The sequence below is a fragment of the Pseudomonas sp. GW821-FHT07G10 genome, assembly GCF_059418545.1.
In genome coordinates, this window is the sequence record NZ_JBWKQB010000001.1 from 167,307 (window position 1) to 282,649 (window position 115,343).

Below are 115,343 nucleotides of genomic sequence, written 5' to 3' on the forward strand. Positions count from 1 at the left end.
TCTGGTGAGTCGCGGCGATGATGCGTACATCGACCTTGACCGGCGTGTGACCTCCGACCCGGTAAAACTCGCCATCGGCCAATACCCGCAACAGACGCGTCTGGGTGTCGGCCGGCATGTCGCCGATCTCATCGAGAAACAACGTGCCGCCATCGGCTTGTTCGAAACGTCCGCGGCGCAGGTTGGCTGCACCGGTAAACGCGCCTTTCTCGTGGCCGAACAGCTCGGATTCCATCAGATCCTTGGGGATCGCGGCCATGTTCAAGGCAATGAACGGTGACGCTGCCCGTGGGCTGTGACGGTGCAAGGCGTGGGCCACCAGTTCTTTACCGGTGCCGGATTCGCCGTTGATCAATACGGTGATGTTGGAGTGGCTGAGACGACCGATAGCGCGAAACACTTCCTGCATCGCCGGTGCTTCGCCAATGATTTCCGGGGTGCGGGTCAGGGTCGGCACCACTTCCAGGCCTTGCTGTTCCTGGGCGTGCTGGTTGGCGCGTTTGACCAGGGAAACGGCTTCGTCGACATCGAACGGCTTGGGCAGGTACTCGAAAGCACCACCCTGATAGGACGCGACAGCGCTGTCCAGGTCGGAGTGAGCCGTCATGATGATCACTGGCAACCGTGGGTGCTGTTCGCGAATCCGCGCCAACAGGTCCAGACCGCTGGTGCCCGGCATACGGATGTCGGAGATGATCACATCCGGTTGCTGGCGAGCCAGGCGGCTCATCACGCCATCGGCACTGTCGAAGCTTTGGGTGGTCATGCCTTCTTGTTGCAGGGCCTTTTCCAGAACCCAACGGATAGAACGGTCGTCATCGACGATCCACACGGTTTCACTACGGCTCATGTCGATGGGGCTCCTTGTTCCAGTGGCAGAAAGATCGAGAACGTGGTGTGGCCAGGATGGCTGTCACATTCGATCAAGCCCTGGTGCTGGCTGATGATGTTCTGAGTAATGGCAAGGCCCAGCCCGGTACCGTCCGGACGACCGCTGACCATCGGGAAGAAGATGGTTTCTTGCAATTCGGCGGGGATGCCCGGGCCGTTGTCGATGATTTCGATCTTGGTCACCAACCGATGGCGCACATGGCCAATGGTGAACTGACGCATCGCGCGGGTGCGCAGGCTGATCCGGCCCAGGCGCAGTTCGTTCTGGCTGCTGATGGCCTGCATGGCGTTGCGCACGATGTTGAGTACTGCCTGGATCATCTGTTCGCGGTCGATCAATACGTCAGGAATGCTCGGGTCATAATCGCGCACCAAGGTGATGCAGCCCTGGCTTTCTGCTTCCACCAGACTGCCCACGCGCTCGAGCACTTCATGGATGTTGGTCATCGCCAGTGACGGCAGTTTGTTCGAGCCGAGCATGCGATCCACCAGGTTGCGCAGGCGATCGGCCTCTTCGATGATGACGTTGGTGTAATCCTTGAGGCTTTCTTCCGGTAGCTCGCGGGCCAGCAACTGTGCGGCGCCGCGAATCCCGCCCAGTGGGTTCTTGATCTCATGGGCCAGGCCGCGCACCAGCATCTTGCTGGTTTCCTGTTTGGACAGCTGAGCCTCTTCCTTGGTGATTCGCAGCAAGCGGTCACGCGGGTGGACTTCCAGCAGCAGCAGGGTGTCGCCATTGCTGAGGATCGGCGTCACGGCGTAATCGACGGTCAGGGTCTGGCCGGTCAGCGCGGTGAGCATCGCTTCGCGCTTGGTGAACGGGTGAGCCTGCTCGACGGCCTGGCGTAAGGAGTTCAGGGCTTCGGCCGATTCGGTGAACAGCTCGCTGATAAATTGCCCATGACTGCGCTGGCCGCTGATGGCCAGCAGCATTTCCGCCGCGGGGTTCATGTACTCAAGGCGCAGGTCCGCGTTGAGCAGAATGGTCGCGGTGGTCAGGTTGTCGAGTAGCAAGCGGTGCAGTGTGTCGCTGATGGTCATGAGTATATGGTGACCTCTTTTGAAGCAATACAACCCGAGGCCGGTCCTGGATTGCGCGCGCGGATATAGCGCTGATATGAGGAAAATGCAAAAACCAAACCAAGGCTCCGAAAAGAAGCGTTAAACCCCTGAAACAGGCGTTTGAAGCTCGATTGCGTGGCGTTCTGCCAGCTTCTCCGGGTATTTTTGAACCAAAATGGGTTGATAAGTGGGTGGGGTGCAATTCATTGCACCAATATAGTGCGCAAACATGGGCGGCGTTTAGAAGAATGAAAAGATGCTGCTCTTTTCTTCTTTGGCTTTCCTTGTCATTGGCTGTGGGGTGGTATCGCTCGGGTTCACTGGCTTGGGATTACCCTGTGTCAATTGGACACGTTTTTGCGTTACCCGACTGGGGGTGATCGATGAGGGCCCGATTTCCCGGCGCTTGGACATCCGTTTGATGAAGGCATCGCGGTGCGATGTCAGTATGAGCTCTCTGGCGTATATCGCGCCCACAAAAAAGGCCTCCCGAAGGAGGCCTCTGTTACGCCGCTTGCGCGAGCGCTACCGGATTAGCAGCTGTAGTACAGCTCGTATTCCAGTGGGTGTACGAAGGTACGTACTTTGATTTCTTCTTCGCTTTTCAGGGCGATGTAAGCGTCGATGAAGTCGTCGCTGAAAACGCCGCCTTTGGTCAGGAACGCACGACCTTTGTCCAGCTCTTCCAGGGCTTCTTTCAGGCTGCCGCAAACTTGTGGGATCTCTTTCGCCTCTTCAGGCGGCAGGTCGTACAGGTTTTTGTCAGCAGCATCGCCTGGGTGGATCTTGTTCTGGATGCCGTCCAGGCCAGCCATCAACAGTGCAGCGAAGCCCAGGTACGGGTTGGCTGCTGGATCCGGGAAGCGAGCTTCGATACGGCGAGCTTTAGGGCTGGACACGTAAGGAATACGGATCGAAGCGGAACGGTTGCGAGCCGAGTAGGCCAGCATTACTGGAGCTTCGAAGCCTGGGACCAGACGCTTGTAGGAGTTGGTCGACGGGTTGGTGAAGCCGTTCAGGGCCTTACCGTGCTTGATGATACCGCCGATGAAGTACAGGGCGGTGTCGGACAGGCCGGCATAACCTTCGCCAGCGAAGGTGTTCTTGCCATCTTTGGAGATGGACATGTGAACGTGCATACCCGAGCCGTTGTCGCCGTACAGCGGCTTAGGCATGAAGGTCGCGGTGCGACCGTAAGCGTCGGCAACGTTGTGTACGCAGTATTTCAGGGTCTGAACTTCGTCAGCCTTGGCTACCAGGGTGTTGAACTTGACGCCGATTTCGTTCTGGCCGGCAGTCGCCACTTCGTGGTGGTGAACTTCGATGACCAAGCCCATTTCTTCCATGGCATTACACATGGAGGTACGGATTTCGTGGTCGTGGTCGAACGGAGGAACCGGGAAGTAGCCGCCTTTGACGCCTGGACGGTGGCCTTTGTTGCCGCCTTCGACGTCCTGGTCAGACATCCACGAACCTTGTTCGGAGAAGATCTTGAACATGGAGCCGGAGATGTCGGACTTGAACTTCACTTCGTCGAAGATGAAGAATTCTGGCTCAGGACCAACGAATACGGTGTCGCCGATACCGGTGGACTTCAGGTATTCCTCGGCACGGTGGGCAATGGCGCGTGGGTCGCGGTCATAACCTTGCATGGTCGAAGGTTCGATGATGTCGCAGACCAGGATCAGGGTCGGCTCTTCGGTGAACGGATCGAGAACGGCGGTAGAGTCGTCCGGCAGCAGGATCATGTCGGAGGCTTCGATGCCTTTCCAGCCGGCGATGGAGGAGCCGTCGAACATTTTGCCGATTTCGAAGAAATCTTCATCCAGCGCATCACGGGCCGGCATGGTCACGTGGTGCTGAGTGCCTTTTGTGTCAGTGAAGCGCAGATCAATCCATTTGACGTCATGATCTTTGATGAGTTGAACCGACTTCGACATAGTGTCCTCCGGGTGGCTTCGGGCTGGTAGTGGAGTGCCCTTAGAATGTGGGTGATGCCGGCGCGAATACTCTGCCAAGGCAACCTGCCTCACAAGGGAGCAAATTGCATGCCAGTGCCCCGACTTGGGTTTTTCGCCCCAAACTCACGCATATATAGGTGAGCGCGGGAAATTCCGCGGGTTTTTCGCACTGCAATGTGGCGTCAAAAAGCCTTGGCGCCCCGTTTTAGTGCATCAAGGGTCATCTGTATATTAACTGGTTAAACCTTGAGCAATTTCCGCTATAATCCGCGCCCCCCTTTTTCGGCTGGCCCCTCGCGCGCTGTTTTCATGAAACTAATCGTAAAAGTTTTCCCCGAAATCACTATCAAGAGCCGCCCGGTACGGATGCGTTTCATCCGCCAGCTGGCCAAGAACATCCGTGCCGTGCTCCGCGATCTGGACCCGGCGGTGGTGGTGAACGGTGTGTGGGACAATCTTGAGCTGGAAACACAGGTCAGCGAGCCGAAAGCCTTGAAGGATATGACTGATCGCCTGAGCTGCATGCCGGGCATCGCGCATTTCCTGCAGGTCGACGAGTACCCGTTGGGCGACTTCGACGACATCGTCGCCAAGTGCAAACAGCACTTCGGTGATGCCTTGCCGGGCAAGATTTTTTCAGTGCGCTGCAAGCGCGCCGGCAAGCACGAATTTACCTCGATGGACGTCGAGAAATACGTCGGTAGCCAGCTGCGTCGCCAGTGCGGCGCCGCCGGGATTTCCTTGAAAACGCCTGCAATCGAAGTGCGGATGGAAATTCGCGACCAACGGTTGTTTGTGATTCACAGCCAGCACAACGGCATCGGCGGTTATCCGTTGGGCGCCCTCGAACAGACCCTGGTGTTGATGTCCGGCGGTTTCGATTCGACGGTGGCGGCTTACCAGATCATGCGTCGCGGGCTGATGGCCCACTTCTGCTTCTTCAATCTCGGCGGGCGTGCCCACGAATTGGGCGTGATGGAAGTCGCGCACTTCATCTGGAAGAAGTACGGCAGCTCCCAGCGCGTGTTATTTGTCAGTGTGCCATTCGAGGAAGTGCTGGGAGAAATTCTCGGCAAAGTCGATAACAGTCATATGGGCGTAGTATTGAAGCGTATGATGTTGCGCGCTGCGTCCCGAATCGCTGATCGGCTGGACATCGATGCGCTGGTGACCGGCGAAGCGATTTCCCAGGTTTCCAGCCAGACGCTGCCGAACCTGTCCGTGATCGACTGCGTGACCGACAAGCTGGTGTTGCGCCCGCTGATCGCCAGTCACAAGCAGGACATCATTGACCTTGCCAACGAAATCGGCACCGCCGACTTCGCCAAGCACATGCCGGAGTATTGCGGGGTCATTTCGGTGAACCCCAAGACCCACGCCAAGCGTCCGCGCGTGGAGCATGAAGAGAAAGAATTCGATATGGCGGTGCTCGAGCGTGCGCTCGAGAACGCCAAACTGGTGCCGATCGATCGGGTGATCGACGAATTGGGCCAGGATGTGCAGGTTGAAGAAGTCAGTGAGGCGCTGGCCGGTCAGATCATCATCGACATCCGTCACCCGGATGCCGCCGAAGACGATCCGCTGGAGCTCGCTGGCATCGAGGTACAAGCGATGCCGTTTTATGCATTGAACGCTCGTTTCAAGGAACTGGACCCTACTCGCCAGTACCTGCTGTATTGCGACAAAGGCGTGATGAGTCGCCTGCATGCCCACCATTTGCTCAGTGAGGGGCATGCCAATGTGCGCGTTTATCGACCGAGCTAAGAGCCCGGGGCTGTATGCCTGTGGCCTGCGTCACCGGCCCCCCGACGCCGCCGTCAAGCTGTAACGGCAAGGCCTGACTCTACTGTAAATCGCTGCCAAGACTTGTCAGCACACCGAATCCTCTGATCGAGATACACAAGTGATCGAAAATCTACGCAACATCGCCATCATTGCTCACGTTGACCATGGTAAAACCACCCTGGTAGACAAACTCCTGCGTCAATCCGGCACCCTGGAGCGCAACGAGCTCAACGACGAGCGCGTGATGGACTCCAACGACCAGGAGAAAGAGCGCGGTATTACCATTCTGGCGAAAAACACCGCCATCAACTGGAACGGCTACCACATCAACATCGTGGACACCCCGGGCCACGCCGACTTCGGCGGCGAAGTGGAACGCGTAATGTCGATGGTTGACTCCGTTCTGCTGCTGGTTGACGCTCAAGACGGCCCTATGCCGCAAACCCGTTTCGTGACCAAGAAGGCTTTCGAAGCCGGCCTGCGTCCAATCGTGGTGATCAACAAGGTTGACCGTCCAGGCGCGCGTCCAGACTGGGTTCTGGACCAGATCTTCGACCTGTTCGACAACCTGGGTGCTACCGAAGAACAGCTGGACTTCAAAGTCGTCTACGCTTCGGCCCTGAACGGTATTGCCGGTCTGGACCACACCGACATGGCTGAAGACATGACGCCGCTGTACCAGTCGATCGTCGACAACGTACCTGCGCCGAAAGTCGACCGTGACGGTCCGTTCCAGATGCAAATTTCCGCTCTGGACTACAACAGCTTCCTGGGTGTTATCGGCGTTGGCCGTATCGCTCGTGGTCGCATCAAGCCGAACACTCCGGTTGTCGCTATCGACGCCGACGGCAAGAAGCGTACCGGTCGTATCCTGAAGCTGATGGGTCACCACGGTCTGCACCGTATCGACGTTGAAGAAGCAGCTGCCGGCGACATCGTCTGCATCAGCGGCTTCGAGCAACTGTTCATCTCCGACACCCTGTGCGACCCGCTGAACGTCGAAGCGATGAAGCCGTTGACCGTCGACGAGCCAACCGTTTCCATGACCTTCCAGGTAAACGACTCGCCTTTCTGCGGTAAAGAAGGCAAGTTCGTGACCAGCCGTAACATCAAGGAGCGTCTGGACAAAGAGTTGCTGTACAACGTGGCACTGCGCGTTGAAGAAGGCGACTCGGCTGATAAGTTCAAAGTATCCGGCCGTGGTGAGCTGCACCTTTCGGTACTGATCGAAACCATGCGTCGCGAAGGCTTCGAAATGGGTGTTGGTCGTCCGGAAGTGATCATCCGTCTGGTTGACGGCGTGAAGCACGAACCGTACGAAAACGTGACCATCGATCTGCCGGAAGAATCCCAGGGTTCGATCATGGAACAAATGGGTATCCGTAAAGGCGACCTGACCAACATGGTTCCGGATGGCAAGGGCCGTGTGCGCCTTGAGTACAACATCCCGGCCCGTGGCCTGATCGGTTTCCGTAACGAGTTCCTGACCCTGACCTCCGGTGCTGGCATCCTGACCTCGATCTTCGACCGTTACGACGCGATGAAGTCCGGCGACATGTCCGGCCGTCAGAACGGCGTGCTGGTATCGGTAGCTACCGGTAAGGCTCTGACCTACTCGCTGGAAACCCTGCAGTCGCGTGGCAAGCTGTTCATCGAACACGGCCAGGACATCTATGAAGGTCAAATCGTTGGTCTGAACAGCCGCGACAACGACCTGGGTGTTAACCCGACTAAAGGCAAGAAGCTCGACAACATGCGTGCTTCGGGTAAAGACGAAACCATCGCTCTGGTTCCGCCTGTACGTTTCACTCTGGAGCAAGCTCTGGAATTCGTACAAGAAGACGAGCTGTGTGAAGTCACTCCTAAGTCCATCCGTCTTCGCAAGAAGATCCTGGGCGAAAGCGAGCGTACCCGCGCTGCCAAGAAAAGCGGCAACTGATTCGTTAGTTAGCTGTTAAAAAAACGCCCCCGACCGCAAGGTCGGGGGCGTTTTTTTGTCTGCAAGATTTGTGGTGTCTGATCTGGCGTTATCGCGAGCAAGCTCGCTCCTACAAGTGCACGCAAACTCCTGTAGGAGCGAGCTTGCTCGCGATAGCGGTCTGTCAGACCACGAGAATTTTGATCAAAACTTGTCCAGTGTCTTGCGGCTTGTATCGCGCTCGACTTCTTTAGGCTTGTACGCGCAATACCCCGGCCGCGGCCCGATCTTCGGGTGATTGCGGCAGGTGTCCGGGCGTTTTTCGTAAATGGTGCACAGACGGCTCTTGCGGTCCAGATAAAGGCAATCGTTGTTGCTCATGCGCTGGAGGGTAAAAATTTCCGACTTCTGGTTGTAACGCTCGACGATGCCTTCTTTCTGCAAGCGTTTGGCGATGTTCTTTGGCGGGTCGCCGCGCTCGAATTCATCGACGATGCCGATGCGGATCAAGTCTTTGATCTTCACTTCGACCGGCAGGGTGCAGCAGCTGGAAACACAGCCACCGCACATATGACTGGAGTATTTCGCCCAGGTATCGAGTCGGTCGATTTCCGCGGCGGCGATCAGTTGGGGCTTCATCAGGTGTGTTTCCAGGGGGTGTATCAGGGCGCGCGATGATACCGGGGTTGGTGGATGTGTGAACAACCATTTGCCGGTTTTTCACCCGCTCAGGGCATTTAGGCCGGATCGGCACGGCTTCTGCATCTTTTCAGGGCGTACCGGCCGTGGCAAAAGGTTGACTCGGGCAATTGAAAAAAACGCCGAACCAGAACCTTTGCCTCCTGTCAGACCGACTAGGCTCAGACAATTCCATGCCGTCTATCTCGTTCGAGGTCGTATCGATGACTCAGGAACTGCTTGTTCGTGACGCAGAGGTGGTGGCCGCATTTCGCGCCGCTGTCTTGAACAAACTCACCTACGCGGTAGGCAAGGACCCGGATCACGCGTTTGACCATGACTGGTTCGAAGCCATTGCTTTGGCAGCGCGGGACCATATGGTCGAACACTGGATGGACCACACGCGACAGATCTACCGCAAGGTTCAGAAGCGTGTGTACTACCTCTCCCTGGAATTTTTGATCGGTCGTCTGCTCTACGACAGCCTGAGTAACCTCGGGCTGCTGGACGTGGCGCGCGAAGCCTTGGCCGAATTGGGTGTCGACCTTGAGCGCATTCGCCTGCTGGAGCCGGATGCGGCGCTGGGCAATGGTGGTCTTGGGCGATTGGCGGCGTGTTTCATGGAAAGCATGTCGACCCTCGGTATCGCCGGCCATGGTTATGGTATTCGTTATGAACACGGCTTGTTCCGCCAGGCAGTTGTCGATGGCTGGCAGCAGGAACAGACCGAGAACTGGCTGGATTTCGGCAATCCGTGGGAGTTCGAGCGCCCTGAGGTGATCTACCCCATCGGCTTTGGTGGCAGCGTCGATACCGTGACCGATGAAACCGGCAAGGCCAAGCAAGTCTGGTGGCCGGTGGAAACCGTCCGGGCGGTGGCTTACGACACGCCGGTGGTCGGTTGGCGCGGTGCCAGCGTCAACACCCTGCGTCTGTGGCGGGCGCGGGCGATGGAGGACCTGCACCTGGAGCGTTTCAATGCTGGCGACCACTTGGGCGCGGTGGCCGAAGTCGCGCGGGCGGAAAGTATTTCCCGTGTGCTCTATCCGGCCGACAGCACCGAGGCCGGGCAGGAGTTGCGGTTGCGTCAGGAGTATTTCTTCGTCTCGGCATCCTTGCAGGATTTGTTGCGTCGGCACAAGAACATGCATGAATCGGTGCTGAGCCTTGGCGAGCACGCCGCGATCCAGCTCAACGACACCCATCCCTCGATTGCCGTGGCCGAGCTGATGCGCCAGTTGGTCGATTTGCACGGTATCGAGTGGGACGCGGCCTGGAAGGTCACCGTCGACACGCTGTCCTACACCAACCATACGTTACTGCCCGAAGCGCTGGAAACCTGGCCGGTGGGGCTGATGGAGCGGATGCTGCCGCGGCATATGCAGATCATCTACCTGATCAACGCCCAGCACATCGATTCGCTGCGGGCAAAGGGCATTCACGATTTTGACGTGTTGCGCGCGGTTTCGCTGATTGAAGAGGACAACGGCCGCCGTGTTCGCATGGGCAACCTGGCGTTCCTGGGCTCTCACAGCGTCAACGGTGTATCCGGTCTGCATACCCAATTGATGCGCAGCACGGTGTTTTCCGAGCTGCACAAACTTTATCCGGAGCGGATCAACAACAAGACCAACGGCATCACCTTCCGCCGTTGGCTGTACCAGACCAACCCGGAACTGACGGCGATGATGGTCAAGGCGCTGGGCCATGATGTGCTGGACAATCCCGAGCAACGCCTGGTTGAACTGGAGCCGTTCGCTGAGAAAACGGCGTTCCGCAAGCAGTTCGCCGAGCAGCGCCTGCACAGCAAAAGAGCCTTGGCCAATATCATTCATGAGCGGCTGGGGATTGCGATAAACCCGGAAGCGATGTTCGATGTGCAGGTCAAACGGATTCACGAATACAAGCGTCAGTTGCTCAACCTGCTGCACACCGTGGCGCTGTACCAGGCGATTCGCGCCGAGCCTGAAATCGATTGGGTGCCGCGGGTGAAGATCTTCGCCGGTAAGGCCGCGGCCAGTTATCACCAGGCCAAGTTGATCATCAAGCTGACCAATGACATCGCTCGCACCGTGAACCACGACCCGACCGTGCGTGGCCTGCTCAAGGTAGTGTTCCTGCCTAACTACAACGTGAGTCTGGCGGAGAGCATCATTCCGGCAGCCGACCTGTCAGAGCAGATTTCCACCGCCGGTTTCGAGGCGTCGGGCACCAGCAACATGAAATTCGGCCTCAACGGTGCGCTGACCATCGGTACGATGGACGGTGCCAACGTGGAGATGTGCGAGCGTATCGGGGCTGAGCACATGTTTATCTTTGGTCTCAGCGCTCAGCAGGTTGAAGCGCGCAAACGTAATGGCGAGTTCAACGCAACTCCGGATATCGCGGCCTCCCATCGGCTCAACGATGTACTGGAAGCGATTCGCGGCGGAGTGTTCTCGCCGGACGATCCTGCCCGTTATACCAGCATGATCGATTCGTTGATCGACTATGACCGCTTCCTGGTCTGCGCCGACTTCGATTCATACTGGAACGCGCAAGCACGGGTGGAGGCCCATTGGCACGATTCCAAAGAGTGGTGGCGTTCGGCGGTGCTAAGCAGCGCCCGGATGGGCTGGTTCTCATCCGACCGGACGATTCGTGAGTACGCCACCGAAATCTGGAAAGCGCTGGAGTAGTCCAGTTCTTGTAATATTTAGCGACAAATGCGAGCAAGGCCCAACTCCTGTTGGGCCGCACCGATATACTAGACGGTAGTTTTGCCAGGTTTGAACGACCTGGATCTGTCCGTCTGCGCGTTTGGTATCTACTCGGCTGCGGGCTGAAACACCTTGCGTTGCAGTTGCTGTCAGCCTGCTGCTACGTGAGTGAGTGTCTTCGGCGCAAAGTAGTGCAGGTATTGGCACCCTTAACGGACCATGAGCCGCTTAGGGATATCGACCATGCAATGGATTTTCATGCTGATAGGGCTGGTGCTGGGCTGGGTACTCGATGAGTCCTTCAGCGATGCACTGCTCGGTGCTCTGATCGGGCTTGGTGTGGGGCAGGCTATCCGTCTCGGGCGTTTGAGTTCGCAAGCGGCGCAGCAGCGCCAGCAACTGGAACTGGCGCAGAAGGCTTTAGCGGCTGTCGAGCAACGGCTGGCGCAGCTTGAAGTGTCTGCTGACAAAGCTGCCGGGCAGCCTGCACCGACGGCGGCCAGCGAATCTGTCCGGCCAGATCAACCCGACTTGAGCGAAGCGCCGGAACCGATAGCGGCGCCTTTGCGTGCGGTTCCTGAATTGGTCTGGGAATGGCCGGTCGAGTTTGAACCCGAGCAATTTTCTGTTGTGCCAGAGCCGGGCACGCCACCGCCTGTCGATGCCTGGAAGCCGGAGTCCGGTGCCAACGCACCAGGAAAACCGGCCATCCCGGCCGGCCCCCGCGAGCCGAATCTGATCGAGCGCGCCTTTGCCGGTGCACGCAATTGGTTGTTTGGCGGCAACACGGTGCTGCGGGTCGGTGTGGTGCTGTTGTTCCTCGGTTTGGCGTTCTTGCTGCGCTACGCCACCGAAGGCATGGTTGTGCCGATCGAGCTGCGTTACGCGGGGGTCGCCGCTTGCGCGCTTGGCCTGCTCGGGGTGGGGTGGTGGCTGCGTCTGCGTAACAGCAACTTCGCGTTGATGCTGCAGGGGACCGGGATCGCGGTGTTGTACCTGACGGTGTTCGCCGCGATGCGCCTGCATCCGCTGCTCGATCCGACTGCCGCCTTGAGTTTGTTGGTGGCCGTCACGGTGTTCTCAGCGATTCTGGCGATCACTCAGGACGCCTTGGGCCTGGCTGCAGCGGCGGCCCTCGGTGGCTTTGCCGCGCCGATCCTGACCTCCACTGGCGCGGGCAACCATGTTGCGCTGTTCAGCTACTTCGCCTTGCTCAACGCTGGCATCCTGGGCATCGCCTGGTTCAAGGCCTGGCGGTTGCTCAATCTGATCGGTTTCGTCGGCACCTTCGGTATTAGCTTCGCCTGGGGCCTGCGCTCCTACACACCGCAGCTGTTGTGGAGCACCGAACCGTTTCTGATTCTGTTCTTCCTGATGTACCTGGCGCTAGGGCTGCTGTTCGCGCGGCGCAAGTTGCTCGAGATGAGCGATGCGCCAGAAGACGACAGCCGCGAGGCGCTGCTGCGTTGGTCGGCCCGCAAGGGCGACTATGTTGATGGCTCGATGCTGTTCGGCCCGCCGCTGGTTGGATTCGGTTTGCAGTTCGCGCTGGTCCAGCATCTGGAGTTCGCGACGGCGTTCAGCGCGTTGGCGCTGGGCATCGTCTACATGAGTCTGGCCCGTTTGCTCGCTGGCGGGCGAGCGCTGTTGCTGGGGGAAACCTGCCTGGCGCTGGGGGTGATATTCGCCAGCCTGGCGATCCCGCTTGGGCTGGATGCCCGGTGGACCGCAGCGGCCTGGGCGGTGGAAGGCGCGGGGATTTTCTGGCTCGGCCTGCGTCAGCAACGACCTTTGGCCCGGGCATTTGCCTTGCTGCTGCAAGTGGGCTCTGCGCTGGCATTCCTCAGTGAACTGCGTATTGGCGAGGCGAGCCTGCTGGACGGCGCGCCGTTAGGGGCTTTGCTGTTGGGTGCGGCCTTGCTGTTCAGTTTTTATCAACTGCGCAACGCCTTGCCCGAGCAAGCGTCGAACCGGGAGCGCAAGGCGTTGCCAGTACTGGCCTGCGGTGGCCTGGGGTTCCTCTATCTGTTGGCACCGTTGTTTTTCTTGACTCACGGCACGGCTATCAGTTGGGCGCTGGCGGGGCTGGTGACCTTGTTTGTCGGTTTGCGCCTGCAATCGCGGACATTCCTGTTTAGCGCTTTCGCTGTGCAACTGCTGGGCGGCGCGTTGTTCCTGCTGCGGCTGCAAGGCGCGCGGGGCGACTCTGCGGTATTGAGCGCTGGCTGGAGTGGTTTGCTCAGTGCGTCCTTGATCGGTCTGGCGTTGATTGGTGGCATGTTACTGGCGGTACGCGATGACATGGTGCGCAGCGACGTACGGCTGTTGCGTGGTCTGTCGGTGGTGTTGCTGGCGGGTCTGGTGCTGATCAATCTGGCTGTGCTGTTTGTCCTGCCGTGGCAAACCGCAAGCGCGGTGTGGGCAGCCAGTGGTCTGTTGATCATCTGGTTGAGTCTGTACTTGCAGCAACGCGTGAGTTTTGTCTTTGGTCTGCTGTTGCAGGTCATCGGCGGCGCGGCGTTCCTGATTGCCGGCCCCGATCTGCTGGGTCCGTTGTCCAGCGAAGGCTTGCGCCCATTGGCCCACGGCGGTTTCTGGACGCCGATGGTATTGGGTCTGGCGGCGATGGTCGGGGCCTGGCGCTTGCAGCTGGGTAATCATGCGACGGCGTTTGATACCTTGAGTTTGCGGCGTTTGTCCGAACTGCTGCTGGTGTGGGGGGCGGCCTGGTGGGCGCTGGCGTTGGCCAGCGAAGTGTTGCGCTTCGCACCGGCGGATCTGCACGCCGCGCTGTTACTGGCCGTTGCGGCGCTGAGTGTCGCAGTGTGGGCCGTGCTGGCTTTGCGCCTGAGGTGGTCGGCGTTGGGCTTGCTCTGCACCTTGCTGGTGCCGGCTGCGGGTCTGGTATTGGTCGCGGCCTGGCATGCTCGCTATCACCCGGCGGCGAACTTCGGCTGGCTGGCGTGGGCGGCGGTGTTCGCTGTGCACTTTGTGTCTGTGCGGCGATTGGCGCCAATGCTCTCGGCCAGGGCCTTGAGCACTGCCCATGTGCTGGGTTGCTGGCTGCTGATCGGCGTGCTGGCGCTGGAACTGCGTTACAGCCTGCTGCTGTTGTCCGAGCAGTACAACGCCTGGCGCTGGTTGGGCTGGGCGATTCTGCCGAGCCTGTATCTGGTGTTGATGGCCGCACCACGCACCTGGCCGTGGCCGGTCTTGAGTTATTCCCGTGAATACCGTCTGTACGCGGCGCTGCCGTTGGCATTGCTGATGCTCGGTTGGGTCTGGCTGGCCAATATCGCCAGTGACGGCAGCGCCGAGCCGTTGCCTTATGTGCCGCTGCTCAACCCGCTGGAGCTGGGCCTGTTGTTCGCGTTGTTCGGGGCTTGTGTCTGGTTCCGCAGTGCAGTCTCGCAATTGGCGATCCGCGCCGACTATGCCGAACGCGCTACGCAACTGGTGGCGGGTGTCTCGCTGTTCGCCTTCTTCACCGCACTGGTGATGCGCAGCGCTCACCATTGGGGCGGCGTGCCGTTTGAGCTGGATGCGCTGCTCGAGTCGATGCTGGTACAGGCTGGTCTGTCGATCGTCTGGACGCTGATTGCCCTGAGTCTGATGATCGGCGGTCATTTGCGTCACCGTCGTGAAATCTGGCTGATCGGCGCCGCGTTGATCGCGGTGGTGGTCGCCAAACTGTTCTTTATCGAGTTGAGCAACCGCGGCGGACTGGCGCGGATCGTGTCGTTTATCGGCGTGGGTGTGTTGCTGCTGGTGGTGGGCTATTTCGCGCCGCTGCCACCCAAGCGTGCCGAAGCTGAGCCAGGTGCTGAAAAACCGGCCAATGAATCTGAAGGAGTGTCGTCTTGAGTCAGAAAGTGAGCCTGGGTTGGTTGGGGGCTGTCGGATTGTGTGTGGCACTGTCGGCCAATGCCCAGGAGAAGCCGGGGGATTTCACCACTCAAGTGCCGTTGACCCTCAGCGGTGAAGGCCCTTGGTATCGCCTCGAGTTACCGCTGGCGGTGCAACTGGGCGCGCGTCAGACCGATCTGAGCGATGTGCGGGTGTTCAACGCAGCTGGTGAAGCCCAGGCCTATGCGCTGGCCCGTGAGCAGGCGCAAACCACCGAAAATCGCACGCTGACCGACGTGAAGTGGTTCCCGTTGTACAGCTCGGCGGACGCCAGCGAAGCCACGCCGAGTATTCGGGTGCAATCGAACGCCAACGGCGCCTTGGTCGAAGTTCAGCCTTCCAGTCAGCTGGAGGCCGGTGAAGAAATCCTGCGCGGCTGGCTACTGGATGTCAGTGCGATCAAGGCGCCATTGCAACAGTTGATCCTCGACTGGACCAGCGAGCGTGACGGCTTCCAGCGCTTCAGCATCGAAGCCAGCGATGACTTGCAGCATTGGCAGTCGTGGGGTGAGGGGCAGGTGGCGCGCCTGTCGTTTGCCGACGAGCGGGTCGAGCAGCATGAAGTCGGTTTGCCTGGGCAGTCGGCGCGGTATCTGCGCTTGCTTTGGAATACCCCGCAATCTGCACCGGTCCTCACCTCGGCCCAATTGGAGAGCGCCAGCATCAACAGCCTGCCGCTACCATTGGTCTGGTCGCAGCCGTTGGCTGGCAGCAGCGTCAAGGCGGGTGAATACACCTGGCAACTGCCGATGGGCCTGAGCATCGAGCGGTTGCGGGTTGAACTCAGCCAAGCCAATAGCCTGGCTCCGGTGACCCTGTATGGCCGTCGTGAAAGTAGTCTGCCGTGGCAATCGCTAAGCGGTGGTTTGCTCTATCGCCTGACCCAGAACGGTCAGGACGTCGTGCAGGACGAATTACAGCTACCCGGTCAGACCGTTCAGCAGTTGAAACTGACGGTGGATGAGCGTGGCGGAGGCCTGGGCGCTGAAGCCCCGGCATTGCGCTTTGCCGTGCGGTCGACGCAGCTGGTGTTCCTGGCTCGCGGTGCAGGACCTTACACGCTGGCGCTGGGCAGCCGGACGGTGAAAGCGGCGAATTTGCCGCTGTCGACGCTGATTCCGGATTACAGCGCCAAGCGCTTGGCTGCACTGGGCCAGGCCAGGGTCGACGGTGGTTCGGCGGTGACTCAGCCGACCACAACGACGCCGGTTGCCTCCGGCACCGACTGGAAGAAAATCGGTCTTTGGGCTGTGCTCTTGCTGGGTGTGGTTCTCCTCGCGGCAATGGCCTTGAGCCTGTTGCGCAAACCAACGGCGAAAACCTGAACCTTCGCACCTCGCGCCAAATCGCGGGCAAGGACGCTCTGTCAGTCACAGAGGATTGCTGAAATCGTGAGGAATCTTCAGGCTCATTCGTCCGGTTTCGGGCTACGCTGAGCCCGGCGCATGAACTCTATCTCCCTTAACTGGGTCTGACAGGAGGAAATGCGCCTCGACTCGCGCTAAACTGCGCGGGTTTTTAGCCCCCCCATCCTCCGGAGCCATCCATGTCCCGCGTTACCCTGAGTCGCTATTTGATTGAGCAGACCCGCAGCAACAACACTCCTGCCGATCTGCGCTTCCTGATTGAAGTGGTGGCGCGTGCTTGCAAGGAAATCAGCCACGCCGTCTCCAAAGGCGCCCTGGGTGGTGTTCTGGGCAGCATGGGCACTGAAAACGTGCAAGGCGAAGTGCAGAAGAAGCTCGACGTGATTTCCAACGAAATCCTGCTCGAAGCCAACGAATGGGGCGGTCACCTGGCCGGCATGGCGTCCGAAGAAATGGACAATGCCTACCAGATTCCGGGCAAATACCCGAAAGGCGCCTACCTGCTGGTTTTCGACCCGCTGGACGGTTCGTCGAACATCGATATCAACGCGCCGGTCGGTACTATCTTCTCGGTGCTGCGTTGCCCGAACGAATACCTGAGCCAGAACGAACCCTTGAACGAAAAGGCGTTCTTGCAGCCAGGTACCCAGCAGGTAGCCGCCGGTTATGCCATCTACGGCCCGCAAACCATGCTGGTGCTGACCTTGGGCGATGGCGTGAAAGGCTTTACCCTGGACCGTGAAATGGGCAGCTTCGTGCTGACCCATGAAGACATCAAGATTCCGGAGTCCACTCAGGAATTCGCGATCAACATGTCCAACCAGCGTCACTGGGAAGCGCCGGTACAACGCTACGTCGGCGAACTGCTGGCTGGCGAAGAAGGCCCGCTGAAGAAGAACTACAACATGCGCTGGGTCGCTGCGATGGTGGCCGACGTGCACCGCATCCTGACCCGTGGTGGCCTGTTCATGTACCCACGTGACAGCCGCGAGCCGTCCAAGCCGGGCAAACTGCGTTTGATGTACGAAGCCAACCCGATGTCGTTCCTGGTTGAACAGGCCGGCGGCGCTTCCACCGACGGTCACCAGCGGATCCTCGACATCAAGCCTGAAGGCCTGCACCAGCGTGTAGCAGTGTTCCTGGGCTCGAAAGAAGAAGTTCAACGCGCCACGGCTTACCACAAGGAATAAATCCATGTCCGCGCCCTGGCAGCCGTTGCTCGAATGGTGGTTCGGTTCAGCCGAAGCACCTAATGATGTAGCGGCTGACAAGGGCACATTGTGGTTCGGTAAGCGTGACAGCCAGGACCTCGAAGCGCGCACGCGTTTCGGGGATCTGGTGGAGCAGGCACTGGCTGGCGGATTGACCGAGTGGACGCAATGTCCCGAAGGTTGGCTGGCCCTGGTGTTGTTACTCGATCAGTTACCGCGAATGATCTTTCGCGAAACCGCCAAATCCTTTGCAGGCGACTTGAGAGCCCAGGCTCTGGTGGCGCAAGGCATTGCCGCGGATTTCGATCGGCAACTGCTGCCTATCCAGCGGGTGTTCATCTACCTGGTGTTCGAGCATTGCGAGCATCTGGCGGTGCAAAACGAAGCCATCTCACGTTTTGCCGACTTGCTGGCTCAGCAACCCGAGGCGGATCGTGCGGTGTTTGCCGATAACCTCGATTACGCCGAACGGCATCAGAAAATCATCGCAAGGTTTGGGCGCTTTCCCCATCGCAATGCGATTCTTGGGCGGGAGAGTACGCCTGAAGAGTTGGCGTTTTTGAGCAGGCCTGGGTCGCGGTTCTAGCCACAGATCGTTCCCACGCTCCGCGTGGGAACGATCATTGGCGTTGTTTAAATCCTGAAACTACCCACTAACTGCTTGAGCCGCGCGGCCTGCTGCTCAAGGTCGGCACACGCGCGCAAGGTCGATTGCAGGTTTTCCACGCCTTCCTGGTTGAGGGTATTGATCTCGGTGATATCGACGTTGATCGACTCGACCACGGCCGTTTGCTCTTCGGTGGCGGTGGCTACCGACTGGTTCATGCCGTCGATCTCGCCGATGCGCTGGGTCACGCTGCTCAGGCGCTCGCCGGCCTGGTTGGCGATACCGACGCTGCTTTCGCTCTGGCGCTGACTGTCGGTCATGGTGACGACGGCTTCCCGCGCGCCGACCTGCAACTCTTCGATCATGGTCTGTACTTGCTGCGCTGAATCCTGAGTACGGTGGGCGAGGTTGCGTACCTCATCGGCGACCACCGCAAAACCACGTCCGGCCTCACCGGCACGGGCGGCTTCGATGGCAGCGTTGAGGGCCAGCAGGTTGGTTTGTTGCGAGATGCTGGTGATCACTTCGAGGATTTGCCCGATGTTCACCGTGTTGCTGTTCAGCGTCTCGATATTGCCGCACGAATCGCTGATGTTGGCCGACAGCTGCTGCATGGCTGCGATGGTTTTATCCACCACTTGCTGACCGTCCTCGGCCAGGCTGCGTGCATCGCTGGAATGTTGCGAGGCGAGGGCGGCGTTCTGGGCGATTTCCTGCGCCGCAGCGCCGAGCTGGTTGATTGCCGCGGCAACGCTGCTGGTACGCGAAGCCTGCTGGTCGGAGTTGAACATCGACGAGTTGGAAGCGCTGACCACCCGCAAGGCCACTTCGTTGACCTGGCCGGTGGCCGAGGCGACTTCACGAATCGAGGTATGAATTCGCTCGACGAAACGGTTGAAGGACATGCCCAGCGCGCCGAATTCGTCGTGGCCATGAATGGTCAGGCGCTTGGTCAGGTCGCCTTCACCTTCGGCAATATCGTGCATGGCGCGGCCCATGGTCAGCAGTGGCTGCATCAACACGCGGATCAGCATGCCGAGCAGGGCGATGATGATCACCACGGCTATCGCCATGGCGATGATTGCCGAGGTGCGGAATTCGCTGAGCATCGAGAACGCGGTGTCCTGGTCAAGCACCAACGCCACATACCAGTCCGCCGATGGCACCCCGTTGACGTGGGTGAAGGAGATGAACTGGGACTTGCCGTCCAGATCAACTTCTTTCATGCCCGGGCTGATCTTCGGTGCGCCGTTTGGATAAGCGTCAGCCAGGTTTTTGAGCACCAGTTTGCTGTTCGGGTGGATCAGGATCTTGCCGTCGGCGCTGACAATAAAGGCATGGCCATGGCCGCCGAAGTTCAGCGAGTTGATGATCGCGCTGACGCTGGACAGGTCGATGTCGGCGCCGGCCACACCGATGAATTGGTTCTGATGCTGCACCGGGGTAGCGATGGTGATCACCAGCTTGCCTGACGATGCAGCGATGTAGGGCTCGGTGACAATGGTCTGTTGGGCGCTGTTGGCCGCTTTGTACCAGCCACGGGAGCGCGGGTCGTAGTCCGCTGCCCGATTACCGACCGGAACCGAAAACATCACGCCGTCCTGGCCGCCGAAGTAGCTCAGCTGGAAATTGCTGGTGTAGGCCGGCAGGCCGACGCTGCGCTTGAGGTTGTCAGGCGTGCTGCCGTCGATGGCGATCTGTTGGGCGAGCGATTGCAGCAATTGCATGCGGCTTTCCAGCCAGGTCTGGATGTTGCTGGTGGTCAGGCTGCCGAGTTCCTGCATTGAGGATTCGGTGCTGTTGCGCAAGGTTTGACGTTGTCGATAGTCGTTGAACAGGATGAAGCAGGCAAACGCGACAGCGACCACAAGAGCGGCTGCAAGCAGAATCTTGTGGCTGAATTTCATATTTCTGGTCATTAAATGAACTACCGCGATGGGCTGGTCAACGAAAGGCGTCAATTTGCCAGGGGTCAGGGGCTTTTGCGCTGCCTCTATGTCGACTTGCCAGCGCCAAAGATTAGGCCGCTTTTGAGATATCCGACGAAATACCTGTTTGCGTAGGAAAATGGCTGATTTCAGGAGGGATTAGAGAGTTTTACATGTAAGAAATAGCCCGTGGCTTGGGGAACCAGATGGCACTTTTCTCTTCTAAGCTTCTGGTTGGCAGCCATGCCTTCCCCCTTCCGTCCAGGAGTTTCACCATGTCGCTGCGTTCTCTCGCTCTGTTGTCGTTCTGCGTGCTGTTGGCTGCGTGCAGCAAGGTCAATCAGGAAAACTACTCGAAAATTTCGACCGGCATGCCCAAGGCCGAAGTCGAAAGACTCTTGGGTACTCCTTCCGATTGTTCCGGCGCCCTGGGCATGTCCAGCTGCACCTGGGGCAACAAGAACAGCTTTATCAGCGTGCAGTACGCGGGTGACAAAGTGCTGATGTTTTCCGGGCAAGGCCTGAAGTAAACCGGGGCCAGGCGCTCACGGGAGAAAAATAATGATGCGGTTCGTAATAGCTCTTTTGGCCAGCCTGGTATTGGCTGGCTGCGCCACTTCTGGCAATGACCCATTGGCACCCAAGACCGCCAACAGCGTCAATCTCAAGCGTTACCAAGGAAAATGGTATGAGTTGGCCCGCCTGCCAATTTACTTCCAGCGTAACTGCGCGCAATCCGAAGCCCATTACATCCTTAAGGCTGATAGCAATGTCCTGATATTGAACCGCTGCCTGACCCCTGACCGGCAATGGGAAGAGGTCAAAGGCACGGCAACGCCGCAGATTCCCGGCAAAACCGACAAGCTGTGGGTCGAATTCGATAATTGGTTGACCACCCTGTTACCAGGCGTTTCCAAGGGCGAATACTGGGTGTTGTACGTCAGCGACGACTACAAGACGGCCATCGTCGGTAGCCCGAGCCGTCGCCACCTTTGGCTGTTGTCCAGAACGCCAGAGCTTGATGCGGCGAAGCGTGAAGAACTGCTGAGCAGGGCGCGTCAGCAGGGTTACGACACGACCCGCCTGATCTGGCGAGTGTCGGATACGAAGATGGCCCAGACGTTGAAGTAGCGACACCGGGTTTGATCGTTCCCACGCGCGTGGGAACGATCGTCAGTCAGACCTTACTTAGCCCAACAACTCGCGCAACACTTGGGTGAATGCCCGGCTGCTGTCTTCTTCTCCGGCATGATGGCCGTTGCGGATCACCCATTGACCGTTGACCAGTACGTCCCGCACCTGGCGATCGCCACCGGCGAATAGCCAGCGGTTGAGTATCGCGTCGCCATTTGCCGTTGCCAGATATGGATCGTTGCCGTCGAGTACCAGCCAGTCGGCGCGCTTGCCGACTTCCAGAGCGCCGATCGACTGCCCCAATGCCTGGGCCCCGCCGTCCAGTGCGGCGTCATACAAGGTGCGGCCGACCATTGGCTGATCGCCGCGATACAAGCGATTACGCCTTTGATCGCGCAGACGCTGACCGTATTCCAGCCAGCGCAGTTCTTCCACCACACTGAGCGACACATGGCTGTCGGAGCCAATGCCCATCCGTCCGCCCTGGGCGAGGAAGTCCACCGCCGGAAAAATCCCGTCACCAAGGTTGGCTTCAGTGGTCAGGCAGAGGCCGGCGATGGCCTTGCTCCTGGCCATCAACGCGACTTCTTCAGGATTGGCGTGGGTCGCATGGACCAGGCACCAGCGCTGATCGACCTCGGTATTTTCGTAGAGCCATTGCAGCGGACGGCTACCGCTCCAGCTCAGGCAGTCGTCGACTTCCTTTTGCTGCTCGGCGATGTGGATATGTACCGGGCACTGTTTATCGCTGGCCGCCAGTACTTCGCTGATCTGCTGTGGCGTCACTGCGCGCAGCGAGTGGAAGCACAAGCCCAATTGTTGCGCCGGTTGTTGTGCCAGCAGCGGCTGCAGACGCGCCTGTAAATTCAGATAGTTTTCGGTGCTGTTGATAAAGCGCCGCTGGCCTTCATTGGGCGCCTGGCCACCGAAACCGGAATGGCTGTAAAGCACTGGCAGCAGGGTCAGGCCGATTCCGGCAGCGCTGGCGGCCTGGCTGATCTGCAATGACAACTCGGCCGGGTCGGCATAGGGCTGGCCATTGGTGTCGTGATGCACATAATGGAATTCGGCGACTGAGGTGTAGCCAGCCTTGAGCATTTCGATGTAAAGCTGACGGGCGATGATCCCGAGTTGTTCCGGACTGATTTTTCCGACGAGGCGATACATCAGGTCGCGCCAGGTCCAGAAGCTGTCGTTCGGATTGCCGGCGACTTCCGCCAGTCCGGCCATCGCCCGCTGGAACGCGTGGGAGTGCAGATTCGGCATCCCCGGCAGCAGCGGACCGCTTGATATTTCGGCGCCATCTGCACTGGCATCGGCCTGGATGTGGGTCAGTACGCCATCGGCGTTGACCTCAAGACGTACATTGTTGGCCCATCCACTAGGCAGCAGTGCGCGTTCGGCAAAGAAAGCGGACATGGTTCAGCACCCCATCGTGTGTTATTTGTATATACATATACAGACGTTTGCCTGCCCGGTAAACTCCGGCAAGCTATCAACCTTTATTAACGAACAAGGATTTCCCGTGCCGACTCCGCCTGCCGTCTCCCCGCTGGCTGCCCATATGGGCGACAGTCCGGCGCCCTTGTACGCCCGCGTCAAACAGATGATCACTCAGCAAATCGAGAGTGGGAACTGGCCGCCGCACTATCGCGTTCCGTCGGAAAGCGAGCTGGTCAGCCAGTTGGGCTTCAGTCGTATGACCATCAATCGCGCCTTGCGCGAGATGACCGCCGACGGTCTGCTGGTGCGTATGCAGGGTGTCGGTACGTTCGTCGCCGAACCGAAGAGCCAGTCGGCTCTGTTCGAAGTGCATAACATTGCCGACGAAATCGCCTCCCGTGGCCATCGCCACACATGCAAAGTGATCACCCTCGAAGAAGAGGCTGCCGGCTCCGAGCGCGCTTTGGCGCTGGATATGCGTGAAGGCCAGAAGGTCTTCCACTCGCTGATCGTGCATTTCGAGAACGATATTCCCGTGCAAATCGAGGACCGTTTCGTCAACGCGCTGGTGGCGCCGGAATACCTCAAGCAAGACTTCACCTTGCAAACGCCTTACGCCTACCTGAATCAGGTTGCCCCATTGACCGAAGGCGAACACGTGGTCGAAGCGATTCTTGCCGAGCCTTCCGAATGCAAATTGCTGCAGATCGAAAAAGGTGAGCCGTGCCTGCTGATTCGCCGTCGGACTTGGTCCGGGCGTCAGCCAGTGACGGCCGCTCGTCTGATCCACCCCGGTTCCCGTCATCGTCTGGAAGGGCGGTTTCATAAATAAAGAGCCATAAACAAGAGGCATAAATGAGTCAGTTGAACGTTTTGCGTGCCGCCGATTATCCGCGCATGCCCTGGAAAAACGGCGGCGGCAGCACCGAGGAAATCACCCGTGATGCGGGCACCGGCCTGGACGGTTTCGGCTGGCGCCTGTCGATTGCCGATATCGGTGAGTCGGGCGGCTTCTCCACCTTTGCCGGTTATGAGCGGGTCATCACCGTGCTGCAGGGTGATGGCATGACCTTGACGGTCGATGGCCAGAAAACGCGGCCACTGTTACCGCTGGACCCGTTTGCGTTCAGCGGCGAAAGCCAGGTTTCCTGCACGCTGCTTGGCGGTGCGATTCGCGACTTCAATCTGATTTATGCGGCGAATCGTTACCAGGCGCGGTTGCAGTGGGTCAGTGGTGAGCAGCGGTTCTTCAGCTCGACCGCAGCGCTACTGGTGTTCAGCGTGGCCGATGCACTCCAGGTGCAGATCGATGGCAGTGCGGTCCATGTATTGGGTCGTCATGATTGCCTGCAACTGAACGGTAACACCGGGCTGCTGGATGTTTCCGTCTGCGGCCAGTGCTGTGTGATCGAACTGACAGCGCTCTGATTCAACCGTCTTAAAAGGATCGCAACGTGCGGCCGCTCTGAGAGCTGTCGTCAGTTGCGATTTTTTGCTTTCTGGCTTCCGGTAACCCGTTTCCCTACGCGCACCAATTTGTTACCGAACGCCCCAGCGTGGCGCAAAACCGCGCTCAGGTAACAGATCTCACGCTTCGAAAAAATCCTCCCCAAAAAAATCTCCAGCCGCCAAACCCTTGCCCCAAGGGCTTTTCAGCCAGATCCAAAACTTTATTGAATGTCCATCCAGCAAGTTGGCCGCTTGATTGCATATGCTTGTATGTACAAGTAAAGACGTATGTGTATGAGTCGCGGAGACTCGACCATCGTCCACTGATTCGCCGGTGTGCACCGTTTGCACATTGGCTTGCTCGCCCACTGCCTGGGTTAGTTTGGATTGATCGCTGAGGAGTTTTTTTCGTGACCGAGAATAAGCCTACTAAATACCGTGACGTCGAAATCCGCGCTGCTCGCGGCAACAAGTTGACCGCCAAGAGCTGGTTGACCGAAGCGCCGCTGCGGATGCTGATGAACAACCTCGACCCGGAAGTGGCCGAGAACCCCAAGGAATTGGTGGTTTACGGTGGTATCGGTCGTGCGGCACGTAACTGGGAGTGCTACGACAAGATCGTCGAAAGCCTGACCAATCTGAATGACGACGAAACCCTGCTGGTGCAATCCGGCAAGCCGGTCGGCGTATTCAAGACCCACAGCAACGCCCCGCGCGTGCTGATCGCCAACTCCAACCTGGTGCCGCACTGGGCGAACTGGGAACACTTCAACGAACTGGACGCCAAAGGCCTGGCCATGTACGGCCAGATGACTGCCGGCAGCTGGATCTACATCGGCAGCCAGGGCATCGTTCAGGGCACCTACGAAACCTTCGTCGAAGCCGGTCGCCAACACTACAACGACAACCTCACCGGTCGTTGGGTCCTGACTGCCGGTCTGGGCGGCATGGGCGGCGCTCAACCGCTGGCCGCGACCCTGGCCGGCGCGTGCTCGCTGAACATCGAATGCCAACAAGTGAGCATCGATTTCCGTTTGAACAGCCGTTACGTCGACGAGCAAGCCACCGACCTCGACGACGCGCTGGCCCGCATCGCCAAATACACCAGGGAAGGCAAGGCGATTTCCATCGCCCTGCTCGGCAACGCGGCTGAAATTCTGCCGGAACTGGTCAAGCGCGGCGTGCGCCCGGACATGGTCACCGACCAGACCAGCGCCCACGATCCGCTCAACGGCTACCTGCCAGCCGGCTGGACCTGGGACGAATACCGCGCTCGCGCCAAGACCGAGCCGGCTGCCGTGGTCAAAGCCGCCAAGCAATCCATGGCCGTGCACGTCAAAGCGATGCTCGACTTCCAGAAAATGGGCATTCCGACCTTCGACTACGGCAACAACATCCGTCAGATGGCGCAAGAAGAAGGCGTCGAGAACGCCTTCGACTTCCCGGGCTTCGTACCGGCCTATATCCGTCCGCTGTTCTGCCGTGGCATCGGCCCGTTCCGTTGGGCGGCACTGTCGGGCAACGCTGAAGACATCTACAAAACCGACGCCAAGGTCAAAGAGCTGATCCCGGACGACGCCCACCTGCACAACTGGCTGGACATGGCGCGCGAGCGCATCAGCTTCCAGGGTCTGCCGGCACGTATCTGCTGGGTGGGTCTGGGTCTGCGCGCCAAGCTCGGTCTGGCGTTCAACGAAATGGTGCGCAGCGGCGAGCTGTCGGCACCGATCGTGATCGGCCGCGACCACCTGGACTCCGGTTCGGTGTCGAGCCCGAACCGCGAAACCGAATCGATGCAGGATGGCTCCGACGCCGTGTCCGACTGGCCACTGCTCAACGCCCTGCTGAACACCGCGAGCGGCGCGACCTGGGTGTCCCTGCACCACGGCGGCGGCGTCGGCATGGGCTTCTCCCAGCACTCGGGCATGGTGATTGTCTGCGACGGTACGGACGAAGCGGCCGAGCGTATCGCTCGCGTGCTGCACAACGACCCGGCCACCGGCGTCATGCGTCACGCCGATGCCGGTTACCAGATCGCTATCGACTGTGCCAACGAGCAGGGCCTGAACCTGCCGATGATCACCGGCTGAGAAACTGACCCAACGCAAACCCTGTAGGAGCTGAGCTTGCTCGCGATGAACGATGACGCGGTTTGTCAGGTACACCGTCATCGCGAGCAAGCTCGGCTCCTACAGGGGTCGAGTGAATTACTGGAACAATCCATAGAGGTTGAACAATGGCTGTTAATGACGATCGTGCAAGCAGTAAACCGTTGATCGAAAAGCGTTCGATCGACTACATCCCGGAAGCGGAAAGACACGGTCGTCTGTTCAGTCAATTCACCTTGTGGCTGGGTGCCAACCTGCAAATCACCGCGATTGTTACCGGTGCATTGGCGGTGGTGCTCGGTGGGGATGTGTTCTGGTCGTTGATTGGTTTGCTGGTCGGGCAGTTGCTCGGCGGTGGCGTCATGGCGTTGCATGCGGCCCAAGGCCCGCAGTTGGGGTTGCCGCAGATGATTTCCAGCCGCGTGCAGTTTGGCGTGTATGGTGCGGTGATTCCGTTGGTGCTGGTGTGCCTGATGTACATCGGGTTTTCCGCCAGCGGTTCGCTGCTCGCGGGGCAGGCGATTGCCCAGTTGCTGAATGTCGATGACTGGATCGGGATCGTGACCTTTGCCGGTCTGATCGTGGTCCTGACCATCTTCGGCTATCGGGTCATTCACGGGATTGGCCGGGTGGCCAGTGTGCTGGGTGTGATCGCGTTCGCTTACCTGTTCTACAAACTGCTTGCCGGCAACGATATCGGCGCGCTGTTGGGTAACAAGCATTTCTCCCTGAGCAGTTTCCTGCTGGCGATTTCGCTGTCGGCGTCCTGGCAGATTGCTTTTGGTCCGTACGTCGCGGACTACTCGCGCTACCTGCCGCGCACGACCTCGGCGTCGAAGACGTTCTGGGCGGTGGGCCTGGGTTCGATGATCGGCGCGCAGACCTCGATGGTCTTCGGGGTGTTCGCGGCGGCATTGGCCGGTTCGCAGTTCGCCCATCACGAAGTGTCGTTCATCGTCAGCCTCGGCGGTACCGGCATCGTCGCGGCCTTGCTGTACTTTGCCGTGGCCTTTGGCAAGGTGACCGTCACCACGTTGAACGCCTATGGCAGCTTCATGTCGATTGCCACCATCATCAGTGGCTTTCGCGGCAGCCGGAAGATTTCCAGCACGGTTCGCCTGCTGTACATCTTCGCCATGGTCGTGATCGCTACCTTGCTGGCAGTGCTCGGCAAGGACTCGTTCCTCAAGGAATTCTCCGCGTTCATCCTGTTTCTGCTGGCATTCTTCACGCCGTGGAGCGCGATCAACCTGGTGGACTTCTACTGTATTACCAAAGAGCGTTATGACATCCCTGCACTGTCCAATCCCGACGGTCGCTACGGGCGCTGGAACATCATGGGGATCACCATTTATGTGTTCGGTGTGCTGATTCAGATGCCGTTCATTTCCACGCATTTCTACACCGGTCCATTGGTCGCGAGCCTCGGTGATACCGATATCTCCTGGATCATTGGTCTGGTGGTACCTGCAGGGATGTATTACCTGGCGGCCAAGAAGTGGCATGGCGCAGTACCTGACCGTTTGATCCTGCCGGTAGAGCAGGGCGCGGTAACAGCACACAAGCTGAGTGGGGCAGGCCGCGCTACTGCGGTTTAGACCTTGATTGGACGTGGACAGGGCTGGATGCCTTTTGACTGCCGTAATCCATTTCATGTTTAGGAGCGTCACACAATGAAAATGAATAAGACTCTGCTGACCACTATGCTTTCATTGGGTGTACTCGCCAGTGCTGGCGCCACTCAGGCAGCCAGTTGGTGCGAATCCGGCAAGCCGGTGAAATTCGCCGGGTTGAACTGGGAAAGCGCCATGCTGCTCACTGACGTGCTGCAGGTCGTGCTGGAAAAAGGTTACGACTGCAAAACCGACAGCCTGCCGGGCAACTCCATCACCATGGAGAATGCCCTGAGCAGCAACGACATCCAGGTTTTCGCCGAGGAGTGGGTTGGCCGCAGCGAAGTCTGGAACAAGGCCGAGAAGGCCGGCAAAGTCGTTGGTGTCGGTGCGCCAGTGGTTGGTGCGATCGAGGGTTGGTACGTGCCGCGCTACGTGGTTGAAGGTGACGCCAAGCGTAAACTGGAAGCCAAGGCCCCGGGCCTGAAAAACATTGCTGATCTGGGCAAGTATTCCGCCGTGTTCAAAGACCCGGAAGAGCCAGGCAAGGGCCGTTTCTACAACTGCCCGGCCGGTTGGACCTGTGAGCTGGACAACAGCGAAATGCTGAAAAGCTACGGCCTGGAAAGCAGCTACACCAACTTCCGCCCAGGCACCGGCCCGGCACTGGATGCTGCGGTGCTGTCGAGCTACAAGCGTGGCGAGCCGATCCTGTTCTACTACTGGTCGCCAACGCCGCTGATGGGCCAGGTTGACCTGGTCAAACTGGACGAAAAACCAGGTGTGGATAAAAGCGTGAGCATCAAGGTCGGCCTGTCCAGGACCTTCCACGACGAAGCCCCGGAACTGGTCGCCGTGCTGGAAAAGGTCAACCTGCCAATCGACCTGCTGAACCAGAACCTCGGGCGCATGACCAAAGAGCGGATCGAATCGCCAAAACTGGCCAAGATCTTCTTGAAGGAACATCCTGAAGTCTGGCACGCATGGGTGAGCGAAGACGCAGCCAGGAAAATCGACGCGGCCTTGTAGGTTGAGCCTATCCGACTGCCCTAAAGGGCAGTCGCAAGCTTGATCGCAACCCCTTGATTGAGAGTCTCTTATGTTTCCCGAAAGCTTTACCTTTTCCATCGCCGACTGGGTCAACGGTTGGGTCGATTCGCTGGTCACCAACTACGGTGATGTGTTCCGGCACATCTCCGACACCCTGCTCTGGGCCATCGTCAACCTCGAAGGCCTGCTGCGTGCGGCGCCGTGGTGGTTGATGCTGGCGATCGTGGCGGGCGTTGCCTGGCACGCGACCCGTAAAGTGGTAACCACCGCGGTCATCGTTGGCTTGCTGTTCCTGGTGGGCGCTGTCGGCCTTTGGGACAAGCTGATGCAAACCCTGGCGCTGATGCTGGTGGCAACGGTTATCTCGGTGTTGATTGGCGTTCCGTTGGGCATTCTGTCGGCGCGCAGCAACCGTCTGCGTTCGGTGTTGATGCCGATGCTGGACATCATGCAGACAATGCCGAGCTTCGTGTACCTGATCCCGGTGCTGATGCTCTTCGGTCTGGGCAAGGTTCCGGCGATTTTCGCCACGGTGATCTACGCCGCACCACCGCTGATTCGTCTGACCGATCTGGGTATCCGTCAGGTCGACGGCGAAGTGATGGAAGCGATCAACGCCTTCGGCGCCAACCGCTGGCAGCAACTGTTTGGTGTGCAACTGCCGTTGGCCCTGCCGAGCATCATGGCCGGGATCAACCAGACCACCATGATGGCCCTGTCGATGGTAGTGATTGCCTCGATGATCGGTGCCCGTGGCCTGGGTGAAGATGTATTGGTGGGTATCCAGACCCTCAACGTCGGACGCGGCCTGGAAGCCGGCCTGGCGATCGTGATTCTCGCAGTGGTCATCGACCGCATTACTCAGGCCTACGGTCGGCCACGGCATGAGGTGAGCAAATGAGTAGCGCAGCCATCAGCAAGATCGAAGTCAAAAACGTCTTCAAGATTTTCGGTAATCGTTCGGCCGACGCGCTGAACATGATTCGCCAGAACAAGACCAAGGACCAGGTGCTGGCAGAAACCGGCTGCGTGGTCGGGGTCAACAACCTGTCGCTGAGCATCGGCACCGGCGAGATCTTCGTGATCATGGGCCTGTCCGGCTCCGGTAAATCGACCTTGGTGCGGCACTTCAATCGCCTGATCGATCCCACCAGCGGCGCGATCCTGGTGGACGGCGTGGACATTCTGCAATACGACATGGAAGCCCTGCGCGAATTCCGTCGGCACAAGATCAGCATGGTGTTCCAGAGCTTCGGTCTGCTGCCGCACAAGAGCGTGCTGGATAACGTCGCCTACGGCCTGAAAGTACGCGGTGAAACCAAGCAAGTGTGTGCCGAGCGCGCGCTGCACTGGATCAACACCGTGGGCCTCAAGGGCTACGAAAACAAATACCCGCATCAGCTGTCCGGCGGTATGCGTCAGCGTGTGGGCCTGGCCCGCGCCCTGGCGGCGGACACCGACATCATCCTGATGGATGAAGCCTTCAGTGCACTCGATCCGCTGATTCGCGCCGAAATGCAGGACCAGTTGCTCGAGCTGCAAAAGACTTTGCACAAGACCATCGTGTTCATCACCCACGACCTCGACGAAGCCGTGCGCATCGGCAACCGCATTGCGATCCTCAAGGATGGCCGGTTGATCCAGGTCGGCACGCCGAAAGAGATCCTGCACTCTCCAGCGGATGAATACGTCGATCGTTTCGTTCAGCGACGGGCAGCGGTGGTTTAAGAGATTTGCAGTGAGTTTGTTGGCCTCATCGCGAGCAAGCTCGCGATAGCGTCGCAAAGGCTGCACAAAAATTCAGGTTTGTACGGTGAGGTTGAAGATGTCCCAGGCTGAAAAAATCGTTATCGCCGACGCCCCTTTGCGTTGGCAGGATGTGGTTGCGGTCGCACGTGGTGGCGCGGTGCTTGAGTTGTCGGCTGGCACCTGGGCGCGGATCGAGAACGCTCAAGCCATCGTCCAGCGCATCGTCGTCAGCGGCGAGCGTGCCTATGGCGTCAATACCGGCCTGGGTGCGCTGTGCAACGTATCCTTGCAAGGCGAACAACTGAGCCAGCTGTCGCGCAATACCCTGCTCAGTCATGCCTGCGGCGTCGGTGCGCCTCTGGCCGACGAACAGACCCGGGCGATCATGTGCGCGGCGATCATCAACTACAGCCATGGCAAATCCGGCGTGCATCGGCAAGTGGTCGAAGCGCTGCTGGCTTTGCTCAACCGCGGTATCACCCCGCAAGTGCCGTCCCAGGGTTCGGTGGGCTACCTGACCCATATGGCCCACATCGGCATCGCCCTGCTGGGTGTCGGCCAGGTCAGCTATCGCGGGCAGATCGTTTCCGCGCAGCAGGCCCTGGCCGAAGAAGCTCTGAAACCTGTGCAACTGGGTGCCAAGGACGGTCTGTGCCTGGTCAACGGTACGCCGTGCATGACCGGCCTGAGCTGCCTGGCGATTGCCGACGCCACCCGCCTGGTGCAGTGGGCCGATGTGATCGGCGCCATGAGCTTTGAGGCCCAGCGCGGGCAGATCGCCGCGTTCGACGCCGAAATCATCGCCCTCAAGCCGCACCCGGGCATGCAGCAGGTCGGTATCAACCTGCGCAGCCTGCTCGATGGCAGTCAAGTGATTGCCGGCAGCAAGGGCATTCGCACCCAGGACGCATTGAGCATCCGCTCGATTCCGCAGGTGCACGGCGCGGCGCGGGATCAGTTGGACCACGCCACCCGTCAGGTCGAAATCGAACTCAATTCCGTCACCGATAACCCGATGCTGCTGGGCACTGCGGACAACTTCCGGGTGATGTCCCAGGCCAACCCGCACGGCCAGTCGGTGGCTTTGGCTGCTGACCTGCTGGCGATTGCCATGGCGGAAATCGGCTCGATTGCCGAGCGTCGCCTCGACCGTTTGATCAACCCGCACGTGAGTGGTTTGCCGGCATTCCTGGTGGCTAACCCCGGCGTGAACTCCGGGATGATGATCGTCCAGTACGTTGCGGCTTCCCTGTGCGCAGAAAATCGCCAGTTGGCGCAACCGGCAGTACTCGACAACTACGTCACCTCGGGCCTGCAGGAAGACCATCTGAGCATGGGCACCAACGCAGCACTGAAGCTGCATCGGGCGCTGGAAAACTGCACGCAGATTCTCGCTATCGAATATCTGCTGGCCGCCCAGGCCTTCGAATTTCTCAAGGAGCAACGCTTCGGTGCCGGCACTGACGTCGCGTGGAGACTGTTGCGTGAGCGCGTTCCGGCCTATGACCAGGACCGCTGGCTGGCGCCGGATATCGCCAGCGCCGCAAGCGTTTTGAAAGACCCGATGTTGCTGCAAACCGCTTTACCGAACCTGCACTGAAACCGATTTCCACAAAAGCCAGCGTGCCAAGGCGCCACCCCCTCAAAAAGTGGGCAGCGACGGACAACGGAATCATCCGGAGCGACTGGCTAGTTAATAAAACTCTCAAAAGGAGCATAAATATGACTGCGCTAAACCTTATTCCAGGTCAACTGACCCTTGCCCAACTGCGTGCTGTCTATCAGCAGCCAGTAACCATCAGCCTTGACGAAAGCGCCTCGGCACAGATCGAAGCCAGCGTCGCCTGCGTGGAACAAATCCTCGCCGAAAACCGCACCGCCTACGGCATCAACACCGGTTTCGGTCTGCTGGCTTCAACCCGCATCGCCAGCGAAGACCTGGAAAACCTCCAGCGCTCGCTGGTGCTGTCTCACGCTGCCGGTGTGGGCGAGCCTATCAGCGACGCGCTGGTGCGACTGATCATGGTCCTCAAGGTCAACAGCCTGAGCCGTGGTTTCTCCGGGATCCGTCGCAAGGTGATCGATGCGCTGATCGCACTGATCAACGCCGAGGTGTACCCGCATATTCCTCTCAAAGGTTCGGTCGGTGCTTCCGGCGACCTGGCGCCACTGGCCCATATGTCGTTGGTGCTGCTGGGCGAAGGCAAGGCGCGCTACAAAGGTGAATGGCTGGACGCTGTGAGCGCCTTGAAGCAAGCCGGTCTGCAACCGCTGACTTTGGCAGCCAAAGAAGGTCTGGCGCTGCTCAACGGTACCCAGGTGTCCACCGCCTACGCACTGCGTGGCCTGTTCGAAGGCGAAGATCTGTTTGCTGCGGCAGTGGCTTGTGGCGGCTTGAGCGTCGAAGCAGTGCTGGGCTCGCGCTCACCGTTCGACGCACGGATTCACGACGCTCGCGGTCAACGCGGTCAAATCGACGCGGCTGCCGCTTATCGCGATCTGCTGGGTGAGCGCAGCGAAGTCTCCGACTCCCACCAGAACTGCGAAAAAGTTCAGGACCCGTACTCCCTGCGCTGTCAGCCACAAGTCATGGGCGCCTGCCTGACCCAGTTCCGTCAGGCTGCCGAAGTGCTGAGCATCGAATCCAACGCAGTGTCGGATAACCCGTTGGTGTTCGCTGCTGAAGGCGACGTGATTTCCGGTGGTAACTTCCACGCTGAGCCAGTGGCCATGGCCGCTGACAACATAGCGCTGGCTATCGCTGAAATCGGCTCGCTGAGCGAACGCCGCATCTCGCTGATGATGGACAAGCACATGTCGCAATTGCCGCCGTTCCTGGTGGCCAACGGCGGGGTCAACTCCGGCTTCATGATCGCTCAGGTGACTGCTGCGGCATTGGCCAGCGAAAACAAAGCACTGGCGCACCCGCACTCGGTCGACAGCCTGCCGACTTCGGCCAACCAGGAAGACCACGTTTCCATGGCGCCTGCCGCCGGTAAACGTCTCTGGGAAATGGCCGAGAACACCCGTGGCGTCCTCGCTGTGGAATGGCTCGCCGCTTGCCAGGGCCTGGACTTGCGCGACGGTCTGAAGACGTCGAGCAAACTCGAAGAAGCCCGTGGCATCCTGCGCAGCAAAGTACCGTTCTACGAGAAAGACCGTTTCTTCGCTCCGGACATCAACGCTGCGAGCGAGTTGTTGGCGAGCCGTTGCCTGAACGAGCTGGTGTTGGCGAAATTGCTGCCTAGCCTCTGATGGTGCTGATCGTTCCCACGCTCTGCGTGGGAATGCAGCCTGTGACGCTCTGCGTCACAAGAGCGGACGCAGAGCGTCCAATGAGGCATTCCCACGCAGGAGCGTGGGAACGATCTTTTCCGACAAAAATAATTAAGGACGAGAAATGCAGCAGCAAGCAAAAAGCTTGAAACGCGGGCTATCGGCTCGCCATATTCGTTTCATGGCGCTGGGGTCGGCAATCGGCACCGGGCTTTTTTACGGTTCTGCCTCGGCCATTCAAATGGCCGGTCCTGCGGTATTGCTGGCGTACCTGATTGGTGGCGCGGCGGTGTTCATGGTCATGCGCGCCCTCGGTGAGATGGCCGTGCATAACCCTGTTTCCGGTTCTTTCGGTCAGTACGCCAGTACTTACCTGGGGCCGATGGCGGGCTTTATTCTCGGTTGGACCTACGCGTTTGAAATGGTCATCGTCGGGCTTGCCGACGTAACGGCCTTCGGCATCTACATGGGCTTCTGGTTTCCGGAAGTCGCGCGCTGGATCTGGGTGCTCGGCATTGTGTTCCTGATCGGCGGGCTGAACCTGTGCAACGTCAAAGTCTTCGGTGAAATGGAGTTCTGGCTGTCGCTGCTCAAAGTCGGCGCCATCATCGCGATGATCCTCGGCGGACTCGGCATTATTGTGTTCGGCATCAGCAGCTCGCCGAGCTCGCAGATCACGGGAATCAGCAATCTCTGGACCCAGGGCGGCTTTATGCCCAACGGTGTCGGCGGCTTGATCGCTTCGTTCGCGGTGGTGATGTTTGCGTTCGGCGGCATCGAAATCATCGGCGTGACCGCCGGTGAAGCGAAAGACCCGCAGCATGTCCTGCCAAAGGCCATCAACGCCGTTCCCTTGCGGATTCTGCTGTTCTACGTGCTGACCATGTTCGTGCTGATGGCGATCTACCCATGGCAGCAGATCGGTAGCCAGGGCAGTCCGTTCGTGCAGATTTTTGACCATCTGGGGATCAGCTCGGCCGCAACTATCCTCAATTTCGTGGTGATCTCGTCGGCGGTCTCGGCCATCAACAGTGACATCTTTGGTGCGGGCCGCATGATGTACGGTCTGGCCCAGCAAGGTCAGGCGCCGAAGGGCTTTGGCCAGTTGTCGCGCCATGGCGTGCCATGGATGACGGTGGTGGTTATGAGCGCAGCCTTGCTCGGTGGTGTGCTGCTGAACTACCTGATTCCGGAAAACGTGTTCATGCTGATCGCCTCGATTGCGACCTTTGCCACGGTCTGGGTCTGGTTGATGATTCTGGTCACTCAGGTGGCAATGCGTCGCTCCATGAGCCCGGCTGAAGTCGCACAACTGAAGTTCCCGGTGCCGTTCTGGCCGTATGCGCCGATGGCGGCGATCGTCTTCATGGCGTTTATATTCGGTGTGCTTGGCTACTTCCCGGATACTCAGGCAGCCTTGATCGTCGGCCTGGTGTGGATTGCCCTGCTGGTACTGGCCTACCTGTTGTGGGTCAAGCCAGCCGCAGGGCAGGCGGTACAGGTTTCCAACGACCTTTCTTTGTCTCATCGATAACCTAACGGAGGCCTGGGATGAAAACTCTCTGGCAACACTGCCACGTCGCAAGCATGGCGCAGGGTAACTACTCGATCGTCGAGGATGCCGCCATCGTGACGTCAGGAGCGCACATAGAGTGGATCGGCCCGCGCAGTGAACTGCCGGCCGGTGAATACCCCGAGGTGCATGACCTCGCGGGTGCCTGGGTCACGCCGGGCCTGATCGACTGCCACACCCACACAGTGTTCGGTGGCAATCGCAGCGGCGAGTTCGAGCAGCGCTTGCAAGGCGTTAGCTATGCCGAAATTGCCGCCGCTGGCGGTGGCATTGCCAGCACCGTGCGTGCGACCCGGGCGGCCAGCGAGGATGAATTGTTCGCCAGCGCGCATAAACGCTTGAAGAGCTTGCTGCGCGACGGCGTCACCAGTGTCGAGATCAAGTCCGGCTATGGCCTGGATCTGGCCAGTGAGCGCAAGATCCTGCGGGTGATCCGCCGTCTCGGTGCCCAATTGCCGGTCAGTGTGCGCAGCACCTGTCTGGCTGCCCACGCCTTGCCACCGGAATATGCGGACCGTGCCGACGATTACATCGAGCACATCTGCAGCGAAATGCTTCCGGCACTCGCCGCCGAAGGGTTGGTGGATGCGGTTGACGCGTTTTGCGAATACCTGGCGTTTTCGCCGGAACAGGTCGAGCGGGTGTTCATCGCCGCGCAGAACCTCGGTTTGCCGGTGAAATTGCATGCCGAGCAGTTGTCCTCCCTGCATGGGTCGAGCCTGGCGGCGCGCTATCACGCGTTGTCGGCTGACCATCTGGAGTTCATGACCGAAGACGACGCCATCGCCATGGCCAAGTCTGGCACTGTCGCGGTGCTGTTGCCGGGAGCGTTCTACTTCCTGCGCGAAACCCGGCTGCCGCCGATGGATGCCTTGCGCAAACACGGCGTGAAAATCGCCATCGCCAGCGACCTCAACCCCGGCACCTCGCCGGCGCTGTCGGTGCGGCTGATGCTGAACATGGCTTGCACGTGCTTTCGCATGACCCCGGAAGAGGCTCTGGCGGGTGCGACCATTCATGCGGCCACTGCGCTGGGCATGGATCAGACCCATGGTTCGCTGGAAGTCGGCAAAGTGGCGGATTTCGTCGCTTGGCAGATCGATCGTCCGGCAGACCTGGCGTATTGGCTGGGCGGTGACCTGGATAAACGCGTCGTGCGTTACGGCGTTGAAGTCACGTTTTAGGAGAATGGCAGTGGATAAGGTTCTGAACTTCAAACAAGGCCGAGTGCCGTTGCTGATCAGCATGCCCCATGCTGGCGTGCGTCTGAGCCCGGCAGTAGAAGCCGGGCTGATTCCCGAGGCGCAAAGCCTGCCGGATACCGACTGGCATATCCCGCAGCTCTACCAGTTCGCGCAAGAGTTGGGCGCCAGCACCCTGGCCGCCGAGTACTCAAGGTTCGTTATAGACCTGAACCGGCCTTCCGACGACAAGCCTTTGTATGTCGGCGCTACCACCGGCTTGTATCCGGCGACGCTGTTCGACGGCGTGCCATTGTTCCGCGAAGGACTTGAGCCGTCCGCCGAGGAACGTGCGCGTTATCTTGAGCAGGTCTGGACGCCGTATCACAGCACCTTGCAACAAGAGCTGGCGCGGTTGAAAGCCGAGTTCGGTTATGCACTGTTGTTTGATGCGCACTCGATCCGCTCAGTGATCCCGCATTTGTTCGAAGGGCAACTGCCGGACTTCAACCTTGGCACCTTCAATGGCGCCAGTTGCGATCCACAGTTGGCTACGCAACTGGAAGCCATCTGCGCCCGGCATCCGGACTACAGCCATGTGCTCAACGGGCGCTTCAAGGGTGGGCATATCACAAGGCATTACGGTAACCCGGCCGAAAACATCCATGCCGTGCAACTGGAGCTGGCGCAGTGCACTTATATGGAAGAGGTCGAGCCGTTCCGCTACCGCCCTGATCTGGCCGTGCCGACTCAGGTGGTGCTCAAGCAATTGCTGCAAGGATTGCTGGATTGGGGACAGAAGCACTACCGCGGATAGATTTGAAAGATCGTTCCCACGCTCTGGGTGGGAACGATCGGTCGAGTCAAACACCCCCCCAATTTCTCCAAGGACATGCTCATTGCACAATTCGGGTTTATGATGCCGGACGGCAGAATAATAGAAGTCCCCCCAGGGATGACCTCGACCCCATACGGAGTGCGCAATGCAGACTTTGTACCCGCAGATCAAACCCTACGCCCGGCACGATCTGGCCGTCGATAAGCCACATGTACTGTATGTCGACGAAAGTGGTTCACCGGAAGGTTTGCCGGTGGTGTTCATCCACGGCGGGCCAGGGGCCGGATGCGATGCGCAAAGCCGTTGTTTTTTCGACCCGAACCTGTATCGCATCGTCACCTTCGATCAGCGCGGTTGCGGTCGTTCGACGCCTCACGCCAGCCTTGAAAACAACACTACCTGGGATCTGGTCGCTGACCTTGAGCGGATTCGCCAGCATTTAGGTATCGAAAAATGGGTGTTGTTCGGAGGTTCCTGGGGCTCGACCCTGGCGCTGGCTTACGCGCAAACTCATCCGGAGCGGGTCCACGGGCTGATTCTGCGCGGGATCTTTCTCTGCCGTCCGCAGGAAATCGAATGGTTCTACCAGGCCGGTGCCAGCCGCATGTTCCCGGATTACTGGCAAGACTACCTGGCGCCGATTCCATTGGATGAGCGCGACGACCTGCTCGGCGCTTTCCATAAACGTCTGACCGGCAATGACCAGATCGCCCAGATGCACGCGGCCAAAGCCTGGTCGACATGGGAAGGTCGTACTGCAACCTTGCGTCCCAACCCGATGGTAGTCGAGCGCTTTTCCGAACCGCAGCGCGCGTTGTCGATTGCCCGGATCGAGTGCCACTATTTCACTAACAATGCTTTCCTTGAGCCCAACCAGTTGATCCGCGACATGCAGAAAATCGCTCACTTGCCGGGTGTGATCGTCCATGGCCGCTACGATGTGATCTGTCCGTTGGATAACGCCTGGGAACTGCATCAAGCGTGGCCGAACAGCGAATTGCTGATCATTCGCGATGCCGGTCACGCGGCATCCGAATCGGGAATTACCGATGCGCTGGTGCGCGCGGCCAACAAAATGGCCCGTCGCCTGCTCGACCTGCCGCCTGAAGAAGCATGAAGGGCCTGCTCCAGCGCGTGCGTGGTGCGCGAGTCGAAGTGGCGGGGGAAATCGTTGGCGCGGTCGACCAGGGTTTGCTGGTGCTGGTGGCGGTGGAACCCGAGGATACCCGGGCCAGCGCCGACAAATTGCTGCATAAACTGCTTAACTATCGGGTGTTCAGTGATGCCGAGGGCAAGATGAACTTGTCTTTGGCCGATGTCGGCGGCGGTTTGTTGCTGGTGTCGCAGTTCACCCTGGCTGCCGATACCAAAAACGGTTTGCGCCCGAGCTTTTCTACCGCGGCCCCTCCGGCATTGGGAGAAGAGCTTTTTGGCTATTTATTAGCCAAGGCGCAACAATTGCATAGCAATGTGGCATCGGGAATATTTGGCGCAGACATGCAGGTGCATTTGGTCAATGATGGCCCGGTAACCTTCCTGTTACAGACCTGAAAGCGCTTGAAACATCTCTTTAAGCTCTTTTTGGCCGAAAACAGGGTTTTTTCGCGATAAATACTTTGTTACCCCTGATGCGTTGTAACGCGGCCTACTAGATAATCGCGCGCTACGGGGATCAGCGTTCGTTGGTCCATTTTGACTTAGGTAGAGACTTGTCCTGGACCGTTTGGGGAATCATTTCGCCCCTGCGGAGTCGGAATAATGCTCGCCAACCTGGCATGAGTGGCTTGTACGGTTAGTTTGTTAGCAATATTTCGGATGTCAGGGAGTCAGAGACAAGGCGTTGCGACCAGTCATAGCCCGCTATGGCGAGGAGCAGCAACGCAGTATCTGGATTCCTGGCGCCGAAATAGGCAAACGAGACTGACCACACAGGCCACCTGGTCTGGCCGTTGGTTTTTTGATCTGTTTTCGGCGAGGGTTGCTCGTGATTGTTAGTCCCTGTAATGCACCAAAATTGTCTGCCAAACGGTTACGTAACGCACTGATGACGGGCTCTGCACTGCTTTGCCTGCTCAGCGCCGGCCAGCTTTGGGCATTCAATCTGGATGATGTATCGGCCAAGGCCAAAGAGCTGGCCGGGCAGAAGTACGAAGCCCCGCGCAGTAACCTGCCGAACGAATTTCGGGAAATGAAATTCGCGGATTACCAGAAAATACGTTTCCGCACCGAAAAAGCCGAATGGGCCGATCAGAAAACCCCGTTCAAGCTGTCGTTCTATCACCAGGGCATGCACTTCGACACGCCGGTGAAAATCAACGAAATCGGCGCCAACTCCGTCGAAGAGATCAAGTACGACTCGAGTCGTTTTGATTTCGGCGACGTCAAAGTCGATCCAAAGGCCACCGAGCAACTGGGTTATGCCGGTTTCCGTGTGCTGTATCCGATCAACAAGGCCGAAAAGCAAGACGAAATCATGACCATGCTCGGCGCGAGTTACTTCCGCGTCGTCGGTAAAGGGCACACCTACGGCTTGTCCGCCCGCGGCATGGCCATCGACACTGCGCTGCCGTCCGGTGAAGAGTTCCCGCGCTTCACCGAGTTCTGGATTCAGCAGCCCAAGCCGACCGACAAGCACCTGGTGATCTACGCCCTGCTGGATTCGCCTCGCGCGACCGGTGCCTACCGGCTGATCCTGCGTCCGGGCAGCGACACTATCGTCGACGTCAAGGCGCAGATGTTCCTGCGTGACAAGGTCACCAAGCTCGGTGTTGCGCCGCTGACCAGCATGTACCTGTTCGGTGCCAACCAGCCGTCGAAAGTACTTAACTATCGTCGCGAACTGCACGACTCCAGCGGTCTGTCGATCCATGCCGGTAATGGTGAATGGATCTGGCGTCCACTGAACAACCCGAAACATCTGGCCGTGAGCAATTTCTCGGTTGAGAACCCGCGTGGTTTTGGCTTGCTGCAACGTGGCCGTGACTTCAGCCACTACGAAGACCTCGATGACCGCTACGACAAGCGCCCAAGTGCCTGGATCGAGCCAAAAGGCGACTGGGGCAAAGGCACTGTTGACCTGGTCGAAATTCCGACCGCGGACGAAACCAACGACAACATCGTTGCTTTCTGGAGCCCGGAAAAGCTGCCTGAGCCAGGCCAGCCGCTGGACTTCGCCTACCGTCTGCACTGGACCATCGACGAAGCTGCATTGCACTCGGCCGACAGTGCCTGGGTCCAGCAGACCCTGCGCTCTACCGGTGACGTGAAGCAGTCCAACCTGATCCGTCAGCCAGACGGCAGCGTCGCTTATCTGGTGGACTTCGTCGGCCCGACCCTCAAGGCTCTGCCTGAAGATGCACCGGTTCGCAGTCAGGTCAGCGTCGGCGATAACGCCGAGCTGGTGGAAAACAGCGTTCGCTACAACCCGGAGACCCAAGGCTGGCGCCTGACCTTGCGCATGAAAATCAAGGACCCGAACAAGTCCACTGAAATGCGCGCCGCTCTGGTCAAGAACATCGTGGCTGCCGAGCCGGTCAAGGCTTCGGCTGCGACGGCTAACTCTTCCGTTGCCAAGGCCGACAAAATCGCCGCCAGACAACAAGAGAAAGTCGAGAAGAAAGAAAAAGACGCCAAGCAGCCAGCGGCTGCCGAAGCGGCCCCTGCCACACCGGAATCGGTAAAAACCGAACAAGTCTTGACCGAGACCTGGAGCTACCAGTTGCCTGCCGATGAGTAATTCTCAAATACAACCAGAGACACTTGCCGAGTACCTGGCGCACCTGCCGATGAACGATGTGCAGCGCGCGGAACTTGCGGGCTGCAAATCATTCACCGAGTTGCATGAACGTCTGTCGTCCTCGACTTTCGACGCGCCTGCCGGGGCTGCACAAGCCTCGGTGGGTCGCCGCTTGACCTTGAATTCCGCGCAAGAACTGGAGGAGGCCGAGATGTTGGCGGTCGACGCCAGCGGTCGGGTGTGCCTCAAGGCGACTCCGCCGATTCGCCGGACCAAGGTCGTACCGGAGCCGTGGCGCACCAATATTCTGGTGCGCGTCTGGCGTCGTCTGACCGGGCGCACCAACCCGCCGGCACCCAAGATCGACGAGCGTGTGTTGCCGGCTGCCCGCTGGCGCACGGTGGGTTCGATCCGTCGCTACATTTTGCTGACACTGATGCTCGGCCAGACCATCGTCGCCGGCTGGTACATGAAAGGCATCATGCCGTACCAAGGCTGGTCATTCGTCGATCTGAACGAAGTCTTGCATCAACCGCTTATCCAAACCGCCACCCAAGTGCTGCCATACGCGCTGCAAACCAGCATCCTGGTTCTGTTCGGGATTCTGTTCTGCTGGGTATCGGCGGGTTTCTGGACCGCACTGATGGGCTTCCTCGAGTTGCTCACCGGGCATGACAAATACCGTATATCCGGCGCCAGTGCTGGTGACGAGCCGATTCCCAAAGAAGCCCGCACCGCGCTGGTCATGCCAATCTGCAATGAAGATGTGCCGCGTGTATTCGCCGGTTTGCGAGCGACTTTCGAGTCGGTTGCAGCGACTGGTGACCTGGATCGCTTCGACTTCTTCGTCCTCAGCGACAGTAACGACAGCGACATCTGCGTTGCCGAACAGCAGGCCTGGCTAGACGTCTGCCGCGAAGCCAAAGGCTTCGGGCGGATCTTCTATCGCCGCCGTCGCCGTCGGGTCAAACGCAAGAGCGGCAACCTCGACGACTTCTGCCGTCGTTGGGGCGGTGATTACAAGTACATGGTGGTGCTCGACGCCGACAGCGTAATGAGTGGCGAATGCCTGACCAGCCTGGTGCGCTTGATGGAAGCCACGCCGGACGCCGGGATTATTCAGACCGCGCCGCGTGCTTCGGGCATGGACACGCTGTATGCACGCATGCAGCAGTTCGCGACCCGCGTTTATGGCCCGCTGTTTACCGCTGGCCTGCACTTCTGGCAGTTGGGTGAATCCCACTACTGGGGGCACAACGCAATCATCCGCATGAAACCGTTCATCGAGCATTGCGCCCTGGCGCCATTGCCCGGTAAAGGCGCGTTCGCGGGTGCGATCCTCTCTCACGACTTCGTCGAAGCTGCGCTGATGCGCCGTGCCGGCTGGGGCGTATGGATTGCCTACGACTTGCCCGGCAGTTATGAAGAACTGCCGCCGAACCTGCTGGACGAACTCAAGCGTGATCGTCGCTGGTGTCACGGCAACCTGATGAACTTCCGGCTGTTCCTGGTCAAGGGCATGCACCCGGTGCACCGTGCGGTGTTCCTGACCGGCGTGATGTCGTACCTGTCGGCGCCATTGTGGTTTTTCTTCCTGGTGCTCTCGACGGCCTTGCTGGCGGTCAACACGCTGATGGAACCGCAGTACTTCATGGAGCCTCGACAGCTCTATCCGCTGTGGCCGCAATGGCACCCGGACAAGGCCGTCGCGCTGTTCTCGACGACGATCGTGCTGCTGTTTCTGCCGAAGTTGCTGAGCATCATCCTGATCTGGGCCAAGGGCGCGAAAGAGTTCGGTGGCAAGTTCAAGGTCACCCTGTCGATGCTGTTGGAGATGCTGTTCTCCATGCTGTTGGCACCGGTGCGGATGATTTTCCACACTCGCTTCGTTCTCGCCGCGTTCCTCGGTTGGGCTGCGACCTGGAACTCCCCGCAACGTGACGACGATTCCACGCCGTGGAGCGAAGCAGTGCGCCGTCACGGTCCGCAAACCTTGCTGGGCTTTTTCTGGGCATTGTTGGTGGTTTGGCTAAACCCAAGCTTCCTCTGGTGGCTGGTGCCGATTGTCGGTTCGCTGATGCTGTCGATTCCGGTCTCGGTGATTTCCAGCCGGGTCAAGTTGGGCCTCAAGTCCCGTGATGAAAGCCTGTTCCTGATCCCTGAGGAATACGCACCGCCACAGGCCTTGCTGGCGACTGATCGGTACACCCACGAAAACCGTTGGCATGCGCTGAACGACGGCTTTGTTCGGGCAGTGGTCGACCCGCAGCAGAATGCCCTGGCTTGCGCCCTGGCCACTGCCCGTCACGGCCAGGCCGAGCCGATCGAGTGGTTGCGTATCGAGCGAGTGCGTCACGCGCTGAAAGCCGGCCCTGCGGCGCTCAATAATAACGAGCGTGTGGCGCTGCTCAGCGATCCGGTTGCGTTGGCTCGCTTGCATGAGCAGGTCTGGAGCGAAGGTCATGCCGAATGGCTTGGCGCCTGGCGCCAGTCGATCGAAGCCGATCCGCATGCTCCGTTGCTACCGTTGAAACCGCTGTCTGCTGAAGTGCAGCCGGCCTGATGAAAAGCCCCGCTCCTGAGAAGAAGCGGGGTTTTTTGTTTGTGGCATTTGATCGTCTGATCGTTCCCACGCTCGCGCGTGGGAACGCCTCACCGGACACTCCGCGTCCGCTCTTGAGGCGACGCGGAGCGTCACAGGCGGCATTCCCACGCAGAGCGTGGGAACGATCATTGCGCTCAGCATCTCTTCCCGCGTCTTTCCTGTTTCTGCCAACCTGCGACAACAAATCCTCCTTAAACCCTTGTGCAAACAAACGAGTGAGTTAGGATCGCTCCCCGAATTGGTGCGCCCGGACAGCTTATTGTTCGTATCTGCCGGTTTTCTAACGAAAATCTGCTTTTTGCACGCCTCAAAAAAAGGGTTCAGGGGACTTGATGATGAAGAAGTATCTATCGATGCTGCTGCTTGGCGTCACGGCAATGGTGTCAGTCAACGCCGCTCATGCCGGTGCCATCGATGACGCGGTCAAGCGCGGCACGCTGAAAGTCGGCATGGACCCGACTTACATGCCGTTCGAAATGACTAACAAGCGCGGCGAGATCATCGGCTTCGAGGTCGACCTGCTCAAAGCCATGGCCAAGGCCATGGGAGTCAAGCTGGAGATGGTTTCCACCGGCTATGACGGCATCATCCCGGCCCTGCTGACCGACAAGTTCGACATGATCGGCAGCGGCATGACCCTGACCCAGGAACGCAACCTGCGCCTGAACTTCAGCGAACCCTTCATCGTGGTTGGGCAGACGCTGCTGATCCGCAAGGAGCTGGAAGGCACCATCAAGTCCTATAAAGACCTGAACACTGCCGACTACCGCATCACCTCCAAGCTGGGCACTACTGGCGAATTGGTCGCCAGGAAGCTGATCTCCCAAGCCAAATACCACGGCTACGACAACGAGCAAGAAGCGGTACTCGACGTGGTCAACGGCAAGGCTGACGCCTTCATTTACGACGCGCCTTACAACGTTGTCGCGGTGAACAAAGTCGGTAACGGCAAACTGGTATTCCTCGATAAGCCGTTCACCTACGAGCCGCTGGCCTTCGGTCTGAAGAAGGGTGATTACGACAGCATCAACTTCATCAACAACTTCCTGCACCAGATCCACGAAGACGGCACTTACGATCGCATCCATGACAAGTGGTTCAAAGAGACCGCCTGGCTAAAGGATATGGAATAACACCCAGTCGATGATCGTTCCCACGCTCCTGCGTGGGAATGCATCCTGTGACGCTCCGCGTCACGCCTGCGAAAGGACGCTGAGCGTCCTGAGCGGTGTTCCCATGCAGCGTGGGAACGATCAATCAGAGTCGAGTCTCAGAATGAAACAGAAAAAAGCCCAATGGCCTTGGCACGTATTGACCGTGCTGGTGTTGATCGGCCTGGCCGGCGCGTTGTACTACGCCACTTCGCTGATGTCCTATGAATGGCGCTGGAACCGCGTACCGCAATACTTCGCCTACCACGCCGAAGAGTCCCGGCGGGCGGCGGACATCTCCACCGTCAGCGAACTGGTGCGTACAGGCGACAAGGCTCAAGTCACCCTGCGCAACGACGCTGGTGAAGAACAGCAGCTGACCGTCGACGACAACAGCCTGCAATTCGCCCGCGGCGATGACGTGGCCGAAGGCGATGTGATTGGTGTCACCCGCCATTGGGCGGCCGGGCCGCTGCTGTGGGGCTTGTGGACCACTTTGTGGCTTTCGCTGGTCTCAGGTCTGCTTGGGCTGTTGATCGGCCTGGCTACCGGCCTCTGCCGGCTGTCGAACAACCCGACCCTGCGCGATCTGTCGACGATTTATGTCGAACTGGTGCGCGGTACGCCGTTGCTGGTGCAGGTATTCATCTTCTACTTCTTCATCGGTACGGTGCTGAACCTCTCCCGCGAGTTTGCCGCAATTGCGGCGTTGTCGCTGTTCACCGGCGCCTATGTGGCTGAAATCGTCCGTTCGGGCGTACAGTCGATTGCCCGTGGCCAGAATGAAGCCGCACGTTCGCTGGGTTTGAGCGCTGGTCAGTCGATGCGCCATGTGGTCTTGCCGCAGGCCTTCAAACGCGTTCTGCCGCCGTTGGCCGGGCAGTTCATCAGTCTGGTCAAGGACACCTCGCTGGTGTCGGTGATCGCCATTACCGAGCTGCTCAAAAGCGGTCGGGAAGTTATCACGACCTCGTTCTCGCCATTTGAGATTCTGTTCTGCGTGGCGGGCCTGTATTTGTTGATCAACCTGCCGCTGTCGAAAGTCGCCAGCCGGCTTGAGCGGAGGCTCGCGCAAAGTGATTGAAGTCCGCGATCTGGTTAAAGTCTTCGACACCCGTGGGCAAGTGGTCCGCGCGGTGGATAGCGTCACCACCCAAGTAGCCAAGGGCGAAGTGCTGGTGGTGATCGGCCCGTCCGGCTCCGGCAAATCGACCTTCCTGCGCTGCCTGAACGGTCTGGAGGCGTTCGACTCGGGCTCCGTCAGCATCGACGGCCTGGAACTGTCCAACCCGAAAACCGACGTCAACGCCTACCGCCGTGAAGTCGGCATGGTCTTCCAGCATTTCAACCTGTTCCCGCATATGACCGTGCTGGAAAACCTTTGCCTTGCGCAGAAAGTCGTGCGCAAGCGCGGCAAGCAAGAGCGCGAGGCCAAGGCTCGGGTGTTGCTGGAAAAGGTCGGCATCGCGCAGAAGGCCAACGAATTTCCGTCACGCCTTTCCGGCGGCCAGCAGCAACGCGTGGCGATAGCCCGGGCGTTGGCCATGGAGCCCAAGGTGATGTTGTTCGATGAGCCAACCTCGGCGCTCGACCCGGAAATGGTCGGCGAAGTCCTCGACGTAATGAAAACCCTGGCCCTGGAAGGCATGACCATGGTCTGCGTGACCCACGAAATGGGCTTCGCGCGGGAAGTGGCAGATCGGGTGCTGTTCTTCGACCACGGCAAACTGCTGGAAGATTCCCCGCCTGAGGAGTTCTTTGCTTTGCCGAAGGATTTGCGGGCTCAGGCGTTTTTGCGACAGGTGTTGTAGATCCATGTCACGCGCTTAACCTTTGGGTGATATGCAGGTTCTGTCATCTTCTTCAGGCTGATAATGAACGTCTCCTAAGGGTTTCTTAGCGGCTGTTTCTTCGGATCGAGGTGGAGTTTTGAACTACTCCCGATCCGGACCTGAACTCACCCTGATCAAACCTCTTCATCAAATTGAATTTATCTAAATTAGTATTCGAGACTGGCATAGGAGATTCACTGCCAAAGTTATGACCAATATTGGGTTGAGACTGGGATCGTGTCAGGCGTGGGGCTGGCAATTGGGCTAGAGAAGATGTCCGCGGCAGAGCTGTCGCCGGTCGGGCAAGTTTGTGCAGGACGACGCCGGCACCACTGATAAAAGCAACTGCCGAAAGCGCTGCCATAGCGATCATGAATCGATCATTTGCCGATGATTCAGGGTTTTTAATTTCAAAGGCGGTCATGACCGGAAAAAGTACCGTCGCAGCAAGCCCGCTTATTGTTGCTATTCCCTTGGAGGCCTGCCCAAAGCGAGTGCGTCCGACTACCGGGATCCGCTGTGCTGCTCGTTGTAATAGCGTCACCTTGGGTAGGTGGGGGAGCAGGTAACTGCCCACGAAATCCGCAACACCTATCCCAAACCATGTCCATCCCTGCCAATATTTTCCCGTGGGATCGATACGATTAACGGGATCTCCCTGGCAATACGCATAGCAATTCAAGCCGCCTTTTCCAAAGGGACTCAAGCTATCCAGACTGTTAAAACGCATAAGTACCGGATTGAACGCCCGGTGTCCGTTCCCCAATAAATAATGGCCGGTAACCGGGTCAGGACGCTCGCCATTGAAACCCAGAAGGCTGGCTAATCCCCCTTCAACCGGACGATGACCGTAAGGCGTATAGACGGACTTGCTATCGGTAGTTTGGAACACCGAGCGTTGTTTATCGGTCATTAGTAACGAAGTGCGCTTGGTTTCCTCCTCCTGCTGCAGTTCCGCCAATAACATGTCTGCGCATTGAAATATCTGACGTTGTACGGGACCTTGAATTTCCGTAATTAATCGGTCTTTTTGATAGAGGCGATCTACACGAGACCGACCGCTGGGGGTGCAACTTACCAACCGATCAAGCGCATCGTATTGGTAGCGGATTAATAAGCTGTCATGTGAGTTGGGCATCGATCATCTTCAGGTGGCCAGGCTATTGATCCAGCTTCTACCGACGAGAAAACGATGTCTACCTGGCAGAACTGCTAGGTAGTGGTGACAGCAGCTCGTTCTTCAGGTCCTGAACCGCCCGACCAACATCTGCAGATGAGTCCCCAAGCGAGCCAGCTCAACGCTGGAAGCAGCGGTCTCTTCACTGGCGGCCGAGGTCTGTTCCGAGACATCGCGCACGTTCAGCACGCTGCGGTTGATTTCTTCGGCCACGGCGCTTTGTTGCTCGGCAGCGGCGGCGATCTGCTGGTTCATCGCCTGAATCGCTGACACGGTGCGGGTGATGTTTGTCAGCGAACTCCCCGCGCGTCGGGTCAGTTCGACGCTGCTGTCGGTCAGGCTGCGGCTGTTGTCCATGATGTTGGCGACTTGCTGGGTGCCGCTTTGCAGGCCGACGATCAGTTCTTCGATTTCTTCGGTGGACTTCTGGGTGCGCTGGGCGAGGCTGCGCACTTCATCGGCCACCACGGCGAAACCACGTCCTGCTTCACCGGCGCGGGCGGCTTCGATGGCAGCGTTGAGGGCCAGCAGATTGGTTTGTTGTGCCACCGACTTGATCACGTCGAGCACACTGCCGATTTTGTCGCTTTCGCGCTTGAGATGGCTCATTGCTTCAGTGGAGTTGCCGACCTCGGTTGCCAGGCGTTCGATCTGAGCGATCGCCTCGCCCACCACTTTATCGCCTTCACGGGCCTGTTGGTCAGCGGCGACGGCAGCTTCTGAGGCCTCTTCGGCGTTGCGCGCGACTTCCTGCACGGTGGCGGTCATTTCGTGCATTGCGTTGGCAACCTGATCGGTTTCGACTTTCTGGCTGTTGACCCCGGCGCTGGTCTGTTCGGTAACGGCTGACAGCTGCTCGGCGGCGCTGGCGATCTGCGTCACGCCATCGCTGATGCCGCCGATCAGATCCCGAAGGCCCATGGTCATGCTTTGCATGGCCCGTTGCAGCTGGCCCAGTTCGTCGCGGCGCTCGGACGTGAGGTTGTGGGTCAGGTCGCCGGCCGCCACGTGCTCGGCGATTTTCAGCGTCTGGCTCAGCGGAATGACAATTTGCCGGGTGATGGCCCAGGCGGCGATCAGGCCGAACAGCAGTGCCAGTACGGTCACCAGGAGCAGGGTGCTTTTGGCCTGGGCGGCCTCGGCGTCACGCACTTGGGTTTGAGCGCTCGTCAGTTGCTTGCTCAGCTCTATCAGGCGCTCGCCTTGCGCGGCCATGCGTTTGAGGGCGTCGGCGCTGGCCACTTGGGAGTCGCGAAACTGGCTGACGGCGGCACGGTAGCCGATGAGCGAGTCGGTGGCCTGTTGCAGGCTGGCGGTGTGCTGTTCCGGCAGTTTCCCCGGCAGGCTTTCGAGGTTTTTAAGGGCGTTGTCGATGGCGTCCAGCGCCGGTTGTTCGGCGTCGGCCTTGCCACTGTAGGTGTAACCGCGCACCTGGAAGCGTGCCTGCTGAATCAGCTTGCTCAGGTCTACCACGCTGTTGAATTGGGCAATGCTGTCACCTTGCAGCAGGGATTTTTCGACTTCTGCCACGCGGGCCGCGGCGTTGTCGGCGGTGGCGCCGAGCCGGGCGCGGGCCGCTTCGCGATTGGCGGTGGCCTGGATCAGGTCGGCAAAGGCGTGCTTGTACTCGCTGACGGCTTCGATCTGCTGGTTGAGCATCGCCACATTTGTCGGCTTTATGATCACCTTGAGGGCGCTTTGCAGGCCTTCGTCGAGCTTGCCCAGCAGATCGTTGACCGCCGCCGGGCTTTGTTCACCGCGGCGCATTTCATAGTCCAGGCGGGCAATACGCAGGTCCTTGGTCAGCTCGTTCAGGCTTGAGATGTAGCCGAGCTTGTCGCCACGACTGATCAGGCCACTCAGGCCAGTCCAGCCAGTCACGGTGATCAGCAGCGTCAACAGAAGTACCAGGCCGAAGCCTGCGCCGAGCTTGCGATTGACGCTCACATTTCCAAGGTTCTGGGCTAACCAACGGTACATGCTGTTCACTCCCTTTAGAGCATGAATGGGTCTATTGGGAGTGTATCGGCAGGCGGGTGAAAACCTGTAGGAACAGCCAGTCGACGCTCGATTGCCCGCGAGGCGATATTTCTGGCACACCGTGGTGCGCCGATCGCCAGCAAGCTCTGCTCCTGTGGGTGTGCGGGGCGATAGATCAGAACAGTCGGGAAAGGAGGGCAGTCACGGCAGTCTCAACCCGCAGGATGCGGTCACCGAGCTGCACCGGTTGCAGGCCGGCCTTGGCCAACAGGTCGATTTCGTAAGGGATCCAGCCGCCTTCCGGGCCGATGGCCAGCGTCACCGGCTCATCCAGCCCGCGCGGGCAGGGCGGGTAATTACCGGGATGACCGACCAGCCCGAGGGTGCCATCGGCCATCGCCGGCAGGCGGTCTTCGACGAAGGGTTTGAAGCGTTTCTCAATGATGATTTCCGGCAGCACGCTGTCGCGTGCCTGTTCCAGGCCGAGGATCAGTTGCTCGCGAACCGCTTCGGGTTCAAGAAACGGTGTTTGCCAGAAGCTCTTTTCGACCCGGTAGCTGTTCACCAGCACCACGCGCGGCACGCCCATCGCGGCGACGGTTTGCAGCACGCGGCGGAGCATCTTCGGTCGTGGCAGGGCCAGCAGCAGCGTCAATGGCAGCTTGGCCGGCGGCGGCTGATCAAGGCTGACCTGCAACTCGGCTTCGTGAGCCTCCAGGCGCAGCAACTCGGCCGAGCCCATCAAACCGCCGATACGCCCGACTCGCAGGCTGTCACCGACGGCGGCGCGATGGACTTCCTGCATATGGGTCAGGCGGCGATCACGCAGGATCACCCGGTCGGCCGCAATGAAGTCGGCCTCTTCGAGGAGGAGCAGATTCACGCTTGGGTCGCTGGCGGCTGGTCGTTATGGTCGTTGTCGGCGGGCTGATCGTCCGGGTGTTCGCCGCGCTTGCTGACCAGGCTGCCAAAGAGAATGCCGATTTCAAACAGCAACCACATCGGTACCGCCAGCAATGTCTGCGAGAAGATGTCCGGTGGGGTAAGGATCATGCCGACCACGAAGCAACCGATGACCACATATGGGCGGATTTTCTTCAGGTATTTGACGTCGACCACGCCGATCCACACCAGCAACACCACGGCTACCGGGATTTCGAACGCGACGCCGAAGGCGAAGAACAGCGTCATGACGAAATCGAGGTAGCTGGTGATATCGGTCATCATTTCCACGCCGGCCGGGGTGGCGGAGGCGAAGAATTTGAAGATCAGCGGGAACACCAGGAAGTAGGCGAAAGCCATCCCGGTATAGAACAGCAGGATGCTCGAGACCAGCAATGGCACGGCGATGCGTTTTTCGTGCTTGTACAGGCCTGGCGCGATAAAGCCCCAGATCTGATGCAGGATTACCGGAATCGCTAAAAACAGCGAGACCATCATTGTCAGCTTGAGCGGTGTGAGGAACGGTGAGGACACATCGGTGGCGATCATCGTCGCGCCCGCCGGCAGGTACTGGCGTAACGGTATGGAAACGAAGGTGTAGATCTGCTGGGTGAAGGCGAAAAGCCCGGCGAAGATCACGAAGATCGCCGCTACACAGCGCAGCAGGCGGGTGCGCAACTCGGTGAGGTGCGAAACCAGCGGCATGTGCTGGTCGTTTTCCGGTTTATCAGCGCTCATGGGGCTCGCGGCGGCAAAGTTGAGTCGTGGGGGGCTGGCGTACTGGGTACCGCCGCAGGAGAAACGGGTTCTGTCAGTGTTGAGGGGGCAACCGGTTCAGCAGGGCTGAGGGCTGTCACCGCAGGCGCTGCCTGGGTCTGGTTCGCAACCGCCGCAGGCGCGGCAATCGTCTGCTCCGCCACCGGTTCGGAAGTTGTCGGCGTCTGCTGCTGCGGCGCGAGGATCTTCCGCGCTTCTTCTTCAAGCGACAGAATGTGTTCGTTATGCAGTTGCCGACGAATTTCGTCGGCACCGATTTCACGTTCAACTTCCTGTTTGATCGCGTTGAAGCTGCGTTTCAAGCGCCCTATCCAAAGGCCTGCCGTGCGCGCAGCACCCGGCAGACGCTCGGGGCCGAGCACCAGCAGGGCAACGAGACCGACGAGCAACAGTTCAGAGAAGCTGATACCAAACATTAGTCAGTGCTCACGAGTCTTTGCGGATCGGCTCTTCGACTTTATGCGCCTGCACGTCGATGGTATGCGGCTCGTTCAGTGGCGAAGCCTGTGGCTGCACCGGCGGTACCGGTTGGCCCGGTGTAGCGGATGGATCTGCAGGTTTTTCATCGTCGTTCATGGCCTTGCGAAAGCCCTTGATCGACTCGCCGACGTCAGTGCCGAGGTTTTTGAGTTTCTTGGTACCGAACACCAGCACCACGACAACCAGGATGACGATCCAGTGTTTCCAGTCAAAAATGCCCATGCTGCAACTCCTCTTATAATCGTTTTCAAGCGGATGGACGCGAAGCCTTCTCGACGTGCCCGGACGTACCGATGCGCCGCTCCAGCTCGTCCAGCACAGCCTGTGGATGCTGCCCCAGTTGGGCGAGCATGACCAGACTGTGGAACCACAAATCGGCGGTTTCGTATATTACATCGCTGCAATCACCGCTGATGGCGGCATCCTTGGCGGCGATGATGGTTTCAACTGATTCCTCGCCGACTTTTTCCAGAATCTTGTTCAAGCCCTTGTGGTACAGGCTGGCGACATAGGACGTGTCGGCCGCTGCGCCTTTGCGCTCTTCGAGCACCAGGGCGAGACGGTTCAGGGTATCGCTCATGATCAGTGTCCTGCCGAATAGATGGCGTGCGGGTCTTTGAGTACCGGGTCGACAGTCTTCCAGTCGCCGTTTTCATAGACGCGGTAGAAGCAGCTTTGGCGGCCGGTGTGGCAGGCGATGTCGCCGATCTGTTCGACCATCAGAATGATCACATCGGCGTCGCAGTCCAGGCGCATCTCATGCAGTTTTTGCACATGGCCGGACTCTTCACCCTTGCGCCACAGCTTGCCACGGGAACGGGACCAGTAGATGGCGCGGTTTTCGGCGGCGGTCAGCTCCAGCGCTTCGCGGTTCATCCAGGCCATCATCAGCACGCGCCCGGTTTTGTGGTCCTGGGCAATCGCCGGCACCAGACCATCACTGTCCCATTTGATCTCATCCAGCCAATCTTTCATCTTCGACTCCGACAACCGTGCTCAGCGCTTGTTGCTGTGCCTTGGCGATGTGAAACAGTGTGCCAGCAGCGCGCGTTGCTGGCTATCGGCGCATGACCAGATACAAACCGACGGCGACCATGATCCCGGCCGGCCAATGCCCCAATTCATTCAACGGTCCGCCGGCAGCGAGTATTGTACCGCCGGCCAGATGTGCGGTACCGAGCAGACGCAGGAACCAGTCGTCCTTGCGCCTGTGCCACGGTGGTGGCGTATCGGAGATATGGGGTTGCGACATGCGTTCGAGCAAGTCTCGGGTCATGTTGGCCAGGTGCGGCAGTTGTTCTACCTGGCTCTGCAGGTTGCCCAGCAGGGCTTTGGGGCTGATCCGCTCGCGCATCCAGCGTTCAAGGAACGGCTGGGCGGTGTTCCACAGATCCAGCTCCGGATACAGCTGACGACCCAGGCCTTCGATGTTCAGCAGGGTTTTCTGCAAAAGAACAAGCTGGGGCTGCACTTCCATGTTGAAGCGCCGTGCGGTCTGGAACAGGCGCATGAGCACCTGACCGAAGGAGATGTCTTTTAATGGTTTTTCGAAAATCGGCTCACAAACCGTACGGATCGCCGCTTCGAATTCATTGAGTTTGGTTTCCGCCGGCACCCAGCCCGAATCGATGTGCAGCTGGGCGACGCGGCGGTAGTCGCGCTTGAAAAAGGCGAACAGGTTGCGCGCCAGATAATCCTGGTCTTCCGGGGTCAGGCTGCCGACGATACCGCAGTCGATGGCAATGTACTGTGGGCTCCACGGCTGCACGGTGCTGACAAAAATATTGCCAGGGTGCATGTCGGCGTGGAAGAAACTGTCGCGGAACACCTGGGTGAAGAAGATCTCCACGCCGCGCTCGGCGAGCAATTTCATGTCGGTGCGCTGGTCGGCCAGGGTTGCCAGATCGGTGACTTGAATACCGTAGATGCGCTCCATCACCAGTACTTTCGGCCGGCACCAGTCCCAGTAGACCTGCGGCACGTAAAGCATCGGCGAGCCGTCGAAATTACGCTTCAACTGGCTGGCGTTAGCCGCTTCGCGCAACAGATCGAGCTCGTCGTAGATGGTTTTTTCGTAGTCCTGGACTACGTCCACCGGGTGCAGCAGGCGGGCATCGGCGGAGAGTTTTTCGGCCGCACGGGCGAGGATGAATAACCAGGCCAGGTCTTGGGCGATCACCGGTTTGAGGCCTGGACGTATCACCTTGACCACCACTTCTTCACCGCTTTTCAGTTGCGCGGCGTGAACCTGCGCCACTGAAGCCGAGGCCAGCGGTTCGAAGTCGAAACGGCTGAAGACTTCGCTGATCTTCTTGCCAAGCTGGCTTTCGATCAGATCCACCGCCACTTGAGAGTCGAACGGCGGCACCCGGTCTTGCAACAGCATCAGCTCGTCGGCGATGTCTTCGGGCAGCAGGTCACGGCGAGTGGAAAGAATCTGGCCGAACTTGATGAAAATCGGCCCCAGATCCTGCAGCGCAAGGCGCAGGCGAGCGCCACGGCTAAGCGCCAGCGTCTTGCGCGGGAACCAGCGCCATGGCAAGGCATAACGCAGCGCCAGGAGAAACCACGGCAATGGCAGGGCGAACAGCATGTCATCGAGGCGGTAGCGGATCACGACGCGCTGGATGCGCAACAAACGGCGGACGGCAAGCAGCTTCATGCGTTATCGCTTGAATCAAGGGATCGGGAAAGACGCTCGAAACGCGCCTCAAGACGTTCCAGATCGAGTTTGATCTGGTCTAGTTCGCTAAAGCGGGCTTCGGCTTCGCGTTGGCCTACCAGTGTGCGCGATTCTTCGCTGAGGTACTCGGCGAGGTTCTGGTTCAGGCTGGCGAAACCTTGCTGATACCAGCGCGCGCGGCTGCGCAAATGGCCACCGAGCAACTGCGTGGCGACCGGGCCGAGCCAGCGCGAGAGTTCGTACTCCCAGTCCAGTTCGAGGTCCTGCAATATCATCGCGAGCTCCAGCAGTACCGCGCTGTCACCTACAAGCTCGACTTCAGGGCTGTGGAGAACCGCGGTCTTGTCTTTGTTCAGCGCCAGGCTCAGCAGGCTCGACGCCGGAGCGCGCAAGGTGCAATCGGCATCGGCCGCCCAATGGGCGGCCAGCATCAGGCCTTCATTGCTGGGGATGATGAACAGCTGCAACGCCGGGCTGCGACAATCGACGGCAATCACCTTGCCGTCCAGATGCTGCAAGCGCGGCAGGGCCGTGCTGTCGAGACGCAGCACGCGATTGAGGCCGTGTTCGACGCCGGCGAGCAGGCCGCTGAGCAACATCAGGGTTTGATGCCGCGATGCAGGGCGACAATGCCTGCGGTCATGTTGTGGTAGGTCACGCGGTCGAAACCGGCCTCGACCATCATCGATTTCAAGGTTTCCTGATTCGGGTGCATGCGGATCGACTCGGCCAGATAGCGGTAGCTTTCCGAGTCATTGGTGATCAGCTTGCCCATCAGTGGCATGAAGGCGAACGAATAGGCGTCGTAGGCTTTGGACATCAGTGCGTTGGTCGGCTTGGAGAACTCCAGCACCAACAGACGACCACCGGGCTTGAGGACGCGCAGCATGGAGCGCAGGGCGTCTTCCTTGTGCGTGACGTTGCGCAGGCCGAAGGCGATGGTCACGCAGTCGAAATGGTTGTCCGGGAACGGCAGTTTTTCGGCGTCGGCCTGGACGAACTCGACGTTGCCGGCCACACCCAGATCCAGCAAACGATCGCGACCAACCTTGAGCATGGATTCGTTGATGTCAGCCAATACCACCTGACCGGTCGGGCCTACCAGGTGCGAGAACTTTCTGGTCAGGTCGCCGGTACCGCCAGCGATGTCCAACACGCGATTGCCGGTGCGGACGCCGGACAGTTCGATCGCGAAACGCTTCCACAACCGGTGCATGCCACCCGACAGCAGGTCGTTCATCAAGTCGTACTTGGCGGCTACCGAGTGGAAAACTTCGGCGACTTTTTCCGCCTTCTGGCTTTCCGGGACGTTTTTGAAGCCGAAGTGAGTGGTGGGTTCGGCATCGCTGCCTTTGCGCTGATCAGTCATATCGCTGTCACCAAAAGAGAATGCGCGACATTCTAATCCCGGTGGCGGTCTTTGTCTTGGCAAGGCTGAATGTAAGATAGGCAACCGCCGAGTGGTTTTGACGCAGCTAGTGGCCCACACCGGCCGCTTGTGTCAGATGCTCCAGGCAAGTCCCGATAAAACAGGAGTCATTCAATGGCCCGTATAAGTGTTGAGCGTGCCCATGGCCTGGGTCTTGAAGCTGCCCGCGAAAAGACCGAAAGCCTTGTGCAAAAACTGGCCGATCAATATGGGCTCGTGCCCCAATGGGTGGGCGACACCGTGAAACTCAAACGCTCCGGCGTGAATGGGGCGGTCGAGATCGGCGAAAAAACGATCAGGGTGAATGTCGAATTGGGCCTGTTGATGTCGGCCATGAGCGGCACGATCAAGTCGGAAATCGAAAAGGCGCTGGATAAAGCCCTGGCCTGAAGCGCTTTTGTTTTTGTGTAGCAGGTTGGTGGTATTTCTTAGGGTGCCGTTTCTAATTTTTCTCACTACTTTGTGCCTAAGCCCTCATTCCTGCGGGCAGTTCCTCAAACCTTTTGCGCATGAGGTGCACCATGGCCAAAGTTAGTCTGAAGAAAAAAACCGACGTTGAGTCAACCACGCTGAGCGAAGTGAAAGTGTATGCCCGCAAGATCTGGCTGGCTGGCCTGGGGGCCTACACCAAGGTCGGTCAGGAAGGCAGCGAGTACTTTCAAGAGTTGATCAAGGCTGGTCAAACTGTTGAAAACAAAAGCAAAAAAGCGGTGACGGAACAACTTGAAGCCGCTAACAGTCAGATTGATAACGACAAGAGCGACGTCACCAGCTTCAAGGGCAAAGTCGAAGTGCAACTGGATAAAGTCGAGAAGGCTTTCGACACGCGTGTCGCAAGTGCCTTGAATCGCTTCGGCATTGCGTCTAAACATGATGTTGAAACACTCTCTGCTAAGCTCGATGGGCTGACGGCATTGCTTGAACGTGTCGCGCGTAAACATTAAGGAGAACGGGATGGCTGGTAAAAAGAATACTGAAAAAGAAGGCAGCTCGTGGATTGGGAAAGTCGAAGACTACTCCCGCAAAATCTGGCTTGCTGGTTTAGGCGTGTACTCGAAGATTGATACTGACGGCAGCAAGCTCTTCGATACCCTGGTCAAAGATGGCGAGAAAGCCGAGAAACTCACCAAAAGTGCTGTCGGCAAAAAAGTCGAGGCCGCCAAGGACTCCGCCCAATCGGCCAAGTCCCGTGTCGGTGATGTCAAAGATCGCGCACTGGGCAAATGGGGCGAGCTGGAAGAGGCTTTCGACAAGCGTCTGAACAGTGCCATTTCGCGTCTGGGCGTGCCTAGCCGCAATGAAGTGAAAGCGCTGCACAGCAAGGTCGATACCCTGACCAAGCAGATCGAGCGCCTGACCGGTGCTTCGGTCACGCCAGTCGCCGCCAAAACTGCAGCGGCTAAACCATTGGCAAAAGCAGCCGCTAAACCTGCAGCCAAGCCAGCGGCTAAACCGGCTGCGAAAACCGCCGCGGCTAAACCTGCAGCGGCCAAGCCAGCTGCAGCTAAACCAGCAGTCAAGGCAGCAGCGAAACCTGCCGCCAAGCCTGCTGCCGCGAAGAAGCCGGTTGCCAGGAAACCAGCTGCGCCAAAGGCTGCCACACCCAAGCCGGCAGTTGCCGAAAAACCCGCGGTTGCCGTCAGCGCAGCGAACTCCGCTGCTGCACCGGCCCCTGTGGTCGCCCCGACTGTTGCGCCGACTTCACCGACGCCAACCAGTCAGTCCTGATTTTTTCAGGACTCACAAAAACGCCCGACCGGTACAGGTCGGGCGTTTTTGTTTCTGCTGGGAAATTTCGCAGTGTCTGACAGAGCGGAAAAGATCGTCCTGCTCACTCATGCTCTTCCAGATACCGCAACGCCATTTGCTCAGTCGCCAGTTTCACTGGTGCCAGCAAGTGCGGTGCAACCAGCATCATGACTTGGTACACCACGACCCGCACTTCACCCTCACGATCAAGGATCCGTTGATAGTCGAGGGAGAACAGGAGCGTCATGGTGATTTGCTCGACCAGTTGCCCCAACGCCTGCGTGTCGCTGACCAACTGCCCCTGTGCCTTCAAACGTGCCAATAGAGAAGCCAGGGTTCGCTTCAAGGCGTTGAGCAGATTGCGAATACCTTTGGCTAGTTTTGGCAAGCGTCCGGCCAGGTTGGACAGGTCCTGGAACAGAAAACGATAGTGCGCCAGGCGTTCAACGATCAGGTGCAGGAACAGCCAATAATCTTCAGCGGCCAGTTGTGCATCCACCGGCGGATCGAGCAGCGGGGTCAGTTCGCTTTGGAAGCGCTCGAACAAGCCAAGGATCAGCGGCTCCTTGCCATGAAAATGGTAATAGAGATTGCCAGGGCTGATGCCCATCTCATTGGCAACTTCCATGGTGGAGACATTCGGTTCGCCCTTTTGGTTGAAAAGTTGCAGGGCACATTCGAGGATCCGGTCGCGGGTTTTCATCCAGTCTTCTTGGTTATTGAGTCATGCCACGGCCAATAGCCCGACCGTGGTGCAGAGAAATTTCAGCGTACGCGTACATAGGTACCTGGCGCCGCCTCCATTGGTGGATAGTTCTGGTTACCGAGGGCCATCAGGGTTTCTCGCTGGGCACCGGAGCGTTCCTGAATCCAGCTCAGCCACTGGGGCCACCAACTGCCTTCGACATGGGTGCCGTCGTAATACCAGGCGCGTGGATCGCTACTGAGCTTGGGGTTCTCTATGTAATTGGCCTTGGGGTTGCCCGGCGGGTTGAGGATGCTCTGGATGTGCCCGCTGTTGGACAGCACGAAGCGCCGTTCGCCACCCAGCAACAATGTCGAGCGGTACACAGCATCCCACGGGGTAATGTGGTCGTTGATACCGGCCACGTTGAAACTGTCCACGTTAACCTTCTGTAGATCGATAGGCGTGCCACATACCTCCAGCCCTCCAGGGTGGCTCAGCGGGTTGTGCTTGAAGAAGTCCAGCAGATCACCATGAAATGCCGCTGGCAGGCGCGTGTTGTCGTTGTTCCAGTACAAAATGTCGAAGGCAGGCGGTTCCTTGCCCAGCAGGTAATTGTTGACCCAGTAGTTCCAGATCAGGTCATTGGGGCGCATCCATGCGAAGACTTTCGCCATGTCCCGGCCGTCGAGCACGCCTTGTTGGTAGGAGCGACGCTTGGCGGCTTCCAGCGTCTGCTCGTCGGCGAACAACATGGCCGGGCTGTCGATCTGGCTATCGAGCAGACTGACCAGGTAGCTGGCGCTGGAGACCCGCCGCAGTTGCCGCTTGGCTTGCAGGTGGCCTTGAAGCGCGGCGATGGTCAGGCCCCCGGCGCAGGCACCCATCAGATTGACTTCGCGTGCGCTGGTGATGGCGCGGCAAACATTCAGTGCTTCCTCCACCGCCTCAACATAACTGGACAGCCCCCATTCGCGGTGGCGAACATCCGGGTTGCGCCAGCTGATCACGAACACTTGCAGGCCATTCTTCAGCGCGTACTGGACGAAGCTGTTACCCGGGCTGAGGTCGAAAATGTAGTACTTGTTGATTTGCGGAGGCACGATCAGCAGTGGCCTGGCGTACTGCTTTTCGCTCATCGGCTTGTATTGCAAAAGCTCAAGCAGTTCGTTGCGAAACACCACCGAGCCTGCAGTGGTTGCCACGGTCTTGCCGACCTCGAAGGCGTGTTTGCCGACTTGGCTGGGCAGCCCGTGGTTGTGCATCAGGTCGTCGAATAAATGGTTGAGACCGCGGACTATGCTGCTACCGCCGGAGTTGAACAGCTCCTTGATCGCCAGCGGGTTGAGCAGGGTATTGGAGGGGGACACGGCGTCATTGAGCAGCGCGAAGATGAAATGCGCGCGGGCGCGGTCATCGTCGCTCATGCCGCTTTCATCAATCCAGCGTTTTACCTGTTTCTGCCAACTCAGGTAGGCCTGCAGGCCGCGACGATAAAACGGATTCAGTCTCCAGGTCGGGTCCGTAAAGCGTTGGTCCTGCGGGCTCGGCGTGTGCAGCGTTTCGCCCAACAACACGCGACCCAGCTGGCCGCCCAGGGCCAGGGCATGGCGGGCGCTGGTCACCGGGTGGCGCAAGCCATGGGCGGCCACGCTGCGCAGAGTCGAGAACAGGTCGCGGCCGCGCAGGCCGGTAATCGCACTCTGAGCGTTGATGAACGTGGCCCGTGTGGGCAACATGCCCGGTGTTGCTTTGTCTCTCATGAGTCAACACTCCTTCGTCAAGCCATCAACAAGCACATCAATCCAAGACAGACAACATAGTCGGTCCGGGCCTTTCTTGCGCAGGCGATCATCCTGTCGACATGCGCAAGACGCTATGTCCTGCCGAACGGAGCCGGGTGCGGGTGCATTACTGCCCGCTGACGCTCTTCCTCGAGAAATTCCATGATGATCGGCGCGACGGCTTCGGCGCGGGTAATCAGGAACAAATGACCGTCGTCGATTATGTGTAGCTGGGCATTGGGAATGCGCCAGGTCAGGATGCGCATGTTGATCAGCGGGATCAGCGGATCGTCGTCACCGGCCAGTATCAGGGTGGGCTGATGGACCTTGTGCAGCCAGTGAATGCTGGTCCAGCCAAGGCCTGCGAACAGCTGCCAGTAGTAACCCAGTTTGCCGGCCGAACGCACTTTACTGGCGTATTCGGCAGCCAGATTGGGATCGCGGCGAAAGGCTCCGCCGTAGATCAGTGGAGCGATGCGAATCACATGGGACGGCTGGATGTAGCGCCGTGGGCTTGCCATCATCCAGAGTACTTTCGGCTTGCCCGGCACCATAAACGCGCCTGCTGCGGTCGCAGCCAGAACAAGCTTTTTGCAGCGCTCCGGGTAGTCGTAGGCAAACTGCTGGGCCAGCGCACCACCCCAGGACACGCCCACGATGTTGACTTGCCCATAGTCCAGGTAGTCGAGCATGCGCGCGGTCAGTTTGGCCAGCCCCGGGAAGCGGTAGGGCATGCTGGGTGTCGACGACCCGCCGACACCGGGAACGTCGAAGGCAATTACCTCCAGGTCCGGGTCAAGCGCATGGACGAACGGAAACACCAGCTCCAGGTTCGCGCCGATGCCATTGAAGATAAGCAGGGGCGTCAAATGAGGCTTGCCTGGGCGTACCGCGGTTCGGATGGTTTGGCCATCCAGGTCGACAGTACGGAATATGAACGGTTGCGGCATCTCAGAAGCCCTGTGGGTTAAAACGCTGAGCAAGCCGTCCTGAGCTTGCTCCAGATTATTCGAGGTCTGGCCTCGGCTGTATTGGTAGGGCTCGCGGCACCTCCGAGTGCCGCGGACTTCGTGACTGCCTACAGCTTAACGTTCATGCACATAGGTGCCCGGTGAGGCTTCCCCGGACGGATAGGCTTTGTTGCCCAGGTTGGTCGGGGACTTCTTCAGTTTGCCCGAGCGCTCGGCCTGCCAGGCCTGCCAGTGCAGCCACCAGGAATCGGTGTGTTTGGTTGAGTTTTCTTGCCAGTCGGTGGCGGTGGCCGGCATATCGGTACTGGTCATGTAACGTGATTTCGGATTGCCCGGCGGGTTCAGAATGCTCTGGATATGTCCGCTGCTGGACAGCACGAATTCGACCTTGCCACCGAACAGCTGCGCCGACTTGTAGCAAGACTTCCAGGGCGTGATGTGATCGTTGGTGCCGGCCAGAGAGTAGATGTCGGCAGTGACCTGCTTGAGGTCGATCGGCGTGCCGCTCACTTCCAGTGCATTGGCGCGGGTCAGTGGATTATTTTTGAACATTTCGATCAGGTCGCCGTGGAACGCAGCCGGCAATCGTGTGGTGTCGTTGTTCCAGAACAGAATGTCGAAGACCGGAGGCTCGTTACCCAGCAGGTAGTTGTTGACCCAGTAATTCCAGATCAGATCGTTGGGGCGCATCCAGGCGAAGACTTTGGCCATGTCGCGACCTTCCAGCACGCCCGCCTGATAGGAGTGGCGCTTGGCGGCTTCCAGGGTCTGTTCGTCGACGAATAGCGCAACCTGGGAGTCGAGGGTGGTGTCCAGCACGCTGACCAAAAGGGTCAGGGCGTTGACCTTCTTCTCGCCGAGGGCGGCGTAGTGGCCCAGCAACGCGGTGCAGGTGATGCCGCCGGAGCAGGCGCCGAGCATGTTGATGTCTTTGCTGCCGGTGATGGCGGAGACCACGTCGACGGCTTCTTTCAGCGCATCGATGTACGTCGACAGGCCCCACTCACGCTGAGCCTTGGTCGGGTTGCGCCAGCTGACGATAAAGGTCTGCTGATTGTTGCGCAGGCAGAAGCGCGCCAGGCTTTTGTCCGGGCTCAGGTCGAACACATAGAACTTGTTGATCTGTGGCGGGACCACCAGCAGCGGGCGCTCATGCACTTGTTCTGTGATCGGCCGGTACTGGATCAATTCAAGTACGTCGTTGCGGAAAACCACCGCACCTTCAGTGGTCCCCAGACTCTTGCCGACTTCGAAGGCACCCATGTTCACCTGGCTCGGCATGCCGCCGTTGTTTACCAGATCTTTGGCCAGATGTGAGAGGCCGTCGAGCAGGCTTTTGCCGCCGGTCTCGAAGAAGCGTTTGACCGCTGCCGGGTTGGCCGCACTGTTGGTCGGGGCCATGGCTTCGGTCATCAGGTTGATCACGAAGTGAGCGCGACTGATGTCCTGTTCGGACAAATTACTGTTGCCGATCCAGTCGTGGAGTTCTTTGCGCCATGCCAGATAGGTTTGCAAATAGCGTCTATAGAGCGGGTTCTGGCTCCAGGCCGGGTCGGTGAAACGACGGTCATCGCTTTCCGGTTGCAGCGCCGATTTACCGAATATCACGTTCTTCAGCTCGACGCCAAAATGCGCGACGTGCTTGACGCTGTGAATGGGTTGTTTGATGGCCTGGGTTAAGACCATTCGAGCAGAAGTAAGCAGATCTTTCCTGCGCAAGCCGATGACGGGATTAAGCCCCAGCGTATTTTCCGAGGCTTGAAACTTCAGGTCATCGTTATTCTTGTTACTCATCTACGACGCTCCATTGTCCTGAGGCGAGTACCGGGACCAGCTGTGTAGTCACACAGCAATTGCCAGGTACTACTGCTCGGGTGACCGTTAATTACGCACCGCTGCTTTCTGGTTCAGAGAGCACTGCAGGGAACTTGCCAGCTCCATTGGTTACCCGAGTTTAATTTTTTTCGCAAGCCGGCCTGTCGTTGGCCGCACAGCGGAGCATTCAAACAGATGAAATTAGAAAATGCCCTCTAAACAGCGAGAGGCTTGAGTTAGAGCATCAGCTTGACGATGGACTCGCTAGGGTCGCGGGATTTCCCGGCGGCTTTGAGCTCTGCAAGATAATCCGCCCAAAGTGCTTCCTGTCGAAGTGCCAGTTGGTACAGATAATCCCAGGTGAAAAGGCCGCTGTCGTGACCATCGTCGAAGGTCAATTTCAGTGCGTATTGACCGGCCGGCTCGACCTTGGACAGGCCTACGCCGATCTTGCCAAATTGCAGGATGGGTTTGCCGTGGCCCTGGACTTCGGCGGAAGGAGAGTGCACGCGAAGGAATTCGGCGGGCAGGTGGTACACCTCATCCGGCGCGTATTTCAGCGTCAGGGTTTTCGAGGCTTTGTGCAGTTCAATGGCGATGGGGAGTTTGCTCATGACCTGTAGTCCGTCTATATGGCGCGTGGTCTGACCCCCCGTAGGAGCACGGCTTGCCGGCGATGGCGGTTTCAAGTGCGCCATCGCCGGCAAGCCGTGCTCCTACAGGAGTTCACATGACCTACAGGATATAACGGGAGAGGTCTTCGTTCTGCGCCAATTCGCCGAGGTGGCTGTTGACGTAGTCGGCGTCGATCTGGATCGCTTGACCGTCATTGGCGCTGGCCAGATCACCGGCACTGAACGACACCTCTTCAAGCAGGCGCTCGAGCAAGGTGTGCAGGCGACGGGCACCGATATTCTCGGTCTTTTCGTTGACCTGCCAGGCGATCTCGGCCAGACGCTTGATGCCGTCGGGCAAGAACTCGATGCACAGGCCTTCGGTCTTCAGCAGCTCGCGGTATTGCTCGGTCAGCGATGCGTGCGGCTCGCAGAGGATGCGTTCGAAGTCGTCCGGGCTCAGTGCCTTGAGTTCGACGCGGATCGGTAGACGGCCTTGCAGCTCCGGCACCAGGTCGCTCGGCTTGCTCAGGTGGAACGCGCCGGAAGCGATGAACAGGATGTGGTCGGTCTTGACCATGCCCAGTTTGGTGTTGACCGTGCAGCCTTCGATCAGCGGCAGCAGGTCGCGCTGTACGCCTTCACGGGACACGTCGACACCACCGGAATTGCCGCGTTTGGCGACCTTGTCGATTTCGTCGATGAACACGATACCGTGCTGCTCGACCGCTTCCAGGGCTTTGGCTTTCAGTTCTTCTTCATTGACCAGGCGACCGGCTTCTTCGTCGCGCACCAGCTTCAGCGCTTCCTTGACCTTGAGCTTGCGGTTCTTGCGTTTGCCCTTGCCCATGTTGGCAAACAGGCTTTGCAACTGGTTGGTCATTTCTTCCATGCCCGGAGGTGCAGAGATGTCGACGCCGGTCGATTCGGCGATTTCGATCTCAATCTCTTTGTCATCCAGCTGACCTTCGCGCAGGCGCTTGCGGAACAGCTGACGGGTATTGGAGTCGTGGCTCGGCGCGGCGTCTTCGTTGAAACCCATGCGTGCCGGAGGCAGCAGTGCGTCGAGGATGCGATCTTCGGCAGCTTCTTCGGCCCGATAACGAACCTTGGTCATTTCCTGTTCGCGCAGCAGCTTGATCGCCGCATCGGCCAGATCGCGAATGATCGACTCGACGTCGCGGCCGACATAGCCGACTTCAGTGAACTTGGTTGCTTCGACCTTGATGAACGGAGCATTAACCAGTTTGGCCAGGCGCCGGGCGATTTCGGTTTTACCGACACCGGTCGGGCCGATCATCAGAATGTTCTTGGGCGTCACTTCGACGCGCAGCTCTTCGGGCAGCTGCATCCGGCGCCAGCGGTTACGCAGCGCGATGGCGACGGCGCGTTTGGCATCGTCCTGGCCGATGATATGGCGATTAAGTTCGTGGACGATTTCGCGGGGAGTCATGGACATAATAATTGGCGGTCCTCAAGCAAGAATAAAAGCCGTGGCGCGATGGCCGAAACAGGCTTACTCGGCGAGGTCCTGCTCCTCAATGGTGAAGGTGTGGTTGGTGAACACGCAGATGTCGCCGGCGATGCCGAGCGCGGTTTCGACGATTTCGCGAGCCGACAGATCGGTTTTTTGCAGCAGGGCGCTGGCTGCGGCCTGAGCGTAACCGCCACCGGAACCCATGGCGATCAGGCCTTCTTCGGGCTCAACCACGTCACCGTTACCGGTGATGATCAGGGACGCGTCTTTGTTGGCGACTGCCAGCATGGCTTCCAGGCGGCTGAGGGAGCGATCGGTGCGCCATTCTTTAGCGAGTTCTACAGCCGCGCGAACCAGGTGACCTTGATGCTTCTCAAGCTGGCCTTCGAAACGTTCGAAGAGGGTGAAGGCGTCAGCCGTGGCCCCGGCAAAACCGGCGATGACTTGACCGTGATACAGGCGGCGAACTTTTTTCGCATTGCCTTTCATCACGGTATTGCCGAGAGAAACCTGGCCGTCGCCGCCCATGACGACTTTGCCATGGCGGCGAACTGAAACGATGGTGGTCAAGGGAGAGTCTCCACGCAGCGGGGCGAAAATGCCCTGATGGAAACTCATATGGGGGTGGTGGGGCGTATTTCAACTGTAGGACACAGTGGGGGACGAGCGGTGATTGTTGGAAATATGTTGATCGTTCCCACGCTCTGCGTGGGAACGCAGCCTTGGACGCTCCGGCGTCTGCCGTTGTGACGCAGAGCGTCACGGGATGTATTCCCACCGCGGAGGGTGGGAACGATCAGTGAGGTCTTCGGTTAGCGGCTCTGGCGTTGTTGTAACAACAGATTGCTAAAGCCGCTGCCTGCCAATTGTTTCTGTGCGGTGGTCAGCTGTTCGCGATTGCTGAACGGCCCTACCAACACCCGATACCAGGTTTCTTCCTTCACGGTGCCGGACTCAACCGAAACCGCCTGCCCAAGCAGGATAATCTGCGCACGAACCTTGTCGGCATCGGCTTCTTTACGGAACGAGCCAGCCTGGAGGAAGAATTTGGTCACTGGCGCCGCTTTCGAAACCGGAGGCGCTGGCGGGGGGGTAATGCCGCTGAGTGCCGCCTGGGCCCGAGCGGTGTCGATCTTCGCCGCTTGGGCCGGGGTCACCGGAGCCACGGGTACGGGCTGCGGTGTCGGCAGGGTTTTCTCCGGCACGGCATCCGGCGGCACGATGACCTCGGATTCCGGCAGCAACGTGTAGAAGTCGTATTTTGGCTTCACCGGTTGTTGTGGGCTCGGAGGGGTCTTGTTCGCTTCGGCGATCTTGGTGGCTTTCTGCTGTTCTTGCTTGACCCGTTTGACGTCGTCGCCCTTGCCGGGTTCGAGCTTCATCAAAAAGACAATAAACGCGCCCACGGTGAGGCCGATGGCCATCCACAGCCATCCCGGGATCGGTTTCTTTGCAGGAGCTTGGTAACGGCTGGCGCCACGCTTTGGTGCTGGTGCTGGTTTTTTCTTGGCAGCCAACTTACATACGCTCCAGAGTTTCCAGGCCCAACAACTCCAGGCCTTGCTTGAGTGTGCGACCGGTCAGCGCGGCGAGACGCAAGCGGCTCTGCATTTGTGCCGGCGTTTCAGCAGTGAGGATCGGGCAGTTCTCGTAGAAGCTGGAGAACAGGCCGGCGACGTCATACAGGTAGGTGCAGAGGATGTGCGGTGTGCCCTTGTCGCTGACGTTGTTCAGCACTTCGCCAAATTGCGCCAGTTTGGCGGCCAGCTCATGTTCGTGAGCCGCCTGCAGCACGATTTGCCCTTCAACTTCGCTGAAGTCCTTGCCCAGTTTGCGGAATACACCGGCCACACGGGTGTAGGCGTACAGCAGGTACGGCGCGGTATTGCCCTCAAAGTTGAGCATCAGGTCGAAGTTGAAGCTGTAGTCGCTGGTGCGGTGTTTGGACAGGTCGGCGTATTTCACGGCGCCAATGCCCACAACCTTGGCGATGTTGCGCAGATCGGCTTCGGCAAGTTCCGGGTTCTTTTCCTTCACCAGCGTGTAGGCGCGTTCTTCGGCTTCGATCAGCAGGTCGATCAGCTTCACAGTACCGCCGTCACGGGTCTTGAACGGACGGCCGTCGGCGCCGTTCATGGTGCCGAAGCCCATGTGCTCCATCTGCATCGGGTGAGTCACGAAACCGGCGCGACGGGCGACTTCGAACACTTGCTGGAAGTGCAGGGCTTGCCGTTGGTCAACGAAGTACAGCGCGCGATCAGCCTTCAGCTTGCCGCTGCGGTAGCGCACGGCTGCCAGGTCGGTGGTGGCGTAGAGATAGCCGCCATCGGCCTTCTGCACGATCACCGGCAGCGGGTCGCCGTCGGCATTCTTGAATTCTTCCAGGAACACACACTGGGCGCCGTTGCTTTCAACCAGCAGGCCTTTGGCCTTGAGGTCGTTGACCACGTTGATCAGATCGTCGTTGTAAGCGCTTTCGCCCATGACGTCGGCCGGGGTCAGTTTGACGTTCAGCAGTTCGTAAATTTTCTGGCAATGGGACAGGGAGATGTCCTTGAAATGCGTCCACAGGGCCAGGCATTCCGGATCACCGGCCTGCAGCTTCACCACCAGGCCGCGGGCGCGATCGGCGAACTCTTCGGATTCGTCGAAGCGCTGCTTGGCGGCGCGGTAGAAGTTTTCCAGATCTGACAGCTCGTCGCTGGTGATCGGGTTTTCCTGCAAATAAGCCATCAGCATGCCGAACTGGGTGCCCCAGTCGCCGACGTGGTTCTGACGGATCACGGTATCGCCGAGAAACTCGAGAACCCGTGCCACGCCGTCGCCGATGATGGTCGAGCGCAGGTGCCCGACGTGCATCTCTTTGGCCAGGTTCGGCGCCGACAGATCGACCACTGTGCGCTGGACCGGGCCCGCCTTGTGCACGCCGATTTGCGGGTCGGCGAGGGCTGCGTCCAGGCGCGAGGCCAGCGCCTGGGTGTTCTGGAAGAAGTTGAGGAAACCCGGGCCTGCGATTTCTGTTTTGCTGACCTGCTCGTCGGCCGGCAGTGCAGCGATGATTTTTTCTGCCAGATCGCGCGGCTTCATGCCCGCAGGCTTGGCCAGCATCATGGCGATGTTGCTGGCGAAGTCGCCGTGGGTCTTGTCGCGGGAGTTCTCCACCTGAATCGCCGGCGTCAGGCCTTCAGGCAACACACCTTCGTTGACGAGTTGGGTGATGGCTTGCTGGATCAGCTGGCGAATGGTGTCTTTCATGGTCTTCTCTTTCGACCGCAGGCGCGGCGGCGCTTCGATGCGCAGGTGGAAAAACTGGGCATTATCCGTTGCGAAGACGGGCTTGCCAACTATAGCGGTCAGGTTATGGATATGTGGTGACTATTCTGCCCGCGATAGCAATTTATCTATCAATACAGATCCACAGGGTCAACATCCAGCGACCATCGCACTTGTCGCCCGCTGGGCATTTGCTCCAGCGCCAACAGCCAACCGCTCAGCAATCGATGCAGTGGCGCCCGGGCGGTGGCTTGCAACAAGAGCTGTGCGCGATAGCGCCCGGCGCGTCTCTCCATGGGGGCCGGCACCGGGCCGAGCAACTCGATGCCGGTCAGATGCTGTTCGCCCAGCAAGCGTTCAGCCTCGCTGCAGGCCTCATCGAGGAAGCCTTCGGCTTGCCCCGGTTTGTGCGCTTCAGCCCGCAACAACGCCAGATGCGCGAAAGGTGGCAGGCCGGCGGCGCGGCGTTCGCTCAGGGCCTGTTCGGCAAAGGCGAAATAACCTTGTTCGGTCAACTGCACCAGCAGTGGATGATCGGCCAGATGAGTCTGGATAATCACTTTGCCCGGCTCTTCGGCGCGGCCGGCACGCCCGGCGACCTGGACGATCAGCTGAGCCATGCGTTCGCTGGCGCGAAAGTCGCCGGAAAACAACCCGCCATCAGCGTCCAGAATCGACACCAGAGTCACACGTGGGAAGTGATGCCCTTTGGCGAGCATTTGCGTACCCACCAGAATGCACGGCTGGCCTTTCTGGATGGTGGTGAACAGCTGATTCATCGCGTCCTTGCGTGAGGTGCTGTCGCGGTCGACTCGTAACACCGGGTAATCCGGGAAGAGAATCCCCAGCCGTTCCTCGGCTCGTTCAGTGCCCGCGCCGACAGGGCGCAAATCGACCTTGCCGCATTGCGGACAGTGGCGCGGTACGCGCTCGACATAGCCACAATGGTGGCAACGTAGCTCGCCGGAGCGCTGATGCACGGTCATTCGCGCATCGCAGCGGTTGCATTCGGACATCCAGCCGCAGTCGTGGCACAGCAGCGTCGGCGCGAAGCCGCGGCGGTTGAGAAACACCAGCACCTGCTGCCCGGCCGCCAGCGTCTGGCCGATGGCTTGTTGCATCGGCCCGGAAATGCCACTGTCCAGCGGGCGACTTTTAACGTCCAGACGCAGAAAGCGCGGTTGCTGCGCGCCGCCAGCCCGTTGCTTCAAGTGCAGCAGGCCATAACGACCGATATGGGCGTTGTGCAGGCTTTCCAGCGAAGGTGTGGCCGAGCCGAGCACGATCGGAATGTTTTCCTGGCGAGCGCGCACCAAAGCCAGATCCCGGGCGTGATAGCGCAGGCCTTCTTGCTGTTTATAGGAGCCGTCGTGTTCTTCATCGATGATGATCAAGCCGGGGTTCTTCATCGGCGTGAACAGTGCCGAGCGAGTGCCGATAATGATGTCGGCGTCTCCATCCCGGGCCGCCAGCCACGATTCCAGCCGTTCGCGGTCGTTGACTGCCGAGTGCACCAGCGCGATGCGGGCGTTGAAGCGTTGTTCGAAGCGCGCCAGGGTTTGCGGGCCGAGGTTGATCTCGGGAATCAACACCAGCGCTTGTTTGCCAGCCTCGAGGGTTTCGCGGATCAATTGCAAATAGACTTCGGTCTTGCCGCTGCCGGTGACTCCGGCCAGCAGGAACGCATGGAAACTGTCGAAACCTGCGCGAATCGCTTCATAGGCCGCGCGCTGTTCTGGATTGAGGGGCAGCTCCGGTTGTGCCAGCCAGTGTTCATGGCGTCCGACGGGCGCATGCTTGCGGATTTCCACCTGCACCAGCTCTTTGGCCAGCAGCAAGTCGAGGCTGTCCTTGCTCAGCATCAGCTTGCTGAGCAGCTGATGGGCCACACCGTGGGGGTGCTGCGTCAGTGTCGCCAAAGCTTCGCGCTGGCGCGGCGCCCGGCTGATACGCGGATCGTCGAGGCTCGCGCCAGGGGAGGCCGACCAGAAGCGCTCCTGACGAGCCTCAGCCAGTTCGCCCTGGCGTAACAACACCGGCAGTGCCCAGCTCAGGGTGTCGCCCAGGCTGTGTTGGTAGTACTGGGAAGTCCACAGGCACAGCTTGAACAGTGCCGACGGCAAGGGTGGTGTGGCGTCGAGCAGTGCCAGTGCTGGCTTGAGCTTTTCTGCCGGGACTTCGCTGTGGTTGGTGACCTCCACCAGAATGCCGATCATCTCGCGTCGACCGAATGGCACGCGCAGGCGCATGCCCGGATGCAGATCAGCGCGCAGTACACCAGCGGGGGCGCGGTAGTCGAACAGGCGGCGTAGCGGCGAGGGCAGGGCGAGGCGCAGAATGGCGTCGGGCACGCGGGGATTTCTCAGTAAGCGGGCGGTGAAGAAGGCCCGGAGCCTAGCAGACGGTCGGTGTAAGGCATAGCTTGCGCGATTGCAAAGGTCTGGTAGAATCCGCGGCCTAATTCCGTGCGGTATTCAACAATAGTGTTGGGTGGCGGCACGCTAGCCTGAGGAATACACCATGAAAGCCGATATCCATCCAGAATACCCGGCAATTGCCGTAACTTGCAGCTGCGGCAACAAGTTCGAAACTCGTTCGACTTACGCTAAGCCTCTGGCGATCGACGTTTGCAACGAATGCCACCCGTTCTACACCGGTAAGCAGAAGACCCTGGATACTGGCGGTCGCGTTCAACGCTTCGCCGATCGTTTCGGTGCTTTTGGCGCAACCAAAAAAGCCTGAGGCTGATCATCCTGGAAAGCCTCAAAGGCTGTTCCTTGCTGATGAAAAAGGCGTCCCTTGCGGGCGCCTTTTTTGTGTCCGCGATTTGGTTCTCCAGCGCCCAGGCCTTCTGCCCGGCGCCAGCTGCATTGACCACGGTTCAGGTCCAGCGCGTGGTCGATGGCGATACCCTTCGGCTGAGCGATGGCCGCAGCGTGCGCATGATCGGCTTGAATACTCCGGAGCTAGGGAAGAGGGGACGAACGGATGAGCCTTTCGCCGTGGCAGCCCGCAAGCGTCTGGAGGTTCTGGTCAGCGAAAGCGATGGGCGGCTTGGCTTGCTGTTGGGGCAAGAGAGCAAGGATCACTATGGGCGTACGCTGGCCCATATGTATGGTGCCAATGGCGTGAACCTTGAAGCCCAGCTTCTGGCTGAGGGTCTTGGCTATCAAGTGGCCATTGCACCGAATGTCGATTTTGTGGGCTGTCAGCAGGCCGCAGAGCGCAGCGCACGCCAGGCGGGTGTCGGGCTTTGGCGGCAATCGTCTGTACTGAAAGCGGATCAGATCAGCACCCCGGGTTTCGCTGTGCTGAGCGGTCGTGTGAGCAATATTCAGCGCAATCGTGGCGGGCTGTGGATCGAATTGCAGGATTCGGTTGTATTGCGCATTGCACCCAATCAGCTGGGTCAATTCGATGTTTCGATGCTGGACCGACTCAAAGGTCGGCAGATCGAAGCGCGCGGTTGGGTGCTCGATCGCTCTCGGCGTGGTGGACTGAAATCCGGTCAGGCGCGCTGGTTGCTGCCGTTGTCCCATCCGGGAATGCTTCAACTGGTGCAATAAGAAAAAATTGTAGACATTTTTATTATTTATTGTGAACAGTTAATCCCTTGTGTTCCGTAGCTCTTGGTCCAAAGTCGTAGGGTAGGGCCCTTGACACTGATGACTGGTCAGTCTTGTAGGGACTTTGCGACGCGCGTATCCTCTGCGGTCCGTCTGTCCCACAGTAAAAAGCGGAATGCCCACATGTCTGATTTGAAAACTGCCGCTCTCGAATATCATGCCCATCCTCGTCCAGGGAAGCTGAGCGTCGAGCTCACCAAAGCCACCGCTACCGCTCGCGACCTGTCGCTGGCCTACAGCCCCGGTGTAGCCGAACCAGTCCGCGAAATCGCCCGCGACCCTGAACTCGCCTACAAGTACACCGGCAAGGGCAATCTGGTTGCAGTCATTTCTGATGGCACCGCGATTCTCGGTCTGGGTAACCTCGGCCCATTGGCTTCCAAGCCAGTCATGGAAGGTAAAGGCGTGCTGTTCAAGCGCTTCGCCGGCATCGACGTGTTCGATATCGAAGTCGACTCCGAAAGCCCGCAAGCCTTCATCGACACTGTCAAGCGCATCTCCATCACCTTCGGCGGGATCAATCTGGAAGACATCAAGGCGCCTGAGTGCTTTGAAATCGAACGTGCTCTGATCGAGCAGTGCGACATTCCGGTATTCCACGATGACCAGCACGGCACCGCAATTGTTACTGCAGCCGGCATGATCAATGCCCTGGAAATCGCTGGAAAAACCCTGCCTGAGGCGAAGATCGTTTGCCTGGGCGCTGGCGCTGCCGCGATCTCCTGCATGAAATTGCTGGTGAGCATGGGCGCCAAAATCGAAAACATCTTCATGGTTGACCGTACCGGCGTGATCCACTCCGAGCGTGACGACCTGAACCAGTACAAAGCTGTTTTCGCTCACGCTACCGACAAGCGCACCTTGTCCGACGCGCTGAAAGGCGCAGACGTGTTCGTCGGTCTGTCCGGCCCGAACCTGCTGAGCGCAGAAAACCTGCTGCTGATGGCTGCCAACCCGATCGTCTTCGCCTGCTCGAACCCGGATCCGGAAATCGCTCCGGAACTGGCTCACGCTACCCGCAACGACGTGATCATGGCTACCGGCCGTTCGGACTACCCGAACCAGGTCAACAACGTACTGGGCTTCCCGTTCATCTTCCGTGGTGCCCTGGACGTACGCGCCAAGCGCATCAACGAAGAAATGAAAGTGGCTGCCGCCAACGCCCTGCGCGAACTGGCCAAACTGCCAGTGCCTCAGGAAGTTTGCGACGCCTACGGCGGTATCAAACTGGAATTCGGTCGTGAGTACATCATCCCGAAACCAATGGATGCTCGTCTGATCACTGTGATCTCCGATGCTGTTGCCAAGGCTGCGATCGAGACTGGTGTGGCGACTCTGCCGTATCCGAAGAACTACCCGCTGAAAAGCGTGGATGACGTGTTCAACGGCTAAGCCGTTGTAGCGTCAAACAAAAAGCCCCGGCTCGGATGAGTCGGGGCTTTTTGCGTTATGGGGGTTGCCGAGTTGATCGTTCCCACGCTCTGCGTGGGAATGCCTCACTGGACGCGCAGCAATCGCTTCGGCTGTGACGCAGAGCGTCACGGGCTGCGTTACCACGCCGAGCGTGGGAACGATCAGGATACGTTCTGGGAGCGCTTCGCGCTCCAGCGGGGGCAAGCCCCCTCGCCACAATTGCTCGCCGTTGCTCCTCTAGAACAAATCGATCGGCGCCGCTTCATCCGCGGGCAGCGGGCTGCCCGGTGCGTTGCCGTTACCCAGCTCGTTGATTGACGGTGGGGTGTCTTCGCTCTTGAACAGCTCGAAGTAGGCATTCGGCGTGCCCGGCGTGGCTGCACGGCCGCTGATCGGGTCGACCCGCAGACTGAGGATGCCTTCCGGTTCGCTCTGGGTGTGTGCCGGCTTGCCCTTGAGGGCTGCACCCATGTAGTCCATCCAGATCGGCAGTGCGACGGTACCGCCGAACTCGCGGCGGCCAAGGCTTTCCGGTTGATCGAAACCGGTCCAGACCGTGGTCACGTAGTCAGAGTTGTATCCGGAGAACCAGGCGTCCTTGGATTCGTTGGTGGTCCCGGTCTTGCCGGCCAGATCGGAGCGGCCCAGTGCCAAGGCGCGACGTCCGGTGCCGAGCTTGATCACGTCTTCCAGCATGCTGTTGAGGATGTAGGTCGTGCGACCGTCGATGATGCGTTCAGCTACCGCTGGAGTTTGCACTTCCGTCTGCGCCACGGGAGCTTCGCCTGGCATCGGGTTGACCGTAAAGGTGTTGGCTGCCGGAGCCACAAATCCGCTGCTGGCAGCGCTGCCGGCCGGGACGCTTGGCGGGTTGGCGGTGAACAGGTTGTCACCGTTGCGGCTATCGATCTTGTCGATGATGTACGGGGTGACCTTGTAACCGCCGTTGGCGAACGTGCTCCACCCTGTGGCGATTTCCATCGGTGTCAGCGTTGCCGTGCCCAAGGCCAGAGACAGGTTGCGCGGCAGATCCTGCTTGTTGAAACCGAACTTGCTGATGTAGTCGATGGTGCGGTCGACGCCCAAGGCTTGCAGTAGACGGATCGACACCAGGTTGCGCGACTTGTACAAAGCTTCGCGCATACGGATCGGGCCGAGGAACGTGTTGGTGTCGTTCTTGGGGCGCCAGACCTTGTCCAGATACTCATCGACGAACACGATCGGTGCGTCGTTCACCAGGGTCGCCGGGGTATAACCGTTGTCCAGTGCGGCGCTATAGATGAACGGTTTGAAGCTCGAGCCTGGTTGGCGCTTGGCCTGCATCGCCCGGTTGTAGTTGCTTTGCTCGAAAGCGAAGCCGCCAACCAGCGAGCGGATTGCACCGTTCTGTGGGTCAAGCGAGACCAGTGCGCCCTGGGCGACCGGGATCTGGCTGAATTTCAGCGAATTGTCCGCCTGACGTTGCACGCGGATCAGGTCGCCGACCTGAGCAACATCCGACGGTTGCTTCGGATTGGCGCCCATGCTGTTGGTGTTCAGGAACGGCCGGGCCCATTTCATGCTGTCCCAGCTGACATGTTCTGCGCCGGAGCGGGTCAGGACTTGCACGCCGTTTTTCTCGACCTGAGTGACGATGGCCGGCTCAAGGCCGCTGATAGGACGCTGTTTGGTCAGTTCCAGGACCCAGGCGTCATGGGTCTTGCCCGGCAGGCGAGACTCAGGGCCGCGGTAGCCGTGGCGTTGATCGTAGGTCATCAGGCCTTCATGAATGGCAGTGTTGGCCATTTCCTGCAGGTTGCTCGGCACCGTGGTCGTGACGCGGAAGCCCTCGGTGTAGGCCTCGCTGCCATAACGGCCAACCATTTCGGCTCGGGCCATTTCAGCGATGTACGGCGCATTAACTTCAGGCGTCGGCACGTGGTAGCTGGCGTTGAGCGGTTCGGCCAGCGCCGTCTGATAGGCCTTCTCGTCGATTTTTCCAAGCTTGTACATGCGCCCCAGAATCCAGTCGCGACGCTCCTTGCTGCGTGCCGGGTTGGCCAGGGGGTTGAAGCGCGAAGGAGCCTTGGGCAGGCCGGCAATCATTGCCATTTGTGCCAGGCTGGCGTCACGAATCGACTTGCCGTAATAGACCTGCGAGGCCGCCTCGATCCCGTAGGCGCGGTTGCCCAGATAGATCTTGTTGACGTAGAGCTCAAGGATCTCGTCTTTGGTCAACTGACGTTCGATCTGCAAAGCCAGGAGGATCTCCGTGGTCTTGCGCGAGAAGCTGCGTTCGCTGGTGAGGAAAAAATTCTTCGCGACCTGCATGGTGATGGTGCTGCCGCCGGACTGAATGTGTCCGCTTTTTACCAACTGAGTGGCGGCACGCATCAGGCTGCTGGGATCGACACCATAGTGATTGGCGAAATTGTCGTCTTCAGCAGAAAGTAACGCATTAATGAAATTGGGGGGAATGTCGGCGAAACGGATCGGTGTGCGGCGCATTTCGCCGAATTCTGCGATCAACTTGCCGTCGCTGCTATAGACCCGCAAAGGAATCTGCAACTGGATGCTTCTCAGTGCCTCCACCGAGGGTAACCCGGGACTAAGATAAAGAAACGCGCCGCTGAGACCCAGAAGCAGTCCGCAGAAAACAGCAACGATAGACCACCCGAAAAACTTCAGCAGACGAATCAAGGCTTTTGGATTTCCAGAGAAGAGAATGAATTAGGCGTCAGGATATTCACGGTAAACAGGATCGACCCGCGCTCGAGATAAAGGCGTAAAAAAAACGTTGAGCATTATAAGCATTTTTCGACAGGGAGCGTCATTTGCACTGCTGTCAAGACGCAGCCATTGAATGCTTCGGGTAATAACGAGTCCGTAACTCACGGAAAGTCAAAGGGAATTGGTAGTGCGAGGACTCTTCAACAAAAAAGCCGACACGCTTTTGGGGATCGATATCGGTTCCACCTCGGTCAAGCTCCTGGAGCTAAGCCGCTCGGGCAATCGCTACCGGGTGGAGGCGTATGCGGTAGAACCACTGCCGGCAAACGCCGTGGTCGAGAAGAACATCGCCGAGCTGGACGGGGTGGGGCAGGCCCTGTCGCGCTTGCTGCTCAAGGCCAGGACCGGCGTCAGAAGCGTGGCCGTGGCGGTGGCCGGGTCTGCGGTGATCACCAAGTCTATCGAGATGGACGCCGGGCTTTCTGATGACGATATGGAAGGCCAGCTGAACGTCGAAGCCGATCAGTACATTCCCTATCCGCTCGAAGACGTCGCCATCGATTTTGAGGTTCAGGGCTACTCGGCGCGCAATTCCGGGCGCGTCGAAGTGTTGCTGGCGGCCTGCCGAAAGGAAAATGTCGAGATCCGCGAGGCGGCTCTGGCCCTGGCCGGGTTGACCGCTCGAGTGGTCGATGTCGAGGCGTATGCCCTGGAGCGTTCGTTTTGCTTGCTTGTGGCGCAATTGGCCTGCCCCCAGGACCGTTTGACGGCGGCGGTGGTCGACATCGGTGCAACCGTGACCACCCTGAGCGTTCTGCATAACGGGCGGACCATCTACACCCGCGAGCAGCTATTCGGCGGGCGCCAACTGACTGAGGAAATCCAGCGCCGCTACGGCTTGTCGATGGAAGAGGCAGGGTTGGCAAAAAAACAGGGAGGTTTACCGGATGATTACGTCAGTGAGGTTCTGCAGCCGTTCAAAGATGCACTGGTGCAGCAGGTCTCGCGCTCTCTGCAATTTTTCTTTGCCTCGGGTCAGTACAGCGCGGTCGACTTCATCCTGTTGGCGGGCGGTACGGCCTCCGTCACAGGGCTGGATCGACTGATCGAGCAGCGCCTCGGCACGCCGACCCGGGTAGCCAATCCTTTCGCCGATATGGCGCTGAGCGGCAAGGTCAACCCTGGCGCGTTGGCCAGTGATGCGCCGGCCCTGATGATTGCCTGCGGTCTGGCCCTCAGGAGTTTCGACGGATGGCCCTGATCAACCTTTTGCCTTGGCGCGAAGAGCTGCGAGAAGTACGTCGCAAACGATTTCTGATGGCCTTGGCGGGTGTGCTGGTGGCGACGGCAGGTGCAGTGCTTATCGCTGACCAATACATTATTGGCAAGATCGATCGGCAAATGGCCCGTAATGACCATGCCAGTCAGCACATTGCGCTGCTCGATGAGCGGATCAAGCAGATTGTTGGCGTGAAAACCCGTCGCCAGCAACTCGTGGAGCGGATGAGGATCATCCAGGATTTACAGGGCAACCGGCCGGTCAGCGGTCGAATTTTCGATCAGTTGGCCCGCACCCTGCCGGACGGCGTGTATTTCACTGAAGTGAAAATGACTGGCAAGACCCTTTCCATTACGGGTGCTGCCGCGTCGAACAACCGTGTCTCGGACTTGATGCGCAATCTCGACGCGTCCGACTGGTTCGATGCGCCGAGTCTGATTGAGGTCAAGGCAAATACCGTGGGTGCTATAGATCAGGTCAGCGTCTTTCAGTTGACCGTTCGTCAGACCCGGCCCGCCGTCGAAGAGCAAGCCTCGACATGACTCCGTCCGAATGGTTCGAGGGGCTGCGCAAGATCGACCTGAGCGATCTGGACATGAACAACATGGGGGCATGGCCGGCGGTGGTCAAAGCCACGGTCGGCGCCTTGCTCATGGTTCTGGTACTGGCGCTGGGCTACAGCCTCTACCTCAAGAATCTTCAGGATCGGTACGACCAGCAGCGTGCGGATGAAGTCACCTTGAAGGAGCAGTACGCGAGCAAGGCCCATCTGGCGGCGAATCTGGAGCCTTACGCCGAGCAGATGAGGGATATGGAAAACTCCTTCGGCGTGCTGCTGCGTCAGCTCCCCAGTGATACCGAGGTACCCGGTTTGCTGGAGGACATCACTCGCACGGGGTTGGGCAGTGGGCTGGAGTTCGAGGAAATCAAGCTGCTGCCGGAGGTGGCTCAGCAGTTCTACATCGAGTTACCGATCCAGATCACCGTCACCGGTGCTTACCATGACCTGGCGACCTTCGTCAGCAGCGTGGCCGGTTTGCCGCGAATTGTCACCCTGCATGATTTCGAGATCAAACCGGTCACGCCGGATATTGGCTCGAAACTGCGCATGAGCATCCTGGCCAGGACCTACCGCTACAACGACAAGGGCCTGCCGAAATGAAAGCGGCCCACTGGATCTCAATGCTTGTAGCGCTGACGGGGTTGTCTGGCTGTAGCGACGATAACGACTTCAGTGATCTGGACGCCTACATGAGCGAGGTGCGTCTGCGGCTTCCCGGCAAGATTGAACCCGCGCCGACATTCAGGTCTTACCAGGCATTCACGTATAACGCCACGTCCTTGCGCAGCCCGTTTTTACCGGCGGGCAGGGTGGATCCGGCGGGGCGACAGAATGGATCGCGCAACGTACAGCCGGACCTGGATCGGATGAGGCAGTTTCTCGAAGGTTTCAATATCGAGCAGTTTGAAATGGTCGGCACCATCTCCAGCGCCTCGGGCTCTTTCGCCTTGCTGCGTGGTGCTGGCGGCGTACATCGATTGACAGTCGGCGACTACCTGGGACGCAACGATGGCCGGATCGTGGCCATCAGCGACTCGCAAGTCGATGTGGTCGAAATCGTTCCCGATGGTGAGGGTTTCTGGCTGGAGCAACCTCGGACCATCCCTTTGAAAGAGCATTCATAGTGGAACCCCAATAATGAACAGGACTATTTCGTCCCTCGGTATTGCGCTATGGATAGCGCTGATGTCACCGATGGTGCAAGCGGCCAACCTCAACGCCCTGGATGTTACCGCGCTGCCGGGGGACCGCGTTGAGTTGAAGCTGACATTCGATGGGCCGCCCCCCGCTCCCCACGGCTTTACCACCGGGCAGCCTGCGCGGATTGCCCTCGACTTACCGGGAGTGTCCACTCGGCTGGCGAGCAAGAATCGCGAATTGGGCACCGGCAATGCGCGCAGCGTGACGGTGGTCGAGACCAGGGATCGCACTCGTCTGATCGTCAATCTGGCGGCACTGGCTCCCTATAGTGCTCGCGTCGAGGGTAACAATTTGTTCGTCGTGGTCGGTCAGGGCGCGGTGGTTTCACACAAGCCCCTGTCGAGAACTCCGCGAGTGGGTAAAGCCATCAGAGGTGTGGACTTTCAGCGTGGAGAGCTTGGTGAGGGCAACGTGGTCATCGAGTTGTCGGATCCGGGCGTCAGCCCGGATATCCAGGAACACGATGGCAAAATCACCCTGAATTTCGCCAAGACCCAATTGCCCGAGCCGCTGCGGGTCCGGCTGGACGTCAAGGATTTCGCCACGCCCGTGCAGTTCGTCAACGCCAGTGTGCGCTCCGGTAAAGCCAGCATCACCATTGAACCCAGCGGTGCCTTCGACTATTCGACTTATCAGACCGACAACAAGCTGACGGTCAGTGTTCGGCCAATGACCACTCACGACTTGCAGCAGCGTAATGCCGATCGCCTCGTCTACAGCGGCGAGAAGCTGTCGCTGAACTTTCAGGACATCGAGGTGCGTTCAGTGCTGCAACTGATCGCCGATTTCACCAATCTCAATCTGGTTGCCAGTGACACGGTGCAAGGCGGCATCACGTTGCGCTTGCTGAATGTGCCATGGGACCAGGCGCTGGATCTGATACTGAAAACCAAGGGGCTCGACAAGCGCAAGATCGGCAACGTCCTGCTGGTCGCCCCGGCGGACGAAATCGCCGCCCGCGAACGTCAGGAGTTGGAGTCACAAAAGCAGATCGCTGAACTGGCACCGCTGCGTCGTGAGCTGTTGCAGGTCAATTACGCCAAGGCTGCTGACATCGCGAAACTGTTCCAGTCGGTGACCGGCACCGAGGCGAAAATCGGCGAACGTGGTTCTATCGCGGTGGATGAACGAACCAATAACATCATTGCTTACCAGACTCAGGACCGTCTCGATGAGTTGCGTCGTATCGTCGCCCAACTGGATATTCCAGTGCGTCAGGTGATGATCGAGGCGCGAATCGTCGAAGCCAATGTCGATTACGACAAAAGCCTCGGCGTGCGCTGGGGTGGTTCGATCCAGAGCAAGGGTAACTGGAACACCTCTGGCGTCAGCAACGGGGCCACTCCCTCGTCCACCATTGGCACACCGGGCAGCACCAGTACTCATTCTCCGTTCGTCGATATGGGCACGGTTGGCAATACTTCGGGTCTGGGCATCGCGTTCATTACCGATAACGTGCTGCTGGATCTGGAACTGACGGCCATGGAGAAAACCGGCAACGGGGAAATTGTCTCTCAGCCCAAAGTGGTCACTTCCGACAAGGAGACCGCGAAGATCCTCAAAGGCACGGAAATCCCGTATCAGGAGTCCAGTTCCAGCGGCGCGACTTCGGTCTCCTTCAAGGAGGCGTCGTTGTCGCTGGAGGTGACGCCGCAGATCACTCCGGACAATCGCATTATCATGGAGGTCAAGGTCACCAAGGATGAGCCGGACTATCTGAACAAACTCAACGATGTCCCGCCGATCAAGAAGAATGAAGTCAACGCCAAGGTGCGGGTCAACGACGGCGAGACCATCGTAATTGGCGGGGTTTTTTCAAATTCTCAAAGCAAGGTTGTAGATAAAGTGCCATTTCTCGGAGATGTGCCGTATCTTGGCCGCCTTTTCCGAAGGGATGTGGTGTCGGAAAAAAAATCCGAGCTGCTGGTATTCCTGACTCCGCGTATCATGAATAACCAGGCGATTGCTGTGAGTCGTTGATTCTGTGCGAAATTTGATTCTTGTTGGGCCAATGGGGGCTGGAAAAAGCACCATTGGTCGCTTGCTGGCCAAAGAGCTGCGCCTGCCGTTCAAAGATTCCGATAAGGAAATTGAATTGCGCACGGGCGCCAATATCCCGTGGATCTTCGATAAAGAAGGAGAGCCGGGCTTTCGTGACCGCGAAGAGGCGATGATTGCCGAGCTCTGCGCCTTTGACGGCGTGGTGCTGGCGACCGGCGGCGGCGCAGTGATGCGCGATGCCAATCGTCGGGCGCTGCATGCCGGCGGCCGCGTGGTTTATCTGCATGCCTCCGTGGAGCAGCAGGTCGGCCGCACCGCCCGGGATCGTAACCGCCCGCTGTTGCGTACTGCCGATCCGGCAAAGACCCTTAGAGATCTGCTGGCGATTCGCGACCCGCTTTATCGGGAAATCGCGGATCTGGTGGTGGAAACTGATGAGCGGCCGCCGCGAATGGTGGTGCTGGACATTCTTGATCGCTTGCAGCAGCTTCCTCCCCGTTAATGCGCAAGGCGAAATGCGCTATCCTCGACGTCCGGTCATGGGCGCTTTAGCTCGTGGCTTCTGGCTATCGGATGACGTCAGAAAACCAGGCGTTACTGGCCGTTGATGCAGGGCAGGGCGCCAGCTTCCATTTTCACTGTGGGGACACATGCAGACACTTAAGGTCGATTTAGGCGAGCGTAGCTACCCGATTCATATTGGCGAAGGTTTGTTGGACCAGCCTGAGCTGCTGGCACCGCATATCGCCGGGCGGCAGGTGGCAATCATCTCAAACGAGACCGTCGCGCCGCTTTATCTCGAGCGTCTGACCCGCAGTCTCGCGCAATACTCGGTTATTTCCGTGGTGCTGCCCGACGGCGAAGCCTTCAAGAACTGGGAAACCCTACAGACTATTTTCGACGGCTTGCTCACTGCGCGGCATGACCGGCGCACCACTGTGATCGCCCTCGGTGGCGGCGTAGTTGGTGACATGGCCGGTTTTGCTGCTGCCTGCTATCAACGGGGTGTCGATTTCATCCAGGTGCCGACCACGTTGCTGTCGCAAGTCGACTCGTCAGTGGGGGGTAAAACCGGGATCAACCATCCGCTGGGCAAGAACATGGTCGGCGCCTTCTATCAGCCCAATGTGGTGCTGATTGACACCTCGACGCTCAATACGCTGCCTCCTCGCGAGCTGTCTGCAGGCCTGGCGGAAGTCATCAAATACGGATTGATCTGCGACGAGCCGTTCCTTGCCTGGCTCGAAGAAAACGTCGATCGACTGCGTGCCCTGGATCAAGCGGCCCTGACCGTTGCCATCGAACGCTCCTGCGCGGCCAAGGCTGCGGTGGTTGGAGCCGACGAACGTGAGTCCGGCGTGCGTGCCACGCTTAACCTGGGGCATACCTTCGGTCACGCCATCGAGACCCATATGGGCTATGGTGTCTGGTTGCATGGTGAGGCGGTTGCCGCCGGAACCGTGATGGCCCTTGAAATGTCCACGCGACTGGGCTGGATCACCGCGCAAGAGCGTGACCGCGGGATTCGCCTGTTCCAGCGCGCCGGGTTACCGGTCATTCCTCCAGCGGATATGACCGAAGCAGATTTTCTCGAACATATGGCAATTGACAAGAAAGTGATCGACGGTCGTTTGCGTCTGGTGCTGTTGCGCCGAATGGGCGAAGCCGTAGTGACCGACGATTATCCGAAAGAGGTTTTACAGGCCACGCTGGGAGCGGATTACCGCGCTCTGGCTCAGCTTAAAGGTTAATAAGATCCCGATGACTAGTTTGCATGCCGACGAGGCTTTCCTCGGCCATTACCAGTTGAGTCATGACCCTTTTGCTCCACGGGTGCCTGGCTTCAAATTCTTTCCTGCCCAGCGCAAACCGGTGTTGGGGCAATTGCACCACCTGGCTCGTTACAGCCAGCTGCTGCTGGTCGTGACCGGTCCGCAAGGCAGCGGTAAGACCTTGCTGCGGCAGGCGCTGGTAGCCAGTACCAACAAGCAGTCGGTGCAAAGCGTTGTGGTTTCTGCCCGTGGCGCCGGCGATGCAGCAGGTGTACTGCGGCAGGTGGCTCAGGCGCTAAGCGTTGCCCAGGCTGAAATCGGCTCGATTCTGGCGCAGGTGGTGCAACTCGCGCTGACCGGCCAGGAAGTCTATTTGCTGGTGGATGATGCCGAGCAACTCGACGAGTCCGCGCTTGAGGCGCTGCTTGCGCTGGCCGCGGGTGCTCCCGAAGGTCGCCCGCATGTGTTCCTGTTCGGCGAGTCTTCGCTGATCGCAGCTCTGGAGCAGTTGAGCACCGAGGAAGAGCGCTTCCACGTCATCGAGTTGCAACCCTACGCCGAAGAAGAAACCCGCGAATATCTGGCTCAGCGTCTGGAAGGGGCCGGTCGGGGAATCGAACTTTTCTCCGCGGATCAGATCTCTGATATTCATGAAAGCTCCGATGGCTGGCCTGGCACCATCAACCAGGTCGCTCGCGATGCAATGATCGAAGCCATGATTGCCAGCCGCTCTGCGGTCAAGCGTCCAAGTATGGGGTTCAATATGCCGAAGAAACACGTATTGGCGATATCTGCCGTCGTCGTGGTGGCGGTAGCAGCAGCCTGGTTGATGCCGGGCCGTAACAAGGCACCGGCTACCGCTGTTCCAGCCACTGAACAGGCTCAACTGCCATTGGGGCAGGCGACGCCAAAACCGAACAGCAGCGGCAGCCCGGCTGTCGAGTTCGCAGGGTCTTCGCAGCCAATGCCTCTGCCGCTGGTTGGGCAGGCGCAACCGGTCATGCGTGGTCCTTTGGCTGAAGCCGCTGGCGGCATCACCGAAGGCAACGATGGCGTACCGGTCAAAGGTTCGAGCGCAACGCCACCTACCGTGACTACAACAGCGCCTCCGGCAGGCGTATCGGCTGGCCCGGCGCCAACCCCGGCTGCACGTCCAACTCCAACTCCAGCTCCAGCACCGACTCAGGTGGCTGTCGCCAAGCCCGCTCCAGTCGCCAAGCCTGCACCGGCTCCAGTGGTCAAGCCCGCGCCGGTCATCAAGCCTGTTGAGAAACCTGTCGAGAAACCGGTTGCCGTGGCTAAAGCGGCTACTGGCGGTAGTTGGTACGCCGGCCAGGCACCAGGCAACTTCGTGGTGCAGATCCTCGGCACCAGCTCCGAAGCCACTGCGCAAAACTTCGTCAAAGAGCAGGGCGGCGAGTACCGCTATTTCAAGAAAACCCTGCAAGGCAAACCGCTTTACGTGATCACCTACGGTAACTTCGCTAACCGCGATGCAGCCGTTGCCGCCATCAAGGTCTTGCCAGCGAAGGTTCAGGCTGGTAAACCTTGGCCTCGCACTGTCGCCAGCGTCCAACAGGAACTGGCAACAACCCGCTGAAGATTCGGCGGCCTTACCCAGGCCGCCTCTCCCGGCACCTCAAAATTTCCGCAGGCGCATGCTGCCCTCCAGGCCGCGTGCCTTGTGGTGTCTGCGTCATAGTAGTCTTTGAGTCGTTGCGGTCAGCATTAAAAATGTTTTGACTAGCACAGCATATCGCTTTAAACCTTTCACATATGCGACATAGATTTGCGACATTTCGTCGTCGAATTTGTGAGCCCCTGTGTCGGTGTGTACAATGACCTCCCTTTTACCCCCGCAAAGCTGGCGTACGTTCAGCGTGGATGGTAAGCGGTTGAATTGAAAAGAAATTTGCCTCGATAAGAGGCAGCCTGGTGAGAAAGTGTCTATGAAAGCAGGTCTGTACCAACCAGATGAATTCAAGGATAACTGTGGTTTCGGCCTGATAGCCCATATGCAGGGCGAACCTAGTCATACCCTGTTGCAAACGGCCATTGAGGCCCTGACCTGCATGACCCACCGCGGTGGGATCAACGCGGACGGCAAGACCGGTGACGGTTGCGGTCTGCTGATGCAAAAACCCGACGTGTTCCTGCGCGCCATCGCCCAGGAAACGTTCGGTATTGAAATGCCCAAGCAATACGCCGTGGGCATGGTGTTCTTCAATCAGGACCCGGTAAAAGCCCAAGCCGCTCGCGAGAACATGAACCGCGAGATCCTGGCCGCCGGCCTGCAACTCGTCGGCTGGCGTAAAGTGCCAATCGACACCAGCGTCCTCGGCCGTCTGGCTCTGGAGCGCTTGCCGCAAATCGAGCAAGTGTTCGTAGGTGGTGAAGGCCTGAGCGATCAAGAGTTCGCTATCAAGCTGTTCAGCTCCCGTCGTCGTTCGTCGGTGAGCAACGCGGCGGATACCGACCACTACGTCTGCAGCTTTTCCCACAAGACGATTATCTACAAAGGCCTGATGATGCCGGCGGATCTGACCGCCTTCTATCCGGACCTCAGTGACCAGCGCCTGCAAACCGCGATCTGCGTGTTCCACCAGCGCTTCTCCACCAACACCCTGCCGAAATGGCCGCTGGCTCAACCGTTCCGCTTCCTGGCGCACAACGGCGAGATCAACACCATCACCGGTAACCGCAACTGGGCACAGGCCCGTCGCACCAAGTTCGCCAACGATCTGATTCCTGATCTGGAAGAGCTCGGCCCGCTGGTCAACCGTGTCGGTTCCGACTCCTCGAGCATGGACAACATGCTCGAGCTGATGGTCACCGGCGGCATCGACCTGTTCCGTGGTGTGCGGATGATCATTCCGCCTGCGTGGCAGAACGTCGAGACCATGGACGCCGATCTGCGCGCGTTCTACGAATACAACTCCATGCACATGGAACCGTGGGACGGCCCGGCCGGCGTGGTCATGACCGATGGCCGCTATGCGGTCTGCCTGCTCGACCGTAACGGCCTGCGCCCGGCGCGCTGGGTTACCACGAAAAACGGCTTCATTACCCTGGCCTCGGAAATCGGTGTCTGGAACTACCAGCCTGAAGACGTGATCGCCAAGGGCCGTGTGGGTCCTGGGCAAATCTTCGCGGTGGATACCGAGACCGGCCAGATCCTCGATACCGACGCCATCGACAACCGCCTGAAGTCGCGTCATCCGTACAAGCAATGGCTGCGCAAGAATGCCCTGCGCATCCAGGCGACCATGGAAGACGACGACCACGGTTCGGCGTTCTACGACGTCGACCAGCTCAAGCAGTACATGAAGATGTACCAGGTCACCTTCGAAGAGCGTGACCAGGTGCTACGTCCGCTGGGTGAGCAAGGCTATGAAGCGGTCGGCTCCATGGGCGATGACACGCCGATGGCGGTGCTGTCCCAGCGTGTGCGCACGCCGTACGACTATTTCCGTCAGCAGTTCGCGCAGGTCACCAACCCGCCGATCGACCCGCTGCGCGAAGCCATCGTCATGTCGCTGGAGATCTGCCTCGGTGCCGAGCGCAACATCTTCCAGGAGTCGCCGGAGCATGCCTCGCGTGTGATCCTCAGCTCGCCGGTCATTTCCCCGGCCAAATGGCGTTCGTTGATGAATCTCGATCGCCCGGGCTTCGAGCGTCAGATCATCGATCTCAACTACGACGAGAGCATCGGCCTTGAAGCTGCGGTGCGCAATATCGCCGACCAGGCTGAAGAAGCTGTGCGTTCCGGTCGCACCCAGGTTGTTCTGAGTGACCGCCACATCGCGCCGGGCAAACTGCCGGTGCACGCTTCGTTGGCCACCGGCGCGGTACACCACCGTCTGACCGAAAAAGGCCTGCGTTGCGACAGTAACATTCTGGTCGAGACCGGCACCGCGCGCGATCCGCACCATTTCGCGGTGCTGATCGGCTTCGGCGCTTCGGCGGTCTATCCGTTCCTGGCCTACGAAGTGCTGGGCGACCTGATCCGTACCGGTGAAGTGCTGGGCGACCTCTATGAGGTGTTCAAGAACTACCGCAAAGGCATCACCAAAGGCCTGCTCAAGATCCTCTCGAAGATGGGCATCTCGACCATCACTTCGTACCGTGGTGCGCAGCTGTTCGAAGCTATCGGTCTGTCCGAAGAGGTCTGCGAGCTGAGTTTCCGTGGCGTACCGAGCCGCATCAAGGGTGCGCGCTTCGTTGACATTGAAGCCGAGCAGAAAGCCCTGGCCGCCGAAGCCTGGAGCCCGCGCAAGCCAATCCAGCAAGGTGGTCTGCTGAAGTTCGTCCACGGTGGCGAATACCACGCCTACAACCCGGATGTGGTCAGTACCTTGCAGGCCGCCGTGCAGCAGGGCGACTACAGCAAGTTCAAGGAATACACCGCGCTGGTGGACAACCGTCCGATCTCGATGATCCGCGACATGTTCCAGGTGAAAACCCTTGAACAGCCGCTGGATATCAGCGAAATCGAACCGCTGGAATCGGTTCTCAAACGTTTCGACTCCGCCGGGATCTCCCTTGGCGCATTGTCGCCGGAAGCTCACGAAGCCCTGGCCGAAGCCATGAACCGCCTGGGTGCGCGTTCCAACTCCGGCGAAGGCGGCGAAGACCCGGCGCGTTACGGCACCATCAAAAGCTCGAAAATCAAGCAAGTGGCCACCGGTCGTTTCGGGGTGACCCCGGAATACCTGGTCAACGCCGAAGTGCTGCAGATCAAGGTCGCTCAGGGCGCCAAGCCCGGTGAAGGCGGTCAACTGCCCGGCGGCAAGGTCAACGGTCTGATTGCCAAGCTGCGTTATGCAGTGCCTGGCGTCACCCTGATCTCGCCACCGCCGCACCACGACATCTATTCCATTGAAGATTTGTCGCAGTTGATTTTCGACTTGAAACAAGTCAACCCGAAGGCGCTGGTTTCGGTGAAGCTGGTAGCAGAAGCGGGCGTTGGCACCATCGCGGCCGGTGTGGCCAAGGCCTACGCGGACTTGATCACCATCTCCGGCTACGACGGTGGCACCGGTGCTTCGCCGCTGACCTCGATCAAATACGCCGGTGCTCCGTGGGAACTCGGCCTGGCCGAGACCCACCAGACCCTGCGCGGCAACGACCTGCGTGGCAAGGTCCGGGTACAGACCGACGGCGGCCTGAAAACCGGCCTCGACGTGATCAAGGCCGCGATTCTCGGTGCTGAAAGCTTCGGTTTCGGCACCGCGCCAATGATCGCGCTGGGTTGCAAATACCTGCGTATCTGCCATTTGAACAACTGCGCCACCGGCGTTGCGACTCAGAACGAAAAACTGCGCAAGGATCACTACATCGGTACTGTCGACATGGTGGTGAACTTCTTCACCTACGTCGCCGAAGAAACCCGTGAGTGGCTGGCCAGGCTGGGCGTGCGCTCCCTCCAGGAGCTGATCGGGCGTACCGATCTGCTGGAAATCCTCGAGGGTCAAACCGCCAAACAGAACCATCTGGATCTGACCCCGTTGCTGGGCAGCGATCACATCCCGGCGGACAAGCCACAGTTCTGCCAGGTAGAGCGCAACCCACCATTCGACAAAGGCCTGCTGGCCGAGCAAATGGTCGAGATGGCCACTTCGTCGATCAACGACCTGAGTGGCGCTGACTTCTCCCTGGATATCTGCAACTGCGACCGTTCCATCGGCGCACGGATCTCGGGTGAAATCGCCCGTGCTCACGGCAACCAGGGCATGGCCAAAGCACCGATCACCTTCCGCTTCAAAGGCACTGCCGGTCAGAGCTTCGGGGTATGGAACGCCGGTGGTCTGAACATGTATCTGGAAGGCGACGCCAACGACTACGTCGGCAAAGGCATGACTGGCGGCAAACTGGTCATCGTTCCGCCGGTCGGCAGCGCCTACAAGACTCAGGACAGCGCCATTATCGGCAACACCTGCCTGTACGGCGCCACTGGCGGCAAGCTGTTCGCCGCCGGTACTGCGGGCGAGCGTTTCGCGGTGCGTAACTCCGGTGCTCACACCGTGGTGGAAGGCACTGGCGATCACTGCTGCGAGTACATGACCGGCGGTTTCGTCTGCGTACTGGGCAAGACCGGCTACAACTTCGGCTCGGGCATGACCGGTGGTTTCGCCTACGTGCTGGACCAGGACAACACCTTCGTTGACCGGGTCAACCACGAACTGGTGGAAATCCAGCGGATCAGCGGCGAAGCGATGGAAGCCTATCGCAGCCACCTGCAACGCGTGCTGAACGAATACGTCGAGGAAACCAACAGCGAGTGGGGTCGTAACCTCGCCGAAAACCTCGATGACTATCTGCGTCGGTTCTGGTTGGTCAAGCCTAAGGCTGCCAGCTTGAAATCGTTGCTTTCCAGCACCCGTGCCAACCCGCAGTGATATGCGCCTGAAGAGTTTGATGAGGTTTTAACATGGCTGAACGTCTGAATAATGACTTCCAGTTCATCGAGGTCGGGCGCAAGGATCCGAAGAAGAAACTGTTGCGTCAACGCAAGAAAGAGTTCGTGGAGATTTACGAACCCTTCAAACCCCAGCAGTCGGCCGATCAGGCCCACCGCTGCCTGGGTTGTGGCAACCCGTATTGCGAATGGAAGTGCCCGGTGCACAACTTCATTCCCAACTGGCTCAAATTGGTGGCCGAGGGCAACATCCTCGCCGCCGCCGAGCTCTCCCACCAGACCAACACCCTGCCGGAAGTCTGTGGCCGGGTGTGCCCGCAGGATCGTCTGTGCGAGGGTGCTTGCACCCTCAATGACGGCTTCGGCGCGGTGACCATCGGTTCGGTGGAGAAGTACATCACCGACACCGCGTTCGCCATGGGCTGGCGTCCGGACATGTCCAAGGTCAAACCGACCGGCAAACGTGTTGCGGTGATTGGCGCCGGGCCTGCGGGTCTGGGGTGCGCCGACGTGCTGGTACGCGGCGGTGTGACTCCGGTGGTGTTCGACAAGAACCCGGAAATCGGTGGCTTGCTGACCTTCGGTATCCCCGAGTTCAAGCTGGAAAAGACCGTGCTGAGCAATCGTCGCGAAGTCTTCACTGGAATGGGCATCGAGTTCCGCCTCAATACCGAAATCGGCAAAGACGTGACCATCGAGCATCTGCTTGAAGAATACGATGCCGTGTTCATGGGCATGGGCACCTACACCTACATGAAGGGTGGCTTCGCCGGGGAAGACCTGCCGGGTGTGCACGACGCGCTGGATTTCCTGATCGCCAACGTCAACCGCAACCTGGGCTTTGAAAAGTCGCCGGAAGACTTCGTCGACATGAAAGGCAAAAAGGTCGTGGTACTCGGTGGCGGCGATACGGCGATGGACTGCAACCGCACCTCTATCCGCCAAGGCTCCAAATCGGTGACCTGCGCTTATCGTCGTGACGAAGCGAACATGCCGGGCTCGCGCAAAGAGGTGAAGAACGCCAAGGAAGAAGGCGTGAAATTCCTCTACAACCGTCAGCCAATCGCGATTGTCGGTGAAGACCGGGTCGAAGGCGTGAAGGTGGTCGAGACCCGTCTCGGCGCACCGGATGCCCGTGGCCGCCGCAGCCCGGAGCCGATTCCGGGTTCCGAAGAGATCATCCCGGCTGATGCCGTGGTCATCGCGTTCGGTTTCCGTCCAAGCCCTGCGTCGTGGTTCGAACAGTTCAGCATCCAGACCGACAGCCAGGGCCGCGTCGTGGCCCCGGAACAAGGCCAATACAAGCACCAGACCAGCAACCCGAAAATCTTCGCCGGTGGCGATATGGTTCGCGGTTCTGACCTGGTGGTGACGGCGATCTTCGAAGGCCGTAATGCCGCCGAAGGGATCCTGGACTACCTGGGCGTCTGATCCACTCTCATTCCCACGCTCCGCGTGGGAATGCTGCCCGGGGCGCTCCGCGTCCCTGACGGCGTGACGCAGAGCGTCACAAGAGGCGTTACCACGCAGAGCGTGGGAACGATCATCAGCTGTTGAAACCTGCGATAAATTGACCCGATAGACAAAAGGCGCGGCTCTTGCCGTGCCTTTTGCGTCGAGCTCTGAGAAAATGTCCGCACTTTTTTTCCGGATGCCGACATGACTGCCCTGAAGAACGACCGTTTCCTTCGTGCCCTGCTCAAGCAACCCGTAGACGTCACCCCTGTGTGGATGATGCGTCAGGCCGGTCGCTATCTGCCTGAATACCGTGCCAGCCGTGCCAAGGCCGGTGACTTCATGAGCCTGTGCATGAGTCCGGAGTTCGCCTGCGAAGTCACCCTGCAGCCGCTCGACCGTTATCCACAGCTGGATGCGGCGATCCTCTTCTCCGACATTCTGACCATCCCCGATTCCATGGGCCAAGGCCTGTACTTCGAAGCCGGCGAAGGCCCGCGCTTCAAGAAGGTCGTCAGCACCCTGGCCGACGTTGAAGCCCTGCCGATCCCTGATCCGCACAAAGACCTCGGCTACGTCATGGACGCGGTCAGCACCATCCGCCGCGAACTGAACGGCCGCGTGCCGCTGATCGGCTTCTCCGGCAGTCCATGGACACTGGCCACCTACATGGTCGAAGGCGGCTCCTCGAAAGACTTCCGCAAGACCAAGGCCATGCTCTACGACAACCCGCAAGCCATGCACTTGCTGCTGGACAAGCTGGCGCAATCGGTGACCTCCTACCTCAACGGTCAGATCATGGCCGGCGCCCAGGCTGTACAAATCTTCGACACCTGGGGCGGCAACCTCTCGGCGGCGGCGTACCAGGAATTTTCCCTGGCCTACATGCGCAAAATCGTCAGCGGTCTGATCCGCGAACACGAGGGCCGCAAAGTGCCGGTAATCCTCTTCACCAAAAACGGCGGCCTGTGGCTGGAAAGCATCGCCGACGCCGGTGCCGACGCTCTCGGCCTGGACTGGACCTGCGACATCGGCGAAGCCCGCCAGCGCGTCGGCAGCAAAGTCGCTCTGCAAGGCAATATGGACCCGACCGTGCTCTACGCCAAACCTGAAGCCATCCGCGCCGAAGTCGGTCGCATCCTTGCCAGCTACGGCAAAGGTACCGGCCACGTGTTCAACCTCGGCCACGGCATCACCCCGGAAGTCGACCCGGAACACGCTGGCGCGTTCCTGCGCGCCGTGCATGAGCTGTCGGCGCAGTACCACGAATAACCGCACCTCGATAACCAATACACCCAGGCTTATGTGTGGGAGCGGGCTTGCTCGCGATGACGGTGGAACATTCAACATCTGCGTTGACTGTCGGACCGCTATCGCGAGCAGGCCCGCTCCCACATAAAGCGAATCTCACAAGTCCTTCAGGCTTTCACATTCCCGGTCAACACCGGCAACTTCGCCAGCTTCAGCGCCACCAGCAGCGCAATGACCAGTAAACCGGTGATAAACAAACCGATGCCGTTCCACCCAGCGTAGTGCCAGAACATTCCGCCTGCGGTTCCCGCGATGCTTGAGCCGGCGTAGTAGCTGAACAGGTACAGCGACGATGCCTGGCCCTTGGCTTTGGTGGCGCGGCGGCCGATCCAGCTGCTGGCCACCGAGTGCGCGCCGAAGAAGCCGAAGGTGAACAGCAGCATGCCGATCAGCACTGCTGCCAGTGGGCTCAGCATCGTCAGAGCAACCCCCACCAGCATCAGCACAATGGTGCCCCAAAGCATTTTGCGACGACCGAATTTGTCGGCCAGTGCGCCGACTTTGGCTGAGCTGTAGATTCCCGACAGGTACACCACCGAGAGCAGACCGACGAATGCCTGGTTCATGTGATACGGCTCGGCCAGCAAGCGATAGCCGATGTAGTTGAACAGCGTCACGAAGGCGCCCATCACCAGGAACCCTTCGAGGAACAGCCACGGCAAGCCGGCATCACGAAAGTGCATGGTGAAGCCGTCGAGCAGGCTGCGTGGGTGCATCGAGCGGGCGTGGAAGTTGCGCGACTCTGGCAGTATCTTCAAGAACACTGCCGCGGCAATGAGCGCCAGACCGCCGATTACCAGCATCGCGGTGTGCCAACTGACGAAATCGATCAACACGCCGGTGATCAAGCGTCCGCACATCCCGCCAATCGCGTTGCCACCAATGTACAACCCCATCGCCAGACCAATATGTTGCGGGTGGATTTCTTCACTCAGGTACGTCATGGCTACTGCGGCCAGCCCGCTCAGCGACAACCCGGTCAGCGCGCGCATTACCAGCACGCCTTGCCAGCTTGGCATCATTGCGCTGGCGATTGTGCACAGTGCGGCGGCGAACAGGGCCGCGACCATCACCGGTTTACGGCCGATGCGGTCAGAAATCGGGCCCGTGATCAACAGACCGATGGCAAGCATCCCGGTGGCGACCGAGAGGATCAAACTGCTCTGCGCCGCGTTGATGGAAAACTCGCGGGACAGCAGCGGCATCATCGGCTGTACGCAGTAGAGCAGGGCGAAGGTGGCGAAGCCGCCGGAAAACAGCGCCAGCACCGTGCGGATGAACATCGGCGTGCCTTTTTCGATGTAGATGTCGCTCCGTTCAGCGACCACATTGTGTGGCGCAGAAGCTGGCATTTCGTGGGCTAGGGGGGCGACAGCAGTTTTCACGGGGTACCTCGGAGGGGCGCAGCCGGTCAGGCAATGAAAAAAGCATATAGCTGGCTAATGATTCTTTCCAATATATTGTTCGACCTGTTTGATAGGTTGTACGACCTAATGGAGTTTTCATGGAACTGCGTCATCTGCGCTACTTCATCGCCGTTGCCGAAGAACTGCATTTCGGCCGCGCCGCACAGGTGTTGGGCATCTCCCAGCCGCCGTTGAGTCAGCAGATTCAGGCGCTGGAGCAAGAGGTCGGCGCGCGCTTGTTCGAGAGGACCAATCGTCGGGTCGAGCTCAGTGAAGCCGGGCGGCTGTTTCTGGAAGAAGCGCGGTTGGTATTGGCACAAGTCGACAAAGCCGCCGACGTGGCCAGACGTGCGCAGTTGGGAGAGCTTGGGGAACTGAAGATCGGATTCACTTCGTCGGCGCCCTTCAATTCGAACATCCCGCAGGCGATTTTCACCTTTCGCCAGCGCTTCCCGGCGGTGCATCTGAACTTGCGGGAAATGAGCAGCACCCAAGTGGCCGATGCGTTGGTGGATGAGTCGATTCAGGTCGGCATAATGCGACCGTTGCCACTGCCGGATTCACTGAGTGTGGTCGAATTGATGCGCGAGCCTTTGGTGGCAGTACTCAGTTCCAAGCACCCACTGGTGGTCGGCAGTGAGGAGGGTTTGTACCTGTCGGCGCTGGCCCCTGAGCCTTTTGTGTTTTTCCCGCGTAGCTATGGCAGCGGGCTGTATACGCAACTGCTCAGCCTGGCGCGTGATGCCGGGTTCAGCCCGCACTTCGCTCAAGAGGCCGGCGAGGCAATGACTATCATCGGTCTGGTGGCTGCGGGGCTCGGTGTGTCGGTGTTGCCAGCGTCTTATCGGCGAATGCGCATCGATGGCGTGGTCTATCGACCACTGCTCGACCCGCAAGCGATCTCGGCGGTGTGGCTGGTGCAGAGAAAGGATCAAAGCTCACCGATGGCCAAAGCGTTTGTCGAGTTGCTGACCCGCAAGGCCGAGCCTGTTGAGTGAGGCGCCAGCACGCTTAAAGCAGTGCTGGCGTTTTTCGGTTATGGCTGGGCTCGCGGTTTCAGGTGCTCGATGGACTGGTCGACCATGGCCTTGGCAATCTCCAGCAGATGCCACACGGCGAAGACCATGGAGCGCTCGGCGCCTTTGAGATGATCTCCGCATTCGTAAGCCGTGACTGACGCACAGCGCAGCAAGTCAGCGGTGTAGAGCATCGAGTCTTCGAAGCTCACATCCTTGCTGACGTTGTAAAAACGCAATTCGTCGGGCGCGGCGGGATTAGCATCAGGCAGGTAATAATCCAGGGCACGGTACAGCGCGGCGCGGTCCTTGAGCAGGTCGCGGGTGAAGGCTTTGTCCATTGACGGGGGGACGGGTGGATCGGGGACGATTTTATCCATGTGGTGTTGCTCCTATTGGTGCATGGGAGCCGTCACTGGTCGCTGCTAAACGATGAGGGTGGCGGCTGTACGCAGGTTAGCAGACCGGCCAATAGGAAACCCGGCGCACCCGAAGGTGCCCTGCGCACAGCCACCATAAGCATGAGGACGTTAAAAAACGCTTGCCATGAGGTATGGGGGCGCTATGCGCCTATTGGACGTGGGCTGCTAAACCCGATCACTGTTATGCAGTGACGGAGCGAAGACTAGCCGCGGGATCTGGTAGGCACAAGGCGCAAAGATTCTCTAGGAAATGTCCTGCAAGATAAAGAGATTTGCCTTTCTGGCCCTTAAAGATCGCGGGCAAGCCTCGTCCTGAGAGCACCCCGAGGAGTGGACATCTCAGGTAACGGATCGGCCTTAGTGATTTGTTCAACATTTGCGCAGAATCGATTTTTTTCGGCGAGTGCCATGGATGCCACTTCAATACCAACCAAAGGAAGGCAGCGTGCTCATCTGCGATTTCAGGGGCTATGAAGTCCCCGAGATGGTCAAGGTCAGGCCAGTTGTCGTCATACGTAAACACCGAACCAACAAGCTATTGGTAACGGTTGTGCCATTGAGCACCACGGCTCCGGAGTCTTTTCTAGATCACCATCTGGAGCTCGAAAACCATCTTCAAGGAGGGAGTCCTATTTGTTGGGCGAAGTGCGATATGGTTGCGACCGTCAGTCTTCCCAGGCTTGATCGGATCAAGCGAAGAGATCGGCAAGGAAAGCGTGTTTACGAAATCTCACAACTTTCGGTAGAGGAGTTTGCCGCGATCAAAGCAGCTGTTCGCAGCGCCCTGGGGCTATAAAGCCTAAATGCATGAGGCTATCGGGCGATTTGCCACCGGTTGCCGGTTGCTTGGTTTCGGGCAATACTGGCCTCGTTCCCGAAAGGGGCTTGTGAGACTCTGAGGATCCTGGGTAACCAGCCATCGCAGAGCCAGACAGGCACAGAGCGATGACAAGCCAGCCTGTTTGTGAATGAGGGCGCCGAGAGGCGCCCTTTGTCGTTGTGCGCCAGGCATGGCGCGTTTGATCGTTCCCACGCTCTGCGTGGGAATGCCTCATTGGACGCTCTGCGTCCGCTCCGGATTGTGACGCGCAGCGTCACGGGCTGCATTCCCACGCGGAGCGATGGGAACGATCAACAAAACGCAGTTACTGCCAGCGGCTGAAGATCAGCGAGGTGTTGACACCGCCAAAGGCAAAGTTGTTGTTCATCACGTACTGGTTGCTCATCTGCCGGAACTCGCCGCGCAGGTAATCCAGCGCGCCGCATCGCGGGTCGATGTCATCGAGGTTGAGGGTGTGCACGTACAGGTCGCGGTTCATCATCTCGATGCTGAACCACGACTCCAGCGCCCCACAGGCGCCGAGGGTGTGACCCAGGAAGCTTTTCTGCGAACTGATGGGCATGTGGCTGCCGAACAGGCTGCTGGTGGCCAGGGTTTCGGCGATGTCGCCCTGCTCGGTGGCGGTGCCGTGACCGTTCACGTAGCCGATGTCGGATGGCGCAAGCCCGGCATCTTCCAGCGCCAGCTCCATGGCCCGGCGCATTGTGGTTTGCTCGGGACGCGTGGCGTGCAGGCCGTCGGCGTTGCAACCGAAACCGACGATCTCTGCGTGTATGTGTGCACCGCGAGCCAAGGCGTGTTCCAGTTCTTCGAGCACCAGCATGCCGCCACCTTCACCGATCACCAGGCCATCGCGGCCGCTGTCATAAGGACGCGGGCTGGTGTGTGGCGCATCGTTTTTCAGGCTGGTGGCGTAGAGTGCGTCGAAGACCATGGCTTCGGTCGGGCACAGCTCTTCGGCGCCTCCAGCGAGCATCAGCGGCAAACGTCCGAATTTGATCGATTCATAGGCATAACCGATGCCCTGGCTGCCGCTGGTACAGGCGCTGGACGTGGGGATCAACCGGCCGGTGAGGCCGAAGAAGATGCTGATATTAGCCGCCGTGGTGTGGGGCATCATGCGCACGTAGGAGTTGGCGTTGAGGCCCTCTGCCATCGAGTTCAGCAGCATCTTGCTGAATGCTTTGATCTCGTCGGTGCTGCCGGTGGACGAGCCACAGGACACGCCCATGCGGCCGTCCTTGATCGAAGCATCGCCCAGCAGCCCGGCATCGGCCAGGGCTTGCTCTGCCGCGGCGACCGCCAGACGCGAAACCCGGCCCATGCTGCGCAATTGCTTGCGAGTCCAATGGGCAGGCACCTTGAAGTCATCGATCGGCCCGGCCAGTCGGGTGTTCAATTCAATAAAGCGATCCCACTCATCCATGCGCCGAATGCCGCTGCGGTTGGCGCGGAAGTTGGCGGCGATGGTTTCCCAATCTCTGCCCAATGAGGTGATGCCGGCCATGCCGGTGACGACGACGCGCTTCATCAGCACAGGCCTCCATTGACGGCCAGAACCTGCCGGGTGATATAAGCCGCTTCCGCAGACATCAGGAAATTCACCGCGCCGGCAACTTCTTCAGGCGTACCCATGCGTTGCGCGGGGATCATTTTCATCAGCTCTTCGACCGGTACGTTTTCGTCGAGCATGGCCGTGTCGATCAAACCCGGTGCCACACAGTTGACGGTGATCTTGCGCTTGCCCAGTTCGATGGCCAAAGCCTTGGCGGCACCGATCAAGCCTGCCTTGGATGCGCTGTAATTGACCTGCCCGCGATTGCCGATTAGCCCGGAAACGGAGGTAATGCAGACAATCCGCCCGGCGGCGCGACGACGAATCATCGGCATCATCAGCGGATGCAGCACGTTGTAGAAACCGTCGAGGTTGGTGCGCATCACCACGTCCCAGTCTTCCTCGGTCAGCGCCGGGAAGGCGCCGTCGCGGGTCAGTCCGGCGTTGAGCACTACTCCATAATAGGCGCCATGGGCTTCGACGTCGGCCTCAAGAATCGCTTTGCAGGTGGCGCGCTCGGACACGTCGAATTGCAGGATACGTGCATTGCGCCCCAGTGCCTGGACTTCGGCCTGCACCGCTTCGGCGTCGCTGAGGCCGCTGCGGCAATGCAGCACCAGATCATGGCCAGCCTGGGCCAGACGTAAAGCAATGGCGCGGCCGATACCACGGCTGGAGCCGGTGACCAGTACGGATTCAGTCATGACTGGACTCCCGAGATTCGTGAAGATAGTGAGCCGGCTTAGGCGGGCAGAACACATTCAGGCGCGCCGAGGCATGGATACCGGGTGCATTGATGTGGCATTCGAATACGCCCATGCCGTTGTCGTCCTCCAGTGTACGCAAGGCGTGGATGGTCAGTTCGGTGCCGACAGGGAAGCGTTCCACATTGCATTCAAATTTACGCGTACCGAGCAGAAATCCAAGCTCGACGGCGTTGCCTTGCAGGCGCGCGCGACAACCGGCATAGGCGGCGACGCTCTGGGCCATCAGCTCGACGCCGACCCAGGCTGGCAGGCTGGCGTCTGTCTGGTTGAACAAACCACCGGGTTTGACGGTAAGGCGGGTGTGGATTTGCTCTTCATCGAACGACAGGACTTGATCGATCAGAATCATGTCGCCAGCGTGGGGAATCAGTTCGGCGAGCGGCCAGTCAATCATGGGGCGTCTCCGATAATCAGGCTGACGTTATTGCCACCGAAGGCAAAGGAGTTGCTCATCAGGTAGCGCGGTGTGGTCTGGTCGAGGCGATCGGCGGTCGTCACCCAGCTCAGCGCCGGCAATTCGGGATCGGCCTGGCCGTCCCAGACGTGCGGCGGCAAGGCGTGCCTGGTGTTGTCGGCGGACAGGCTCAACCAGCAGAAGGCAGCCTCCAGCGCCCCGGCCGCGCCGAGGGTGTGGCCGCTCATGGGTTTGGTCGAGGAGCAGCGCACGCCGCCCGGGAACAGCGCCGCGACCGCCAGGCTTTCCATGGCGTCGTTATGCTGCGTCGCCGTGCCGTGCAGGTTCAGGTAACCGATTTGCTCGGGCTGCAAGCGTGCGTTGCTCAAGGCTTTACCCATGGCTTGCAGGGCGCCCAGACCGCTCGGTTCGGGCGCGGAAATATGGTGCGCATCTGAACTGGCACCGCCGCCAAGCAACGCAATGGGCTGGCTGTCGCCGGCGCTTTTACTCATCAGGAACAGCACTGCCGCTTCGCCAATATTGATGCCGTTGCGATTGACTGAAAACGGATTGCAGCGTTGCCCGGATACGGCTTCCAGCGCCGAGAAACCGTTGAGCGTCAGCTTGCACAAACTGTCGGCACCGCCGCATAGCACCGCGTCGCACAGGCCCAGGTCCAATAGCCGTTGAGCGCTCATCAAGGCGCGGGCGCTGGAAGTGCAGGCGGTGGAAATCACATAGGCCGGGCCGCTCAGTTGCAGCCAGTCCGCGAGGAAGCTCGCCGGGGAGCTGAGTTCCTGTTGCTGATAGTCGTAGTCGGCGGGGAACTGCCGGTCGCGTACGTAGCTGGCGATAGCGCGACTGCCCTCTTCGATGCCCGAGGTGCTGGTGCCCAGGACGATGCCGATGCGACCACGGCCATAGGTCTGAATCGCCTGGTCGATGTCATCACGGATTTGCAGCGCGGCTTCCAGCAACAACCGGTTATTGCGGCTGCTTAGCTGGTTCAGTTCGGCGGGAATACTTGCCAGCTCGCCCTGTACCGCCGCCACGGGCAACGCACGATCAGGCACCCAGCCAGCTTCGACACGCATGCCCGAGCAGTCACCGGCAAACAGGTTACGGGCGACTTCGTGCTTGTTGCGGCCTAAACCGCAGATCAGCCCGAGGGCATTCAAATAAGCCGTCATGGCGCAGTCTCGGCGGTCAGCGGGGTGATGTGATAGTGCAGGCTTTGAGGCAGGTTCAGCTTAAAGTCCAAAGGCTGTTGATAGCGAATGTTCCAACGTGGGCCGAGGGAGCGCTGCGAACCTTGTTGCTGCGCCGTTGGATAGTTGCCCAGCAGTTCGCCCGCAGGCGTCAAGGCAAACAACAGCGCGGCAAACAGCTCGCGGGCTTCGGGGTTGGGGGGCAGCAAGCCGTCGGCCTGCCAGGTGCCGTCAATCAGCCGCTGACGGGCCAGCGGGATCCCCAGCGGGTCGATCAGCGACCAGCGCAGGCTTTGCCCTTCACGCTGAATCACCAGCAGCCAGTCCTGGCGTTGCTCGGCTTGCTGGCGTTCGATGTGCAATTGCAGCGGCAATGGCAGGTTCGGGTTTCTCTCGGGCAGCGGCGCCTGGCTGGCGCAGGCGCTCAGCAACAGGACACAGCTCAAGAGCAGGGGGCGAATCATCAGACCTTACCTTCAAGGGGTTTGCGCGCGACCACGTTGACCAGTGTTTCTTCCCGTTGGCCGAAGGGTTTTGGACGGCGCAGGCCAAGGAGTTCCAGCAGGCCGAAATCCTTTGAACGGCTCCACCACAGATAAGGGTAAGACACGTTTTGCGCGCTGAATTCAAAACCTTGATCGCGGATCATCTGCAGGTACTGTTGGGCGCTCTTCTGTACATGCATCGGATGGCGGAACAACCAGCGGATCACCCAGGTGTCAATGTAGGCTTCGGTGGACTCGGCGAACAGCAGATAGCCGCCAGGCTTGAGCACCCGATAGAACTGGGCGAGGGCTTGTTCCTGTTCCACCAAGTGGTGAAAGGTCTGGTGGCAAAACAGCAGATCGACGCTGGCGTCCGGCACCGCGAGGGTCGCGCAGTCACTGCCGATCAGCTCGACGTTGATGTTCTGGCGACGGGCCTCTTGCGCGCTCACGGTCAGGCTGTGGGGGTCGGCATCCAGTCCGATCAGACGTTGTGGAGCGAACACCTGACACAGGTACTGGAATGACTTGCCCTGGCCGCAACCGGCATCCAGCAGCACCGGATTGCTCGGCAACTCATCGCTGAACAGTTTGCGCAGATCGTTGATTGCCACCCGCAGCACGCGGTATTGCCAGGTGTGGCTGCGCAGGAACCAGAGGCCGAAACGGGTTTCTTCGACGTAGTTGTCGCTGAAGTATTGACGGGTCATGTTATGTCACTCGCGCAGATTTCAGACAGCATCCGCAGTCGGCGTTTGGGTTCGCTGACGAACGGGTTGCGTTCATCCCACGCATAGCCCGCGAGGATCGAACTGATCATGCGGCGAATCTCCGACGAGCTGCCGGGGTGGAAAATCACATCCTGGAAGGTCCCGGCGTACCAGCCTTCGACGTAGCAGCGGAAAGTATCCACGCCACGCTTCAAGGGTCGCGCAAACTCACTCTGCCAGTCGACATTTTCACCCTGCAATTGGCGATGCAGCAACCCGGCGGCCATGCTCGCCGAACGCATGGCGATGGTTACGCCGGAGGAGAACACCGGGTCGAGGAACTCCGCTGCGTTGCCGAGCAAGGCGAAGCCCGGCCCGTGCAGGGCTTTGACGTTGGCCGAATAGCCGCCGATGGTCCTGGCATCGGTGTCCCACACCGCGTTCTGCAGCACGCTTTGCAGGCTTGGGGTTTGAGCGATAAAGCCGCGCAGGCACGCATCCAGATCGCTGGAGCCGCTTTCAAAATGCTCCTTTGCCGCGACCACGCCCACCGAGCAGCGACCGTTGCTGAACGGGATGGTCCAGAACCATATATCGCGATGGATCGGGTGGGTGGTGACAAGGATTTTCTCGCGTTCGAAACGCGGGCTGTCGATATGGTCTTCAACGTGAGTGAACAGCGCCTGACGCACCGGAAAATTCGACGGTGCTTCCAGGTCCAGCAAGCGCGACAACACACGACCGTATCCGCTGGCATCGAGCACGAAGTCCGCCTCGACGCGGTACTCGCTGCCGTCTTCGCGACGAGCGCTCAACTGCGGTTTGGGCAGGTTGAAGTCGACATCGATGATCTCTTCGCCGTAGCGGATGTCCACGCCCTGCAACTCGGCCTGATCGGCCAGCAGCTTGTCGAAATCGGCGCGCTGGACCTGAAAGGTGGTTGGCTTGCCGTTGCTGAAGGTGTCGCCGAAATCGAAGACGCTGTAGCGCTCGCCCCAGGCGAAGGCTGCACCGTTCTTCATCTGAAAACCGGCGGCCTTCACGGCGTCAAGCATGCCGGCTTCTTCGACGAAATCCAGGCAATGGGACAACAGACTTTCGCCGATGGAAAATCGTGGAAAGTGCTGACGCTCGATAATCAACACATCGTGGCCTTTACGCTTGAGTAGCGCGGCCGCGATCGCACCGGATGGGCCGGCTCCAATCACCACAACCTGGCGACGTTCCATTTCAACTGTTGGCACTGGGGCTCCTTGCCGAAACGGCGGCGTGTGAAGGAATGCGGCGGATACCGGCAAGTGCCGGTAGCAACGTTGCGATCAAGCCCATCAGCATCAGCGCGAAGTACAGTGCCGGGCTGATCAGCTGTTGTTGCAGCAGCAGGTTGAGAAAGACGATTTCGCTCAACCCGCGAATATTCAGCAGCAAGCTTTCCCGCCAGCGACTGGCGCCGGCAAAGGAGGAGCCGGCCCAGCCCAGACCGAGCCAATTGCCCAGCAGCTTGCTGAGGATCGGCAGGACCAGCAATGCACCAAGCTGAACCCGGCTGAGGCTATCCATGGCGCTGTGTACGTTGATCTGGACAATGCCGAAAGTCAGGATCAGCGGAATCGCGATATGGGTCTGTATACGACTCATCCAGGCAGCCTTTAACGGCAGCACCAGTGGCAGCTTGAGGACGGCCATGCACAACAGATAGCCGATGCCGAAAATCAGCGCGTTGAGCTTGTAGTGTTCGGCGACCACCAACAGCCCGAAGAAGCCCAGGCTGTGGAGCATTGGCTGACGCATACCCAATACACGCAACAATATCGGCAGGCAGGCGCCGGCCAGCGGCAGCAGTAAGCTACTGAGGTGCAAGCTGCCTTGGGCAATGGCGAACAGGCTCCAGCAAGTCAGGTCGATCAGGATCGCGGTTTGCACCAGCCGGCGGGTTGCCGCCGGCGGATAGTCAATGTGTCGCAGGTACAGATAGAGCACCGGAATCGCAGTGATAGCGAACAGCAAGCCCACCGCCAGTGAGCTCAGCCACGGCTGGCTCGGCAACATCCAGAAGGCAGTGGCAAGTCCGCAGGCAAACGGAATGCAGAAACTCGGCAGGGCGATTTTCAGGCTTTGACGATCCAGCCGCAGGTCGATCACGTCGCTGAGGATATGCCCCAGTAGCAGTGCGAAACTCAGGCTGTAGAGGTTTTTCAACCAGCCCGGCGACACCAGTTCGGCGCCGCTCAGCTGCCAGTGCGGTTCGATCCACAACAGCATCAGCAGCGGCAGGCCGAAAGTCGCCAGCAGCAACTGGCTGACGATCGGGATCAAACCGTAATGACGACCCACACGGGTCGCCACAGCGAACAGCGCCAAGGCCAGCAGCCAGAACAACGCGACCATCATGCTGCCGGCTCTGCGACGGGTGTGGCGTGGGCATGATGCCTGGCCCATGGCGCGAGGATGAAGCTGAAGGCAAGACCCAGGCTCACCGACAAGCCAAAGTTGCTCACCGCCGGCGTGCTGGAAATCGCCAGCAGGCCGAACGACAGCCAGGTGGTCGCTGCCGCCAGCAGGGTGCCGAGCAGGCTTACCGCCGCGCCGCCAATTTGCTCACGCATGAGAATCGCGTAGTCGACACTGATGGCCGTCACCAGCAGCAGGCCGAACAGGCTGAACAATGTCAGCGGCTGCCCCAGCCAACCGAGGCTGGCCAGGCTGCACAGCGCGGCAAGCAGCGGTAGTGCGACGATCCGTAGCGCACCGCCCAAGCCAAACGGCAGGATCAGCAGCAGCACAATCAGGATGCAAGACATCAACTTCAATTCAGCGGCACTGATCTGGGTCGCGGCGAAGACTTTGTTCAGGTCCCCCAGGCGGTCGACTAATTGCACGCCGGGTAAATCCAGCGCCTGAACCCGCAGCAACTGCGCGTTATTCAACCCTTGCAGGCTGACCATCCCGGCCACGCCATCGCTGGTGGCTCCCAGCCACAGCGGGCGCCACGGCTCGGCCAGCGGTCCGCTCAGGGCTGCGTCGATGTCTTGGGTGGGGAGTGTCTGCAACTGCGTCAGTTCGGCTTGCAGGGCGCTGGCCGGTATGCCGAGGTCGAGCAGCGGCTGCCAGAATTGCGGCAGTTTGTTCAGCGCTTCGCGAACCCGTTGTTGTTCGCTGGGTTGGCTGATCAGTTGATTGAGTGACAGGTAGCCCTGGAGTTTTTCCAGGTTGATCAGTTGATCCAGACGCTGGCTCAGGGCGCTCGAACGCTCAAGCAGTTGTTGCTGATCGGCCGCCCGCACCAGGAAGAACTGGCTGGTAGGTTGATAACCGGTTATGCGCGCAATCACCTGAGCTTCGTTCATCAGTTCTGGCGGTGTGCTGATCCATTGGCGGATGTCGTTTCTGGTCGTGAGTTGCCACAGTCCGCCGGCACAGAACAACACCAGCAACCCCAGCAGAACCGGGCTGCGAACCCGACGCAACAAGGCCTGGCGCGCGTTCACCAGCCATTGTGCAACTTGCAGCGGCCACTGCGCCGGGCGCAGATCGGTGCCCTTGAGCATTGCTGGCAGCAAACACACGGCAGACAGATAAGCGCCGAGCAAACCGGCGGCGGAGAACACCGCGATTTGGGTCAACGCCGGGAACGGCGTCCAGGCCAGCGCCAGATAGCCGATGCAACTGGTGGCCAGGCTCAGGGTCAACCCCGACAGCGTCAGGCGCAACGCCGGCCAACTGTGCCACGGCTTCAGACTCCAGCTCTTGGACAGGTAATGCAGCGGGTAATCCACCGCCACGCCGATCAGGCTCGAACCCAACACCAGCGTTATCACATGCATATGGCCGAACAGCGCCACGCAAGCCACGGCGCCAAACAGCATGCCCACCAGCACCGGAACGAAGGCCAGCAGCACGCGAAAGCGGCGGAAGGCTAGCAGCAGCAACAACAGAATGCCGACGGTGGCACCGCCGCCGACCCAGGTGATCTCGCGGGTCGCCTGTTGCTGGCCGTTGGCCGCGTATAGCAGGCCGCTGGCGGCGAGCAATTGCACGTTGGCCTGTGCTGCTTGTTCGCGACTGTGTTTCAGTAGCTCGGCCACTTGCAGCGGCAAGTGCATGTCGAAAGCGTTGCCCTGAGTGCGGGCTCTGAGCAGCACCCAACTTTTGCCGTCGGCATCGGCGATCAACGCGCCGCTGCCAATATCCAGTTGCACCGCGCCGCGCTGCGGCTGGCTGTTCTGAATACGCCCGGTCAAACCCAGCCAGTCATCCTGGCTCGGCACCAGACTGAATCCGGTAAAGGGGTCGAACAACGCTTGTACGCGTTGTTGGATAAACGCCTGCGGCTGCTCGATCAGCTGTTGCCGATCTGCCGCCGAGAGCATCGCCACTCGCCCTCGCAGCAGCTGCGAGCGCAGCGCCGGCAAGTCGGCTTGCAGATTCCACTGGACCTTCTCGAACAAGCCGCTGGCCTGCCAGCGCTCGCCCAATTGCTGAGCCATGGCGATGGCCTGCTGGCGATCGGTGTGGCCAACCAATACCAGCATTTCGCGGTTCAGCGGCTCTTGCATGCGTTGTTCGGCGCGCAGCTCCAGTGCATCCGGCGCAGTGCCCGGTACCAGTTCCATCAGGTTGGCGGACAGCGGTGCAGCGCCGCGCCATTGCCAGCCGGCCAGGACCAATACGGCCACCAGCAGGATCAGGAACAGTCGGGGCAACCAGCGTTCACTCGGCAAAGTCATGTTGCTCCGCCTCGCTCAGAGGTATGAAGCGGGTGGTGTCCTGCATGCGCAATACGGTGCTGTCGCCCTGGGTTTCCAGCAACTCGATACGTTGCACCAGCGTGCCGCCGTCGATGTTGATCCGGGTGAAGACTTGCTTGAGCAGCATGGAGCGCGGCGTCAACGTCAACTTCCATTGCTGGGCGTCGCCTTGCAGTTGCAAGTCGAAGTCCCGTTGCAGGCCACTGCTGTCGCCCTGCAGTACGGCGAGGAAGATACGGTTCTGCTCGGCGCCGGCGCTCTTGTTCGGCAGCATTTGCCAGCCGTTGTCATTGCGCCGGGCAATGCCTTTGGCGCTGATGCGATAGTCCTGTTGCAGCGGAGTCTTGAGCAGCCAGAGCAAACCGTGATCCTTGGCCAGGACGAAAGTGCCTTTGCTGGTCAGCGGCTGCGGCAGGGCACGCAGGTGTTTTTCCTGAATGAAGCTGCCGTGGATAACCTCGGGCCTGGCCAGCTGATCGCTGAGTTGTTGCAGGTCAAAGGCGAAGGCCTGCGATGACAGGCCAAGCATTAGCAGCAAACTCACCCACTTCCCGTAGCAGCTGCCGCCAGGCTGCGTTCGGCCGCGAAGCGGTCGTAAAACCTGAGTCCCGGATTGCGACTGCTGCGCCGCCGAACGCAGGCTTCGCCAGCTGCTACGCAGGCGCGTGTACCCAAACAGGCTCATGGCAGCACCTTTTCAACCGCATCGACAAACACTCGCGGCGATGCCAGCTGCATTTCGCTGCTGGCCATGTCCACTGCAACCTGCACGGAGCTGGCGCGGGTCAGACGTTCGGCGCTTTCGAGGTCGCTGATCAGGTAGTTGATCTTCAGGCGGTTTTCCCACTCCACGAGGCTGGCGCGCACGTTGAGCTTCTGGCCGAATATGGCGCCGCGCACGTAGCGCAGTTGCAGGTCGATCACCGGCCACGCGTAGCCGGACTCTTTCATTTGCGTGTAGTTGTGGCCGATTTTGTCCAGCAGGGCGCAGCGGGCAACTTCCAGGTATTTGACGTAATGGCCGTGCCAGACCACGTCCATCGTGTCGATGTCGAAGAACGGTACGAGGATTTGCGTATCGACGTGAATCACTCCCTTGCTACGCATGCAGCCTCCAGTGTTGTTCGGCGATACGTTGCAGGCACAGACGCAGTTCGGCTTCCAGCGCGCGGTCCTCGATAACCGGCGGGAAGTCCTTCGCCAGATCGATGTGCATCTGGGCCAGAGCCGGCGGCAATGGTCGCGCATCTTCAGCCTGGCTGCGCAGCCAGACGCCTTGATTGGCGGCCAGCAGGGTGGCGGCGGCGACTTGTTCGGTCAGCTCCAGTACACGGATCGCGTCGCGGGCGGCGATGGTGCCCATGCTGACTTTGTCCTGGTTATGGCATTCGGTGGAGCGCGAGAACACGCTGGCCGGCATGGTGTTTTTCAGCGCTTCGGCAGTCCAGGCGCTGCTGCCGATCTGCACCGCTTTGAAGCCGTGATTGAGCATCGCCCGCTCGGCGCTGGCGCCGGACAGGTTACTCGGTAAGCCGTGGTTGTAACGCACGTCCACCAGCAGCGCGAGTTGTCGGTCCAGCAGGTCGGCGACATTGGCCACCAGGGTTTTCAGACTGTCCATGGCGAAGGCGATATGCCCACCGTAGAAATGCCCACCATGCAGCACACGTTCGGCTTCAGCGTCGATGATCGGATTGTCATTGGCGCTGTTGAGCTCGATTTCAATGAACGAGCGCAGCCAGTTCAGGCTGTCGGCCAACACACCGAGCACGTGGGGTGCGCAGCGCAGTGAGTAGCGATCTTGCAGGCGATGCAGCGGCGCGGTTGGCGCGTCGATCGCCAGATCCTTGCGCAACCAGGCGGCGACCTGCATTTGCCCCGGGTGCGGTTTGGCGGCGAACAGACGCTCGTCGAAATGCTCCGGATTTCCTTGCAGCGCAACCACGTTCAGCGCGGTGATGCGCGTGGCCAGTTGCAGCAGGTAGTCGGCACGGGCGAAGGCCAGACAGGCGAGGCCGGTCATTACGGCAGTACCGTTCATCAGCGCCAGGGCTTCTTTGGGGCGCAGCACCAACGGGGTCCAGCCGAGTTCGTGGTGTACGTCGGCGGCTTGTCGGCGCGCACCTCGGAACATCACTTCACGCTCGCCGGACAAGGTCGCGGCCACATAAGACAGCGGCGTCAGATCACCGCTGGCGCCCACTGAACCCTCTTCGGGAATCAGCGGCAGAATGTCTTGATCGATGAAGGCTTGCAGACGTTCCAGCAGCTCCACGCGAACCCCGGACACACCGTGGCACAGCGACTGCAGACGTGCCGCCAGCACTGCGCGAGTGGCCTGAGCATCGAGCATTTTGCCCAGGCCGCAGCCGTGGAAGGTGTACAGATGACGGGGCAACGCCTCGACGTGGTGCAACGGCACCGCGACCACGCAGGAATCGCCATAGCCAGTGGTGACGCCGTAGATCACGCCTTCCTTGTCCAGCAAGGAGTCGAGGAACTGCGCGCCCTTGGCAATGCGCTGACGGAACTCAGGGTCGCTTTGCAACTGCGTCGGCACCTGACGGTTGGCCAGGGCCAGCACGTCTTCGATGCGCAAAGGGAGTTCGCCGAAGGTTACCGGCTCAAGCGGATGCATCGTCATCGGTCTTCCAGTAAGGGTAAAAATTGAACCATTGTTGGGGTGCTTCGAGGCAGTAATGCCCCAGGCGTTCGGCGTAGCGTGCAGTCCACCCGGCGATGACTTGCTCGCGGTCGCTGCGTTTCCACAGTATGGCGTCGGCGAAAGGCTCGAGGATTATCCGATAGCGCCCATTGTTCTTGAGACAAAACAACAGATTGACCTGGCACTTGAGCAGCCCGGCCAACAGCCACGGACCTTGCGCAAAGGCCGCCGGATGACCCAGGAAGTCGACTCGCACAGTGCGCCCGCCATGTAATGGGACGCGGTCGCCGGCAATCGCCAGCCACTCGCCGCGATCCAGCCGCTGGTTAAGTTGCAGCATGATCACCGGGTTCAGCTCGCTGACCTGAATCAGCCGCAGATGGGTAGCGCCGGCTTGGCCAAGCAGGCGGTTGAAGCGTTCAGCGTGCTTGGTGTGTACCAGCACGTTCATCGTCACTTTCCCGCCCAATTCGGCCAGAGCGCGACAAACCTCAAGGTTGCCCAGGTGGGCGCCCACCAGCATTTGCCCGCGCTCACCGCGCAACTGGTTGCGTAGCAGCGCCGGGTCGACGATTTCGATTTGCTCGATGCGCAGCTTCCGGTTCCACACGTCGAGCTTGTCGAGCAAGGAGTCGGTGAAGGCCATGAACTGGCCGAACACCCGCCAGTGGGTTGGACGCAATTCGGTGCGTCCACTCCAGTCGGCGAGGCGTTGCTGGTATTGCCACGCGCTTTGCCGGGCGCTGCGACCGAACAGGAAAAAGTACAAAACGATACCGTGCAACACGGGGCTCAACACCCGACGACCCAGCACTTTGACGCTGAACGCGAAGAGCTTCATCAGCCAGAAACTGCCGCGCTCCTTGTGCTCGGCCCAGTGCTCTTTGTGGGGGTTGATGCTCATGCCCGCCACCGTCGCCAAAGGATCATCGGCGCGCGCAACAACATCCCGAAGAACAACCGGGTGTGCATGCTCGTGATCAACGCGTTGTCGTGGAACAGACGGAAATGCGAGATCCCGTCCTGCGGGTAATGGACTTTGGTTTGCAGCCAATGCATCGGCTGATTACGCCAGGCCAGCCGCACGATGATGTCCGAGTCGAAGTCCATGCGTTCGCCGATCTTCACCGAGTTGATGAGGGCCAGCGTCGGCGGCAATGGGTAGACGCGAAAACCGCACATGGAATCGACAATCTGAAACGACAGGGTGTTGATCCAGACGCAGATGTGAGTCAGGTAACGTGCGTATAACCGGACCTTTGGCACACTGGAGTCGTATTGCGGGTATCCGCAAATCAGCGCTTGCGGGTGCGTGCGTGACGCGTCGATGAAGGTCTCGATATCGTGCAGGTCGTGTTGGCCATCGGCGTCCACTTGCAGGGCGTGACTGAAGCCCAGGCGCGAAGCTTCACGAAAGCCGGCCATGACCGCCGCGCCCTTGCCTTGGTTGACGGTGAATTTGACCAGGAAGATCTGGTCGCGCCTGGAGAGTTGCTCCAGCACGGCTGCGCAGGCAGGGCTGCTGGCGTCGTCCACCAACACGCACGGCAGACCGTTGGCGAGCAGGGCCTCGACCACCGCAGGGACAGTGGTTTCGTGGTTGTAGACCGGGATGATGGCGCAGGGGTTATGCATGTGCCGCCTCCAACAGGATCCTGCCGCTGGAGCAGGTCGCGGTGTCGTTGCGATAAGCGAAATACAGCTTGCCGCGCTCACTGTCGAACCGCAGATGCAGCTGAACCTGGTCGCCTGGGCGGACCAGTTGCTGAAACTTCAACACCTCCATCCCCGCGAATTTTCCCGGCAGCGGCAGTAACTGCTGACCCAGGCTCAGCGCCCAATCGATTTGCACCACGCCCGGCAACACCGGCGTTTGCGGGAAATGGCCGCTGAAACAGGCCAGGTCCGGCGGGACTGCCAGTTGCAGGCTCCACTCGCCCTGGGCCTCGACTTGCTCCAGCACTTCCGGCGTTTTCGGGCGCGGGGCCAGTAGCAGCGCTTCGACCTCGGATTGCGGCAGTTTGCCTTGGGCGTTCAGCGGCAGTTGTCGCAACAAGCGCCAACGCCGTGGCAAGGCCAGGGTCTCGCAATGCTGGCGCAGGTGTTGACGCAGCTCCTGGGTCAGGGTGCGTCGACCCTGATTGCGCAGGGCATGCAGGCCTTGTTCGCTCAGCACCAACAGGGCGCCAAGGAACGCGCGGTTTTCCTGAACCACACCGAGACGCGCTTCGGCGACCCATTCGTGGTTGACCAGTGCCTGTTCGAGCATTGGCAGTGAGATACGTTTTTCTTCCAGTTTGACGATCCGGTCCAATCGCCCAAGCAGTTCGAAGCGCCCGTCGGCGGCGATTCGCGCGGCATCAGAGGTCTGCTCGACATGACCTGCGGGCAGGTACGGCGAAGCAATGCGCAGCGCGCCGTCGCTGTCCTGGCTCAGCTGTACATCGGCGAACGGCTGCCAGAGTCTGTCGCCCTGACGCCAGGCAATGCCGCCGGTCTCCGAGCTGCCGAAAATTTCCGTCGGCCATTGCTGCAAGCGTTGCTGCAGGCGTTGCGCGGCCTCGGCGGGCAACGCTCCGCCGGAAGAAAACACTCGTCGCACACTACTCAGCGCCGGCCAGTCAAGGTTATCGCCCATGCGCTTGAGCAATGCCGGGCTGGCGACCCAGGCGAAGGCCGGTTGCTCACGGCTGGCGCGCTGCAGGTCTTCGGGGAACGGCAGTTGTTTACGCACAAACTGGCGTCCGGCACACAGTGGCCAGAGCACACGGAACAGCAAACCGTAAATATGCTGGGTGGCGACGCTGCCAATGATGCAGGCCTGGCCCAGATCGGCGCCCCACAGCCGCTCCAGGGCCTGGACTTCGTTGGCCAGTTGCCGCAGGTTTTTTTCGATGCGCTTGGGCTCGCCGCTGGAGCCGGACGTGCACAGGCTCAGGCGGCATCGGTCCAGATCCAGCCCGGCGGCGGGCAACGGGGCTTGAAGCAGATCGCTGAGTGCTACGTCGTCCGCCTGATCGGTCAGCCACAGGTCGACCTCGTTGGACCAGCGTTGGCGGGTCTGGGCTTGCAGGTCAGCGGGTAACAGCACGCTGACCCCGGCGCGCCAGGCGCCGAGTAAGGCAATCGCCAGTTCACCGGCGTCTTCCAGATACACGGCAATGCGCTGCACACCGTGGGCTTGCAGGCCGGCAGCGAGGCTTAACGCCTGCTCGCATAGCTCAACGTGATTCAATCCAGGGTCAGCCGTGACGGCGCGCCCAGGCTGAGCCTTGAGCAATAAATGCTCAAGTTTTATCCAATTCATGCGCGGCCTCGTACGCGTTGTCGTAATAGCCATTCAATGGCGAACAGCAAACCCATCAACCCGTAGGAGATCAGGCCGGTGTACAACGCCCACCAACTCAGCGGCGCCCAGAGGGTCAGGGCGGCGGCGAGCAAACCGTTACAGAGAAAAAACACACTCCAGGCAATCGTTACCTGGCGGGTATAGCGAATCACCTTGTCCGGTAGTTCCGGCTCGCTCAAGCGCGCCAGACGTTCGACTATCGGCGGTCCGTATTTCAAACTCAGGCCAAACAGCGCCAGCATGAAACTGGTGATCAGCACCGGGTACCAGCGCAGCAACAGCGGGCTATCGAACAGCGCCAGCAACAGACAAAAAACCATTGCAACAACCGCCACCCACAGGCTGCCGGGACGCCGTTTGCCGGTCAGCGCGCGGGCCAGCCACAGGCCACCCAGCAGCAGACCGAACTGCCACGGCGCGAAATGCTCCATGCCGTAATACACCGCGAGGGGGTACAGCAGGCCTGCCAGCAGCAGGCCAAGGCCGATCAAACGGCTCATGCGGCCGGTTGAACCAGACGGAAGACCGCCTCGACCACGTCGCTGACAGTACGCACCGACTTGAACTCTTCGGCGGCGATTTTCTTGCCGGTCTGGCGTTTGATATGGTCAACCAGGTCAACGGCGTCGATGCTGTCGATTTCCAGGTCCTGATACAGATTGGAGTCAAGGCTGATGCGCGCCGGTTCCAGCTCGAAGAGTTCGACCAGGGCATCGCGCAGGGTGTTGAAAATGTCGTCACGAGTTTGCATGGTCCGGTCTCAAGCTGCCTGTTTTGCGGTGACGAACGCCGCAAGGCTCGCCACGTTGGTGAAGTGATTGCGGGTGTCCTTGGCGTCGGCGTCGATCTTGATGCCGTACTTTTTCTGGATTGCCAGGCCGAGTTCGAGGGCGTCTACCGAGTCAAGACCCAGGCCCTCCCCGAAAAGAATCTGCTCGTCGCCGATGTCTTGTGGGCTGATGTCTTCGAGGCCCAGGGCGTCGATGATCAACAGTTTGATTTCAAGGTGAAGGTCGTGCTGCTGATCGCTCATCTTCGGCGAGTTCCTGAATGAAGTAGTGGTGCAGATAATCGTTGAGCTTGCGCGAGGCCTTTGGTGGCGGGCCCTGCGTTGCAAAGGTCTGTGGGTCTATATCGGCGCCGACACGGAAACTGAAGTGTACGCGGCGTGACGGGATGCGATACCAGGGTTCGGCTTTGGTCAGCGTGGTCGGGCTGACCTTGATAATCACCGGGGTCACGATTTTCGCACCGCGCAGGGCGATTGCCGCGGCGCCCCGATGAAAGGCCGGAGGCTGGCCGGGCCGGGTGCGGGTGCCCTCGGGGAAAATAATCAACGTTTGCCCGCTTTGCAGCGCATCCGCGGCGGCATCGAGCATGTCCATGCTGCCATCATTGCTGATGTATTCAGTAGAACGCAGGGGGGCCCGAGTGAAGGGGTTTTGCCAGAGACTTTGCTTGACCACGCAGTTGGCATTGCGCACCAGGCCGATCAGAAACACCACATCGATCAGCGACGGGTGGTTGGCGATGATCATCTGTCCCGGATGGCCGAGTTTTTCCGCGCCTTCGACCTCATAGGTCAAAACCCCGGCGCGGGCCATGAAGCGGATAAAAAACCAGAACAACCAACCAATGGTGCGCCGTGCCCGTTGCCGATGCACCTGAGCATCGCCCGGCAGGCGGTTGAGCAGCGGGAAAACCACCAGCCGCAGACATAGCCCGACCAGGCCGAACAGCGTAAAGCTTGCGGCGGTAGCCAGCAGGCGCCAGTAATAGGCGTCACGTTTTTTAGCGGTTATTGATTGCGTTGCCAGTTCCATACACGGTTCTTCCAGGCATGTTGGCAGGTGGTCTGCTCACTGAGCAGAATACGCAACAGGTTCAGGGCATGGGGCCAGTCGGCTTTGGTCGATTTGCCGGTGGCGCTGGTCAGTGACAGTTGCCAGTCATTGCCCGGGGTCAGCAACAGGCCAACGGCGTACGGGAAGGGTACGTCATCAATCCAGGTGGCATAGGCCTCGGGCGGCTGCTCTTCGGTGATCACCAGCAACACTGCCGGTGCGCCTTCGTTGAGCAGCGCGGCGGCCTCCAGCATGCCGTGTTCCAGTCCATCGCCAGTGGCGGTGAGAGCGGTCATTTCACTGGTTTCGCCGCGCATGATCGACCACAGGCCAATCACCGCGTTGTGTACCGAGAGGCTGAACTGGGTCGGCGACAACGGCTGGTCGGTCGCCAGATCGATGAGAATGTCGAGGGTCCGCTGGGCTTCGCCATGGCGAGAAATAAAGACCAACGGTAGCTGTTCACGGCCCTCGGCCAATGGCCAGCCAACACTGAAAGCCATCCGCGCCAGACGACTGAGGCGCCGGCGCTGCATCGCGGGGAGAAATGAGACGTCGGGTGCGGCATCGCTGCTGTCGCGCACGACCGGTTGTCGACTCCAGGACCGCCAGTCGCCCACGCTTTCGAGCCCAGGGGCCCAGGCGCGCCATTGGGCGATGTTGAAGTTGATCTCAGACATTCATTCCGCCCCTGCGGGCTTCCTTGACGCGATGGATCGCTCAGGGCGACCGGCGTTACATGGCGCTATTGCCGAGTGACGCGCATTATCCCGGCACAGCTGGCTTGTAGCAAATGCTGGTTACATTTTGCTCAAGGCAATTGACACACGTTCCAGGAAAAAGTGCCGTTCGGTCATCGGCCGGATATTCGCAGCTGCGCCTGTAGGAGCGAGCTCGCTCGCGATGGACGTTAACGATAACGCGTGTTTCTGAACAAACGCGTCGCCCTTGAGTCCATCGTCGGAACGCCGCCCGGAGCAAGCTCGCTCCTACATCTCCCACCGGCGAGGTAGCTAAGCAGAGGCGTGGGCAACTACACTCGGTCATTCTTTGATACACGGAGGTTTTGACATGCGGCGCGTGGTGTTCAATCAGAAAGGTGGTGTAGGCAAATCAAGCATTGCCTGCAATCTGGCAGCGGTGAGTGCCCATGAAGGCTATCGGACACTGCTGGTGGATCTCGATGCCCAGGCCAACTCCACTCAATACCTTACGGGACTTACCGGCAACGACATCCCCATGGGCATTGCCGACTTCTTCAAGCAGACCCTGTCTTCCGGACCGTTTTCGAAGAAAAACCAGGTAGATATCTACGAAACCCCATTCGACAACCTGCATGTGGTCACCGCCACCGCTGAGCTGGCCGACCTGCAACCCAAGCTTGAGGCAAAACACAAGATCAACAAACTGCGCAAATTGCTGGATGAGTTGGCAGAGGACTACGACCGGATCTACCTGGACACCCCGCCTGCATTGAACTTCTACGCGGTATCGGCATTGATCGCAGCCGACCGCGTGCTGATCCCCTTCGATTGCGACAGCTTCTCGCGCCAGGCGCTCTACGGCCTGCTGGCGGAAATCGAAGAGCTCAAGGATG

The 115,343-nt window shown here is 59.5% G+C and carries 98 protein-coding genes and 1 pseudogene (2 of these 99 cut by a window edge); 48 read left to right on the forward strand and 51 right to left on the reverse strand.

Translation table 11 applies throughout. The features are described from left to right. The 3 genes from ntrC to glnA form a co-directional block, all read right to left on the reverse strand. Window positions 1-850: the 5' portion of a nitrogen regulation protein NR(I) gene (ntrC, locus tag AC07O1_RS00855; protein ID WP_495087646.1), read on the reverse strand. 587 nt of this gene lie to the left of the window's left edge; only the first 850 of its 1,437 coding nucleotides appear in the window; its start codon is at window positions 848-850; its stop codon lies beyond the left edge, outside the window. Further along, a complete protein-coding gene (gene glnL, locus AC07O1_RS00860; protein ID WP_495087647.1) occupies window positions 847-1,932 on the reverse strand; it encodes a nitrogen regulation protein NR(II) in 1,086 nt (361 codons plus the stop codon). Before glnL ends, ntrC begins: the two co-directional genes overlap by 4 nt. 554 nt (window positions 1,933-2,486) lie before the next feature. Then, window positions 2,487-3,893: a glutamate--ammonia ligase gene (gene glnA, locus AC07O1_RS00865; RefSeq protein WP_494994341.1), complete on the reverse strand. Its 1,407-nt coding sequence runs from the start codon at window positions 3,891-3,893 to the stop codon at window positions 2,487-2,489. 330 nt (window positions 3,894-4,223) lie between these two features. Here glnA and thiI point away from each other — a divergent pair, with 330 nt between their 5' ends. Further along, window positions 4,224-5,678, forward strand: coding sequence for a tRNA uracil 4-sulfurtransferase ThiI (thiI, locus tag AC07O1_RS00870; protein ID WP_495087648.1), 1,455 nt, complete (start codon window positions 4,224-4,226; stop codon window positions 5,676-5,678). A gap of 139 nt (window positions 5,679-5,817) precedes the next feature. After that, the gene (typA, locus tag AC07O1_RS00875) at window positions 5,818-7,638 is read left to right on the forward strand and encodes a translational GTPase TypA (protein ID WP_494994339.1); all 1,821 of its coding nucleotides are present in this window, start codon (window positions 5,818-5,820) and stop codon (window positions 7,636-7,638) included. Between the two features lie 183 nt (window positions 7,639-7,821). Here the strand turns inward: typA and AC07O1_RS00880 are convergent, their stop codons facing one another. Next, entirely contained in the window at window positions 7,822-8,256 is a 435-nt protein-coding gene (locus tag AC07O1_RS00880; RefSeq protein WP_494994338.1) for a YkgJ family cysteine cluster protein, read from the reverse strand. 263 nt (window positions 8,257-8,519) lie between these two features. Here AC07O1_RS00880 and AC07O1_RS00885 point away from each other — a divergent pair, with 263 nt between their 5' ends. The 5 genes from AC07O1_RS00885 (at window position 8,520) to AC07O1_RS00905 (ending at window position 18,064) form a co-directional block, all read left to right on the forward strand. Continuing rightward, complete coding sequence (locus AC07O1_RS00885) at window positions 8,520-10,973, forward strand: glycogen/starch/alpha-glucan phosphorylase (RefSeq protein WP_495087649.1); 2,454 nt, start codon at window positions 8,520-8,522, stop codon at window positions 10,971-10,973. A gap of 264 nt (window positions 10,974-11,237) precedes the next feature. After that, the gene (locus tag AC07O1_RS00890) at window positions 11,238-14,858 is read left to right on the forward strand and encodes a DUF2339 domain-containing protein (RefSeq protein ID WP_495087650.1); all 3,621 of its coding nucleotides are present in this window, start codon (window positions 11,238-11,240) and stop codon (window positions 14,856-14,858) included. Beyond that, entirely contained in the window at window positions 14,855-16,225 is a 1,371-nt protein-coding gene (locus tag AC07O1_RS00895) for a DUF3999 domain-containing protein (RefSeq protein ID WP_495087651.1), read from the forward strand. Before AC07O1_RS00890 ends, AC07O1_RS00895 begins: the two co-directional genes overlap by 4 nt. A 221-nt stretch (window positions 16,226-16,446) precedes the next feature. Then, a complete protein-coding gene (locus AC07O1_RS00900) occupies window positions 16,447-17,457 on the forward strand; it encodes a class 1 fructose-bisphosphatase (RefSeq protein WP_494994335.1) in 1,011 nt (336 codons plus the stop codon). A gap of 4 nt (window positions 17,458-17,461) precedes the next feature. Then, complete coding sequence (locus AC07O1_RS00905; protein ID WP_495011036.1) at window positions 17,462-18,064, forward strand: DUF924 family protein; 603 nt, start codon at window positions 17,462-17,464, stop codon at window positions 18,062-18,064. 47 nt (window positions 18,065-18,111) lie between these two features. Here the strand turns inward: AC07O1_RS00905 and AC07O1_RS00910 are convergent, their stop codons facing one another. Beyond that, a complete protein-coding gene (locus AC07O1_RS00910) occupies window positions 18,112-20,004 on the reverse strand; it encodes a methyl-accepting chemotaxis protein (RefSeq protein WP_495087652.1) in 1,893 nt (630 codons plus the stop codon). Between the two features lie 284 nt (window positions 20,005-20,288). Between AC07O1_RS00910 and bamE the strand changes: the two genes are divergently transcribed. Both bamE and AC07O1_RS00920 read left to right on the forward strand, forming a co-directional pair. After that, the gene (gene bamE / locus AC07O1_RS00915; RefSeq protein ID WP_489068173.1) at window positions 20,289-20,543 is read left to right on the forward strand and encodes an outer membrane protein assembly factor BamE domain-containing protein; all 255 of its coding nucleotides are present in this window, start codon (window positions 20,289-20,291) and stop codon (window positions 20,541-20,543) included. Between the two features lie 31 nt (window positions 20,544-20,574). Beyond that, entirely contained in the window at window positions 20,575-21,144 is a 570-nt protein-coding gene (locus AC07O1_RS00920) for a lipocalin family protein (protein ID WP_495087653.1), read from the forward strand. A gap of 57 nt (window positions 21,145-21,201) precedes the next feature. Here the strand turns inward: AC07O1_RS00920 and AC07O1_RS00925 are convergent, their stop codons facing one another. Further along, window positions 21,202-22,566 (reverse strand): formimidoylglutamate deiminase, encoded by a 1,365-nt coding sequence (locus tag AC07O1_RS00925; protein WP_495087654.1) that lies wholly within the window; start codon window positions 22,564-22,566, stop codon window positions 21,202-21,204. A gap of 145 nt (window positions 22,567-22,711) precedes the next feature. On the opposite strand from AC07O1_RS00925, the gene hutC reads away from it, so the two are divergent. The 19 genes from hutC to AC07O1_RS01020 all read left to right on the forward strand — a co-directional run bounded on the left by hutC (window position 22,712) and on the right by AC07O1_RS01020 (window position 46,730). Beyond that, window positions 22,712-23,422: a histidine utilization transcriptional repressor HutC gene (gene hutC / locus AC07O1_RS00930; RefSeq protein ID WP_494994483.1), complete on the forward strand. Its 711-nt coding sequence runs from the start codon at window positions 22,712-22,714 to the stop codon at window positions 23,420-23,422. Window positions 23,423-23,445: 23 nt separating this feature from the next. Continuing rightward, the gene (locus AC07O1_RS00935) at window positions 23,446-24,018 is read left to right on the forward strand and encodes a HutD/Ves family protein (RefSeq protein WP_495087655.1); all 573 of its coding nucleotides are present in this window, start codon (window positions 23,446-23,448) and stop codon (window positions 24,016-24,018) included. Between the two features lie 431 nt (window positions 24,019-24,449). After that, window positions 24,450-26,129: a urocanate hydratase gene (gene hutU, locus AC07O1_RS00940; RefSeq protein WP_495087656.1), complete on the forward strand. Its 1,680-nt coding sequence runs from the start codon at window positions 24,450-24,452 to the stop codon at window positions 26,127-26,129. A gap of 146 nt (window positions 26,130-26,275) precedes the next feature. Further along, complete coding sequence (locus AC07O1_RS00945; RefSeq protein WP_494994328.1) at window positions 26,276-27,745, forward strand: purine-cytosine permease family protein; 1,470 nt, start codon at window positions 26,276-26,278, stop codon at window positions 27,743-27,745. A gap of 75 nt (window positions 27,746-27,820) precedes the next feature. Continuing rightward, window positions 27,821-28,789 carry an ABC transporter substrate-binding protein gene (locus AC07O1_RS00950; protein WP_494994327.1) on the forward strand — a complete coding sequence of 323 codons (969 nt, stop codon included), beginning with the start codon at window positions 27,821-27,823 and terminating at the stop codon, window positions 28,787-28,789. A gap of 70 nt (window positions 28,790-28,859) precedes the next feature. Then, window positions 28,860-29,711 carry an ABC transporter permease gene (locus AC07O1_RS00955; RefSeq protein WP_495087657.1) on the forward strand — a complete coding sequence of 284 codons (852 nt, stop codon included), beginning with the start codon at window positions 28,860-28,862 and terminating at the stop codon, window positions 29,709-29,711. Next, the gene (locus AC07O1_RS00960; RefSeq protein WP_495087658.1) at window positions 29,708-30,538 is read left to right on the forward strand and encodes a quaternary amine ABC transporter ATP-binding protein; all 831 of its coding nucleotides are present in this window, start codon (window positions 29,708-29,710) and stop codon (window positions 30,536-30,538) included. Before AC07O1_RS00955 ends, AC07O1_RS00960 begins: the two co-directional genes overlap by 4 nt. Before the next feature lie 97 nt (window positions 30,539-30,635). Further along, on the forward strand, window positions 30,636-32,159 hold the full coding sequence (locus AC07O1_RS00965; RefSeq protein ID WP_495087659.1) for an HAL/PAL/TAL family ammonia-lyase: 1,524 nt from the start codon (window positions 30,636-30,638) through the stop codon (window positions 32,157-32,159). A gap of 122 nt (window positions 32,160-32,281) precedes the next feature. Then, on the forward strand, window positions 32,282-33,814 hold the full coding sequence (gene hutH / locus AC07O1_RS00970; RefSeq protein ID WP_495087660.1) for a histidine ammonia-lyase: 1,533 nt from the start codon (window positions 32,282-32,284) through the stop codon (window positions 33,812-33,814). A gap of 145 nt (window positions 33,815-33,959) precedes the next feature. Then, window positions 33,960-35,369 carry an amino acid permease gene (locus AC07O1_RS00975; protein ID WP_495087661.1) on the forward strand — a complete coding sequence of 470 codons (1,410 nt, stop codon included), beginning with the start codon at window positions 33,960-33,962 and terminating at the stop codon, window positions 35,367-35,369. Window positions 35,370-35,386: 17 nt separating this feature from the next. Beyond that, window positions 35,387-36,592: an imidazolonepropionase gene (gene hutI / locus AC07O1_RS00980; RefSeq protein ID WP_495087662.1), complete on the forward strand. Its 1,206-nt coding sequence runs from the start codon at window positions 35,387-35,389 to the stop codon at window positions 36,590-36,592. A gap of 10 nt (window positions 36,593-36,602) precedes the next feature. Beyond that, window positions 36,603-37,406: an N-formylglutamate deformylase gene (hutG, locus tag AC07O1_RS00985; RefSeq protein ID WP_495087663.1), complete on the forward strand. Its 804-nt coding sequence runs from the start codon at window positions 36,603-36,605 to the stop codon at window positions 37,404-37,406. 166 nt (window positions 37,407-37,572) lie between these two features. Continuing rightward, window positions 37,573-38,544 (forward strand): prolyl aminopeptidase, encoded by a 972-nt coding sequence (gene pip / locus AC07O1_RS00990; RefSeq protein ID WP_494994319.1) that lies wholly within the window; start codon window positions 37,573-37,575, stop codon window positions 38,542-38,544. After that, complete coding sequence (dtd, locus tag AC07O1_RS00995; RefSeq protein ID WP_495087664.1) at window positions 38,541-38,978, forward strand: D-aminoacyl-tRNA deacylase; 438 nt, start codon at window positions 38,541-38,543, stop codon at window positions 38,976-38,978. The genes pip and dtd overlap by 4 nt, the downstream gene beginning before the upstream one ends. Window positions 38,979-39,411: 433 nt before the next feature. Then, the gene (locus AC07O1_RS01000; RefSeq protein ID WP_494994317.1) at window positions 39,412-41,163 is read left to right on the forward strand and encodes a glucan biosynthesis protein G; all 1,752 of its coding nucleotides are present in this window, start codon (window positions 39,412-39,414) and stop codon (window positions 41,161-41,163) included. Next, window positions 41,156-43,726 carry a glucans biosynthesis glucosyltransferase MdoH gene (mdoH, locus tag AC07O1_RS01005; protein WP_495087665.1) on the forward strand — a complete coding sequence of 857 codons (2,571 nt, stop codon included), beginning with the start codon at window positions 41,156-41,158 and terminating at the stop codon, window positions 43,724-43,726. Before AC07O1_RS01000 ends, mdoH begins: the two co-directional genes overlap by 8 nt. A gap of 377 nt (window positions 43,727-44,103) precedes the next feature. Continuing rightward, window positions 44,104-44,901 carry a transporter substrate-binding domain-containing protein gene (locus AC07O1_RS01010; protein ID WP_495011084.1) on the forward strand — a complete coding sequence of 266 codons (798 nt, stop codon included), beginning with the start codon at window positions 44,104-44,106 and terminating at the stop codon, window positions 44,899-44,901. A 142-nt stretch (window positions 44,902-45,043) separates the two neighbouring features. Next, complete coding sequence (locus AC07O1_RS01015) at window positions 45,044-46,003, forward strand: amino acid ABC transporter permease (protein ID WP_495011046.1); 960 nt, start codon at window positions 45,044-45,046, stop codon at window positions 46,001-46,003. Then, window positions 45,996-46,730 carry an amino acid ABC transporter ATP-binding protein gene (locus AC07O1_RS01020; protein ID WP_495011047.1) on the forward strand — a complete coding sequence of 245 codons (735 nt, stop codon included), beginning with the start codon at window positions 45,996-45,998 and terminating at the stop codon, window positions 46,728-46,730. The genes AC07O1_RS01015 and AC07O1_RS01020 overlap by 8 nt, the downstream gene beginning before the upstream one ends. An 85-nt stretch (window positions 46,731-46,815) precedes the next feature. On the opposite strand, the gene AC07O1_RS01025 is transcribed toward AC07O1_RS01020, so the two are convergent. The 12 genes and pseudogenes from AC07O1_RS01025 to ubiE all read right to left on the reverse strand — a co-directional run bounded on the left by AC07O1_RS01025 (window position 46,816) and on the right by ubiE (window position 56,159). After that, window positions 46,816-47,889: an RHS repeat-associated core domain-containing protein gene (locus tag AC07O1_RS01025; protein ID WP_495087666.1), complete on the reverse strand. Its 1,074-nt coding sequence runs from the start codon at window positions 47,887-47,889 to the stop codon at window positions 46,816-46,818. A 102-nt stretch (window positions 47,890-47,991) separates the two neighbouring features. Continuing rightward, window positions 47,992-48,864 carry a methyl-accepting chemotaxis protein gene (locus AC07O1_RS01030; protein WP_495087880.1) on the reverse strand — a complete coding sequence of 291 codons (873 nt, stop codon included), beginning with the start codon at window positions 48,862-48,864 and terminating at the stop codon, window positions 47,992-47,994. Next, window positions 48,847-49,908 (reverse strand): annotated as a pseudogene (locus AC07O1_RS01035) (methyl-accepting chemotaxis protein); the annotation flags it as partial. The gene AC07O1_RS01030 and the pseudogene AC07O1_RS01035, both read right to left, overlap by 18 nt. 175 nt (window positions 49,909-50,083) lie before the next feature. Continuing rightward, on the reverse strand, window positions 50,084-50,791 hold the full coding sequence (locus tag AC07O1_RS01040) for a 16S rRNA (uracil(1498)-N(3))-methyltransferase (RefSeq protein WP_494994311.1): 708 nt from the start codon (window positions 50,789-50,791) through the stop codon (window positions 50,084-50,086). Continuing rightward, window positions 50,788-51,588: a twin-arginine translocase subunit TatC gene (gene tatC, locus AC07O1_RS01045; RefSeq protein WP_495087667.1), complete on the reverse strand. Its 801-nt coding sequence runs from the start codon at window positions 51,586-51,588 to the stop codon at window positions 50,788-50,790. Before tatC ends, AC07O1_RS01040 begins: the two co-directional genes overlap by 4 nt. Then, entirely contained in the window at window positions 51,585-52,043 is a 459-nt protein-coding gene (tatB, locus tag AC07O1_RS01050) for a Sec-independent protein translocase protein TatB (RefSeq protein ID WP_495011049.1), read from the reverse strand. The genes tatC and tatB overlap by 4 nt, the downstream gene beginning before the upstream one ends. Window positions 52,044-52,053: 10 nt before the next feature. Next, complete coding sequence (locus AC07O1_RS01055) at window positions 52,054-52,329, reverse strand: twin-arginine translocase TatA/TatE family subunit (RefSeq protein WP_494994308.1); 276 nt, start codon at window positions 52,327-52,329, stop codon at window positions 52,054-52,056. Window positions 52,330-52,354: 25 nt separating this feature from the next. Beyond that, on the reverse strand, window positions 52,355-52,687 hold the full coding sequence (locus AC07O1_RS01060; RefSeq protein ID WP_494994307.1) for a phosphoribosyl-ATP diphosphatase: 333 nt from the start codon (window positions 52,685-52,687) through the stop codon (window positions 52,355-52,357). Window positions 52,688-52,689: 2 nt separating this feature from the next. Further along, window positions 52,690-53,082, reverse strand: a complete 393-nt coding sequence (hisI, locus tag AC07O1_RS01065; protein WP_494994306.1) for a phosphoribosyl-AMP cyclohydrolase — start codon at window positions 53,080-53,082, stop codon at window positions 52,690-52,692. 82 nt (window positions 53,083-53,164) lie between these two features. Beyond that, window positions 53,165-54,769 (reverse strand): ubiquinone biosynthesis regulatory protein kinase UbiB, encoded by a 1,605-nt coding sequence (gene ubiB / locus AC07O1_RS01070; protein ID WP_495087668.1) that lies wholly within the window; start codon window positions 54,767-54,769, stop codon window positions 53,165-53,167. Further along, window positions 54,766-55,389, reverse strand: coding sequence for a ubiquinone biosynthesis accessory factor UbiJ (locus AC07O1_RS01075; RefSeq protein WP_494994304.1), 624 nt, complete (start codon window positions 55,387-55,389; stop codon window positions 54,766-54,768). The genes ubiB and AC07O1_RS01075 overlap by 4 nt, the downstream gene beginning before the upstream one ends. Further along, window positions 55,389-56,159 carry a bifunctional demethylmenaquinone methyltransferase/2-methoxy-6-polyprenyl-1,4-benzoquinol methylase UbiE gene (gene ubiE, locus AC07O1_RS01080; RefSeq protein WP_007989286.1) on the reverse strand — a complete coding sequence of 257 codons (771 nt, stop codon included), beginning with the start codon at window positions 56,157-56,159 and terminating at the stop codon, window positions 55,389-55,391. Before ubiE ends, AC07O1_RS01075 begins: the two co-directional genes overlap by 1 nt. A 174-nt stretch (window positions 56,160-56,333) precedes the next feature. Between ubiE and AC07O1_RS01085 the strand changes: the two genes are divergently transcribed. The 3 genes from AC07O1_RS01085 (at window position 56,334) to AC07O1_RS01095 (ending at window position 57,947) form a co-directional block, all read left to right on the forward strand. Further along, window positions 56,334-56,609 carry a polyhydroxyalkanoic acid system family protein gene (locus tag AC07O1_RS01085; RefSeq protein WP_495011050.1) on the forward strand — a complete coding sequence of 92 codons (276 nt, stop codon included), beginning with the start codon at window positions 56,334-56,336 and terminating at the stop codon, window positions 56,607-56,609. 131 nt (window positions 56,610-56,740) lie between these two features. Continuing rightward, complete coding sequence (locus AC07O1_RS01090) at window positions 56,741-57,163, forward strand: phasin family protein (protein ID WP_494994302.1); 423 nt, start codon at window positions 56,741-56,743, stop codon at window positions 57,161-57,163. Window positions 57,164-57,173: 10 nt separating this feature from the next. Continuing rightward, window positions 57,174-57,947 carry a phasin family protein gene (locus tag AC07O1_RS01095; protein ID WP_495087669.1) on the forward strand — a complete coding sequence of 258 codons (774 nt, stop codon included), beginning with the start codon at window positions 57,174-57,176 and terminating at the stop codon, window positions 57,945-57,947. A gap of 103 nt (window positions 57,948-58,050) precedes the next feature. Here the strand turns inward: AC07O1_RS01095 and AC07O1_RS01100 are convergent, their stop codons facing one another. The 10 genes from AC07O1_RS01100 to AC07O1_RS01145 all read right to left on the reverse strand — a co-directional run bounded on the left by AC07O1_RS01100 (window position 58,051) and on the right by AC07O1_RS01145 (window position 70,938). Next, window positions 58,051-58,671, reverse strand: coding sequence for a TetR/AcrR family transcriptional regulator (locus AC07O1_RS01100; RefSeq protein WP_494994300.1), 621 nt, complete (start codon window positions 58,669-58,671; stop codon window positions 58,051-58,053). A 62-nt stretch (window positions 58,672-58,733) separates the two neighbouring features. Next, on the reverse strand, window positions 58,734-60,416 hold the full coding sequence (phaC, locus tag AC07O1_RS01105) for a class II poly(R)-hydroxyalkanoic acid synthase (protein WP_495011051.1): 1,683 nt from the start codon (window positions 60,414-60,416) through the stop codon (window positions 58,734-58,736). Window positions 60,417-60,529: 113 nt separating this feature from the next. Further along, window positions 60,530-61,387: a poly(3-hydroxyalkanoate) depolymerase gene (gene phaZ / locus AC07O1_RS01110; protein ID WP_494994298.1), complete on the reverse strand. Its 858-nt coding sequence runs from the start codon at window positions 61,385-61,387 to the stop codon at window positions 60,530-60,532. 135 nt (window positions 61,388-61,522) lie between these two features. Next, on the reverse strand, window positions 61,523-63,202 hold the full coding sequence (gene phaC / locus AC07O1_RS01115; RefSeq protein ID WP_494994297.1) for a class II poly(R)-hydroxyalkanoic acid synthase: 1,680 nt from the start codon (window positions 63,200-63,202) through the stop codon (window positions 61,523-61,525). Between the two features lie 257 nt (window positions 63,203-63,459). Further along, a complete protein-coding gene (locus AC07O1_RS01120; RefSeq protein WP_494994296.1) occupies window positions 63,460-63,837 on the reverse strand; it encodes a gamma-butyrobetaine hydroxylase family protein in 378 nt (125 codons plus the stop codon). Window positions 63,838-63,958: 121 nt separating this feature from the next. Beyond that, window positions 63,959-65,296, reverse strand: a complete 1,338-nt coding sequence (gene hslU, locus AC07O1_RS01125) for an ATP-dependent protease ATPase subunit HslU (protein WP_495087670.1) — start codon at window positions 65,294-65,296, stop codon at window positions 63,959-63,961. A gap of 57 nt (window positions 65,297-65,353) precedes the next feature. Beyond that, entirely contained in the window at window positions 65,354-65,884 is a 531-nt protein-coding gene (hslV, locus tag AC07O1_RS01130) for an ATP-dependent protease subunit HslV (protein ID WP_494995469.1), read from the reverse strand. A gap of 242 nt (window positions 65,885-66,126) precedes the next feature. Further along, the gene (locus tag AC07O1_RS01135; protein WP_494995470.1) at window positions 66,127-66,831 is read right to left on the reverse strand and encodes an SPOR domain-containing protein; all 705 of its coding nucleotides are present in this window, start codon (window positions 66,829-66,831) and stop codon (window positions 66,127-66,129) included. 1 nt (window position 66,832) lies between these two features. Further along, window positions 66,833-68,569: an arginine--tRNA ligase gene (argS, locus tag AC07O1_RS01140; RefSeq protein ID WP_495087671.1), complete on the reverse strand. Its 1,737-nt coding sequence runs from the start codon at window positions 68,567-68,569 to the stop codon at window positions 66,833-66,835. 149 nt (window positions 68,570-68,718) lie between these two features. Next, window positions 68,719-70,938, reverse strand: coding sequence for a primosomal protein N' (locus AC07O1_RS01145; RefSeq protein ID WP_495087672.1), 2,220 nt, complete (start codon window positions 70,936-70,938; stop codon window positions 68,719-68,721). Window positions 70,939-71,107: 169 nt separating this feature from the next. Here AC07O1_RS01145 and rpmE point away from each other — a divergent pair, with 169 nt between their 5' ends. From rpmE to AC07O1_RS01160, 3 genes are all read left to right on the forward strand, one after another. Next, on the forward strand, window positions 71,108-71,329 hold the full coding sequence (gene rpmE, locus AC07O1_RS01150; protein WP_494995473.1) for a 50S ribosomal protein L31: 222 nt from the start codon (window positions 71,108-71,110) through the stop codon (window positions 71,327-71,329). A gap of 41 nt (window positions 71,330-71,370) precedes the next feature. Then, window positions 71,371-72,153: a thermonuclease family protein gene (locus AC07O1_RS01155; protein WP_495087673.1), complete on the forward strand. Its 783-nt coding sequence runs from the start codon at window positions 71,371-71,373 to the stop codon at window positions 72,151-72,153. Between the two features lie 183 nt (window positions 72,154-72,336). After that, complete coding sequence (locus AC07O1_RS01160) at window positions 72,337-73,605, forward strand: malic enzyme-like NAD(P)-binding protein (protein ID WP_494995475.1); 1,269 nt, start codon at window positions 72,337-72,339, stop codon at window positions 73,603-73,605. 258 nt (window positions 73,606-73,863) lie between these two features. On the opposite strand, the gene AC07O1_RS01165 is transcribed toward AC07O1_RS01160, so the two are convergent. Beyond that, the gene (locus AC07O1_RS01165; protein ID WP_495087881.1) at window positions 73,864-76,302 is read right to left on the reverse strand and encodes a penicillin-binding protein 1A; all 2,439 of its coding nucleotides are present in this window, start codon (window positions 76,300-76,302) and stop codon (window positions 73,864-73,866) included. Window positions 76,303-76,522: 220 nt separating this feature from the next. Between AC07O1_RS01165 and AC07O1_RS01170 the strand changes: the two genes are divergently transcribed. From AC07O1_RS01170 to hemE, 11 genes are all read left to right on the forward strand, one after another. After that, window positions 76,523-77,596, forward strand: coding sequence for a pilus assembly protein PilM (locus AC07O1_RS01170; RefSeq protein ID WP_495087674.1), 1,074 nt, complete (start codon window positions 76,523-76,525; stop codon window positions 77,594-77,596). After that, window positions 77,587-78,156 carry a PilN domain-containing protein gene (locus AC07O1_RS01175; protein WP_495087675.1) on the forward strand — a complete coding sequence of 190 codons (570 nt, stop codon included), beginning with the start codon at window positions 77,587-77,589 and terminating at the stop codon, window positions 78,154-78,156. Before AC07O1_RS01170 ends, AC07O1_RS01175 begins: the two co-directional genes overlap by 10 nt. Continuing rightward, window positions 78,153-78,776: a type 4a pilus biogenesis protein PilO gene (gene pilO, locus AC07O1_RS01180; protein ID WP_495087676.1), complete on the forward strand. Its 624-nt coding sequence runs from the start codon at window positions 78,153-78,155 to the stop codon at window positions 78,774-78,776. The genes AC07O1_RS01175 and pilO overlap by 4 nt, the downstream gene beginning before the upstream one ends. Beyond that, a complete protein-coding gene (locus tag AC07O1_RS01185) occupies window positions 78,773-79,300 on the forward strand; it encodes a pilus assembly protein PilP (protein ID WP_495087677.1) in 528 nt (175 codons plus the stop codon). Before pilO ends, AC07O1_RS01185 begins: the two co-directional genes overlap by 4 nt. 13 nt (window positions 79,301-79,313) lie before the next feature. Beyond that, window positions 79,314-81,356, forward strand: a complete 2,043-nt coding sequence (locus AC07O1_RS01190; RefSeq protein ID WP_495087678.1) for a type IV pilus secretin PilQ — start codon at window positions 79,314-79,316, stop codon at window positions 81,354-81,356. Window positions 81,357-81,360: 4 nt separating this feature from the next. After that, window positions 81,361-81,879: a shikimate kinase AroK gene (gene aroK / locus AC07O1_RS01195; RefSeq protein WP_494995481.1), complete on the forward strand. Its 519-nt coding sequence runs from the start codon at window positions 81,361-81,363 to the stop codon at window positions 81,877-81,879. Between the two features lie 148 nt (window positions 81,880-82,027). After that, a complete protein-coding gene (gene aroB / locus AC07O1_RS01200; protein WP_494995482.1) occupies window positions 82,028-83,128 on the forward strand; it encodes a 3-dehydroquinate synthase in 1,101 nt (366 codons plus the stop codon). 10 nt (window positions 83,129-83,138) lie between these two features. Continuing rightward, entirely contained in the window at window positions 83,139-84,749 is a 1,611-nt protein-coding gene (locus AC07O1_RS01205) for an AAA family ATPase (RefSeq protein ID WP_495087679.1), read from the forward strand. Window positions 84,750-85,098: 349 nt separating this feature from the next. Continuing rightward, window positions 85,099-89,547, forward strand: coding sequence for a glutamate synthase large subunit (gene gltB / locus AC07O1_RS01210; protein ID WP_495087680.1), 4,449 nt, complete (start codon window positions 85,099-85,101; stop codon window positions 89,545-89,547). 32 nt (window positions 89,548-89,579) lie between these two features. Continuing rightward, window positions 89,580-90,998, forward strand: a complete 1,419-nt coding sequence (locus AC07O1_RS01215; protein ID WP_494995485.1) for an FAD-dependent oxidoreductase — start codon at window positions 89,580-89,582, stop codon at window positions 90,996-90,998. A gap of 228 nt (window positions 90,999-91,226) precedes the next feature. Then, window positions 91,227-92,294, forward strand: coding sequence for a uroporphyrinogen decarboxylase (hemE, locus tag AC07O1_RS01220; RefSeq protein ID WP_495087681.1), 1,068 nt, complete (start codon window positions 91,227-91,229; stop codon window positions 92,292-92,294). A gap of 146 nt (window positions 92,295-92,440) precedes the next feature. Here the strand turns inward: hemE and AC07O1_RS01225 are convergent, their stop codons facing one another. After that, a complete protein-coding gene (locus AC07O1_RS01225) occupies window positions 92,441-93,685 on the reverse strand; it encodes an MFS transporter (protein WP_495087682.1) in 1,245 nt (414 codons plus the stop codon). A gap of 152 nt (window positions 93,686-93,837) precedes the next feature. On the opposite strand from AC07O1_RS01225, the gene AC07O1_RS01230 reads away from it, so the two are divergent. Beyond that, window positions 93,838-94,737, forward strand: coding sequence for a LysR family transcriptional regulator (locus AC07O1_RS01230; RefSeq protein ID WP_495087683.1), 900 nt, complete (start codon window positions 93,838-93,840; stop codon window positions 94,735-94,737). A 38-nt stretch (window positions 94,738-94,775) separates the two neighbouring features. Here the strand turns inward: AC07O1_RS01230 and AC07O1_RS01235 are convergent, their stop codons facing one another. Continuing rightward, window positions 94,776-95,135 (reverse strand): DUF6124 family protein, encoded by a 360-nt coding sequence (locus AC07O1_RS01235; protein ID WP_495011062.1) that lies wholly within the window; start codon window positions 95,133-95,135, stop codon window positions 94,776-94,778. A gap of 454 nt (window positions 95,136-95,589) precedes the next feature. On the opposite strand from AC07O1_RS01235, the gene AC07O1_RS01240 reads away from it, so the two are divergent. Then, window positions 95,590-95,973 carry a type II toxin-antitoxin system PemK/MazF family toxin gene (locus AC07O1_RS01240; protein WP_495011063.1) on the forward strand — a complete coding sequence of 128 codons (384 nt, stop codon included), beginning with the start codon at window positions 95,590-95,592 and terminating at the stop codon, window positions 95,971-95,973. 349 nt (window positions 95,974-96,322) lie between these two features. On the opposite strand, the gene AC07O1_RS01245 is transcribed toward AC07O1_RS01240, so the two are convergent. From AC07O1_RS01245 to AC07O1_RS01340, 20 genes are all read right to left on the reverse strand, one after another. Next, entirely contained in the window at window positions 96,323-97,549 is a 1,227-nt protein-coding gene (locus AC07O1_RS01245; RefSeq protein WP_495087684.1) for a beta-ketoacyl-ACP synthase, read from the reverse strand. Continuing rightward, entirely contained in the window at window positions 97,549-98,277 is a 729-nt protein-coding gene (gene fabG, locus AC07O1_RS01250) for a 3-oxoacyl-ACP reductase FabG (protein ID WP_495087685.1), read from the reverse strand. The genes AC07O1_RS01245 and fabG overlap by 1 nt, the downstream gene beginning before the upstream one ends. Next, entirely contained in the window at window positions 98,270-98,734 is a 465-nt protein-coding gene (locus tag AC07O1_RS01255; RefSeq protein WP_495087686.1) for a hotdog family protein, read from the reverse strand. Before AC07O1_RS01255 ends, fabG begins: the two co-directional genes overlap by 8 nt. Then, window positions 98,731-99,927, reverse strand: coding sequence for a beta-ketoacyl-[acyl-carrier-protein] synthase family protein (locus AC07O1_RS01260; RefSeq protein WP_495087687.1), 1,197 nt, complete (start codon window positions 99,925-99,927; stop codon window positions 98,731-98,733). Before AC07O1_RS01260 ends, AC07O1_RS01255 begins: the two co-directional genes overlap by 4 nt. Then, window positions 99,924-100,409 carry a hypothetical protein gene (locus AC07O1_RS01265; protein WP_494995494.1) on the reverse strand — a complete coding sequence of 162 codons (486 nt, stop codon included), beginning with the start codon at window positions 100,407-100,409 and terminating at the stop codon, window positions 99,924-99,926. The genes AC07O1_RS01260 and AC07O1_RS01265 overlap by 4 nt, the downstream gene beginning before the upstream one ends. Next, the gene (locus AC07O1_RS01270; RefSeq protein ID WP_494995495.1) at window positions 100,409-101,140 is read right to left on the reverse strand and encodes a class I SAM-dependent methyltransferase; all 732 of its coding nucleotides are present in this window, start codon (window positions 101,138-101,140) and stop codon (window positions 100,409-100,411) included. The genes AC07O1_RS01265 and AC07O1_RS01270 overlap by 1 nt, the downstream gene beginning before the upstream one ends. After that, on the reverse strand, window positions 101,137-102,384 hold the full coding sequence (locus AC07O1_RS01275; protein ID WP_495087688.1) for an NAD(P)/FAD-dependent oxidoreductase: 1,248 nt from the start codon (window positions 102,382-102,384) through the stop codon (window positions 101,137-101,139). The genes AC07O1_RS01270 and AC07O1_RS01275 overlap by 4 nt, the downstream gene beginning before the upstream one ends. Next, complete coding sequence (locus AC07O1_RS01280) at window positions 102,371-103,531, reverse strand: cation:proton antiporter (protein WP_495087689.1); 1,161 nt, start codon at window positions 103,529-103,531, stop codon at window positions 102,371-102,373. The genes AC07O1_RS01275 and AC07O1_RS01280 overlap by 14 nt, the downstream gene beginning before the upstream one ends. Further along, window positions 103,528-105,867, reverse strand: coding sequence for an MMPL family transporter (locus AC07O1_RS01285; protein WP_495087690.1), 2,340 nt, complete (start codon window positions 105,865-105,867; stop codon window positions 103,528-103,530). Before AC07O1_RS01285 ends, AC07O1_RS01280 begins: the two co-directional genes overlap by 4 nt. Then, complete coding sequence (locus AC07O1_RS01290) at window positions 105,851-106,417, reverse strand: outer membrane lipoprotein carrier protein LolA (protein WP_495087882.1); 567 nt, start codon at window positions 106,415-106,417, stop codon at window positions 105,851-105,853. Before AC07O1_RS01290 ends, AC07O1_RS01285 begins: the two co-directional genes overlap by 17 nt. Window positions 106,418-106,569: 152 nt before the next feature. After that, window positions 106,570-106,995 (reverse strand): acyl-CoA thioesterase, encoded by a 426-nt coding sequence (locus tag AC07O1_RS01295; protein WP_495087691.1) that lies wholly within the window; start codon window positions 106,993-106,995, stop codon window positions 106,570-106,572. Continuing rightward, window positions 106,988-108,532: an HAL/PAL/TAL family ammonia-lyase gene (locus AC07O1_RS01300; RefSeq protein WP_494995500.1), complete on the reverse strand. Its 1,545-nt coding sequence runs from the start codon at window positions 108,530-108,532 to the stop codon at window positions 106,988-106,990. The genes AC07O1_RS01295 and AC07O1_RS01300 overlap by 8 nt, the downstream gene beginning before the upstream one ends. Next, complete coding sequence (locus tag AC07O1_RS01305) at window positions 108,513-109,457, reverse strand: lysophospholipid acyltransferase family protein (protein WP_495087692.1); 945 nt, start codon at window positions 109,455-109,457, stop codon at window positions 108,513-108,515. Before AC07O1_RS01305 ends, AC07O1_RS01300 begins: the two co-directional genes overlap by 20 nt. After that, window positions 109,454-110,188 (reverse strand): glycosyltransferase family 2 protein, encoded by a 735-nt coding sequence (locus AC07O1_RS01310; RefSeq protein ID WP_494995502.1) that lies wholly within the window; start codon window positions 110,186-110,188, stop codon window positions 109,454-109,456. Before AC07O1_RS01310 ends, AC07O1_RS01305 begins: the two co-directional genes overlap by 4 nt. Beyond that, window positions 110,181-111,860: an ApeI family dehydratase gene (locus AC07O1_RS01315; RefSeq protein WP_495087693.1), complete on the reverse strand. Its 1,680-nt coding sequence runs from the start codon at window positions 111,858-111,860 to the stop codon at window positions 110,181-110,183. The genes AC07O1_RS01310 and AC07O1_RS01315 overlap by 8 nt, the downstream gene beginning before the upstream one ends. After that, the gene (locus tag AC07O1_RS01320; RefSeq protein ID WP_495087694.1) at window positions 111,857-112,402 is read right to left on the reverse strand and encodes a COG4648 family protein; all 546 of its coding nucleotides are present in this window, start codon (window positions 112,400-112,402) and stop codon (window positions 111,857-111,859) included. Before AC07O1_RS01320 ends, AC07O1_RS01315 begins: the two co-directional genes overlap by 4 nt. Continuing rightward, entirely contained in the window at window positions 112,399-112,653 is a 255-nt protein-coding gene (locus AC07O1_RS01325; RefSeq protein ID WP_495087695.1) for an acyl carrier protein, read from the reverse strand. The genes AC07O1_RS01320 and AC07O1_RS01325 overlap by 4 nt, the downstream gene beginning before the upstream one ends. Before the next feature lie 9 nt (window positions 112,654-112,662). Then, window positions 112,663-112,935, reverse strand: coding sequence for a phosphopantetheine-binding protein (locus AC07O1_RS01330; RefSeq protein ID WP_494995506.1), 273 nt, complete (start codon window positions 112,933-112,935; stop codon window positions 112,663-112,665). Next, window positions 112,904-113,725 carry a lysophospholipid acyltransferase family protein gene (locus AC07O1_RS01335; RefSeq protein WP_495087696.1) on the reverse strand — a complete coding sequence of 274 codons (822 nt, stop codon included), beginning with the start codon at window positions 113,723-113,725 and terminating at the stop codon, window positions 112,904-112,906. Before AC07O1_RS01335 ends, AC07O1_RS01330 begins: the two co-directional genes overlap by 32 nt. Then, window positions 113,701-114,426, reverse strand: coding sequence for a beta-ketoacyl synthase chain length factor (locus AC07O1_RS01340; RefSeq protein WP_494995508.1), 726 nt, complete (start codon window positions 114,424-114,426; stop codon window positions 113,701-113,703). Before AC07O1_RS01340 ends, AC07O1_RS01335 begins: the two co-directional genes overlap by 25 nt. A 391-nt stretch (window positions 114,427-114,817) precedes the next feature. Here AC07O1_RS01340 and AC07O1_RS01345 point away from each other — a divergent pair, with 391 nt between their 5' ends. Further along, window positions 114,818-115,343 carry the 5' portion of a ParA family protein gene (locus AC07O1_RS01345; protein WP_495011075.1) on the forward strand. Its footprint extends 245 nt past the window's final position, so 526 of the gene's 771 nt are visible here — the first part of the coding sequence; it begins with the start codon at window positions 114,818-114,820; its stop codon lies beyond the right edge, outside the window.

Coding starts and splice junctions, on each gene's coding strand:
- hutH (WP_495087660.1), top strand. CDS start 32,282: ATGACTGCGCTAAACCTTATTCCAGGTCAACTGACCCTTGCCCAACTG.
- AC07O1_RS01055 (WP_494994308.1), bottom strand. CDS start 52,329: ATGGGCATTTTTGACTGGAAACACTGGATCGTCATCCTGGTTGTCGTG.
- pip (WP_494994319.1), top strand. CDS start 37,573: ATGCAGACTTTGTACCCGCAGATCAAACCCTACGCCCGGCACGATCTG.
- ubiE (WP_007989286.1), bottom strand. CDS start 56,159: ATGACTGATCAGCGCAAAGGCAGCGATGCCGAACCCACCACTCACTTC.
- AC07O1_RS01075 (WP_494994304.1), bottom strand. CDS start 55,389: ATGTTGCTCAGCGGCCTGCTCGCCGGCGTCGAACACGGCCTCAATCGC.
- AC07O1_RS01340 (WP_494995508.1), bottom strand. CDS start 114,426: ATGTCTGAGATCAACTTCAACATCGCCCAATGGCGCGCCTGGGCCCCT.
- AC07O1_RS00945 (WP_494994328.1), top strand. CDS start 26,276: ATGGCTGTTAATGACGATCGTGCAAGCAGTAAACCGTTGATCGAAAAG.
- AC07O1_RS01260 (WP_495087687.1), bottom strand. CDS start 99,927: ATGACGGCTTATTTGAATGCCCTCGGGCTGATCTGCGGTTTAGGCCGC.
- AC07O1_RS00905 (WP_495011036.1), top strand. CDS start 17,462: ATGTCCGCGCCCTGGCAGCCGTTGCTCGAATGGTGGTTCGGTTCAGCC.
- AC07O1_RS00950 (WP_494994327.1), top strand. CDS start 27,821: ATGAAAATGAATAAGACTCTGCTGACCACTATGCTTTCATTGGGTGTA.
- hisI (WP_494994306.1), bottom strand. CDS start 53,082: ATGAAAGATTGGCTGGATGAGATCAAATGGGACAGTGATGGTCTGGTG.
- AC07O1_RS01090 (WP_494994302.1), top strand. CDS start 56,741: ATGGCCAAAGTTAGTCTGAAGAAAAAAACCGACGTTGAGTCAACCACG.
- hutC (WP_494994483.1), top strand. CDS start 22,712: ATGGGCGACAGTCCGGCGCCCTTGTACGCCCGCGTCAAACAGATGATC.
- phaC (WP_494994297.1), bottom strand. CDS start 63,202: ATGAGTAACAAGAATAACGATGACCTGAAGTTTCAAGCCTCGGAAAAT.
- AC07O1_RS00975 (WP_495087661.1), top strand. CDS start 33,960: ATGCAGCAGCAAGCAAAAAGCTTGAAACGCGGGCTATCGGCTCGCCAT.
- phaZ (WP_494994298.1), bottom strand. CDS start 61,387: ATGCCGCAACCGTTCATATTCCGTACTGTCGACCTGGATGGCCAAACC.
- AC07O1_RS01285 (WP_495087690.1), bottom strand. CDS start 105,867: ATGACTTTGCCGAGTGAACGCTGGTTGCCCCGACTGTTCCTGATCCTG.
- AC07O1_RS01255 (WP_495087686.1), bottom strand. CDS start 98,734: ATGATTGACTGGCCGCTCGCCGAACTGATTCCCCACGCTGGCGACATG.
- AC07O1_RS01240 (WP_495011063.1), top strand. CDS start 95,590: ATGCCACTTCAATACCAACCAAAGGAAGGCAGCGTGCTCATCTGCGAT.
- AC07O1_RS01230 (WP_495087683.1), top strand. CDS start 93,838: ATGGAACTGCGTCATCTGCGCTACTTCATCGCCGTTGCCGAAGAACTG.
- thiI (WP_495087648.1), top strand. CDS start 4,224: ATGAAACTAATCGTAAAAGTTTTCCCCGAAATCACTATCAAGAGCCGC.
- AC07O1_RS01290 (WP_495087882.1), bottom strand. CDS start 106,417: ATGCTTGGCCTGTCATCGCAGGCCTTCGCCTTTGACCTGCAACAACTC.
- AC07O1_RS01120 (WP_494994296.1), bottom strand. CDS start 63,837: ATGAGCAAACTCCCCATCGCCATTGAACTGCACAAAGCCTCGAAAACC.
- AC07O1_RS00955 (WP_495087657.1), top strand. CDS start 28,860: ATGTTTCCCGAAAGCTTTACCTTTTCCATCGCCGACTGGGTCAACGGT.
- AC07O1_RS01305 (WP_495087692.1), bottom strand. CDS start 109,457: ATGAGCATCAACCCCCACAAAGAGCACTGGGCCGAGCACAAGGAGCGC.
- rpmE (WP_494995473.1), top strand. CDS start 71,108: ATGAAAGCCGATATCCATCCAGAATACCCGGCAATTGCCGTAACTTGC.
- fabG (WP_495087685.1), bottom strand. CDS start 98,277: ATGACTGAATCCGTACTGGTCACCGGCTCCAGCCGTGGTATCGGCCGC.
- pilO (WP_495087676.1), top strand. CDS start 78,153: ATGACTCCGTCCGAATGGTTCGAGGGGCTGCGCAAGATCGACCTGAGC.
- AC07O1_RS01315 (WP_495087693.1), bottom strand. CDS start 111,860: ATGAATTGGATAAAACTTGAGCATTTATTGCTCAAGGCTCAGCCTGGG.
- AC07O1_RS01320 (WP_495087694.1), bottom strand. CDS start 112,402: ATGAGCCGTTTGATCGGCCTTGGCCTGCTGCTGGCAGGCCTGCTGTAC.
- AC07O1_RS01015 (WP_495011046.1), top strand. CDS start 45,044: ATGAAACAGAAAAAAGCCCAATGGCCTTGGCACGTATTGACCGTGCTG.
- aroB (WP_494995482.1), top strand. CDS start 82,028: ATGCAGACACTTAAGGTCGATTTAGGCGAGCGTAGCTACCCGATTCAT.
- AC07O1_RS00890 (WP_495087650.1), top strand. CDS start 11,238: ATGCAATGGATTTTCATGCTGATAGGGCTGGTGCTGGGCTGGGTACTC.
- AC07O1_RS01100 (WP_494994300.1), bottom strand. CDS start 58,671: ATGAAAACCCGCGACCGGATCCTCGAATGTGCCCTGCAACTTTTCAAC.
- AC07O1_RS01030 (WP_495087880.1), bottom strand. CDS start 48,864: ATGCAAAGCATGACCATGGGCCTTCGGGATCTGATCGGCGGCATCAGC.
- AC07O1_RS00920 (WP_495087653.1), top strand. CDS start 20,575: ATGATGCGGTTCGTAATAGCTCTTTTGGCCAGCCTGGTATTGGCTGGC.
- AC07O1_RS00910 (WP_495087652.1), bottom strand. CDS start 20,004: ATGACCAGAAATATGAAATTCAGCCACAAGATTCTGCTTGCAGCCGCT.
- AC07O1_RS00965 (WP_495087659.1), top strand. CDS start 30,636: ATGTCCCAGGCTGAAAAAATCGTTATCGCCGACGCCCCTTTGCGTTGG.
- tatB (WP_495011049.1), bottom strand. CDS start 52,043: ATGTTTGGTATCAGCTTCTCTGAACTGTTGCTCGTCGGTCTCGTTGCC.
- AC07O1_RS01270 (WP_494995495.1), bottom strand. CDS start 101,140: ATGACCCGTCAATACTTCAGCGACAACTACGTCGAAGAAACCCGTTTC.
- AC07O1_RS01295 (WP_495087691.1), bottom strand. CDS start 106,995: ATGCGTAGCAAGGGAGTGATTCACGTCGATACGCAAATCCTCGTACCG.
- AC07O1_RS01010 (WP_495011084.1), top strand. CDS start 44,104: ATGAAGAAGTATCTATCGATGCTGCTGCTTGGCGTCACGGCAATGGTG.
- AC07O1_RS01205 (WP_495087679.1), top strand. CDS start 83,139: ATGACTAGTTTGCATGCCGACGAGGCTTTCCTCGGCCATTACCAGTTG.
- argS (WP_495087671.1), bottom strand. CDS start 68,569: ATGAAAGACACCATTCGCCAGCTGATCCAGCAAGCCATCACCCAACTC.
- mdoH (WP_495087665.1), top strand. CDS start 41,156: ATGAGTAATTCTCAAATACAACCAGAGACACTTGCCGAGTACCTGGCG.
- AC07O1_RS01095 (WP_495087669.1), top strand. CDS start 57,174: ATGGCTGGTAAAAAGAATACTGAAAAAGAAGGCAGCTCGTGGATTGGG.
- AC07O1_RS01265 (WP_494995494.1), bottom strand. CDS start 100,409: ATGATTCGCCCCCTGCTCTTGAGCTGTGTCCTGTTGCTGAGCGCCTGC.
- bamE (WP_489068173.1), top strand. CDS start 20,289: ATGTCGCTGCGTTCTCTCGCTCTGTTGTCGTTCTGCGTGCTGTTGGCT.
- AC07O1_RS00900 (WP_494994335.1), top strand. CDS start 16,447: ATGTCCCGCGTTACCCTGAGTCGCTATTTGATTGAGCAGACCCGCAGC.
- AC07O1_RS01325 (WP_495087695.1), bottom strand. CDS start 112,653: ATGCAAACTCGTGACGACATTTTCAACACCCTGCGCGATGCCCTGGTC.
- hemE (WP_495087681.1), top strand. CDS start 91,227: ATGACTGCCCTGAAGAACGACCGTTTCCTTCGTGCCCTGCTCAAGCAA.
- AC07O1_RS00885 (WP_495087649.1), top strand. CDS start 8,520: ATGACTCAGGAACTGCTTGTTCGTGACGCAGAGGTGGTGGCCGCATTT.
- hutI (WP_495087662.1), top strand. CDS start 35,387: ATGAAAACTCTCTGGCAACACTGCCACGTCGCAAGCATGGCGCAGGGT.
- AC07O1_RS01225 (WP_495087682.1), bottom strand. CDS start 93,685: ATGCCAGCTTCTGCGCCACACAATGTGGTCGCTGAACGGAGCGACATC.
- AC07O1_RS01160 (WP_494995475.1), top strand. CDS start 72,337: ATGTCTGATTTGAAAACTGCCGCTCTCGAATATCATGCCCATCCTCGT.
- AC07O1_RS01175 (WP_495087675.1), top strand. CDS start 77,587: ATGGCCCTGATCAACCTTTTGCCTTGGCGCGAAGAGCTGCGAGAAGTA.
- AC07O1_RS01025 (WP_495087666.1), bottom strand. CDS start 47,889: ATGCCCAACTCACATGACAGCTTATTAATCCGCTACCAATACGATGCG.
- AC07O1_RS00925 (WP_495087654.1), bottom strand. CDS start 22,566: ATGTCCGCTTTCTTTGCCGAACGCGCACTGCTGCCTAGTGGATGGGCC.
- AC07O1_RS00935 (WP_495087655.1), top strand. CDS start 23,446: ATGAGTCAGTTGAACGTTTTGCGTGCCGCCGATTATCCGCGCATGCCC.
- AC07O1_RS01155 (WP_495087673.1), top strand. CDS start 71,371: ATGAAAAAGGCGTCCCTTGCGGGCGCCTTTTTTGTGTCCGCGATTTGG.
- tatC (WP_495087667.1), bottom strand. CDS start 51,588: ATGAGCGCTGATAAACCGGAAAACGACCAGCACATGCCGCTGGTTTCG.
- AC07O1_RS01085 (WP_495011050.1), top strand. CDS start 56,334: ATGGCCCGTATAAGTGTTGAGCGTGCCCATGGCCTGGGTCTTGAAGCT.
- AC07O1_RS01300 (WP_494995500.1), bottom strand. CDS start 108,532: ATGACGATGCATCCGCTTGAGCCGGTAACCTTCGGCGAACTCCCTTTG.
- AC07O1_RS01215 (WP_494995485.1), top strand. CDS start 89,580: ATGGCTGAACGTCTGAATAATGACTTCCAGTTCATCGAGGTCGGGCGC.
- AC07O1_RS01310 (WP_494995502.1), bottom strand. CDS start 110,188: ATGCATAACCCCTGCGCCATCATCCCGGTCTACAACCACGAAACCACT.
- AC07O1_RS01330 (WP_494995506.1), bottom strand. CDS start 112,935: ATGAGCGATCAGCAGCACGACCTTCACCTTGAAATCAAACTGTTGATC.
- AC07O1_RS01245 (WP_495087684.1), bottom strand. CDS start 97,549: ATGAAGCGCGTCGTCGTCACCGGCATGGCCGGCATCACCTCATTGGGC.
- AC07O1_RS01335 (WP_495087696.1), bottom strand. CDS start 113,725: ATGGAACTGGCAACGCAATCAATAACCGCTAAAAAACGTGACGCCTAT.
- hslU (WP_495087670.1), bottom strand. CDS start 65,296: ATGTCCATGACTCCCCGCGAAATCGTCCACGAACTTAATCGCCATATC.
- glnL (WP_495087647.1), bottom strand. CDS start 1,932: ATGACCATCAGCGACACACTGCACCGCTTGCTACTCGACAACCTGACC.
- AC07O1_RS01235 (WP_495011062.1), bottom strand. CDS start 95,135: ATGGATAAAATCGTCCCCGATCCACCCGTCCCCCCGTCAATGGACAAA.
- dtd (WP_495087664.1), top strand. CDS start 38,541: ATGAAGGGCCTGCTCCAGCGCGTGCGTGGTGCGCGAGTCGAAGTGGCG.
- phaC (WP_495011051.1), bottom strand. CDS start 60,416: ATGAGAGACAAAGCAACACCGGGCATGTTGCCCACACGGGCCACGTTC.
- AC07O1_RS01185 (WP_495087677.1), top strand. CDS start 78,773: ATGAAAGCGGCCCACTGGATCTCAATGCTTGTAGCGCTGACGGGGTTG.
- ubiB (WP_495087668.1), bottom strand. CDS start 54,769: ATGAAGCTGCTTGCCGTCCGCCGTTTGTTGCGCATCCAGCGCGTCGTG.
- AC07O1_RS00960 (WP_495087658.1), top strand. CDS start 29,708: ATGAGTAGCGCAGCCATCAGCAAGATCGAAGTCAAAAACGTCTTCAAG.
- AC07O1_RS01060 (WP_494994307.1), bottom strand. CDS start 52,687: ATGAGCGATACCCTGAACCGTCTCGCCCTGGTGCTCGAAGAGCGCAAA.
- gltB (WP_495087680.1), top strand. CDS start 85,099: ATGAAAGCAGGTCTGTACCAACCAGATGAATTCAAGGATAACTGTGGT.
- AC07O1_RS00880 (WP_494994338.1), bottom strand. CDS start 8,256: ATGAAGCCCCAACTGATCGCCGCCGCGGAAATCGACCGACTCGATACC.
- AC07O1_RS01190 (WP_495087678.1), top strand. CDS start 79,314: ATGAACAGGACTATTTCGTCCCTCGGTATTGCGCTATGGATAGCGCTG.
- glnA (WP_494994341.1), bottom strand. CDS start 3,893: ATGTCGAAGTCGGTTCAACTCATCAAAGATCATGACGTCAAATGGATT.
- AC07O1_RS01280 (WP_495087689.1), bottom strand. CDS start 103,531: ATGATGGTCGCGTTGTTCTGGCTGCTGGCCTTGGCGCTGTTCGCTGTG.